The sequence below is a fragment of the Novosphingobium rhizovicinum genome, from assembly GCF_040813635.1.
Classification (GTDB): domain Bacteria; phylum Pseudomonadota; class Alphaproteobacteria; order Sphingomonadales; family Sphingomonadaceae; genus Novosphingobium; species Novosphingobium rhizovicinum.
Genome location: NZ_JBFNXR010000031.1, coordinates 1 through 113297, shown reverse-complemented (window position 1 = coordinate 113297; position 113297 = coordinate 1). Strand labels below are relative to the sequence as shown.

99 protein-coding genes, 2 tRNA genes and 4 pseudogenes (1 of these 105 running past the window's edge) are annotated in these 113297 nt (G+C 63.1%); 58 read left to right on the top strand and 47 right to left on the bottom strand.

The window, feature by feature from the left end:
* Positions 1–1068 carry the 5' portion of a ferritin family protein gene (locus ABUH87_RS09290; protein ID WP_367772786.1) on the bottom strand. The gene continues 333 nt to the left of window position 1, outside the view, so only the first 1068 of its 1401 coding nucleotides appear in the window; it begins with the start codon at positions 1066–1068; its stop codon lies beyond the left edge, outside the window.
* A 186-nt stretch (positions 1069–1254) separates the two neighbouring features.
* Between ABUH87_RS09290 and ABUH87_RS09285 the strand changes: the two genes are divergently transcribed.
* Both ABUH87_RS09285 and ABUH87_RS09280 read left to right on the top strand, forming a co-directional pair.
* Entirely contained in the window at positions 1255–1548 is a 294-nt protein-coding gene (locus ABUH87_RS09285; protein WP_367772784.1) for a hypothetical protein, read from the top strand.
* Between the two features lie 15 nt (positions 1549–1563).
* Positions 1564–1722, top strand: coding sequence for a hypothetical protein (locus tag ABUH87_RS09280; RefSeq protein ID WP_367772782.1), 159 nt, complete (start codon positions 1564–1566; stop codon positions 1720–1722).
* Positions 1723–1828: 106 nt separating this feature from the next.
* Here ABUH87_RS09280 and ABUH87_RS09275 read toward each other — a convergent pair whose 3' ends face one another.
* The 3 genes from ABUH87_RS09275 to ABUH87_RS09265 are packed head-to-tail and all read right to left on the bottom strand — an operon-like array spanning position 1829 to position 4487.
* The gene (locus tag ABUH87_RS09275) at positions 1829–2623 is read right to left on the bottom strand and encodes an SDR family NAD(P)-dependent oxidoreductase (RefSeq protein WP_367772780.1); all 795 of its coding nucleotides are present in this window, start codon (positions 2621–2623) and stop codon (positions 1829–1831) included.
* Entirely contained in the window at positions 2623–3807 is a 1185-nt protein-coding gene (locus tag ABUH87_RS09270; protein WP_367772778.1) for a zinc-dependent alcohol dehydrogenase, read from the bottom strand. The genes ABUH87_RS09275 and ABUH87_RS09270 overlap by 1 nt, the downstream gene beginning before the upstream one ends.
* Positions 3807–4487 (bottom strand): SRPBCC family protein, encoded by a 681-nt coding sequence (locus ABUH87_RS09265; RefSeq protein WP_367772776.1) that lies wholly within the window; start codon positions 4485–4487, stop codon positions 3807–3809. Before ABUH87_RS09265 ends, ABUH87_RS09270 begins: the two co-directional genes overlap by 1 nt.
* A gap of 319 nt (positions 4488–4806) precedes the next feature.
* Here ABUH87_RS09265 and ABUH87_RS09260 point away from each other — a divergent pair, with 319 nt between their 5' ends.
* Positions 4807–6252 (top strand): sensor histidine kinase, encoded by a 1446-nt coding sequence (locus tag ABUH87_RS09260; protein WP_367772774.1) that lies wholly within the window; start codon positions 4807–4809, stop codon positions 6250–6252.
* A 400-nt stretch (positions 6253–6652) separates the two neighbouring features.
* On the opposite strand, the gene ABUH87_RS09255 is transcribed toward ABUH87_RS09260, so the two are convergent.
* Both ABUH87_RS09255 and ABUH87_RS09250 read right to left on the bottom strand, forming a co-directional pair.
* Positions 6653–7162 carry a CinA family protein gene (locus ABUH87_RS09255; protein ID WP_367772772.1) on the bottom strand — a complete coding sequence of 170 codons (510 nt, stop codon included), beginning with the start codon at positions 7160–7162 and terminating at the stop codon, positions 6653–6655.
* A gap of 89 nt (positions 7163–7251) precedes the next feature.
* The gene (locus ABUH87_RS09250) at positions 7252–7713 is read right to left on the bottom strand and encodes an Lrp/AsnC family transcriptional regulator (protein WP_367772770.1); all 462 of its coding nucleotides are present in this window, start codon (positions 7711–7713) and stop codon (positions 7252–7254) included.
* Positions 7714–7820: 107 nt separating this feature from the next.
* Here ABUH87_RS09250 and putA point away from each other — a divergent pair, with 107 nt between their 5' ends.
* Positions 7821–11420 (top strand): trifunctional transcriptional regulator/proline dehydrogenase/L-glutamate gamma-semialdehyde dehydrogenase, encoded by a 3600-nt coding sequence (putA, locus tag ABUH87_RS09245; RefSeq protein WP_367772959.1) that lies wholly within the window; start codon positions 7821–7823, stop codon positions 11418–11420.
* Between the two features lie 50 nt (positions 11421–11470).
* On the opposite strand, the gene ABUH87_RS09240 is transcribed toward putA, so the two are convergent.
* From ABUH87_RS09240 to ABUH87_RS09230, 3 genes are all read right to left on the bottom strand, one after another.
* The gene (locus tag ABUH87_RS09240; RefSeq protein ID WP_367772768.1) at positions 11471–11941 is read right to left on the bottom strand and encodes a VOC family protein; all 471 of its coding nucleotides are present in this window, start codon (positions 11939–11941) and stop codon (positions 11471–11473) included.
* Positions 11942–11967: 26 nt separating this feature from the next.
* Complete coding sequence (locus tag ABUH87_RS09235) at positions 11968–13134, bottom strand: sulfotransferase family protein (protein WP_367772766.1); 1167 nt, start codon at positions 13132–13134, stop codon at positions 11968–11970.
* Positions 13135–13268: 134 nt separating this feature from the next.
* Positions 13269–14162: a helix-turn-helix transcriptional regulator gene (locus tag ABUH87_RS09230; protein ID WP_367772764.1), complete on the bottom strand. Its 894-nt coding sequence runs from the start codon at positions 14160–14162 to the stop codon at positions 13269–13271.
* Positions 14163–14327: 165 nt separating this feature from the next.
* Between ABUH87_RS09230 and ABUH87_RS09225 the strand changes: the two genes are divergently transcribed.
* The 3 genes from ABUH87_RS09225 to ABUH87_RS09215 are packed head-to-tail and all read left to right on the top strand — an operon-like array spanning position 14328 to position 17423.
* Positions 14328–15119 carry an SDR family NAD(P)-dependent oxidoreductase gene (locus ABUH87_RS09225; RefSeq protein ID WP_367772762.1) on the top strand — a complete coding sequence of 264 codons (792 nt, stop codon included), beginning with the start codon at positions 14328–14330 and terminating at the stop codon, positions 15117–15119.
* 46 nt (positions 15120–15165) lie between these two features.
* Positions 15166–16179, top strand: coding sequence for a zinc-dependent alcohol dehydrogenase (locus ABUH87_RS09220; RefSeq protein WP_367772760.1), 1014 nt, complete (start codon positions 15166–15168; stop codon positions 16177–16179).
* Complete coding sequence (locus tag ABUH87_RS09215) at positions 16176–17423, top strand: MBL fold metallo-hydrolase (protein ID WP_367772758.1); 1248 nt, start codon at positions 16176–16178, stop codon at positions 17421–17423. Before ABUH87_RS09220 ends, ABUH87_RS09215 begins: the two co-directional genes overlap by 4 nt.
* Positions 17424–17454: 31 nt before the next feature.
* Here ABUH87_RS09215 and ABUH87_RS09210 read toward each other — a convergent pair whose 3' ends face one another.
* Together ABUH87_RS09210 and trhO are read right to left on the bottom strand one after the other, a co-directional pair.
* Positions 17455–18066, bottom strand: a complete 612-nt coding sequence (locus ABUH87_RS09210; protein WP_367772756.1) for a glutathione S-transferase — start codon at positions 18064–18066, stop codon at positions 17455–17457.
* Positions 18050–19045 carry an oxygen-dependent tRNA uridine(34) hydroxylase TrhO gene (gene trhO, locus ABUH87_RS09205; protein WP_367772754.1) on the bottom strand — a complete coding sequence of 332 codons (996 nt, stop codon included), beginning with the start codon at positions 19043–19045 and terminating at the stop codon, positions 18050–18052. The genes ABUH87_RS09210 and trhO overlap by 17 nt, the downstream gene beginning before the upstream one ends.
* A gap of 221 nt (positions 19046–19266) precedes the next feature.
* Here trhO and ABUH87_RS09200 point away from each other — a divergent pair, with 221 nt between their 5' ends.
* The 3 genes from ABUH87_RS09200 (at position 19267) to ABUH87_RS09190 (ending at position 22938) form a co-directional block, all read left to right on the top strand.
* The gene (locus tag ABUH87_RS09200) at positions 19267–20304 is read left to right on the top strand and encodes a GH12 family glycosyl hydrolase domain-containing protein (protein WP_367772752.1); all 1038 of its coding nucleotides are present in this window, start codon (positions 19267–19269) and stop codon (positions 20302–20304) included.
* A gap of 98 nt (positions 20305–20402) precedes the next feature.
* On the top strand, positions 20403–21188 hold the full coding sequence (locus ABUH87_RS09195; protein WP_367772750.1) for a hypothetical protein: 786 nt from the start codon (positions 20403–20405) through the stop codon (positions 21186–21188).
* A gap of 358 nt (positions 21189–21546) precedes the next feature.
* Positions 21547–22938, top strand: a complete 1392-nt coding sequence (locus tag ABUH87_RS09190; RefSeq protein WP_367772748.1) for a L,D-transpeptidase family protein — start codon at positions 21547–21549, stop codon at positions 22936–22938.
* Between the two features lie 27 nt (positions 22939–22965).
* Here ABUH87_RS09190 and ABUH87_RS09185 read toward each other — a convergent pair whose 3' ends face one another.
* From ABUH87_RS09185 to kdsA, 5 genes are all read right to left on the bottom strand, one after another.
* Positions 22966–23250: a hypothetical protein gene (locus tag ABUH87_RS09185; RefSeq protein ID WP_367772746.1), complete on the bottom strand. Its 285-nt coding sequence runs from the start codon at positions 23248–23250 to the stop codon at positions 22966–22968.
* On the bottom strand, positions 23250–24830 hold the full coding sequence (locus tag ABUH87_RS09180) for a PepSY-associated TM helix domain-containing protein (protein WP_367772744.1): 1581 nt from the start codon (positions 24828–24830) through the stop codon (positions 23250–23252). The genes ABUH87_RS09185 and ABUH87_RS09180 overlap by 1 nt, the downstream gene beginning before the upstream one ends.
* Positions 24827–25132, bottom strand: coding sequence for a hypothetical protein (locus ABUH87_RS09175; protein ID WP_367772742.1), 306 nt, complete (start codon positions 25130–25132; stop codon positions 24827–24829). The genes ABUH87_RS09180 and ABUH87_RS09175 overlap by 4 nt, the downstream gene beginning before the upstream one ends.
* Before the next feature lie 217 nt (positions 25133–25349).
* Positions 25350–26429: a phytanoyl-CoA dioxygenase family protein gene (locus tag ABUH87_RS09170; RefSeq protein ID WP_367772740.1), complete on the bottom strand. Its 1080-nt coding sequence runs from the start codon at positions 26427–26429 to the stop codon at positions 25350–25352.
* Between the two features lie 83 nt (positions 26430–26512).
* Positions 26513–27343, bottom strand: a complete 831-nt coding sequence (gene kdsA / locus ABUH87_RS09165; protein WP_367772738.1) for a 3-deoxy-8-phosphooctulonate synthase — start codon at positions 27341–27343, stop codon at positions 26513–26515.
* Between the two features lie 197 nt (positions 27344–27540).
* Here kdsA and ABUH87_RS09160 point away from each other — a divergent pair, with 197 nt between their 5' ends.
* From ABUH87_RS09160 to ABUH87_RS09140, 5 genes are all read left to right on the top strand, one after another.
* The gene (locus tag ABUH87_RS09160) at positions 27541–28527 is read left to right on the top strand and encodes a KpsF/GutQ family sugar-phosphate isomerase (RefSeq protein WP_367772736.1); all 987 of its coding nucleotides are present in this window, start codon (positions 27541–27543) and stop codon (positions 28525–28527) included.
* 31 nt (positions 28528–28558) lie between these two features.
* Entirely contained in the window at positions 28559–29371 is an 813-nt protein-coding gene (locus tag ABUH87_RS09155) for a 3-deoxy-manno-octulosonate cytidylyltransferase (protein WP_367772734.1), read from the top strand.
* A gap of 2 nt (positions 29372–29373) precedes the next feature.
* Positions 29374–29994 carry a histidine phosphatase family protein gene (locus tag ABUH87_RS09150; RefSeq protein ID WP_367772732.1) on the top strand — a complete coding sequence of 207 codons (621 nt, stop codon included), beginning with the start codon at positions 29374–29376 and terminating at the stop codon, positions 29992–29994.
* A 182-nt stretch (positions 29995–30176) separates the two neighbouring features.
* Positions 30177–31661, top strand: coding sequence for a capsular polysaccharide export protein, LipB/KpsS family (locus ABUH87_RS09145; protein ID WP_367772730.1), 1485 nt, complete (start codon positions 30177–30179; stop codon positions 31659–31661).
* A gap of 10 nt (positions 31662–31671) precedes the next feature.
* Positions 31672–32883 carry a glycosyltransferase family 4 protein gene (locus ABUH87_RS09140; protein ID WP_367772728.1) on the top strand — a complete coding sequence of 404 codons (1212 nt, stop codon included), beginning with the start codon at positions 31672–31674 and terminating at the stop codon, positions 32881–32883.
* Positions 32884–32932: 49 nt separating this feature from the next.
* On the opposite strand, the gene ABUH87_RS09135 is transcribed toward ABUH87_RS09140, so the two are convergent.
* Complete coding sequence (locus ABUH87_RS09135) at positions 32933–33712, bottom strand: aspartyl/asparaginyl beta-hydroxylase domain-containing protein (protein WP_367772726.1); 780 nt, start codon at positions 33710–33712, stop codon at positions 32933–32935.
* A 73-nt stretch (positions 33713–33785) separates the two neighbouring features.
* Complete coding sequence (locus tag ABUH87_RS09130; RefSeq protein WP_367772724.1) at positions 33786–34397, bottom strand: sterol desaturase family protein; 612 nt, start codon at positions 34395–34397, stop codon at positions 33786–33788.
* Between the two features lie 73 nt (positions 34398–34470).
* Here ABUH87_RS09130 and ABUH87_RS09125 point away from each other — a divergent pair, with 73 nt between their 5' ends.
* Complete coding sequence (locus ABUH87_RS09125) at positions 34471–35277, top strand: SDR family NAD(P)-dependent oxidoreductase (protein ID WP_367772722.1); 807 nt, start codon at positions 34471–34473, stop codon at positions 35275–35277.
* On the opposite strand, the gene ABUH87_RS09120 is transcribed toward ABUH87_RS09125, so the two are convergent.
* Entirely contained in the window at positions 35258–36664 is a 1407-nt protein-coding gene (locus tag ABUH87_RS09120) for an LTA synthase family protein (RefSeq protein WP_367772720.1), read from the bottom strand. The two genes, ABUH87_RS09125 and ABUH87_RS09120, sit on opposite strands and share 20 nt — an antisense overlap.
* A 359-nt stretch (positions 36665–37023) precedes the next feature.
* On the opposite strand from ABUH87_RS09120, the gene ABUH87_RS09115 reads away from it, so the two are divergent.
* Positions 37024–38301: a capsule biosynthesis protein gene (locus ABUH87_RS09115; RefSeq protein ID WP_367772718.1), complete on the top strand. Its 1278-nt coding sequence runs from the start codon at positions 37024–37026 to the stop codon at positions 38299–38301.
* A gap of 48 nt (positions 38302–38349) precedes the next feature.
* Here ABUH87_RS09115 and ABUH87_RS09110 read toward each other — a convergent pair whose 3' ends face one another.
* The 4 genes from ABUH87_RS09110 to ABUH87_RS09095 all read right to left on the bottom strand — a co-directional run bounded on the left by ABUH87_RS09110 (position 38350) and on the right by ABUH87_RS09095 (position 41079).
* Positions 38350–38553, bottom strand: coding sequence for a hypothetical protein (locus ABUH87_RS09110; RefSeq protein WP_367772716.1), 204 nt, complete (start codon positions 38551–38553; stop codon positions 38350–38352).
* Positions 38554–38617: 64 nt separating this feature from the next.
* Positions 38618–38830: a hypothetical protein gene (locus tag ABUH87_RS09105; RefSeq protein WP_367772714.1), complete on the bottom strand. Its 213-nt coding sequence runs from the start codon at positions 38828–38830 to the stop codon at positions 38618–38620.
* A 110-nt stretch (positions 38831–38940) separates the two neighbouring features.
* Positions 38941–39600: an alpha/beta hydrolase gene (locus ABUH87_RS09100; RefSeq protein WP_367772712.1), complete on the bottom strand. Its 660-nt coding sequence runs from the start codon at positions 39598–39600 to the stop codon at positions 38941–38943.
* On the bottom strand, positions 39601–41079 hold the full coding sequence (locus ABUH87_RS09095) for a protein adenylyltransferase SelO (protein WP_367772710.1): 1479 nt from the start codon (positions 41077–41079) through the stop codon (positions 39601–39603).
* 238 nt (positions 41080–41317) lie between these two features.
* Here ABUH87_RS09095 and ABUH87_RS09090 point away from each other — a divergent pair, with 238 nt between their 5' ends.
* Entirely contained in the window at positions 41318–44482 is a 3165-nt protein-coding gene (locus tag ABUH87_RS09090; RefSeq protein WP_367772708.1) for a PAS domain S-box protein, read from the top strand.
* Here the strand turns inward: ABUH87_RS09090 and ABUH87_RS09085 are convergent.
* The 4 genes from ABUH87_RS09085 to ispG all read right to left on the bottom strand — a co-directional run bounded on the left by ABUH87_RS09085 (position 44483) and on the right by ispG (position 47465).
* A tRNA-Thr gene (locus ABUH87_RS09085) sits at positions 44483–44558 on the bottom strand. It abuts the gene before it with no gap.
* 117 nt (positions 44559–44675) lie between these two features.
* Positions 44676–45149, bottom strand: a complete 474-nt coding sequence (locus ABUH87_RS09080) for an endo-1,4-beta-xylanase (protein WP_367772706.1) — start codon at positions 45147–45149, stop codon at positions 44676–44678.
* Between the two features lie 8 nt (positions 45150–45157).
* On the bottom strand, positions 45158–46294 hold the full coding sequence (locus ABUH87_RS09075) for a glycosyltransferase (protein ID WP_367772704.1): 1137 nt from the start codon (positions 46292–46294) through the stop codon (positions 45158–45160).
* Positions 46295–46313: 19 nt separating this feature from the next.
* Complete coding sequence (gene ispG / locus ABUH87_RS09070) at positions 46314–47465, bottom strand: flavodoxin-dependent (E)-4-hydroxy-3-methylbut-2-enyl-diphosphate synthase (RefSeq protein ID WP_367772702.1); 1152 nt, start codon at positions 47463–47465, stop codon at positions 46314–46316.
* A 21-nt stretch (positions 47466–47486) separates the two neighbouring features.
* Here ispG and ABUH87_RS09065 point away from each other — a divergent pair.
* Positions 47487–48602 (top strand): annotated as a pseudogene (locus tag ABUH87_RS09065) (zinc transporter ZntB).
* A gap of 44 nt (positions 48603–48646) precedes the next feature.
* Here the strand turns inward: ABUH87_RS09065 and ABUH87_RS09060 are convergent.
* Both ABUH87_RS09060 and ABUH87_RS09055 read right to left on the bottom strand, forming a co-directional pair.
* Positions 48647–49162, bottom strand: coding sequence for a GNAT family N-acetyltransferase (locus ABUH87_RS09060; RefSeq protein WP_367772700.1), 516 nt, complete (start codon positions 49160–49162; stop codon positions 48647–48649).
* A 14-nt stretch (positions 49163–49176) separates the two neighbouring features.
* Positions 49177–50688 (bottom strand): NAD-dependent succinate-semialdehyde dehydrogenase, encoded by a 1512-nt coding sequence (locus tag ABUH87_RS09055; RefSeq protein ID WP_367772698.1) that lies wholly within the window; start codon positions 50686–50688, stop codon positions 49177–49179.
* Positions 50689–50913: 225 nt separating this feature from the next.
* Here ABUH87_RS09055 and ABUH87_RS09050 point away from each other — a divergent pair, with 225 nt between their 5' ends.
* Genes ABUH87_RS09050 through ABUH87_RS09030 form a run of 5 tightly spaced genes read left to right on the top strand, consistent with a single transcriptional unit; the run spans position 50914 to position 56598 of the window.
* Positions 50914–52338, top strand: a complete 1425-nt coding sequence (locus tag ABUH87_RS09050; protein ID WP_367772696.1) for an aldehyde dehydrogenase family protein — start codon at positions 50914–50916, stop codon at positions 52336–52338.
* A gap of 25 nt (positions 52339–52363) precedes the next feature.
* Complete coding sequence (locus ABUH87_RS09045) at positions 52364–53176, top strand: SDR family NAD(P)-dependent oxidoreductase (protein WP_367772694.1); 813 nt, start codon at positions 52364–52366, stop codon at positions 53174–53176.
* 4 nt (positions 53177–53180) lie between these two features.
* Complete coding sequence (locus ABUH87_RS09040) at positions 53181–54506, top strand: cytochrome P450 (RefSeq protein ID WP_367772692.1); 1326 nt, start codon at positions 53181–53183, stop codon at positions 54504–54506.
* A gap of 8 nt (positions 54507–54514) precedes the next feature.
* Positions 54515–55540: an NADP-dependent oxidoreductase gene (locus ABUH87_RS09035; protein WP_367772690.1), complete on the top strand. Its 1026-nt coding sequence runs from the start codon at positions 54515–54517 to the stop codon at positions 55538–55540.
* Between the two features lie 32 nt (positions 55541–55572).
* On the top strand, positions 55573–56598 hold the full coding sequence (locus tag ABUH87_RS09030) for a DUF2889 domain-containing protein (protein WP_367772688.1): 1026 nt from the start codon (positions 55573–55575) through the stop codon (positions 56596–56598).
* 412 nt (positions 56599–57010) lie between these two features.
* Here ABUH87_RS09030 and ABUH87_RS09025 read toward each other — a convergent pair whose 3' ends face one another.
* Positions 57011–57772: an enoyl-CoA hydratase/isomerase family protein gene (locus ABUH87_RS09025; RefSeq protein WP_367772686.1), complete on the bottom strand. Its 762-nt coding sequence runs from the start codon at positions 57770–57772 to the stop codon at positions 57011–57013.
* Positions 57773–57916: 144 nt separating this feature from the next.
* Positions 57917–58393: a GbsR/MarR family transcriptional regulator gene (locus ABUH87_RS09020; protein ID WP_367772684.1), complete on the bottom strand. Its 477-nt coding sequence runs from the start codon at positions 58391–58393 to the stop codon at positions 57917–57919.
* A gap of 84 nt (positions 58394–58477) precedes the next feature.
* Here ABUH87_RS09020 and ABUH87_RS09015 point away from each other — a divergent pair, with 84 nt between their 5' ends.
* From ABUH87_RS09015 to ABUH87_RS09000, 4 genes are read left to right on the top strand one after another with little or no spacing between them, the layout of a single operon-like run.
* Entirely contained in the window at positions 58478–59290 is an 813-nt protein-coding gene (locus tag ABUH87_RS09015; RefSeq protein WP_367772682.1) for an SDR family NAD(P)-dependent oxidoreductase, read from the top strand.
* A 4-nt stretch (positions 59291–59294) separates the two neighbouring features.
* Positions 59295–59795, top strand: a complete 501-nt coding sequence (locus ABUH87_RS09010; protein ID WP_367772680.1) for a nuclear transport factor 2 family protein — start codon at positions 59295–59297, stop codon at positions 59793–59795.
* Complete coding sequence (locus ABUH87_RS09005) at positions 59792–60817, top strand: LLM class flavin-dependent oxidoreductase (RefSeq protein WP_367772678.1); 1026 nt, start codon at positions 59792–59794, stop codon at positions 60815–60817. Before ABUH87_RS09010 ends, ABUH87_RS09005 begins: the two co-directional genes overlap by 4 nt.
* Positions 60814–61848, top strand: coding sequence for a zinc-binding dehydrogenase (locus ABUH87_RS09000; protein WP_367772676.1), 1035 nt, complete (start codon positions 60814–60816; stop codon positions 61846–61848). The genes ABUH87_RS09005 and ABUH87_RS09000 overlap by 4 nt, the downstream gene beginning before the upstream one ends.
* A gap of 22 nt (positions 61849–61870) precedes the next feature.
* On the opposite strand, the gene ABUH87_RS08995 is transcribed toward ABUH87_RS09000, so the two are convergent.
* On the bottom strand, positions 61871–62629 hold the full coding sequence (locus ABUH87_RS08995) for an SDR family NAD(P)-dependent oxidoreductase (RefSeq protein ID WP_367772674.1): 759 nt from the start codon (positions 62627–62629) through the stop codon (positions 61871–61873).
* Positions 62630–62658: 29 nt separating this feature from the next.
* On the bottom strand, positions 62659–63534 hold the full coding sequence (locus tag ABUH87_RS08990) for a LysR family transcriptional regulator (RefSeq protein WP_367772672.1): 876 nt from the start codon (positions 63532–63534) through the stop codon (positions 62659–62661).
* Between the two features lie 93 nt (positions 63535–63627).
* Here ABUH87_RS08990 and ABUH87_RS08985 point away from each other — a divergent pair, with 93 nt between their 5' ends.
* Genes ABUH87_RS08985 through ABUH87_RS08975 form a run of 3 tightly spaced genes read left to right on the top strand, consistent with a single transcriptional unit; the run spans position 63628 to position 67542 of the window.
* A complete protein-coding gene (locus tag ABUH87_RS08985) occupies positions 63628–65229 on the top strand; it encodes a carboxyl transferase domain-containing protein (protein ID WP_367772956.1) in 1602 nt (533 codons plus the stop codon).
* A 17-nt stretch (positions 65230–65246) separates the two neighbouring features.
* The gene (locus tag ABUH87_RS08980; RefSeq protein WP_367772670.1) at positions 65247–67085 is read left to right on the top strand and encodes an acetyl/propionyl/methylcrotonyl-CoA carboxylase subunit alpha; all 1839 of its coding nucleotides are present in this window, start codon (positions 65247–65249) and stop codon (positions 67083–67085) included.
* A gap of 4 nt (positions 67086–67089) precedes the next feature.
* Positions 67090–67542, top strand: coding sequence for a MaoC family dehydratase (locus tag ABUH87_RS08975; RefSeq protein ID WP_353984592.1), 453 nt, complete (start codon positions 67090–67092; stop codon positions 67540–67542).
* A gap of 7 nt (positions 67543–67549) precedes the next feature.
* On the opposite strand, the gene ABUH87_RS08970 is transcribed toward ABUH87_RS08975, so the two are convergent.
* Positions 67550–68350 (bottom strand): IclR family transcriptional regulator, encoded by an 801-nt coding sequence (locus tag ABUH87_RS08970; RefSeq protein WP_367772667.1) that lies wholly within the window; start codon positions 68348–68350, stop codon positions 67550–67552.
* A gap of 111 nt (positions 68351–68461) precedes the next feature.
* Between ABUH87_RS08970 and ABUH87_RS08965 the strand changes: the two genes are divergently transcribed.
* The 5 genes from ABUH87_RS08965 (at position 68462) to ABUH87_RS08945 (ending at position 73973) form a co-directional block, all read left to right on the top strand.
* Complete coding sequence (locus ABUH87_RS08965; protein WP_367772665.1) at positions 68462–70039, top strand: acetate--CoA ligase; 1578 nt, start codon at positions 68462–68464, stop codon at positions 70037–70039.
* 43 nt (positions 70040–70082) lie between these two features.
* Positions 70083–71225, top strand: a complete 1143-nt coding sequence (locus ABUH87_RS08960) for an FAS1-like dehydratase domain-containing protein (RefSeq protein ID WP_367772663.1) — start codon at positions 70083–70085, stop codon at positions 71223–71225.
* A gap of 130 nt (positions 71226–71355) precedes the next feature.
* Positions 71356–72570 (top strand): CaiB/BaiF CoA transferase family protein, encoded by a 1215-nt coding sequence (locus ABUH87_RS08955; RefSeq protein WP_367772661.1) that lies wholly within the window; start codon positions 71356–71358, stop codon positions 72568–72570.
* Positions 72571–72622: 52 nt separating this feature from the next.
* The gene (locus tag ABUH87_RS08950) at positions 72623–73540 is read left to right on the top strand and encodes an SDR family NAD(P)-dependent oxidoreductase (RefSeq protein ID WP_367772659.1); all 918 of its coding nucleotides are present in this window, start codon (positions 72623–72625) and stop codon (positions 73538–73540) included.
* A gap of 79 nt (positions 73541–73619) precedes the next feature.
* Positions 73620–73973: a PRC-barrel domain-containing protein gene (locus tag ABUH87_RS08945; protein ID WP_367772657.1), complete on the top strand. Its 354-nt coding sequence runs from the start codon at positions 73620–73622 to the stop codon at positions 73971–73973.
* A gap of 81 nt (positions 73974–74054) precedes the next feature.
* Here ABUH87_RS08945 and ABUH87_RS08940 read toward each other — a convergent pair whose 3' ends face one another.
* Together ABUH87_RS08940 and ABUH87_RS08935 are read right to left on the bottom strand one after the other, a co-directional pair.
* Positions 74055–75359: a DUF2254 family protein gene (locus ABUH87_RS08940; protein ID WP_367772655.1), complete on the bottom strand. Its 1305-nt coding sequence runs from the start codon at positions 75357–75359 to the stop codon at positions 74055–74057.
* A 39-nt stretch (positions 75360–75398) separates the two neighbouring features.
* Complete coding sequence (locus ABUH87_RS08935; RefSeq protein ID WP_367772653.1) at positions 75399–76361, bottom strand: mechanosensitive ion channel family protein; 963 nt, start codon at positions 76359–76361, stop codon at positions 75399–75401.
* A 308-nt stretch (positions 76362–76669) separates the two neighbouring features.
* Here ABUH87_RS08935 and ABUH87_RS08930 point away from each other — a divergent pair, with 308 nt between their 5' ends.
* The 4 genes from ABUH87_RS08930 (at position 76670) to ABUH87_RS08915 (ending at position 80603) form a co-directional block, all read left to right on the top strand.
* Entirely contained in the window at positions 76670–77458 is a 789-nt protein-coding gene (locus tag ABUH87_RS08930; protein WP_367772651.1) for an SDR family oxidoreductase, read from the top strand.
* Positions 77455–77913, top strand: coding sequence for a nuclear transport factor 2 family protein (locus ABUH87_RS08925; RefSeq protein ID WP_367772649.1), 459 nt, complete (start codon positions 77455–77457; stop codon positions 77911–77913). The genes ABUH87_RS08930 and ABUH87_RS08925 overlap by 4 nt, the downstream gene beginning before the upstream one ends.
* A gap of 213 nt (positions 77914–78126) precedes the next feature.
* Complete coding sequence (locus ABUH87_RS08920; RefSeq protein ID WP_367772647.1) at positions 78127–80058, top strand: glycosyltransferase family 2 protein; 1932 nt, start codon at positions 78127–78129, stop codon at positions 80056–80058.
* A 128-nt stretch (positions 80059–80186) separates the two neighbouring features.
* On the top strand, positions 80187–80603 hold the full coding sequence (locus ABUH87_RS08915; protein WP_367772645.1) for a hypothetical protein: 417 nt from the start codon (positions 80187–80189) through the stop codon (positions 80601–80603).
* Between the two features lie 29 nt (positions 80604–80632).
* Here ABUH87_RS08915 and ABUH87_RS08910 read toward each other — a convergent pair whose 3' ends face one another.
* Together ABUH87_RS08910 and ABUH87_RS08905 are read right to left on the bottom strand one after the other, a co-directional pair.
* Positions 80633–81979 (bottom strand): TldD/PmbA family protein, encoded by a 1347-nt coding sequence (locus ABUH87_RS08910; protein WP_367772643.1) that lies wholly within the window; start codon positions 81977–81979, stop codon positions 80633–80635.
* 143 nt (positions 81980–82122) lie between these two features.
* The gene (locus tag ABUH87_RS08905; RefSeq protein WP_367772641.1) at positions 82123–82506 is read right to left on the bottom strand and encodes a hypothetical protein; all 384 of its coding nucleotides are present in this window, start codon (positions 82504–82506) and stop codon (positions 82123–82125) included.
* Positions 82507–82726: 220 nt separating this feature from the next.
* On the opposite strand from ABUH87_RS08905, the gene lptB reads away from it, so the two are divergent.
* The 5 genes from lptB to ligD are packed head-to-tail and all read left to right on the top strand — an operon-like array spanning position 82727 to position 89055.
* Complete coding sequence (gene lptB / locus ABUH87_RS08900) at positions 82727–83518, top strand: LPS export ABC transporter ATP-binding protein (RefSeq protein WP_367772638.1); 792 nt, start codon at positions 82727–82729, stop codon at positions 83516–83518.
* Between the two features lie 38 nt (positions 83519–83556).
* On the top strand, positions 83557–85062 hold the full coding sequence (gene rpoN, locus ABUH87_RS08895; RefSeq protein ID WP_367772636.1) for an RNA polymerase factor sigma-54: 1506 nt from the start codon (positions 83557–83559) through the stop codon (positions 85060–85062).
* 57 nt (positions 85063–85119) lie between these two features.
* A complete protein-coding gene (gene ku / locus ABUH87_RS08890) occupies positions 85120–86040 on the top strand; it encodes a non-homologous end joining protein Ku (protein WP_367772634.1) in 921 nt (306 codons plus the stop codon).
* Positions 86041–86044: 4 nt separating this feature from the next.
* A complete protein-coding gene (locus ABUH87_RS08885) occupies positions 86045–86542 on the top strand; it encodes an MgtC/SapB family protein (RefSeq protein WP_367772632.1) in 498 nt (165 codons plus the stop codon).
* The gene (gene ligD / locus ABUH87_RS08880; RefSeq protein ID WP_367772630.1) at positions 86539–89055 is read left to right on the top strand and encodes a DNA ligase D; all 2517 of its coding nucleotides are present in this window, start codon (positions 86539–86541) and stop codon (positions 89053–89055) included. Before ABUH87_RS08885 ends, ligD begins: the two co-directional genes overlap by 4 nt.
* Positions 89056–89061: 6 nt before the next feature.
* On the opposite strand, the gene ABUH87_RS08875 is transcribed toward ligD, so the two are convergent.
* Positions 89062–89817, bottom strand: coding sequence for a Crp/Fnr family transcriptional regulator (locus tag ABUH87_RS08875; protein WP_367772628.1), 756 nt, complete (start codon positions 89815–89817; stop codon positions 89062–89064).
* A gap of 194 nt (positions 89818–90011) precedes the next feature.
* Between ABUH87_RS08875 and msrB the strand changes: the two genes are divergently transcribed.
* Positions 90012–90425, top strand: coding sequence for a peptide-methionine (R)-S-oxide reductase MsrB (gene msrB / locus ABUH87_RS08870; protein ID WP_367772626.1), 414 nt, complete (start codon positions 90012–90014; stop codon positions 90423–90425).
* A 96-nt stretch (positions 90426–90521) separates the two neighbouring features.
* Positions 90522–92753, top strand: coding sequence for a transglycosylase domain-containing protein (locus tag ABUH87_RS08865; RefSeq protein ID WP_367772624.1), 2232 nt, complete (start codon positions 90522–90524; stop codon positions 92751–92753).
* Between the two features lie 86 nt (positions 92754–92839).
* On the opposite strand, the gene ABUH87_RS08860 is transcribed toward ABUH87_RS08865, so the two are convergent.
* The 3 genes from ABUH87_RS08860 to hflK form a co-directional block, all read right to left on the bottom strand.
* A complete protein-coding gene (locus ABUH87_RS08860) occupies positions 92840–94375 on the bottom strand; it encodes a Do family serine endopeptidase (RefSeq protein ID WP_367772954.1) in 1536 nt (511 codons plus the stop codon).
* A 147-nt stretch (positions 94376–94522) separates the two neighbouring features.
* On the bottom strand, positions 94523–95362 hold the full coding sequence (gene hflC, locus ABUH87_RS08855; RefSeq protein WP_367772622.1) for a protease modulator HflC: 840 nt from the start codon (positions 95360–95362) through the stop codon (positions 94523–94525).
* Complete coding sequence (gene hflK / locus ABUH87_RS08850; protein WP_367772620.1) at positions 95359–96540, bottom strand: protease modulator HflK; 1182 nt, start codon at positions 96538–96540, stop codon at positions 95359–95361. Before hflK ends, hflC begins: the two co-directional genes overlap by 4 nt.
* Before the next feature lie 101 nt (positions 96541–96641).
* Here hflK and ABUH87_RS08845 point away from each other — a divergent pair, with 101 nt between their 5' ends.
* The 10 genes from ABUH87_RS08845 (at position 96642) to ABUH87_RS08800 (ending at position 106842) form a co-directional block, all read left to right on the top strand.
* Positions 96642–97640, top strand: a complete 999-nt coding sequence (locus ABUH87_RS08845; protein ID WP_367772618.1) for an Mrp/NBP35 family ATP-binding protein — start codon at positions 96642–96644, stop codon at positions 97638–97640.
* A 43-nt stretch (positions 97641–97683) separates the two neighbouring features.
* On the top strand, positions 97684–99942 hold the full coding sequence (locus tag ABUH87_RS08840) for a molybdopterin cofactor-binding domain-containing protein (protein ID WP_367772616.1): 2259 nt from the start codon (positions 97684–97686) through the stop codon (positions 99940–99942).
* The gene (hemH, locus tag ABUH87_RS08835) at positions 99939–100952 is read left to right on the top strand and encodes a ferrochelatase (RefSeq protein WP_367772614.1); all 1014 of its coding nucleotides are present in this window, start codon (positions 99939–99941) and stop codon (positions 100950–100952) included. Before ABUH87_RS08840 ends, hemH begins: the two co-directional genes overlap by 4 nt.
* A gap of 107 nt (positions 100953–101059) precedes the next feature.
* Positions 101060–101458: a hypothetical protein gene (locus ABUH87_RS08830; protein ID WP_367772612.1), complete on the top strand. Its 399-nt coding sequence runs from the start codon at positions 101060–101062 to the stop codon at positions 101456–101458.
* A 20-nt stretch (positions 101459–101478) separates the two neighbouring features.
* Positions 101479–102054: a hypothetical protein gene (locus ABUH87_RS08825; protein ID WP_367772610.1), complete on the top strand. Its 576-nt coding sequence runs from the start codon at positions 101479–101481 to the stop codon at positions 102052–102054.
* Positions 102055–102259: 205 nt separating this feature from the next.
* On the top strand, positions 102260–103888 hold the full coding sequence (locus ABUH87_RS08820; protein WP_367772608.1) for an NAD(P)/FAD-dependent oxidoreductase: 1629 nt from the start codon (positions 102260–102262) through the stop codon (positions 103886–103888).
* Positions 103889–103961: 73 nt separating this feature from the next.
* Complete coding sequence (locus ABUH87_RS08815) at positions 103962–105842, top strand: ABC-F family ATP-binding cassette domain-containing protein (RefSeq protein ID WP_367772606.1); 1881 nt, start codon at positions 103962–103964, stop codon at positions 105840–105842.
* Between the two features lie 105 nt (positions 105843–105947).
* Positions 105948–106157 (top strand): hypothetical protein, encoded by a 210-nt coding sequence (locus tag ABUH87_RS08810; protein ID WP_367772604.1) that lies wholly within the window; start codon positions 105948–105950, stop codon positions 106155–106157.
* 145 nt (positions 106158–106302) lie between these two features.
* Positions 106303–106378, top strand: a tRNA-Val gene (locus ABUH87_RS08805).
* An 83-nt stretch (positions 106379–106461) separates the two neighbouring features.
* Positions 106462–106842 carry a hypothetical protein gene (locus ABUH87_RS08800; RefSeq protein ID WP_367772602.1) on the top strand — a complete coding sequence of 127 codons (381 nt, stop codon included), beginning with the start codon at positions 106462–106464 and terminating at the stop codon, positions 106840–106842.
* 488 nt (positions 106843–107330) lie between these two features.
* On the opposite strand, the gene ABUH87_RS08795 is transcribed toward ABUH87_RS08800, so the two are convergent.
* From ABUH87_RS08795 to ABUH87_RS08785, 3 genes and pseudogenes are all read right to left on the bottom strand, one after another.
* Positions 107331–107756, bottom strand: coding sequence for a nuclear transport factor 2 family protein (locus ABUH87_RS08795; protein ID WP_367772599.1), 426 nt, complete (start codon positions 107754–107756; stop codon positions 107331–107333).
* A gap of 264 nt (positions 107757–108020) precedes the next feature.
* Positions 108021–108965 (bottom strand): annotated as a pseudogene (locus ABUH87_RS08790) (mannose-1-phosphate guanylyltransferase).
* A gap of 102 nt (positions 108966–109067) precedes the next feature.
* Positions 109068–110170, bottom strand: a pseudogene (locus ABUH87_RS08785) (IS630 family transposase).
* 242 nt (positions 110171–110412) lie between these two features.
* Between ABUH87_RS08785 and rpoZ the strand changes: the two are divergent.
* Positions 110413–110757 carry a DNA-directed RNA polymerase subunit omega gene (gene rpoZ, locus ABUH87_RS08780; RefSeq protein WP_367772597.1) on the top strand — a complete coding sequence of 115 codons (345 nt, stop codon included), beginning with the start codon at positions 110413–110415 and terminating at the stop codon, positions 110755–110757.
* A 343-nt stretch (positions 110758–111100) separates the two neighbouring features.
* Here the strand turns inward: rpoZ and istB are convergent, their stop codons facing one another.
* Both istB and istA read right to left on the bottom strand, forming a co-directional pair.
* Positions 111101–111841 carry an IS21-like element helper ATPase IstB gene (istB, locus tag ABUH87_RS08775; protein WP_367772595.1) on the bottom strand — a complete coding sequence of 247 codons (741 nt, stop codon included), beginning with the start codon at positions 111839–111841 and terminating at the stop codon, positions 111101–111103.
* Between the two features lie 10 nt (positions 111842–111851).
* Positions 111852–113297: pseudogene (istA, locus tag ABUH87_RS08770) on the bottom strand (IS21 family transposase); the annotation flags it as partial.

Sequence of the window (113297 nt, the reverse complement as noted above, 5' to 3'; positions counted from 1 at the left end):
AAGGCCGTCGGCGGGGAGGAAGCTCTCCGCTTCGATACCGTCCACGTCGCGCAGCATCTCGCAGGCGACCCGGAGGTGTTCGATCTCCATGTTGAGGTGAAGTTCCCACAGCGCCTTGATCCGGCTGTCGACTTCGGTTTGCATGCAAGACCAGTAGAGCCAGCATTCGTTGTATTCGTGCAGCACGAGATTGGTAAGCCAGCCGAGCGTCGGGTCCAGGATCGACTCGTAGTGCGAGACGTGCTGCTCCTCGATCTGCGCGATTTCCAGATACATGGCGCGGGCGAGCGGATGCTCGGGAATGTTGCCGACGTTCATGTAGAAATTCATCGTCTGCTGCTCGGCCGCGGTGATCGTGATGGCGTTCATCACCGACTGCGGACTGGCGGCCGTCAGGGTCATAGGCCGGTTGAGCTCTTCGTGTGGATCGCGGTGCTGGAAGATTGTGGGGCGACCCGGCAGTATCTCTGTATAATCGCCGGTGATGTCCTGCGCCAGTCGACCTTCACCCATCAGGTCCATGAGGTTCGCGTAGCGATAGAGGTGGTCGAAATCCTCAAGCAGGGCGAACTCGTAGACCTTTTTCAGGTAAGGATCGGGCTCCTGACGTGCCAGCCAGGAGGTCAGGTCAACGGCCACCTGCTCGTACCCGATCGTACGGGCCAGAGTGCTCTCGTCACCCGGAATGAGCCAGTTGACGGCCTTCTGCTGTTGCTGCTCCGCGCGGCGGACCATGGCGAGCTTCTGCTTCACGCCGACGTCCGCCGTATGGCGGGCGAAGTTGTGCGAATTGATGATCGATTCCACCTCGATGCCGTTCATGAAGATGACCCGGCAGCGGGTGTATGGATGGACGGAGCGCGTATCGTACGGCGTGACGTTGAGCTCGGACCAGTTGCGCATCTGGCGTTCGAGGGGGATGCCGCGTTCATGCAGCGGATTGAAGCCCATGTTGAACGTTCCCTTCTTGGTGCTGAGAGGTTTCTCGGTACTGAGGTTTCGGCTCGGCTGAGTTAGCCTGCCCACGCACGAGAAGCGCATCAGCGCACCAGCCGGTTCTCCCGCCATGCGCTCGCTGCGATCAAACGCACCGCAGGCCGGCCGGGCCGTGCAGGCTTGTTGTGCAATTATCGTAGGTTAAGTTCCCGCCCCACGGTTCCTGCGTATTTGTCTTCAGGCGTCCGGAAAAAGAGATGGAACGTTCGCGACGCTCGGCCGCTTTTTCATGGCGACCACAGAAGAAGGCAGCGAAGAATGGGAAACGCACTGTTGAGACCTTTGGGCCGGATAGCCGTCGGGTTTGGTCTTGCTCTTGCCGTCACCGCGTGCGGTGAGCAGGACTCAGCGGACAAGGTCGCCGATCAGTTGGATGAGGCTGCCGAGCAAAGTGGGCCGCGCGCAGCCGAAGTGATCGAGGACCGTGCCGATGAGCTGAGAGAGCGCGAGACTGCCGCGCCTCCGGGACAGCCCGGCTCATATGCGCAGGAAACCATGCGCCGCGCGGGTGCCGCAGCGGTCGCGAGTGAGACGCCACCGCCCAGCCAGTGACGGGAGGCACCTACAGTGTCAGAGGAAGACAAGGAACAGGTTCGGATCTCGGCGCAGGATGCCCGAGGTGGCGATATTATCCTGACTTCGAAATTGCGCCGGACCCTTTTCATTGGCGGTCTTGTCCTCTTCGTGCTGGCGGCATTCATTGGAACATTGCTGGCGCTTGCGTGAGGCGTTGGGCCTGACGCGGGACGCCCTGGGGTCCGGCTCCGCCGCTATGTGACCGCTGCCGAGCACAGTTGCAGAGGATGGGTGCACCAGCCTCGCTGGCTACAAATCAGCGACGCTTGGGTACGGCAAGCTTGCGGTGCATCTGGGCGACGAGGTCGTTCGGCAGGATATCTCCGAACACGGCCTGCACCTTGTTCATGAAGCCGCTGACGATGTCGTCGTCTCCAGCGAGCATCGCGGAGTAGCCATCCCTTGCGACCTTTACCGGATCAGCCTTTTCAGATTTGCCCACTCGCGTGTCCATCAGGTTGGCGCGCTCGAAGAATTCCGTGTCGGTTGGGCCGGGTTCCAGGCAGGTGACGACGACACTGGTCTCCTTCAGCTCGCTGGCCAAGCCAATGCAGAAGTTATTGAGGAAGGCCTTTGTGGAGTTGTAGACCAGCTGGAAAGCACCGGGCATGTGACCGGCAATCGAGCCGGTCACCAGAATGCGTCCCTCATTGCGCGCCCGCATCGCCCTGCCAACTTCGTGGATCAAGTGCGTAGTGCCGACTATGTTCGTGTCGATCACCTTGCGCGCGGCCTGCCAGTCCTGATCGAGGAAGGCCTCGCCGAGCCCTTGCCCCGCGTTGGCGAAGAGGGCAGCCACGGGGCGATCTGCGATCGCGTCCATGACGTGCTGCACGCCTTCGTCAGTCGCCAGATCACATAGGAGCGTCTCCACGTCCCGAGCGCCGGCAGTCCGCGCAGCCGCTTCGCCTTCGCTCAGGTCGCGGTCGGCGACGAGGAGCAGCGATACGCCGTCCTCAGCCGCCCGCCGCGCCAGTTCCAGCCCGATCCCGCTCGAAGCACCGGTGACGACCACCAAGCCGCTCAGAGCGTCGATCTTGGGCTTTCCCATCAAGCTGACTCCATGCCGGGCTTCAGGACCACTTTTGTCCAGCTGTCCTGCTGCTGCTTGAAGTTCTTGTAACCCTCCGCCGCTTGCTCGAGCGGCAGGCGGTGGCTGATGAGGAACGTGGTGTCGATTTTCCCTTCCTCGATCTTGGCCAGAAGGTCCTTCGTGTATCTCTGCACGTGAGTTTGCCCGGTACGCAGTTGGAGGCCCTTCTCCATGAGGGCGCCGATCGGGAACTTGTCGGCCAGGCCGCCGTAGACTCCGGGAACCGACACGCGCCCGCCTTTGCGAACCGCCAAGATGGCTTGCCGCAGAGCACTGGCACGGTCTGCGCCGATGCCGATCTTTTGCTTCGCCACGTCCATGATGTTCTCGATGGCAAAGCCGTGAGCCTCCATCCCCACAGCATCGATCACGGCATCCACGCCGATCCCGCCAGACATGTCCATCAGCGCCTCGAGGACGTTCGTCTCGTGGAAGTTGATGACCTTGGCGCCCAGCTTGCGTGCGAGTTCAAGGCGGTGGGGGTAGTGATCGATCGCGATCACTTCCGAAGCGCCCATGATCAGGGCTGACTGGATAGCAAACAGACCGACAGGACCGCAGCCCCACACGGCCACCGTGTCGTCGGGGCGGATGTCTGCGTTCTCAGCCGCCATCCATCCGGTTGGCAGAATATCCGAGAGGAAGAGGACTGTGTCATCGTCCAGGTGGTCGGGAACCACGATGGGCCCGATATCTGAATACGGTACCCGCACGTACTCGGCCTGGCCGCCGGAGTACCCTCCGGTCATGTGCGAATAGCCGAATAGCCCGGCCATGGCGTGCCCGTAGAGATTGGCGGACATGTCCTGCTTCTCGACCGGGTTGGAGTTCGAGCAGCAAGAGTATTCCTGCACTGCGCAGTGAAAGCACTGCCCGCAGCTGATCGTGAATGGCACAACCACCCTCTGGCCCTTTTGCAGGTTGCTCTTGGGACCGGTCTCCACAACCTCGCCCATGAACTCATGGCCCAGGATGTCGCCGGACAGGACTCCGGGTATCACGCCATCGTAGAGGTGCAGGTCGGAACCGCAGATCGCGGTGGACGTCACCTTGATGATTGCATCGCGCGGATTGATGATTTCAGGATCGGCGACCGTTTCGACACGGACGTCGTGCGTACCTTGCCAGGTGAGAGCGCGCATCAGGCCATTTCCTCCTGCTTGGATTGTTGCTTGGCGGCGCGGGTTTGATCCTTGCGCCGTGCGGATGTTGCGATCTCACCGGCTTCCATCAGCATCTTGAGGCGCTTGAGATCATGGCGTGCCTGTATCGCCGGCTCACGCATGAACAGCTTTGCGATAATGCGGCCCACTTCGCCTGCAGGCGGCTTGTACGCGATGCGAGTGCTGACCCGGGTACCGCGTTCGCCCGGCGCGTCCTTGAAGGTAACGCGCCCCTCGGTCTCGATCTGGGATCCGGGGACGGAGCGCCAGGCGATCAGTTCGCCGGGCTCTTCGCGCACGATCTCTGTCTCGACTTCCACGGTCCGTCCGGCAGGTGCGCGGATCGTCCATACGGCGCGGCCGTTCTGCCCTGTGGGCTTTACCGACACGATGTTCTCCATGAAGCTGGAGAGGTTCTCAAACTTACGCCAGAAGTCGTAGAGTTCCTGCCGAGGGCGCGCGATCGTGACCGACCGGCCTGCTACATCGTAAGATCCGAACCCGCGCCTTGCGGTAAAACCGGGCGCATCGTCGGGAGGGGTGCGCCGGCCGCTCTCGCGCCCGTTTCGCGCGGTGAGGAACGCGCCTGCGCCCGCTGCGACCATGAGGCCGGCAAGCCCGGCCGTGGCCCACAGCCCGTTTCTGTCATGACCTGACATTGGTAGCTCCTGCTGGGGTGCGGACCGCGCGGAGCGCGCGATCCTTCATCCGAGCAGCTGGGAAATCCTGCGGGGATAGGGCACCCGGCAGAACCTCTCTGCTGTCCAAAGGGTAACCGGGCGCGAGCGGCGCGAGTTGCGCGCGAGTGATGCACCCGATCGCAGCCACGGAACGTGTCGTCGGCACCGCCGTACGCAGGGGGCAGGCACATGCATGTTGCGCCGCAGTGCTTCGAGACAGCCTATCGGGTTCATTGACATTCCCGAAAGCGGGCCGCAGTCGTCCGCTATCTGCTCACCCCACGAACGGGGCCAACAATTGAACATCGACTTCGAGACGCTCTTTAAGCTCTCACCCAACCCTTATGTCGTTCTTGATGCGGAATTACGCATCGTCTGGATGAACGACGCATATTTGCGCGTGACGATGCGCGATCGTGACGACATCACGGGAGTGCCAATGTTCGAGGCATTTCCCAGTGAGCCGGGTACCGATAGCTTCGAGTTGCTCAGACGTTCGCTGGAGCGTGTGCTGGTCACCGGCGAGGTGGATGAGCTGGCGCTTATCCGCTACGATATCATTGCCCCCGATGGCACCATGGACGCGCGCCTCTGGAGTGCGACGCACACGCCGCTGGTCGACGGCGAGGGCAAAGTGGCGTTCATCCTGCAGCACACCGTTGACGTCACAGAGCTGGAAAACCTGCGGCAGCTTCGTGATGAGACAGGTCTGGTGCGCCGGGCCAACGCGGTTCAGGCCCGCAACGCCGATTTGCTTGCGGAAAGCGAACGCTTGCGCATGCTGTTTGAGCAGGCGCCCGGTTTCATGGCGGTCCTGAGTGGCCCCACGCACCGTTTTCTGCTCGCCAATGCTACCTACAAACGCTTGGTGGGCGCGCGGGAGATCGTCGGAAAGACCGTGGCGGAGGCGCTGCCCGAAGTGGTTGAGCAGGGCTTCATCACGATCCTTGACCGGGTGCGGCAGAGCGGCGACCCCTATTTTGGCCGCGGCGACATGGTTCTGCTTGCTTCCGAAAATTCGAGCGCTTTGGAAAGGCGGTACCTCGACTTTATCTATCAGCCGATCCAGGACGATGAAGGGAACGTCACGGGCGTCTTCGTTCAGGGACACGACGTGACGGAGGAGTTCGTGCTCTTGCAACGTCAGGAACTTCTCATCAACGAACTCAATCACCGGGTGAAGAACACGCTGGCGATCGTTCAGGGACTTGCGGCCCAATCTTTCCGTGGGGTCGATCCGACAGGAGCAGCGCGCCTTACCTTCCATGACCGGCTGAAGGCCCTCGCAACGGCGCACGATCTCCTGACGGAGCGCAACTGGGAGCCTACATTGCTGGGCGACACGGTCCGCATGGCCATTGATGCAGCCGTTGGCCTGGAGGCGAACCGGGTGCGAATTTCCGGTCCGGACGTGCTGCTGGCCCCGCAGAACGCAGTCGCGCTGGCCATGGCGATGCACGAGTTGAGCACCAACGCTATCAAATACGGTTCGCTCTCCAACGACGCCGGGCAGGTCGCGGTCACTTGGAAGCGAGTGGCCACGGACGAGGAGAGTAGCACCCTCATAATCGACTGGGTGGAGCAGGGCGGCCCGCGTGTCACTGCGCCCACGCGCAAGGGCTTCGGCACCCGCTTGATCGAACGCGGACTTGTAGCGGAAATGGAGGGGCGGGCGGATATCGAGTTCCGCCCGGAAGGGCTTCGGTGCCGGATCACACTCTCGCTGCCTGAGGTTGGAGAGTGAAGCCAGACGGGCAGGCTTCGCAACCTTCCCTCGCGACGTTCGCTTGCTCTTTGTTGCGCGAGTGCGTTCAAGCACCGCATTGCGAAGAAGGAGAAACGTCATGTCCGGTGGCGGTGAGCTGGAACCCAAGGATTCTCGTAGGGTCGTTGGCACCAAGGGTGATCCACAAAAGTCCTGGCGCGAAGAGGAAAACCCGCGAACTGGCCGGGGTGAGTACGAGCCGGTCGATAGTCGAAATGTAACCGGCCAGGCTTCCTCCCCAACCGATCGTTGGCAGCAGAAGGAGAAGGGAACGCCTGATGCCTCAGGTGAGAGCGCCAGCCCTTCGCAGGCCGATCAGTCCTCACGGAAGTGAATGTGCGTTTCCATGGTGCGGCATCGATGCCGCACCATGGGCCCTTCAGGCCTGGACGGCGCGCTCTATCATTTGAAGTGCGACGTCGATGGTCGCGCGACGGATGCCCGCTCGACCCTGAGGGCCGAAGTGTTCCTCACGATGATCCGTCGGGTAGCCGCGTCTTGCGCAGGCGAGATGGACAAGCCCCTCCTCATCGTCCGCACCTCCGGGTCCGGCGAAACCAGTGACGGAGAGGGCGATGTCGGCGTGCGAGGCCTTGAGTGCTCCCAAAGCCATGTCTTCCGCGATTTCCTTGCTGACGACGCCAAACCGCTCGATCCGTTCTGGTGGAATGGACAACAACTCGGACTTGGCCCGCGGCGAGTATACGACAAACCCTCGCTCATAAGCGTGACTGCAGTCGGGGATGTCTGTCAGGAGCGCCGCGATCAGGCCGCCGGTGCAGCTCTCGGCGGTCGCAATCGACAGTTCCTTCTTGCACGCAAGCTTCAGCATGCTTTCAGCCCGCGCCAGAGCTTCATCATGAAGGGAGCTATCGAGTGTTTCCGCCATCGTTCCGCCTGCCATTTTTCTGTGAGATCACAATGGCTGGCGTTTGGATCTGTTCCGCCGCCTCGCATGTGGCGAGTGCAACCGCCAACTCACCCGGCGGTGTCCTTCACGGTTTCCATGGCGACGTAAGTGGACGTGCTGGAGACGTGTGGAAGGCTGGAGATCTTCTCGCCTAGCACCATGCGATAGCGGCGAATGTCGGTCGTGCGCACTTTCAGCAGATAATCGAAGCTACTGGCGATCATGTGGCATTCCTCCACTTCCGGAATGCGCTGAACGGCCGCGTTGAACTCCGCGAGCGCCGCCTCGCGCGTATCGGAAAGCTTCACCTCTGCGAACGCGACATGGTCCAGCCCCAGCTTGGCGGGATCCACGATGGCGGCGAAGCCGCGAATGACGCCGCTATCCACAAGACGGCGGAGGCGGACCTGGCATGGCGTCTTCGATAGGCCGATGTGCTGCGCCAACTCCGTCACGGTCATCCGGCCATTCTCACGCAGAGCTGCGATGAGCTTGCGATCAAAGCTATCCAAATCGACTGCTTGGCTCATGCTGGCGGTCCGCGATGGCTGTAGGGGGCGGCACAATAGGGTGATTTCACTCTGAGAGCTGCAGGAAAAAGGCGGAATGGCATAGCTTGAGCTCTTATACTGGCGGGATGAACCAGATCGCCCCCTTTGCCGCCTTCGCTCCAGGTGTTCTTGACCCAACGCCGCTGCGTCGGGCGATCACTGCTGCGTACCGCCGTTCAGAGGCTGAAGCGGTGCGGCTGCTGATGGAAGCTGCGACGTTTGATGCCCGCAGCCGAGACGCGATTGCGGACACTGCGCGCCAGCTCGTCAGCGCGCTAAGGAGCGAGCGGAAGAGTTCGCCGGTGGAAGGGCTGGTTCAGGAGTATTCCTTGTCCAGCGAAGAAGGTGTGGCGCTCATGTGCCTTGCCGAGGCCCTGCTGCGTATCCCTGACAACGATACGCGCGACGCTCTGATCCGCGACAAGATCGCCGCTGGAGATTGGGCCGCCCACGTCGGCGGGGGCAAGTCGCTGTTCGTGAACGCGGCCACATGGGGTCTGGTCGTGACCGGCAAGCTCGTGAGCAGCGTCGATGATCGGGGGCTTGGTGCGGCATTGACGCGACTTGTCGCGCGAGCCGGGGAGCCGGTGATCCGCCGCGGCGTCGACCTCGCGATGCGAATGATGGGCGAGCAGTTCGTCACGGGCGAGACGATCCGTGAGGCGCTGAAGCGGGCGCAGACGATGGAGGCCAAGGGCTTCCAGTACAGCTACGATATGCTGGGCGAGGCGGCGATGACGGCAGCCGACGCAGAGCGGTATTATCGCGACTACGAACGGGCGATCCACGCGATCGGGAAGGCTTCTGCCGGGCGCGGCGTCTATGGCGGACCTGGCATCTCGATCAAACTCTCGGCGCTGCACCCGCGCTATGCCCGGGCCCAGGTGGAGCGGGTCATGACCGAACTGCTGCCTTCGGTGCGGCGCCTTGCGATTATGGCCAAGAACTATGACATCGGTTTCAACATCGACGCCGAGGAGGCCGACCGCCTCGAGCTGTCGCTGGACCTGCTGGAGTGCCTTGCCCTCGATCCTGAACTGGCGGGCTGGGACGGCCTCGGCTTCGTGGTGCAGGCCTATGGCAAGCGCTGCCCCCACGTTATCGACTGGATCGTCGATCTCGCGCGGCAGGCCGGACGGCGGATCATGGTGCGCCTGGTGAAGGGCGCCTACTGGGATGCCGAGATCAAGCGCGCGCAGGTAGACGGGTTGACCGATTTTCCGGTCTATACGCGCAAGGTCCATACAGACGTGGCTTATATCGCCTGCGCCCGGCAATTGCTGTCCGCGCCGGACGCAGTGTTTCCGCAGTTCGCCACCCACAATGCGCAGACGCTGGCGACGATCTATCATCTCGCGGGCCCGGATTTTGCAATCGGCAAGTACGAGTTTCAGTGCCTGCACGGCATGGGTGAGCAGCTTTACGAGCGCGTAGTGGGCAAGAACGAGCTGGACCGCCCCTGTCGCATTTACGCGCCGGTCGGCACACACGAGACGCTGCTGGCGTACCTGGTGCGACGCCTGCTGGAGAACGGCGCCAACTCCTCGTTCGTGAACCGCATTGCCGACCCGGAGGTGCCCGTGGACGAGATGATCGCCGATCCCCTTGAAGTCGTGCGCGCCATGCCGCAGCCCGGCGCACGGCATGACCTGATCGCACTTCCGCGTGACCTCTATCCCGAGCGGCCCAACTCGGCCGGGCTGGACCTCACCGACGAGCGCACGCTGGCAGAGCTTGGCGATGCGCTGCGCAGGAGCGCGAGCGCGAGATGGAGGTCGGCTCCGGCAGAGGTGCTTCGCGCCGCGCGGCCGGTCAAGAATCCGGCCGATCATCGCGAGGTTGTCGGCCATGTGGTTGAGGCTACGCCCGAGCAGGCTCGTGACGCAGCCCGCATAGCTGCGATTTCCAAGTGGGGGCAGGTGCCGGTAGCTGAACGTGCCGCCATCCTGGAGCGCTGCGCGGACGCCATGCAGAACCACATGCCCGAACTGATGGGGCTGGCGATCCGCGAGGCCGGCAAGTCCGCCGCTAACGCGATAGCCGAAGTGCGTGAGGCAATCGACTTCCTGCGCTACTATGCGATGCAGGCACGCTCCACCTTCGGTCCCCAGCAGGAGCCGCTCGGTCCGATCACCTGCATCAGCCCGTGGAATTTTCCGCTGGCGATCTTTACCGGCCAGATCGCGGCGGCGCTGGTCGCGGGAAACCCGGTGCTGGCCAAGCCTGCGGAGGAAACGCCGCTGATCGCCGGCGAAGCGGTTCGCCTGCTGCATCAGGCGGGCGTGCCCACAGACGCGCTGCAACTGCTGCCGGGCGATGGAGAGATCGGCGCTGCGCTGGTCTCCGCTCCCGAGACCGCCGCGGTCATGTTCACCGGCTCCACCGAAGTCGCGCGGCTGATCCAGCGTGAACTGGCGAAGCGCCTCTCCTTCGCGGGCAAGCCGATCCCGCTGATTGCCGAGACCGGCGGCCAAAACGCGATGATCGTCGACAGCTCGGCGCTCGCCGAGCAGGTCGTGGGCGATGTGATCGCCTCGGCCTTCGACAGCGCCGGCCAGCGCTGCTCGGCGCTGCGCATCCTGTGCCTGCAGGAAGAGTGCGCCGACCGGGTGCTGGCGATGCTCAAGGGAGCGCTGGCCGAACTGCGCGTCGGGAACACCGAGCGGCTCGCGGTCGACATCGGTCCGGTCATTTCAGCCGAAGCGCGCGACAACATTGAACGCCACGTAGAAGCGATGCGTGCACAGGGGTTCCGGGTCGAGCGGCTGCCGTTGGGCGAGGAGACGCAGCATGGCACGTTCGTGGCGCCGACGATTATCGAGATCGGCGCTGTCGCAGATGTCGAGCGTGAGGTGTTCGGGCCTGTGCTTCACGTACTGCGCTATCGCCGCGAAGCGCTGGGCGAACTGATCGACGCGATCAACGCGACGGGATACGGCCTCACCTTCGGCCTGCACACGCGGCTGGATGAAACGGTGGCGCGCGTGACGGCGCGCATCAAGGCAGGCAATCTGTATGTGAACCGTAACGTGATCGGCGCTGTTGTGGGCGTGCAACCGTTCGGTGGGCGCGGGCTGTCGGGTACAGGTCCAAAGGCGGGCGGGCCTCTCTATCTCGGACGTCTGGTGACAAGGCCGGCAGGCTTGCCCACGGTTAGCGGTCAGCCCACCGCGCTGCTGCGCGACTTCGCCGACTGGTTGGAGGCGCATGGCGAGATAGAGGCAGCCGCCGTCGCGCGGCGTTATGGTGAGAGCTCGGCGCTCGGTGTCGAGAAGTCGCTGCCGGGGCCGGTGGGTGAACGCAATGTCTACATGCTCCATCCGCGTGGGCGCATTCTGCTCAAGCCGGCCTCCACGGCAGGGCTTTATGCGCAAATGGCGGCGGTGCTCGCCACGGGGAACCGCGGAACGGTCGAGGGCATGGAGCTGCCGCAGGACCTACCGCGCAGCGTTGCAGAGGTGTTTGCGGCCCGAAGTGAGCCGTTTGCTGGAGTGCTTGTAGAGGGTGACCGGGAGCGGGTGAGCGATGCCGTTCACACCGCGGCCCAGTTGCCGGGCGCGATCGTTCCCGTTCATGCCTCGGACAAGGACACTCCGTGGCACAGCGACTGGTTGCTGGAGGAGGTGTCGCTTTCGGTGAACACCACGGCGGCGGGCGGCAATGCCAGCCTGATGATGATCGGCTAGGCCGTGCCAGCCTTGCCCTGGCTCAAGGCAAGGCTGGTTACAGGTGTCTTTTACATGGCCCGGATCTGCTGCCACTGGTCCTCGGGCATCCACGTGTATTCGAGGTAGTGCCCAAAGACCTTGCGCGCATCGAGGTAGAGGAACTTCAGGTCGTTCTCACCCGCGTCTGCTCGCTCCATGGCGACGGGGAACTCCTGCTCGTCCACGCGGCGGCGGAAGTCGGCCCAGTCGTCGATGCGGAAGCAGACGTGGTGGAAACGCAATGGGCCGCCGTTCGACAGTGTGTTGGCGTAGAGACCCACTTCGTCGGTCTCCACCTCTATCAGCTCGTATTGCAAGTCGCCGATCCAGATGAAGCAGATGCGGCTCTTCTGGCGCTTGAGGCCCCGCGGCGTCATGACCTCCTGGTCGACCGGGATGATGATCGGTTCCTTCACCAGCCCCCGGCCGCGGAACACGTCGATCCCCGCCTCGAGATTGTCGCAGATGTAGGCGTTCTGGTAGTGCAGACCTTCCAGCATAACTCTCTCCCTCGGGCTTATGCCTCTCAACCTTCGCGGGCGACGTCGTAGCGCGACAGATAGCGCTCGAAGAGCGGATCGAGCTGCTCCTTGGTCAGGCCATACTGCGCCAGCTTGTACTCGTGCTTGCCGAACTTGTTCTGTGGATTGTCGTCGAGCCAGCCCTGGATGCCGGCCTCGGCTTCGCTCGTCCACTCGTCGCCGAGCGCTTTGTAGAGCGTCTTCATCGTGCCGAGCGGATCGTTGACCATCGCGTCGTAGTGAACGTCGATGATCTTGTCCTCGCCGAACTTGTCGCGGAAATCCATGATCCGGTTGGCGTGCTCAGCAGCTTGCCAAGGGTAGTCCTGCGCCAGCCACTCGGTGTCGATCTTGCCCATGTGGCGGCGGTGCGAGAGCGAGATGATCGAGCACAGCGAGGCCGCGGCCGAGTAGGGATCGCGGTGCGTCCAGATCACGCGGGCGTCGGGATACGCGGCGAAGAGATATTCCAGATAGAGCGCATGGCTCGGCTTCTTGAGGTTCCACACGCCGGGCGCGTGATGCTGGAGCACCTGCAGGAACTTCTTGTGGTAGGCGTAGGCGCTGCTCATGTCGGCGCCGAAGATGAAGTCCTTGTAAGCGGGCAGGCGGCCCTTGGATTCGATCATCAGCGTCTTGAAGTCGCCCGCCATGATGAAGACGTCTTCGTTGGGGTAGATGGCCGAGGAGCGATAGTACTTGCCCGCCTCGGGCATGGCTTCGAGCAGCTTGCGCTCTTCCTCGAGGCGGGCGAGAGCGCGCGGGTCGGTCTTGAGCGTTTCGCTGGTGGCGGGTGGCACCGGATCGTCAATTTCCCAGGTCAGCGGCGAGCGGCGGGCAGGATCTGCGGCGAGCAGGTTGGACAGCAGCGTGGTTCCGGTGCGCGGAATGCCCATCACGAAGACGGGACGCTCAATCTTGCGATCCCCCAACGCCGGGTTCCGGCGCAGGTAGTCAGCGATTTTCAGGCGGGTGGTCAGGTAGTGGAGGCAGTCCTTCTCGATCTGGGCGATGCCGCTGTCGATGTACCAGCCCTTGTCGATGCCCGCATTGACGTCGTCGATCAGGACCTGAAGTCCCTCGCGGTAAGTGTCGGTGTCGAACTGGTCGAGGCCGACGGCCTTGGTGGCGTTCTCGACGATTGCGTCGGCATGAAGGTGCTGCTGGGCCAAGATGGCTGCTCCTATCCCTTAGATTGCGGTGCGGACCGCCGTGCGGTCTCTCGCATGCGAACTAACCCGGCACCGGCGGGTGGTGGCAACGCGGTTGGATGGTTAGATCGGGACCTTGTGTCTAATTCCGGACACTACCGACTGGCAGAGACCCCTTCGCTCAGGACACGCCCCTGACGGCTGCGGAACATGCTCGGGCTGGTCCCCACTGCGCGGCGGAAGGCGAAGGTGAAGCTGGAGGGGGAGGCGAAACCCATGGCGAAGGCGATGGTCTTCACGCTCTCGCCGGCCATGAGCATGCGCTTGGCGCTTTCCATCCGGCGCTGTTCGACGTGATCGCCGATCGAGCAGCCCCTGCTGACTCTGAAGCCGCGGGTGAGCTGGCGGACCGAGATGCTGCACATATCGGCAAGCTCTTGCAGCGTGGGCGTGCGGGTATCTTCGGCGAGGCGTTCGTCGATAAGGCGCAGGCGCCAGCCGGAGAGCCCGCCGGTCACGGGCCGCTCCGCCACTTCGAGGCAGTGCCGCGCCAGTTCCAGCGCGAGCTCGCCGCCGAGGAAGTCGAGCATCCGCTCCCAGCCCAACCCGGGATGGCGCACTTCCTCGGTGAGGCGAAACAGGATCGCGCGTATGCGGGCGCTGCCGATGTCCAGTGTGGTGGCGAGATGCTGGTCGTCCCATTCGAGCGGGCGCCCGGCAAGCTCGTGCACCAATGCCGGATCGAGATGGCAGATCAGCGAAGCCTGGCGCCCGGTGCCTCCGCGTACGAAAAGAGACTCGCCGGGCGGCAGCAGGAAGATGTCGCCCAGCCGTTCCAGCCGGTGCGGCCCCCAGCGCTTGGCATAGCCACCGCGGCTGGAGAGCGGCCGGGGCGTGAGGCACATGTTGAGGTGATAACGATCCTCGATCGCATGCATCGTCGCCGTGGGGGTCGGTATGTCGAAGCGGACGATCTGGGCAGTCACGGCTGACCCGACGAGTTCCGCATCGACCGACATCGTAGCAGTGGGAGGATGTTCCTGTGCCATCGTGCCAGCCCCCATGGGTCCACTTGCCTTCAGGTCAGCATTGTGTCCGCAGTCATACAATCCGGCCCGATCTCTACGAGGCCGGGGGTTGCGGTGCAAGCGCGCGACGCGTGAAATCCCGCAACGAGACATGCGCGCGGGCGCAGCGACACGATTGAGGAGAGAATGATGGCCAAGGGCCTTTTCGACTGCACGGGCAAAGTCACGGTCGTGACCGGCGGTAACAGCGGCATTGGACTGGGCTTCGCGACGGGTATCGCGAAGATGGGCGGTGACATCGCTATCTGGGCTCGCAATGCCGAGAAGAGCGCCAAGGCCAAGGCCGAGTTGGAAGCCGCCGGCGCGGGCAAGGTTGTCGCCTATCAGGTCGACGTTTCCGAAGAGCGGAACATCGTCGACGGGTTCGAGCAGGTCATGGCCGACTTTGGACGGGTGGACTGCGTTTTTGCGAACTCCGGTGCCTCACCGCGCTACAACTCGGTGTTCGAAATGCCCACGGAGCACTGGTACGAGTTCCAGAAGACCGCCTTGCATGGCGCCTTCTTCACCTTGCGCGAGGCTGCGCGCCACATGAAGGCCCGCGCTGAGGCAGGCGAGCCGGGCGGCAGTCTGGTCGCATGCGGCTCGCTGTCGCTGTTCCAGGGCCTTCCGGGCAAGATGGAGTATGCCGCATCCAAGTCGGCCATTGCCGCGACGGTGCGCTGCCTCGCCATCGAGTTGGCGCCGCTCGGTATTCGCGCCAACGTGGTGGCGCCCGGCCTTATCATGACGCCCATGATGGGTGAGGGCGAGCAGGCCAAGCAGGTCGAGGCCTACTTCGCGCCCACGATCCCTATGAAGCGCACAGGCTTTCCCTCCGACTTTGAGGGCATCGGCGCCTTCCTGTGCTCTGACGCCTCCTCATTCATGACGGGCGAGACGGTCACGATTGATGGCGGTTACATGGTCCGTCCATGACGCCAAGACCTCAAAGATAACAATAAACGCCGCGAGGAGAGAGACGATGGAACTGCTGAAAATCCACGGCGCCGGCGACGTCCGCGTCGACCCCTACGAACGGCCTGCCGCCGGTCCCAAGGACGTGGTGGTGAAGATGAAGTCGGTCGGCATCTGCGGATCCGACCTGTCGTACATCAAGATGGGCGGCATCCCGCCGGGCGCCGAGACGGCGCTTGGCCACGAGGGGGCGGGTGAGGTTCTGGAAGTCGGCAGCGAGGTTCAGGGCATCGCCGTGGGTACGCCGGTGATCGTCAACCCTATGATGACGCCGAGCAATATCGGCTCGGGCGGACCGGAGGGCGCGTTCACGCAGGAACTGCTGGTGCGTGAGGCACGGCTGGGAGAGTCGATTCTGCCGATCCCCGAAGGTATCTCCTATGATGTAGCCGCGATGTGCGAGCCGCTCGCCGTCGCGATGCATGGCGTCAATCGCGCCGAGGTGAAGCCGGGCGACAAGGTCGTGGTGTTCGGCTGCGGTCCGATTGGTCTGGGCATGCTGCTCTGGCTGGTCGATCGCGGGATCACCGATGTGGTCGCGCTCGACCTCTCTGAGGAGCGGCTGGAGCGGGCGCGAGCGCTGGGCGTGCAAGCCGCGCTGAATCCTTCCCAAGTCGACGTGCGGACAGAGCTTGCGCGGCTTCACGGCGAAGTGCCGAGCTATGGCCGTGTGGGCGTTGGCACCGACGCATACATCGATGCGGCGGGTGCACCGTCAATCCTGACCGACGTGATCATGATGGCCAAGCTGCACGCGAGGCTGGTGATAACCGCTGCCTACATGAAGCCGCTCGAGTTCCCTGTGGGCCGCATGCTGACCAGCGAAATGACCATCACCACGGCCATGGGATATCCGACGGAAATGCCTGAGGTCATCGCCGCCATGCCGCGGTTGAAGGACAAGATCGCGGCGATGATCAGTCACAGATTGCCGTTTCGCGAGGTGATGAAGGGACTGGAGATCGCGGCCACTCCGCAGTCTGCCAAAGTCATGATCGGGTTTGAGGAGGCCTTAAGATGAGCGACACCAAGGAAGCCACTCCAAAGCTTGCCGGCCTCGTCCGTTCGGGCGACGCGCAGAGCGAGGCGATCGCGATCACCGAGTTCGTCTTCCAGGCGAACGACGTATCGAACGCCTATCTCGTGACCACGTCCGAGGGCGACGTGATGATCAACACTGGCTTCATGGACAACGTGGAGCGTAACAAGGGTTTGTTCGCGCCGCATCGCACCGGGCCGCTGGCGTTTATCATCCTGACCCAGAGCCATGCCGACCATTTCGGCGGAGTACCCGAATTCCTCGAAGAAGGGACTCAGGTCGTCGGCGGCCCCGGCTTCGCGGAAGCGAACGCCGACATGATGGACATGACCGCCTTCTTTGGCCCGCGCACGATGAAGCTTTGGGGCTCCACCCTCAAGCGTGGCGGAACGCCCAAGCCGCCGCCGCTCGTGGTTCCCGACATCCTCGTCGACCGCAAGTTGACGCTGGAGCTGGGCGGTCGCTGCTTCGAACTGATCCACACGCCTGAAGGCGAAACGGTCGACAGTCTGACCGTGTGGATGCCCCGTGAGAAGATTGCCTTCACCGGTAACCTGTTCGGACCGGTATGGCTGTCCATGCCTTTCTTGTGCACCCTGCGTGGAGACAAGCCGCGTTCGGTGCGCCAGTACCTGAAGTCGCTGGAGAAAGTGCGCGACCTGGGCGCTGAAATTGTGGTCACCGGGCATGGCGACGCGATCCAGGGAGCAGAGCGGATTCGCGCCGATCTCGACAAGATGCATGCCGCCGTCACTTACGTGCGCGACTACACGCTGGAAGGCATGAAAGAGGGCAAGACCGTCCACCAACTCATGCGTGAATTTGCGTGGCCGGACGGGATGGCGATCGGCGAGTTCCACGGCAAGGCTAGCTGGGCCGTCAAGACGATCTGGGAAGAGTACTCGGGCTGGTTCCACTACGAAGACGGGACCACCGAACTTTACGGCGTGCCGCGCTCGAGTGTTGATGCCGACTTGGCCGAACTGGCTGGCGGGCCCGACAAGCTGGCCGAGCGCGCCCAGACCAAGCTCGACGCCGGAAAGCCGCTGGAGGCGCTGCACCTCGTTGCCATCGCGCTGGGCGCGGTGCCGGGAGACGTAGCTTCGCTCAAGGTGAAGAAGGCGGCAACCGAAGCGCTGCTTGCGGCCTCCGGCGGCAGCAATCTGTCGGAGACGATGTGGCTGCGCTCGGAAATCGCGGAGGTCGATCAGGCGCTAGGTAGCTAGCGGGGCCTGCTTTGTGGCTGGTCCCGGAGCATCAGCTCTGGGACCACGGGGCCTGTCGGATCATGATCGTGTCAAACAGGTCGGATGCGATGTGGTTCGCCAGCCATAGTTGCAGATGCGCCAGGGGCTGTTGGTCGAACCACTCTCGATCAACCGCGGCGAACTGCCGTACAAAGGGCATGATCGCGGCGTCGGCAAGGCCGCGTTTTTCTCCGCAGAGCTGGCCCCCGCCAGCGAGCTGCGCGTCCAATTGCCGCAGGAAGGCCAAACCCCTTTCGCGATGGACAAGCGGCTCGGACCCATGCCGCTCCGGGTACTTGTATCTGTCCAGGTCGTGCTTGAACGCGCCATCGTTTGCCGCGACCAGCGCGCGGTCGTCGCGCTCCAGCCAGCCCTCCGGATCGCGATTGGCAAGCGCCCAGCGCATGATGTCGAGGCTCTCGTCGATCACAGTGCCGTCCGCCAGCACGAGGACCGGAACGGTCCCTTTAGGCGAGGCCGCGAGCATGGCTGCCGGCTTGTCGCGAAGCTTCACCTCGCGCAGTTCGTACTGCGTGCCGCTGACAGCGAGCGCCATTCGTGCCCGCATGGCGTAAGGGCAGCGGCGGAAGCTGTAGAGGACCGGGTCAGCTTGCGGTGTCATTCAACTCCTCGCTCTCCGTTGTGTCCGGTGTATAGACCGCGCCCACGTGTGTATGGCCCCGTGCGGCAGCGAGCGTCTCCTGGCGATGGCGCTCGCGATATGATGCACGCTGCTCATCTGTCCGTTCGGAGTAGCATGCAGCGCAGCTGACGCCTTCCTCGTAGAGCGGTGAGGCGATGTCCTGTTCGCTGACTGGCCTGCGGCAAGCGTGACACAGTTCGTAGCTGCCCTGGCCGAGACCATGTCCGACTGTCACGCGTTGATCGAACACGAAGCACTCGCCGCGCCATAGACTGCTCTCTTGCGGTACCGTCTCGAGGTACTTCAGGATGCCACCCTTGAGATGGTAGACCTCCTCGACACCTTCCTGCTTGAGGAAAGCGGTGGATTTCTCGCAGCGGATGCCGCCGGTGCAGAACATCGCCACCTTCGGCTGGCGACCCGCGCCCAGGAGCCGGTCGCGCTCGGTCCGAAACCAGGCCGGAAAGTCGCGGAAGGTGCTGGTCTGAGGGGCGATCGCGCCTTCGAAGGTACCGACCGCGACCTCGTATGTGTTGCGCGTGTCGATCACGACAGTGTCAGGATCGGAGATCAGCGCATTCCAGTTCTCAGGCTCAACATATGTGCCCACGCTGGCACGCGGATCGATGTCGGGCTCTCCCATGGTGACGATTTCGCGTTTCAGGCGCACTTTCATGCGGTGAAAGGGCATCTCGACCGCGCCAGAAAGCTTGACGTCGAGGTCGGCGCAATCGGGCAAGGCGCGAATGTGCGTCAGCACTGCGGCGATGCCTTCATGTGAGCCGGCGATAGTGCCGTTGATCCCTTCGCGCGCGATCAGCAGAGTGCCGCGAATTCCATGCTGCCGGCAGACGCTCTCCAACCGGTCGCGGATGCTCGCGCAATCCGAAAGGCGGGTGAAGCGATAAAGGGCCGCGACGCACAGCGGCGCCGGGGGATGAGCCAGAGAGGTGTCCATACGCACGCCATAGCGCCAAGCATCTCTTGCGTCAGCCCGCATGCTGACGGACGATCCCGGACGAGGTGTATGCGACGGTAAATGGTAAGCTGTTGGTCGCATTGGCAAAAACTCGCACAAGAGTCTAATTTCCGTTTACCAACGTTGGTAGGCGAGCCGCAGGAAGAAAACACTAGACAGACTTCAAAGCGTTGGGTCTGAAAAAATGGGATGCCGTCAAGTTGACGGGCTATGGGTTCACGAACTTCCAGCAGGTTCTCTCGGGGGCGTCGCAGATCGGCAGCGATACGCGGATCAAGTTGAACTCGACCGAGATTCTCACTCTTTGGGATGTCTCGCTTTCCGCGCTCACTGCAGCGGACTTCAACTTCCTGGATCCGGTGGCCGCGGAGGTTCCGGTCAACAAGACCATGGACAAGGCTGCCCAGGCCTGGAACGCGAACGGTTGGTTCGTGCTGAACAACACCTGGGGCTCGACCGACATGACGGCGGGCAAGGATTACACGCTCACCAGCCAGTTCAACACTGCGGACATGACAGGCGGCACCACCTTCAACTGGTCCTATCCGCTCACCACAACAAACACCCGCGTGCTGGCCTATCCCGAGGTGATCTTCGGCGTAAGTCCGTACAACGCGGCGAGCAACCCGAGCGACACTGCGCGGGTGTTCCCGGTCCAGGTGGCAGACCTCAAGAGCCTGACCGCCGACTTCGACCTCAGCTACTCGGGGAACCTGGGCGGCTTCAACGTGGCGTTCGACATCTGGCTGGCGAACTCGGCCACCGGGACCGGGGAGAGTGTCGTTACGAACGAGATCATGATCTGGATCCACGAAGGCGGCTTTGGTGCCTATGGCGACCCGGTCGGCACTTACACCAATGGTGATTTCAAGGCGACGATCTACCACAAGGGGACGTACACCGCGCTCGTCGCTGACAAGGACTGGACCCAGGGCACGGTCGACGTCGCGGATGTGATCGCAAAGCTCAAGGATCTGGGCATCGTGTCGGACACCGAGTATCTTCGCTCGGTGGAGCTCGGGGCCGAAGTGGGCTCAGGTACCGGATCGCTGACGATCAACGATCTACAGCTTAACGTCGAGACGCGCGTGGACGGCGGGACCAAATCCTTCCTCGTGGACGGAACTGGAACCACCGTAGACGTGGTCGCCGATGCGCCGGTTATGGCCCCGCGGAACCAGCCCCTTCGCTGGTTGAGGATCTGCTTAACAGCAACGGGCATGTCATCGGAACCGTAACGACGGAGTGGCCGAGCGCCGAGAAGACGGTTGTCACCACGCACGACCTGGCCGGCAATCTGCTGGGTTCCGACGTCACGGTCGTCGGTAAGGAAAAGGTGGTCCAGCACTTCGATGAGCACTTTGTGCTGACCTCGGCAGACAAGATAATCACAAACGTCGACGGTTCGGTGCAGACCAACCATTTTGACGGCAAGTGGGCCTTTGTCGGAGCAGAGCGGGTTACGGTTAACGGGGCTGAAACCAAGACCCAGTACTTCGACGCGGCCTGGAAACCCTCGCGCATGGATGTTCTGGTGAATGAGGGTAATGGCTCCACCATGCTGAAGCACTATAATGCTTCGTGGCAGTTCATAGGAGCCGAGCGCGTCACGGTCGGTGGCGACGTCACCACCACCCGTGCCTGGGACAGCTCCTGGAACTTGCTCTCTCAGAAGAAACTGCTGGTGCAGGCCGATGGGAGCAAGCGGGTCGAGCAATATGACGGCAGCCTCAAGCTTACCGGATATGAGATCATCAAGGTGCTCGATGGCGTCGAGGTGACTTCTCAGTTCAGCGCGCAGAACGCGTTGCTGGGTACGGAAAAGATGATGCTGGGCGGTTTGCCTCTCATCGCTGAGCCCGTGCAGAGCTCTGCCGCAACGGCCTTGGCGACGGACGAAGGCAGCTTTGCGTTTACTGCGGCAGCGGCTCCCCACGTTGCAAGCACGGCAACTGCGGGGACGCTGGGCACGGTGGAGAGCATCTCCGTGGCGGGCATCGACGCCAGCACGACGCAGGTCCAGACGATCAAGCTTCTGCCCGAAGATGACGCGGGAACGATGGTTTCACACCTGAACATGTATGAGCATCACGTCGATACCGCCCATCTGCACCTAGTCTGATGTGACAGCGTCTGATGTGACAGCGCGCAGCTGACGCGGTTTATACCGGCTTTCTGCGCCCCTGCTCCATAAGTCATGGGCAGGGGCGCAATGCTGCATACATATTGAAGTAAAAGTCTGAGAAGATTTGAGTGTGCCGAGATTTATATTGATCGGTGCACAGTAAGCTTGGGGTTTGAGTGTAATAGGAACAATCGCAATCCGACGGTGTTCATTGAACATGGAAAAACGTCCGATTATTCTCAAATTCAGCAGTATACTTCTTGCAGGTGTCGCCGCTTGCGGAGCACCGAGCAACGGCGCTGAGGTTTCCGGTCAAGAGGGAACGCAGGCAGTCGCTCCCGTGCCCGAGCAGGCCATGCGTTCTGCCTCGGATGCAGGAGTCCGCCCGTTCTATGAAGCTCGAGCCTGGAAGGCCGCTTGGTCTCCCGAGGCGGCCGAGAGCCTGCGTGAAATACTCGGTGAGCGGGCGGGCCATGGTCTGGATCGATTGCGCTTCCTTCCCGCGGACATGCCGCAAGAAGATGCCGCGCGCGACGTGGCGCTGACCAAGGCTGCACTGCGTTACGCTATAGCCTTGTCGCGGGGGGCGGTCGATCCGACCAATCTCTATGACGTCTACACATTGCCGCGTCCGGAAGACGATCTCGTGGCCGGTCTCAATACTGCGCTCAACGACGGCAGGCTACGCGAGTGGCTTGGCGGACTTGCGCCACAGAGCCAAAGCTATCGCGTACTGTCCAAGACCTATGTGGATGCAAGAGGCTCTTCGGAAGGCCGCTCCATGTCGCCGATTGCGCTCGACGGGATAGCCGAGAAAGGCGACAGCGGCCCACATGTCGCGGCCATCGTAGGGCGTCTTCGGGAACTCGGCTTCCTGCAGTCCGAAGGTGGCAAGAGCAAAGACGTCTACACCCAAGAGGTCGCCAGTGCCGTCGAGCGGCTGCAGGCGAGCTTTGGCCTTACAGTCGATGGAGTGGTGGGCCCCAGCACTCTGCAGGCGCTGAATTTCGGCCCGGCAGCTCGCTCCCGCGCGCTTGCTGTCGCACTGGAGCGTCAGCGCTGGCTTGAACGCAGCCCTCCTGGAAACCGTATTGACGTGAACATCGCCGCCGCCGAGTTGGCCTACTATAAAGACGGGACCTTGGTCGATCGCCGCAAGGTTGTTGTCGGTGAGCCTGGCAATCCTACGCCGCAGTTGCAGTCGCAGCTTTACCGCCTTGTCGCCAACCCCACCTGGACGGTTCCGAAGTCGATCGAGCGAAACGAACTGTCCGATGTCTCGTCGGCCTATCTGCGGCGCAACAACATGGTGCGCGAAGGAGGCTGGATTGTGCAGCAGTCGGGGCCGGACAACGCCTTGGGGCTGGTCAAGTTCGATATGGACAACCAGCATGCGATCTACTTGCATGATACGAACGCCCCTCGACTGTTCTCCGAGGAGCGGCGGTATTTCAGCCATGGCTGCGTGCGGGTGGAGGACGCGTGGGGCTTCGCGCGCATGCTCGCCAGTGACGTTCAGATTACCGGTTCCTGGCAAAGTGCCCGGGCAAAAGACAAGGAAACCTTTGTCCGGCTTCCTGAACCCATTCCCGTGCGGTTGATCTACCAAGATGTTGTCGTGAGTGACGGCAAGCCTGTTTACTTGCTCGATCCTTATGGATGGAACGATGCCATTGCAGCCAAGCTCGGTTTCGAAGCCGGCGCTCGCAAGCGCATAAACCTTCAGGCGCGTGACATAGGTCCCTGACGCAGCGGAAAGGCTGCGGATCGCCCCTTAGATCCCTTCCTTGCTCCCTGACCTGGCTGAAGAAAGCGCCGTGGTGAGAAGCCATCCGGCGACTGAACAGCCGCCGAGCCATGACAGGAAGGCTGCGGCGTCGCCGAGAAGGATCAGGAACAGCCCAGGCAACAAGGCCCCGATTGCAAGAGGCAGTCGTGGTCCCGCTCCCGTGCTGGGTGGCGATGCGCCCATGGCGCGTCGACGCTTCGGGTCGCGCAGGCACAACAGCGCGATCAGCAGGGTGGATGCGGCCAGCGCGATGTAAAGTGGAAGTCCCATTACTCAGCCGCCTGCAGGATGGGGGCAACGCCTGCATCCGCTCTGGCAGGCAGGCGCAGGCGCCAAAGCAGGGCAGCGCCGGACACCACAAGCGCAAGATCCACAGCGACGATCACCCACTGACCTGCCGCCAGTGCAGTGGTCCAGCCGGGGCCTCCATTCATCAGGCGCAGGGGCGGCAGTGCGACCATGACGACCCCGGTCATCGCCACCAGCACCTGCGCAAATGATGCCGCTGAGCGCCAGAAGGCGCCGGCAGCGATCACCATGGCAGAGGCTATGAGAAAACCAGCAGGTGTCCAGAACGTCGCGGTTCCAAGAGGCATGGTCAGCAGGAAAGCGATGCCCGATCCGAGGAGCGCCAGCGGCAGGCCCAGCCCGACAATCACAAGCGAGCGGTCGAGCCAGTCCAGCGAACGGGAGCCCGCTTCACGCCGCACCAGCCAAAGCCGCAGTCCGGTATAAGTAACGTAGCACATCGCAAAACCCAGGCCGAACCAGATTGCCTTTGAGACGATCCCGGCAAAGTTGCCGAAGTGCAAGGGCGACATCACCGCAGCCAGTGTTCCTCCGGTGGAGGGACGGGGGCCGATGAGCGGTTTCTGGTTCTCAAACGTACCATCTGCTCCGTTGTAGACGAGGCTGACGGGCGCGATGTCGCCGCTGGCAGGCGGATGATAGGTTGTCACCTTCGCATCGGCGCGACCGAAGTTCTCGATTGTGGCGAACGTCGGTATGGCGCCGGCCCGATCGATCGCATCGGCGGTGATGCGGTCGAGCCCCGCCGTCGGCGCCGGTCGGGCGTCGGGCGTCCCCGGACTGCCGAAGACGGCTTCGTTCAGCGCCTCAACATCTCCGCCGAAAGCTGCCATGGCCACGATAGGTACGCCGATCGTGCCGAAGAAGGAGAAGAAGCTGCCGGTGAAAGCCAGGACGAAGGCGAAGGGAAGGCTCCATGTGCCGGCCACGCTGTGACGGTCGCGGTTCAGCAAAACCGGCTTGGCACCGCGCCGTAGCGTGAAAATGTCTTTGAACAGGTGCCGATGTATCAGAAGCCCCGAGATGGCGGCCACGAGCATGGCGAGGCCCAATACCCCGGTCAGGATCAGGCCGTAGGGATCGGGTACGTGCAGCCGGACGTGCGTTTCGACCAGAAAGGTGCTGAAAGCATTGTCGTTGCGCGCGCCGAAGACGTCTTCGCTCGTGCCGAAGCTGCGCTCCTTCAGAGTTCCGTCCGCACCGACCAGATAGAACCAGCCCCGGCTGACGGGCATCCCGTCTTCCATTTCATGGCGATGGAAGAACATGCCAAGGTCGTGATCGCCAGTCTCGAACAGGTCCACCGCCTCGCGGTATTCTTCAGGGGTTTGTGCTCCCAGTTCCTGAATGGGGCCAGCGATTGGCCGCTCGAAAGCGGACTCACTGGTGACATGCCCGGCGGACCAGACGCCAATCTCCTCAGCGAAAACCGCAGCCGTGCCGGTCAGCACCACGGCATAGAGCAGCAGCCCGAGGATAATGCCCGACCACCCGTGGACGGCGACCATGAGCTTGGTCTCTTCCTTCGGAAGCGCGATCATCGATGGTCCTCCTGGGATGCCGGTCTGGCGTCCATGAACTTCTGCGTTACCAGCCCGCCATGCACAAGAAGCAGCCCGAGCGCGACCGCGATGACCCGCTTCAGGTTACGATCAAGGCAGGCGTGAAAGAACAACGCCGCCCAGATCAGCGGCACGAGAACAAGCGGCAAGACCAGATTGTCGACACCGGCCGCGCCTCCGGGGAGCCAAAGTGCCATCCCCGCCATCGTCACCATGGCAACAATCACCGCCATCGGCCCTGCAAAAGCAATGCGTGTCCAGCGTCTCGCCGTCGGTGTCATCGCGCTTCCTTACCGTGCCCAGGATGATTCGCGGCGCACCGTAAGACCCCAGGCAGCGAAAGCGGCGGTGAGAGGGGCAAGATCGGCAGGCATGCGGATTGATCCCCCGGCGGGTCAAACTCGCACCCTGATACCCCGTTGTTGCCAGCCCTGCAAGTCACTCGCAATAGCAGGCCATACAGCTGGCGGGCGGTATGCGTGCCTGTCGTTAAGCCAGCTACAACGGCAGGCTGGGAGGCTCTTCGTCCGGTGTCGCGCAGCGTGTTGTGTGATCCATCGGGCCCCGAATCCCGACACGGCGCCAAGGTTGGCCGAGTTGCCTTTCAAAACGATCGCGAAACGACCACAGCCAGCCGATCCGACGTTCGGCCACGCCCGGCAGGCTCAGCAGATCTCCTCCCAGCCAAGGCAGGAAGGGATTGCGGCGCGCGTAGGACCAGATCTCCACGCGCTCTCCCGCCGTCTCGGAAGCACCTCGGGCATGAAAGCCGAGTGTGTCCGCGACGACGAGGGTGTTGCCCGGTACTGCCAATGCCTCAGGCCCGGAGAGCTTCATGGCGGTGAGATCGGCTGGAGATACGCGTGGCGACCCGCGAGCCGATAGCCGGTCGATGGCCCGTGGATCCGCGAGGCTGCGCCGGTGTTCCCAGGCGAGGCGTTCCGGAGTCAGGCGATGCGACCCACGCACGTAGGTGAACGGCCCCTCGCTCGCCGCGACGGGATTGAGGAACAGCCAGGCCTTGAGCGATGAATGGAAGCTATCCGCATGAAGGGTTTCCTGCGGGTCCCGATCATCCTGACCGTCATGGCTGACGATCGTCTGTATATAATGTAGCGGGGTCGTCCGAAAGCTCGCTACATAGTGGAATAACGCGGTCAGATCCTCGCGCTCCAGCAGCTTCCTCAACGAAGGAATCTGCGCGAGCATCTCGGGATCTATTGCGAGCCTGCGGGTAACGGCGTCGCCCTGCCGCATCTCTCTGGCCTCACCCTGGTAAGACAGGATCGCCGTACGCAGGAGTGCGAACTCTTCGGGCGCCACAACATCCCGAATGACGACAAATCCGTCCCTGTCGAAGGCTTCGCGCCACTCGGCGGGAACGCGGCGTGCCAGCCGCTTGCGCCGCCACCGGCACAGAGCGGCTGCCAGCTTCACGCGAGCCAGGTGCAGGCCGCGCCGGTTCAGCCGCTGCGACCCGATAAGCGGGTTGTCGAGAAAGCTCTTGGCGGACGTTGCAAGTTGCAGAGTGTGCACCGGGGCAAGCATTGCGCTTTTGAACCGGGCGTGCACAATCATGGCTCACTTTGCCTTAGCGGTAAGGGTATCCGGCAGGTCAGCCTGTTGCCTGATAACAGACATTCCGGCGAAAGCGGATTCAGCTAAGTGGACTTAACTGCTGCGTCAATGGCTTGCAGTTGAACCAGGAGTGGCTCCATCTGATCCAGGGGCCAGGCGTTCGCTCCGTCAGACAACGCCTTCTCGGGGGCCGGGTGTGTTTCCATGAACAGGCCCGCCACTCCCGCGCCGACGGCTGCGCGCGCGAGCACTGGCACAAACTCGCGCTGCCCGCCGGAACTCTCACCCAACCCGCCTGGTAACTGCACGGAATGAGTAGCGTCGAAAACAACAGGACAGCCGGTCTCGGCCATGATGGCAAGGCCCCGCATGTCGGAGACGAGATTGTTGTAACCGAACGAGGTGCCCCGGTCGCACAAGAGGAAGGCATCAGGATCGTGTCCTGCCGCGCTGGCTGCGTGCCGTGCCTTGGCAATGACCTGTGCCATGTCGGCAGGAGCCATGAACTGGGCTTTCTTGATGTTCACCGGCTTGCCCGAAGCGGCGACCGCCGCGATGAAGTCGGTCTGCCGGGCCAGGAACGCGGGTGTTTGTAGTACATCCACGGCTTGGGCAACCGCGGGCACCTGCGACGCCTCGTGCACATCTGTCAGGACAGGCAGCCCCGTCCGCTCCCGAACCTTCTCAAGGATGCGAAGGCCCTCGTCCATTCCAGGGCCGCGGAACGATCGGTGCGAACTGCGGTTTGCCTTGTCGAAAGAAGCCTTGAAGAGAGTGAACAGGCCGAGCTTTTGAGCTGTACGCGCAAGACGGTCGGCGATCGAAAGGGTCAGATCCTCGGTTTCGATGACGCACGGCCCGGCGATAAGGAACAGCGGAGTGGTTGCGCCCGTTTCACGTCCGCACAAGATCATCAATTCGTCCTCCGGATGTCGCTCCGGAGGTGCGATCTGGCTCAATTGACAAATGCAAGTTGAACAATACGCGCCTTCGGAGGTACAGGGCCGCTTCCTTGACGAGGAAGGGAGTGACTGGCAAGCCTTTATGGGTAAGCTGAAATCTCCGCTGGAAGCGTCCCGGTAAGTAAAACAGAAATCACATTCAGGGCGATATGAAATCTGAAGTCTTCCAATCGCGGTACTCCGATTCGGTGCTGAATACGCTGGATGTTGAACTTCAGGCGCTCGAGGCTCTGCGCCTCGCGATGCAGTCACCGGACCTAGGCGCACAGATCGACCGGGCCATTCAGGCCATTGCGACGACACCGGGTCGTGTGATTGTCACCGGAATGGGCAAGAGCGGCCATATCGCCGGCAAAATTGCCGCTACCATGCGTTCCACGGGCACTGCAGCTTTGTACCTTCACCCGGGTGAAGCGAGTCATGGTGATCTGGGAGTTATCACTCCTTCGGACGTCGTTCTCGCTATCACATGGTCCGGCGAGACGAGCGAACTCAATGACATCTTCAGCTACTGTCGCAGTCGCGGCGTGATGCTGATCGTAGCGACTTCCCATGCCGATAGTACCGCTGGCCGCGCAGCGGACATCTGCCTGACTATGCCCTCGGTCCGCGAGGCCTGCCCATACGAACTCGCCCCGACGTCCACGACGACGATCCAGCTTGTGCTCGGAGATGCGCTTGCGGTTGCGCTCATTCAAGCACGCGGCTTCACTGCTTCCGATTTCCACACCTTCCATCCGCGCGGCAATCTCGGAGCGCGCCTCTCCACTGTTGGCGAGATCATGGGCACTGGCGATGCCGTGCCGCGGGTGGGGCGTGACGCTTCCCTTACGAGCGCCACCATCGAGATGAGCCGCAAACGTTATGGTTGCACGGCCGTGGTGGACGAAAACGAGATCCTGGTGGGTGCTTTCACCGATGGAGATCTGCGCCGCTGCATCGCGGTCTTCGATTTGTCCGATAACATCGGGCTGCACATGTCCGTCAGCCCCGTGACCGTTACGGCAGAGACGCTCGCCTCCGAGGCTTTGCACATCATGAACGAAAACGCCGTCTCGGTGTTGTTCGTCGTCGAAGAGGGCAAGCTCGTGGGCATTGTTCACATGCACGATATCATCAGGCGGGGCGTAGCCTGAGCCGGTTCCGCTGACATATCCGGCAACCAGCATGACAGCAGATTTGATCGTCATACCGGCGCGGTTTGGTTCAACGCGTCTGCCCGGAAAGCCGCTGCTGAAGATCGCTGGTCGAACGCTTCTGGAGCGGGTCACTGAAGTGGCGCACGCTGCGGCTGAACAAGCAGGCGCATGTGATGTAGTGGTGGCAACCGATGACACACGCATCGCAGAGTACGCCCGCAATCTCGGAGTCGAAGTCGTGATGACGGCCGAGAGCCTGAACTCCGGCTCGGCTCGGGCGCATGCGGCGGCGTTGACCCGGCCCTCACTGCCTCAAAGGGTCATTAACCTGCAAGGCGATGCACCGTTCATTCCGGCTGCACTTGTGGCGGGCCTGATTGCCGCGCTGCGTGATAACGACGCTGATGTCGCGACCCCGGTATATCGACTCGACTGGAGCCGGCTCGACAGACTGCGCGCTCACAAACTTGCAGCGCCGTTCAGTGGCACGACATGTGTTAGAGGGACTGATGGTCGGGCGCTCTGGTTCTCCAAGAGTATCCTGCCTGCCATGCGCGATGAGGCGAAACTGCGGGAGGATCCCGCTTCGCCTGTTTGGCAGCATCTGGGCCTCTACGGCTACCGGATGGCGGCTCTTGAATGGTTTGCAGCCACTGAGCCTACGCCATACGAGCAGCTCGAAGGGCTGGAGCAATTGCGCTTCCTCGAAAGCGGGTGGACGGTCACGACCATAGAGGTTCCTCCGCCCCAGCACGCCCTCTCCGGCATCGATACTCCCGCCGATATCGCCCAGGCCGAAGATGCGATTGCCCGGTTGGGTGATCCTTTCCCCGGGGCGTAGGGATGGGTACTGCCGAGTTCGTGATCGTCCGCCACGGCAACACGTTCGACGCGGGCGAGGCTCCGCGTCGCATTGGCTGGCGAACCGATTTGCCGCTGACGGAGAGCGGAACTGCTCAGGCGGAAGCATTGGGAGCCCACTTTGCAGAGCTGGGTTGGAGGTTTGCCCGCGCGCTCGTGTCGCCGCTTCTGCGGACCACCGACACGGCAGGCCGGATCCTGCAGCATCAGGAGAATGCGCCAGCGCTCGAATCCTGTGAGTGGCTGCGCGAAGTGGATCATGGACCTGACGAGAACCAGCCTGAGCCATCCGTCGTGGCTCGGATCGGCCGCGAAGCCCTTGCCGCCTGGGACGAGCGGGGAGAGCCACCGCCAGGCTGGACTGTCGACGCGGAGGCGCGTTGCTCGGCTTGGCGCGCTCTGTTTGGAAGCGAGCCTGCTGGAGGTCCGGTATTGATCGTCACCAGCAATGGTGCTGCACGTTATGCCCTGCTGGCGAATGAACGCCTTTCAGCGAAGGCGCGGGCGCTCGGAGGCTTGAAGCTGGCGACGGGAAGTTATGGGGTAGTGGCTCGTCGTGCGGACGGGGGCCTGCAGGTGCCGGTATGGGGCCGTCGCCCTTGAATGCACTGCCGCTCTTGCGTGCGCCGCCGTTCCCGTGGGCGGACGCCTCCGTTTCGTTCCGGTTCGCCCCGAGCGGAATGGAATCGTCAGATTGCGGGAAGCTTTTTGAGCGGCTGCGCAGCGCCCGGGTCGGAGGTGAGTTCTGGGCGAAACCTCTGGATCCACGACGAGCGCGCGTCCTGGTGCTGCGCCCGCGCGATGCTGCCGAAGTTCAAAGCCTTCTGGAAGAGCTTAGTGCGGGCGAGCGTGCCAACTCTCTATGGGTCCTGCCCGGCGCCACACGTGATAGTGATGACGCCGCGCGGATGGTGACGCAGGAAGGTGCGCCATGGTGCTGCGACGTTGATCCATGGTCCGCTCTTGCTGGCGCTGAACGTCTGATCTCTCACGGGGAGGATGAATGGACAGCGCTAGGGCATATAGCAGGCCTGTCTGTGCGCGTGCTGAGCTCCGGGCGCTACGGCACGGCCTCCGATGATCGGGCGGCGCTGGCATGTCGAGTGACACAGGTTTTGAACAGCGTGGCGTATCGCGATCCCTTCACCGGAGCGGAGGTGTCGATCGAGGCCGCAATCGATCTGTTGAGTGATTGGCGTCGCATTCTTGAGTCTAACCGGGCCATAGCGGCGGCAAGCGGCATGGCCTGGTGGAAACGTGCAGAGATCCGCCGCCTCCTCTGGTCTCCTCACCAGCGCCTGCAGATCTCCTCGCGGCCCCGAAGGGCGCTACAGCTGGCAAGGCGGGCTGGCGGTGCCATGGCGATCTGGCCGTCCAGAGTTTCGTCTGCACTGATCGAGAACGCGCATCGGCGGGAAGTGCCGCTCGTCCGGGTGGAGGATGGCTTCGTCCGCTCGACCGGGCTGGGAAGCAACCTGGTTCCGCCTTCTTCGGTCGTCGTGGATCACTCCGGCATTCATTTTGACCCCAAGGGCGCAAGCGACCTTGAGCGGATCCTGGCCGAAACCGAGTTCACGCCGAGGATGATCGAGCGTGCGAGCGCACTGCGCAGCACGATCATCAAGGCCGGCATCAGCAAATACGCTGCCGGTAGCGCTGCACCGGTTCCTGATCGGCAGCCCGGCCGTAAGCTGGTGCTGGTGCCCGCTCAGGTCGAGGACGACATGTCCGTTCTGGCAGGCGGCGGCGGCCTGCATTCGAACCTCGAACTTTTGCGGCGCGTGAGGAGGCTGGAGCCGGATGCTGAAATCTGGTTTCGTCCTCATCCCGACGTCGACGCCGGGCATCGCAAGGGTGCGGTGGCCGATGCCGATGCATTTGCGTTCGCCGACAGGATTGTTCGAGAGCCGAGCATGGCGTCTCTGCTCGATACGGTGGATGCGGTCCACGTGCTCACCTCGCTGACTGGCTTTGAAGCTTTGCTCCGGGGCAGGGAGGTGGCGTGCCATGGCACTCCTTTTTATGCGGGGTGGGGGCTGACCCGCGATCTTGGCTCAGTCCCTGAGCGGCGCGGACGTCAGCTGACGGTCGATGAACTGGTCACCGGAGTCTTGATCTTGTATCCGCGCTACCTTGATCCCGTAACCGGGTTGCCGTGCCCCCCCGAGGTGCTTGTAAGCCGTATGGCTGCCCATCAGGCTCCCAATCGTCTTGGTTGGCTGGGGCCGCTTCGCCGCTGGCAAGGCCGGCTGATGGCGCTGCTGCGTTAGAAGGCTGGCCATGAACGAAGTAATCCTCGACATCTCGCGTTTGATTTCGCGCGTGCGCTATTCCACACCATCTGGCGTAGACCGTGTGGAGATGGCTTATGCCAGAGGGCTTCTTAGCCACTACGGTGGAGACCTGACCTTTGCCGCCGTGCATCCGACCGGCCTCTATGGCCAGCTTCCACGCGCAGCTGCGCTTGCCTACCTCGATGAGCTGGAACGGCGCTGGTCCAGAGAGGATGACCATCCAAGACAGCGATCGCTCCCTTCCATCCTGCCGTGGATGGCGGCACTGCGGCCCAGAAGCGAAAAGCCCAGAGGCAGCGGGGCAGTGTACGTACAATCGTCGCCCCATCACCTAATTCAGACGCAGAAGGTGCGCAGGATCCTGAAGCAGGAACAAGCACACTTCCTTTGCATGGTCCACGACCTCATCCCGATCGAATTCCCCGAGTACGCTCGCGTTTCAGGCGATGCACAGCACCGGAAACGGATTGCGACCATCACCGAACTGGCAGACGCGGTGATCGTCAATTCTGCCGCGACCGGACGCTCTCTGCAGCCTTGGATCGCGGCGAGCGGGAGGCAGATCGACGTACATGTCGCACTGCTGGGGACCGAGGCACTGGCTGGCGCGACAGTACCGCTTGTGGCGGACGAGCGCCCTTACTTCGTCTGCCTTGGCACTATCGAGCCTCGCAAGAACCATCTTCTGCTCCTGCATCTGTGGCGGCACATGGCGCAGAATTTGCCTGCCGAACGCGTGCCTCGGCTGGTGGTAATCGGACGGCGCGGGTGGGAGAATGAGCAGGTCATCGATATGCTGGAGCGCTGCCCGGCGCTGAAAGGGCATGTCGAGGAATTGAACGGGTGTTCGGACGCTCGGATGGCAGGTCTGCTGCGCCATGCGAGAGCGTTGGTGATGCCCTCTTTCGCGGAAGGATACGGAATGCCGGTGGCGGAGGCGCTTTCCGTCGGCACGCCGGTGATCTGCAGCGATATTCCGGCGCTGCGCGAAGTGGGCGGCGCTACTCCCGACTACCTTGATCCCCTGGACGGTCCGGGATGGCAGGCAATGATCCTTGACCATGCATCGCGTGGCGAACGGCACTGCGCGCAAATGCGGCGGATCCCGGATTGGCATGCACCCACTTGGGAGGAGCATACGCGGATTGTTGTCGAGGCGATTGCCGCCTTACAAGGCAAGACACTGGCTTCGCGCTAGGCTGATCTCTTTAGTTTCCCGCAGTTCGACGTTTAGGTGCGGCAAGGCGTCAGGCCGGTCGAGATGCCTGCTTGAGCCCAGCCCGCTCGATGGCGTGTGTGATGTCCTTCACAAAGCGTGAGTGACGCACGGCGAGAAGAAAGGTGTTCTGGATCAGCGTTCCTACCCACCGGCAGGGACGCTTGACCTGGATAAGCAGGACATACCTGTCCTCGTCGGTTTCGTTCCAGACTTCGTGATTGAACATGTCATCGAAGATGAAGGACTGCCCCTCTTCCCAGGCGATGACGTGCAGTTGTTCGCCTTCCTCGATGTGAATGCGGCAGCGCTCTCGTTCGCGGGGTGCCTTCAACGCCAGATGATACGTGAGCATGCCCTTGGTCATCCCCCAGTGGCGGGGGATATGGCCGCCAGCTTCCAGAACCGAGAACGTCGCCGTGACCAGGCCCGGGATGTTTTCGATTGCAGCTGCAGTGACCGGGGCACGGGCCGCATTGTTCTTTAGCCGATAACCGTATCCCTTGAGGAAGAAGGACCGCCAGCGGCGATCGGCGGCGATCCGGCCGTGATCAAAGGAAATGTCCCCTAGAGAAGGTATGTTCTCCGCGCGTATCCGCACGGCTTCGTCGCGGATGGGTTCCCACAGTTTCTCAAGCTTCGCGATCCAGGGGAAGAATGCCTTGTCCTGTATCGCCTGATCAGGAAGCAGCGAATTTCGCATGATGACCTGATCGATCTTCGGACGGAGCTCCTTTCCGATCTGAAAAAGAGATTTACCTACAAACGGGATCTTCCGGCCGCGCGAGTTCACGGTCTTCTGCCAGTTCAAGGCTGCACTCCTTTCAAGCAATCGAGAGATGGGCGCCGAAGCGGGCCTGTCTCATAAGCGGGCGCCAAGGGAGCTACCGCCTGGACGACCGAATCTTGCTTCTGAATAATACATCCAGAAAGACCGCTGAGATCGCGTAATTGCCATCTGTGTTCGCGTAATGATGGCGTAGGTGGTGGCGCTTCAGAGCGGCGCCAACTTTGCCGCGCATGGGCCATTGATGGCAGGCGAAGTGCACGAGATCATAAATCACGTAACCGATCATGAATCCCAGGAAGAGCCATGTCCCGGTCCGTCCGAGCAGCAGAGCGAAGGCTGCCCAGACCGCTCCAGCGATCGGTAAACTGGCAGGGAGCGGCATGATGCCTCGAAGCGGATCGTTGGGGCTGTCATGATGATTGCCGTGGATCACGAACACGAGCCACTTCAGGACCGGCGTCTTGGCTTCGAGATGGAAGACGAAGCGGTGGAGTGCATACTCGAACACAGTCCATACCAGCAGCCCGGCGAATACCAGGCCAAGACCTTCCAGGGCTGAGACGGCGCCCCAGCCGGTCCACGCTATGAAAGGGAGCAGTATGGCCCAGGCGAGGATGAACGTGCGTGGCGAGATCAGCGTAAGCCGTTCCAGTCGTTCATTCGCGAACAACCTGACGCGTTGCGGGCTTCCATGGGGTGCTGACATTGCTCGTTTTCGAACAGGAGGGCTGCTCGGCTGTCAAGGCAATTGTCTTCGGATGCGGTCGAGTGGACGAAAGGTGACGTTTGCTGCAATGATCGGGCACATGAAGGATCGGGAGGTACCTCAACGCATTCTGATCACTGGCGCGTCCGGTGGACTCGGAAGCGCGCTCGCACGGTTCTATGCCCGCCCGGGCGTCAGCCTCTCGCTTTGGGGCCGCGATGTACCTCGCCTGACAGACGTCGCCCAAGCATGCAGGGCCGCAGGCGCGCTGGTGGATGTTCGCTCCCTCGACCTGAGCGATGTGGCTGGCGCTGTTGATTCTCTCAACGCCGAGGATAACGCGCACTCAGTGGACCTGGCGCTTTTTGTCTCCGGCTTGGGGGACATCCGCCCGCCAGCAGACAAAGTCGAAGGAGCGGATCTGGTCGCCCGTCTGGGCGTCGTGAACTATGTTGCGCCAACCGCATTGGCAGCCGCTCTGGCGGCCCGCATGGCGGAGCGGGGGCAGGGCCGTATTGTTCTGATAGGATCGGCTGCGGCCTTCCATGCGCTGCCTTTCGCGGCCGCCTACTCGGGCAGCAAGGCTGGTCTCGCGCGCTTCGCAGAGGCTCTCAGGCTAGGCGTGCGGGAGCACGGGGTAGCTGTCACCCTGGTTTCGCCAGGGTTCATCGATACGGCCGCTGGGCGCCGGGTGCCCGGACCCAAGCCGCTCCTGAGGTCCCCGCAGAAGGTCGCCGAAGCCATCGCTCGGGCCGCCGAAAGGCGCCAGGCTCACGTGGTGCTGCCGTGGCCCTTCAAAATCCTGCGGCTCTTTGATCGACTGCTGCCGAGGGCCTTGCGCGAGAGGGTGTTGTTAGGTCTCAGTCCACCGTCACGCTGATCTTCTGGTCGTGCGGTTCAGTGGCTGCATTGCTCGGGGCCATGGCGAGAATGGTGTGGTGTAGTGCAGCCGGCGTGAGGTCCGCGCGCCGATTCGGACCGCGCACGATCTGACCAGCCTCGTTCAGGCGCAGGATCACGTACGGCGTGTGACGGTCCCCTCCCGGCGCAGCCCAGCCTGGGATGCTGGGCCGATGGTCTCCAAAGAAGACGAGCAGAGCTGGCCGCTTCATGGCCGAGAGCTGCTTAATCAGGTCCGACAGCATGGTGTCGCTGTGTCGTGCCAGGCGCAAATAACTCTCGATCAAAGTACCGGCATTGGGGCTATCCGGAGCCCAGGGCCCGTGGTTCTCAATGGTGACGGCGTAGATCATGCTTGGCGACTGTGCGTGTTTCGCCAGCGAGAGGACCTGTTCGCTTACCGCAGCGTCGGTGACGTACTGTCCTTCTTCAGCGGTCGGTGCGGCAAAGTGCTCTTCCCCGATCAGGTCCGTAAATCCGCTTGCAGGCATGATCCGGTCCCGGCTGTAAAAACGCATATCGTGAGGGTGCACGAACACGCTGCGCCAGCCCTGTGGCTTCAGCCGATTCGGCAGCGCGTATGAGGTCTCACCCAGTGCAGTCAGGAAGGGATCGTAACGGCGGAATCCGAGTTCATCCTCGCTGCGCCCGAACAGCACCGCGTACTCTGTGCGCATTGTGTAGGCGCCAAAACCACTGACCTCTAGTCTCCCGTGCTGCCACGCGTTTTCGCGCGCGTATGTCAGTCCGGGCAAGGCAAACTCTGCGTCGCCGAAAAGGTCCACGGGGTCGGCGAAAGACTCGCACTGGATGGCAACGATCAGTTCGGGTGCGCCCTTCTGAGGCGGTGAAGCTGATCGCGCGGCACAAGGCGCGGGATCCACGCTCTCTCTCCACCGTAGCCAGTAGAGCAGCAGTGTAGGCAGCAGACCGTGCCGGTGGATGTCCGCATGTGCCTGGGGGACGGTGACAAGGCGGCGAAATGGCGGAGAACGGACGGTCGTCCACAGGCCAGCCAGGCTGACCAGCAGCAACCCGAAGCCCTGCAGGTGCGCGTGCAAAGTGGGGACGAAGAGCCAGGCAAGGCAGCCAAGAAGAACAAGTGCTCCCGCCGCGACAGCCATCCTCTGGGGAAGAGTGATGGCCGAAAGATAGAACTTCGGGTGGCGAAAAATCGAGCCAAACAGAGCGAGATCGGAGAAGAGGAGCGGCTCGCCCAGCATCGCGTTCTTGGCGTTGGAGACCAGGACGAGCAGTGCCAGCAGAGCCAGGCTCAGCCCGGCCGAGACGAAGGGATTGCCGCTGAGCGCCATGAATGCGCCAAAGGCTGCCGAAATCATCAGGACGGTGAGCCAGGTGCCTGCCATGCTGCGGCCCAGCGGCGCCAAGACACCGTCCGCCCGTGGGCGCACCACACAGTCAAGAAGAACGGCACCAACGAGCAAAACCGCGAATATCATGCCTGCGAAGTCACTGCCTTGCTAGGTTGTGAGGCCACGCTGGAGTGAGTATCTTTTCTTCAACCACCCGCAGCTGGGCAGTGTCTCATAGCGGTCGCTGCGTTGCGTGTCATCTTGCGTCTGTGTCATCTGATTGTAGCAGACTTGCAGCCGGGGCGTGGGTGGATTAACGCGCAGATGGATGCCCGGCATTTCTGGCGATCGGCAAATAGCCTCGGCCGCGCCCTGCGTCTTTGCGTATGCTACCACGGAGCACATCCCCGCCGATGCCTGAGTTTGTAGCCGCTGCGACGGAAGATCGCAGCGTGGAGAGCGAGCCCCTGATGTTGGGCAAGCGCAACATCCTCCTGCTGCAGGGCCTGATGGGTCCCTTGTTCCGCCGGCTCGGCCGCGGACTGATGGATGCGGGGCACACAGTCTACAAAGTCAATTTCAACGGCGGCGACCGGTTTTTTTGGCGCTTGCCGAACGGCCTGGATTATCGTGGTTCGCTTGAGGACTGGCCTGAAGCGCTGGAGCAGATCATACGCGATCGTGGGATCACCGATGTGATGCTGTTCGGTGACTGCCGCGATCACCATATGCTGGCAACGCGCGTCTGCCGCGAACTGGGCATTCGTGTGCACGTGTTCGAGGAGGGCTATATTCGGCCCGACTGGGTCACGCTCGAACTGGGTGGCGTAAACGGGCATTCGTCACTTTGCCGCGACCCGGCCTGGTTTCGCGAGAGAGCGGCCGCACTGCCACCGATCATGCCGCATGCCCAGGTGCCGTCATCATTCCGAAGGCGTGCGACGGAAGGCCTGCTTTACAACGCAGCGGATGTCCTGACCCGCTGGTACTATTCGCACTGGAGCAATCATCGGCCTTGGCACCCGGTTGTGGAAGGGGTGGGTTGGTTCCGCAAGTTGCGGCGCCGCAAGGCGAGGGAGGCGCGCGCCGGACAGTTAATGGCGAAACTCGCCGCTTCCACTGAGCCCTACTTCCTGTTTCCGCTTCAGCTTGATTCGGACGCTCAGATCCGTTTGCATTCACCGTTTGCGGGTATCGCGGATGCGCTCAGGCTAGTGGTGGAGTCCTTTGCGAAGCATGCTCCGGCAGAGGCGCGTCTCGTCGTGAAGGAGCATCCGCTCGATAACGGCGTTCGCGACTGGCGGCAGGTGACTGCAGACATGGCCAGTCTCTTCGAAGTTGCCGACCGGGTGAATTATCTTCCGGCTGGCGATATCGTGCCGGTGGCGCAGAAAGCGCGCGGGATGATTACGATCAACAGCACCAGCGGAACTCTGGGGCTGGCGATGGGCGTGCCGGTGGTTGCGCTGGGGCAGGCGATCTACGACATGCCGGATATCACCTATCAGGGCGGCATCGACGCCTTCTGGAAGGATCCCATTCCCCCGGATGCGGAGACGTTTGATGCATTCCGGCGCGTCTTGATTGAGGACTGCCTCATTCCGGGAGGCTTCTTCTCGGAAGAGGCGTTGGAGAAGGTCGTCCGCCACGCAATAGCGCGCTTTGAACATAGGCCCATCGAACCCGAGTAAGACCGGGCTCGATGGGGGCGGCAAGCGGGCTTAGTGCCCGTGCGTCGCTTATCGGGCTTTCCGGGTGCGTTCGACGACAGGCCGGTGTCCCTCAGCGTTCAGTGCGCCGTCGACAGGCGCATCCGGGTTGGGACCGGGCACGCCGCCTTGTAGAGCCGTATCGGTCTGCCGTTCCAGGTATTCCTTCTCTTCCTTGGCCTTTCTGGCCGAGAGAGCCTCCTGGGAAAGGTCGCTTTGGGTCTTGTCCGTCATGATTTGTTATCCCGATCTTTTTGGGCGTTTTCTTCGTTCAGGCCAGCTTGATTACGGCACTCCGCTAAGCGCGAGGGCGCCGTCCAGCCTCGCGCTTCCGATTATACCGCTTCAGTGCGTACCCGCCTAAAGCGGCAGCTGCGATGCCAGGAAGGCCGAAGCGGCGCGTGACGGCTGCCGCTGCTACACCGAGCAGAGCACCCCCTTGTTCGCCCACGCCGCCGGGGCGTTTCGCGGCTTTTGCGCCAATGAGAGCGCCGACAATTTTTCCGATCATGACAATCTCCACGTTCTCCCCAAGAAGCGGCTCAGACCGGCCTAGGTTCCCATCGGGCCTTTCGCCGTCCCGGCGTTTCGGTGCCCCGTCGTTTCCTTGCGCCAACCGGTTCAGGCAGCGATGCCGAAGGCGTTGCAAATGAAGTCACGGCCCAGGCGCAGCCCCACAGGATCGACGCTGTGGCCAATGCCATGCGAGACATGGGTGGAAACAGTGATCCCCAGCCGCTTCAACCGGCTCTCGGCATCATGAAGGGCGGCAACCGGCACCACCTCGTCCTCTGAGCCATGAACGAGCAATACAGGCGGGCGAGCGGCCTCCTCGTGGCGTAGATCGACGACGCTGGTCAGCATCCCGGAGTAGCCGACGATCGCAGCGACCTGCCGCCGACGGCGCAGCCCGATGTGGAGCGCCATCATCGTGCCCTGACTGAACCCGACGATCGCCAGGTCTGCCTCGGTAAGGGCGTACTGCTTGAGCTTGCGATCGATGAAAGCGTCGATCGCCGGCGCGGCACGCTCAGCACCCGCGGATAGCGATTGAGGAGAAATGTCGGACAGCGGCCACCACTGATAGCCAGCGCCAAATCCGCACCTTTGTGGCGCGTGAGGTGCCAAAAACAGCGCATCGGGCAGGCTATGCCGCCAGTGTGGGGCTAACGAGATCAGATCGGTGCCGCTTGAGCCGAAGCCGTGAAGGAGCAGGACAATCTGTTTTGGCGGGCCCCCGGAGAGTGGCTGGAGGCTGGCTCCGTTGACGATCTTGTCCATTCAGGTGCCGCAAAAGGTCGCTCGAACACGTTCGTGCTCCAGCGGAGGAGTGCCATAGCGGGCGGCGTCCGGCTGATCGTCGAATGGACGCGACAGAACCGCCAAGAGCTTGTGAAACGGGGTGAAGTCCTCCTGATCGACGGCGGCTCTGATGACTTCCTCGATCCGGTGGTTGCGCGGAATGTAAGCCGGGTTGACCGCGTCCATCGCCTTCTTGCGATCCTCGGTTCGTTGCGGATCCTCTGCGATCCGACGGCGCCAGCTGTCGAGCAGCGCATCGGCTACCGTTGGATCGACGAAGAGCGAACGCACCTGCTCCTGATCCGAATCAGGCTCGATAGCGGCGCCAAGGCGCCTGAAGAACAACGTAAAGTCAACTTGGTTTTCGTGCAGCCTCGTCAGGAGTTCGTTTGCAAACTCAGCATCCCCTTGGCGTGGCGCCGTGATGCCGAGCTTGCGCATCATGCCCCCGCGGTATGCCTCCAGAAACGCCGGCTGGAACTTGTCGAGGGCCTCTTGCGCATCGGCAATTGCCTGCTCCTCGTTTTCGTTCAGGAGGGGTAGCAGCGTTTCTGCGAAGCGCGTGAGATTCCAAAGCCCGATGTTCGGCTGATTTCCGTAAGCATAGCGGCCGAACTGATCGATCGAGCTGTAGACCGTCGCCGGGTCATACGTGTCCATGAACGCGCACGGGCCATAGTCGATCGTCTCACCCGCAACCGACATGTTGTCGGTGTTCATCACGCCATGGATAAAGCCGATCAAGAGCCAGCGCGCGATCAGATCAGCCTGTGCCGCTATGACGCTGTCGAGCAGAGCGCGGTACGGCGCATCGGCTTGAGCGGCTGCGGGATAGTGCCTCCAGAGAATATGATCGGCCAGCGTTTTAAGGGCTTCGGTGTCCTGTCGGGCCGCGAAGTACTGAAAGGTTCCAACCCGCACATGGCTGCTGGCGACCCGCACGAGCGCGGCGCCTGGCAGCACCTGCTCTCGCACGACCGGTTCGCCGGTCGTGAGCGCGGCAAGGGCGCGGGTGGTGGGGACGCCCGCTGCCGCCATGAACTCGCTCACGAGGTATTCGCGCAGCACTGGCCCAAGCGCAGCCCGCCCATCGCCCATACGCGAGAAAGGTGTGCGCCCGCCGCCCTTGATCTGAATGTCGAACCGCTGGCCTCTCCTGTCCAGCACCTCGCCGAGAAGGATCGCGCGTCCATCGCCGAGTTGCGGCACGAAGTTGCCAAACTGGTGACCGGCGTAGGCCGCCGCGATCGGCTCCGACCCCTCGGCGATCACTTGACCGGCAAGGAACTCGGCTCCCTCCGCACTGGCCAGCCACTCGGAGTCCAGTTGCAGGGACTCGGCGAGTTCGCGGTTCAGCTCTATTTGTTTGGGCGCCGGAAAGGCCACCGGAGCCACCTGGGCGGCAAAGCGCTCTGGAAGGCGGGCATAGCTGTTATCGAATGCAATCTTTGGCGGCACCTTGGTCCCCTTTCGTGCTGCAACACTGTCCGGTACGGTCGGGTTCCGCACGTTCTGTCGTCATGATCGTTACCTTGCGATCCCCGACAGGCAAATTGTCTCTGCGAAAGAGTGTCCGTGACGCCGGAGGCAAAATTTCGTAGCAGATGCAGGGGCAGGAACGGGGCGGTGTGTGACAGGGTTGGCGCGAACTTCTGCTGATCGGCTATTCACTGGCAACGGTGAAGTGGTTGAGCACATGCGTAAGCATGACTGGTCCACCTCACCGCTCGGGGACCCAGATGGCTGGCCACAGTCGCTGCGCCTGGTTGTGAGCCTTATCCTCTCGTCCAAATTCCCCATGTTCGTCGCATGGGGCAAGGAACTCGGATTTCTTTACAACGACGCATACGCCGAGGTCCTAGGCGCGAAGCATCCCTCCGCGATAGGACGGCGCTTTTATGACATATGGGCGGAGATCTGGCCCGATATCGCCCCGTTGATCGACGCGGCCATGGCAGGTGAGGCGACATATCGTGAGGATCTGCCGCTGCTCATGCATCGCAAGGGGTTTGACGAGCAGACCTGGTTCACGTTCTCCTACTCGCCCGTACGGGATGAAAACGGGCAGGTGGCCGGTATGTTCTGCGCCTGCACTGAAACCACCGCTCGCATTCTTGCGGAAAGGGCGATCAGCGAGAGCGAAGCCAGGTTCCGTAACATGGCCGACCACGCGCCCGTGATGATGTGGGTGACGGATGCGACAGGGGCCTGCACCTACCTCAACCGATCATGGTACACGTTCACCGGTCAGTCGCATGAAGAGGCGGAGGGGTTCGGCTGGCTCGATGCCACGCACCCGGAAGACAAGGCCGCCGCCGAACAGGCTTTCCTTGATGCGAACCGCGCGCGGATGCCGTTACGGATCGAGTATCGGCTGCGGCGTGCGGACGGCACCTATCGCTGGGTGATCGACGCAGCAGCCCCCCGGTTTGGAGACGACCGCGAATTTCTGGGTTTTGCCGGATCGGTCATCGATATCGACACTCGCCGGGACAATGAGGAGCGGCAACGCAACAGCGAGGCAACGTTGCGCCAGGTGACGAACACCTTGCCTGCGTTCGTCTGGCTGGCGGCTCCGGATGGTAACCTGCATTATTTCAACGATCGCTGGTATGAATACACGGGGCAGTCTCCGCATGAGGCTCTTCCAAGCGGCTGGATCGGCGTGTTGCACCCCGACGACGTAGAGGAGACCGCCAGGCGCTGGGCCGATGCGCGGGAGCGGGGCGTCACTTATCAGATCGAGGTTCGTTATCGCCGGCGAGACGGGCAATATCGATGGTATGTTGTCCGAGCCGAGCCGCTTCGTGAGGAGGACGGTACCATCAAGGGATGGGTCGGCACCTCAATCGACATCCACGACCAGAAGCAAATCGAAAGCGCTCTGCGCGCCAGTGAAGCCGAATTCCGGCTGATGGCAGATGCGGTGCCGCAGATCATCTGGATCACGGATGCTGATGCCCGCGTGCAGTTCTTCAATCGCCACTGGTTCGACTATACCGGCGCGAAGTCGCAGTCGGAAACGGCCGAGGACATCAATGAAGACTACGTGCACCCGGACGACAAGGCGGTCACAATGGCAGCCTTCGCGCGGGCCCGCCAGAATCGGACCACGTTCACTGTCGAGCATCGCATCCGTTCTGCTGCGGGCGAGTACCGCTGGTTCCTGGTACGCGGAGAGCCTTATGCCGATCCCGAAACCGGGAAGGTTCTGCGCTGGTATGGCGCCTCGGTCGACATCCATGATCGCCGAGTCGCGGAAGCCGAGCTCCAGCAACTGAACAAGGCTCTCGAAGGCAGGAACGCGGCCGCTCTGGCCGAGCGCAAGCTTCTAGCGGACCTGGTGGAGGGCACCGACGCCTTCGTTCACGTGGTCGGGCCCGACTATCGCTGGCTTGCCGTCAACAAGTCCGCTGCGGACGAGTTCGAGCGCAACTTTGGCAAACGTCCTCGCGTCGGTGAGCACATGCTCGAGCTGCTGGAGGCGGATGCCGAACAGCGCAGCGCGATCGGTGCGCTTTGGTCCCGCGCCCTGGCGGGGGAGGAGTTCACCGCCGTGGATGAATTCACTGATAGCGACGGTGTGCGCCACTTCTACGAGAGCAAGTTCAATTCCTTGCGCGATGCCGATGGGCTGATGATTGGCGCCTATCAGTTCGTCCACGACATCACGGACCGCGTGCAGGAACAGGTCCGCTTGCGCGTCGCGGAAGAGGCGCTGCGCCAGAGCCAGAAAATGGAGGCGATGGGCCAGCTGACAGGCGGTGTCGCGCATGATTTCAACAATCTGCTTACACCGATTGTTGGCGGGCTGGACATGCTGCAGCGGCGGGGCGTGGGGGGGGAGCGAGAGCAACGACTGATTGCCGGGGCCATGCAGTCGGCCGAGCGAGCCAAAACGCTGGTTCAGCGACTGCTGGCCTTCGCCCGGCGCCAACCGCTCCAAGCTGTTCCGGTAGACGTGGCGGACCTGGTGCGTGGAATGGGTGACCTCATCACGAGCACGACCGGTCCGCAGGTTCGTTTGATGCTGGACTTCCCCAGCGACCTGTCGCCCGCCACGGCGGATCCCAACCAGCTGGAAATGGCGCTTCTGAACCTGAGCGTCAATGCAAGGGACGCCATGCCCGATGGGGGAACACTGACAATCGCAGCACGCGAAGAGCAGGTCAGTGAGGGGGCTCCGATCGACCTCGCTCCCGGCCGCTACATCCAGTTGTCGGTGGCGGACACCGGCACCGGCATGGATAAGGAAACACTGAGCCGCGCAGTGGAGCCTTTCTTTTCCACCAAGGGGGTCGGGAAGGGTACGGGCCTGGGCCTGTCCATGGTCCATGGCCTCGCCTCTCAACTCGGCGGTGCATTAACGGTCGCCAGCGAACCAGGATGTGGTACGAGCGTAACCTTATGGCTGCCTTGCAGCGATGTGGGCCTGCCGGCCTCGTCTTGCCCCACCGCCAGCGAAGCGCCGCCGTCCGGCGCAACAGCTCTTCTGGTGGACGACGAAGACCTTGTCCGCATGAGCACCGCGGCCATGCTGCAGGACCTGGGCTACACGGTCATCGAAGCCGCGTCAGCCGAACAGGCATTGGCACTGGTGCAGGCGGGGCAGAAGTTCGACGTACTCGTAACCGATCACCTGATGCCCGGAATGAGTGGCATGGAACTGGTCACCGTGATGCGTGCAGAACGCTCCCAGTTAGCCGCGCTCCTCGTGTCCGGATATGCGGATGACCAAGGGATCGACGCCAGCTTACTGCGGCTGTCCAAGCCATTCCGGAAAGACGAGCTGGGGGAGATGCTGGCACGGCTTTCCCGCTCAAGGAGGACTGAGCCAGAGGGGGGCAGCGATGATGTGTAGTGGTGCCGGCTACAGGATTCGAACCCGTGGCCCCCTGATTACAAATCAGGTGCTCTACCAACTGAGCTAAGCCGGCTCGCACCTCCGCAGACGGAGTGCTTGGTCCATCGCCTATGTCCGCGTACGGTTCGCGTCAAGGGTGACGGTGGTATCGGTCACGTCGCGTTGATCGAAGAGGCTGCGGGAGCCGTCTCTATGGTCTGTCCGCCAGCTCGGCGACCATAGCCGACAGCATTGGTTTTGGGTGGCCCGCATCGTCAAAAGCGAGCGGTTGATCGCTGTCGGGATCATATGGGGGCAATCTGAGCCACGAGTCGCGATCACGAACGCCCCACAGCGTAATGGCGTAACGCTGGCTGTCGGGGAGCCCGACATAAGCGTCCACAATCTCCCCCGCTCGGCGCGCCTGCAATTGGAGCGCATCGCGAGTGGCCGGCTCTCCCATTCCCATGGTTATGTCCAGCTCCGACACATGGACCGGCAGCCCGAAGCTGGCGATGTCCTTTATGGTCTCGCGCACGGCACCTATCGGCAAGTCGACTGAGATGTGCGTCTGGGTGCCTATACCACCGATCGGAACACCCTTCTTTAAACACTGCAGGCCATCGTGCGCCGGTATGACCGCACCCTGAGTTCGCTTCCGGGCGGAAGGAGATGCCCTCCGCACGTGATATCTTACCTGCTGCCCCGCGAGACCTGAGCCTGCTCGGCAATCAGCTTCGAGAATAAAGCGGCGTGCGCATCGCACGCTGCGCTGATGCCGAAGGTGGCGACCGCTTGAGGCGGAACCGCTGGCAGGTGTCCGTCGAGTGCTTTCTCGATGGCGACGCTCAGCGCTGCGGGATCTCCTGGGGAGACGGGCGCAGGTGCGCCCACTGCGTCCATCAATTCGACCACTGCGGAAGAGCACGCCGTCGCCACGACCGGACAGCCGCACGCCATGGCTTCGACCAGCGTCGCCGGCAGGTCTTCCCAGCGTGATGACAGGACCACGACGTCGGCCTCTGCGTAGAGCGAAGCCACATCGTTCACATACCCTGGCAGGTCGACCCGGTCTGCGATGCCAAGCTCCTTTGCCAGGGCTCGCAACGTGTCAGCCTCGGGACCCACTCCGCAGATCAGAAGGCGCCACTCCCGCTCCTTGAGGAGCGCAGCCGCGCGAAGCAGAGTCGCGAAGTCCTTCTGCTTCGACAGCCGGCCGACCCCGAGGACCAGCGGCGTAGACGCGCCGCGCTCTGTTCCCCGAGAGGTCAGCATTCCGTCGCTGACGTAGGGGTTGGGAAGGAAGACGGCCTTCGAGGCACGGCAAAGGCTGTCCAATCTGCCAATCGCCGAAGGCGACAGAACAACGACCTTTGTCGCCGGGGCCAAGGCAAACGCGAATGCCTTGCGTCGCCACCAGCGCTTCAGGGGCTTCATGCCGCTTTTCACGATGGGATTGGTGATCTTGGGGACGAACACACCCTCGAAGGCAGAGAGGCGAACGGCCAGTGCTGCGGCTTTGTGCGTGTGATTGCCGGGCGAATGCAGCAGTGAAGGGCGCTTGCGGCGCAGGTAGCCCGCGAGATCGGGCACGGCGAGCATCAGCCTGCTCCCTCTTCCGACGGAGCGAACGGTCCTCAGCACATGAACCGAGACATCGGGGTCAAGCAGATGCCGCACAGGACCGGCATCGCGCTCGAGAACCATTTCCACGCGTAAGCCGCGCCGATGAAGGCCGTTGGCGATGTGGCAGGCGACTCGTTCGACACCGCCCGCACCGAAATGGTCGAGCAGGATCGCAACGTCAGGGCCCGAGCGGTGTTCGCTCATGGCGCTCAGTAGGCCGCGGTCATTCCGCTGCCTGCGTGATCGGCTCTTGGACCAGGGGATCGGCATCTGTCATCTGCGCCTCGATCTCGGCTGCCTTCGCCTCCACCAGCGAGACGATATGGTCCAGCATGTTGTCGGACTGGACGTGGTGGTCCGTCACGCCCGAGAGATAGACCATGTGCTTCCCGTTACCGCCGCCGGTAAGGCCGATATCGGTTTCGCGCGCCTCGCCAGGACCGTTCACCACGCAGCCGAGAACCGAGAGCGAGATGGGCGTCTTGATGTGCGAGAGTCGCTTCTCCAGCGCCTCTACCGTGCGGATGACATCGAAACCCTGCCGTGCGCAGGAGGGGCACGAGACCACGCGCACGCCGCGCGTGCGCAGGCCCAGCGCTTTCAGGATCTCAAACCCGACGCGCACTTCCTCTTCCGGCTCCGCTGACAAGGAGACACGCAGCGTGTCGCCAATGCCGGCCCATAGCAGATTGCCGATGCCGAGCGCGGATTTCACAGTGCCGCCGATCAGGCCGCCAGCCTCGGTGATGCCCAGGTGCAGCGGGCAGTCCACGGCCTCTGACAGCCCCTGATACGCGGCGACCGCGAGGAACACGTCGGACGCTTTGACGGCAACCTTGTACTCGTGGAAGTCGTGGTCCTGCAGCAGCTTGATGTGGTCGAGCGCGCTTTCCACCAGCGCCTCGGGGCAGGGCTCGCCATACTTTTCCAGCAAGTCACGCTCGAGACTTCCGGCATTCACGCCGATGCGAATGGCGCAGCCGTTGGCTTTGGCGGCGCGCACCACTTCGGCCACGCGGTCGTCCGAGCCGATGTTGCCGGGGTTGATGCGCAGGCACGCCGCGCCTGCGTCTGCCGCTTCGAGCGCGCGTTTGTAGTGGAAGTGGATGTCGGCGATCAGCGGGACCGTCGCCGCACGGGCGATCTCACGAAACGCGGCGGTACTCTCCACGTCCGGGCAGGAGACGCGGATGAGGTCCGCGCCCGCATCCTCGCAGCGGCGGATCTGATCGATCGTCGCCTTTGCGTCCGAGGTGGGGGTGTTGGTCATCGTCTGGACGGTGATGGGAGCATCGCCGCCGACGGGAACCTTGCCGACCATGATCTGGCGGCTCTTGCGGCGCTCGATATTGCGCCAGGGACGGATGGAGGACATGGAGTGCCTTATAGGCGCATCATGCGACAGGTTAAAGGCGGCACCGCACAAGCTGCCCGAATGACCGTTCCCCTGTGCACCTTTTCCCGTTCCAGCGCGTTTTTCCGTGAGCCAGCCATGCACGACCCCACGATCAGCGATGACCCCACCGGCGGCCGGTGCCTAGATGGCCCGCTCCTTTTCGGCCGTGTGCTCGATGGGCGGGGCGGTGCGCGCGAGATCGGCTGGGAGCAGGTGCGCGGGTGGGAGCCGTCGGCGCCCGGCGAGGTCCTTTGGATCCATCTGTGCCGAACGGTGGAGGGCGTTTACGAATGGCTGATGGATGGCCTTGGCATTACCGAGCCCACAGCCGAGCTTCTGACCAGTGACGAGACCCGGCCCCGCGCCTTCGCCGAAGGCGAAGCCCTGGTGGCGACGCTGCGGGGCATCAACTTCAACCCCGGCGCGGAGCCGGAGGACATGGTCTCTCTCCAGCTTTGGTGCGACGGGACGCGCCTGGTCACCCTGCGCCGGGTGCCGCTACAGACTCCCAACGACACGCGTGACGCGCTGGACAACGGGAACGGCCCCGCCGATGCCGGGGCGCTGATCACTTCCATTGTCGAGCATATGATCGACCGGATGAGCCACTCCATCCTCGATATGAACGCCGCCATCGACGAGCTGGAGGAACAGGAGGCGGGTTGCGCCAGCCAGGAGATGCTGACCAAGATCTAAACGATCCGGCGCAATTGCCTCGCTTTGAAGCGCTACATGTCTCCCGAGCACGAGGCGCTGGAGAATATCGCCGCGAATGCGCCCGCCTGGTTCGAGGGGCATGACCGCCGTGAGATCGCCGAATCGATTGACCGGCTGCGCCGCTATCTGGAGGACCTCGATATCAGCAAGGAAAGCGCGCTGGTGCTGCAGGACGATGCGCGCGCACGGCTGTTGGAACGCAACGCGCGCACGCAGTACCAGCTTACGATCGTGGCCTCGATCTTCCTGCCGCTGACGTTCCTGACAGGCCTTCTCGGGATCAACGTTGCTGGCATTCCGGATGCGGAAGATCCGCAGGCGTTCTGGACGGTCGTCGGCATCTGCGCAGGGATTATCCTGGCACAAGTTCTGCTGTTCCGGCGGCTGAAGTGGTTTTGACGGTCGTTCACGGCGCGGCGATTGTGACCGGACAGGCCCGCGGCCTACAGCAGCTTGGCGAAGAGGAACTCCTCGTCGCGCTGCTCGCCGACGATGAAGTGAATGTCTGCCATCTTGGCGAACCCGTAGCGGCTGTAGAACCGCTGCGCGCCATCGTTGCCGCTCCAGACAGATAGCTGCATCTCGCCCGCATCCAGGGCAGCCGCTTCGGCCAGAGCCCAGTCCATCAGAGCGGCGCCGATCCCGCGCCCGGTGGCGGCGGGATCGGTATAGAGCTGCTTGAGTTCGACAACACGCTCGGTCCGGGCGTGTTCGGGCCAGCCGCAAGCGAGGACGAGCTTGCAGAGACCCAGCAGCTCGCCCGCATCGCCCACGGCCAAATGCACCCGCATGGCCGGGTCCGCGATTTCCGCCGCTGCTTTCTCGGTCGAGTGGCTGGCCGCGAGGAAGGCGTTCAGGTCCTCTGGCCGGTAGAGGTAAGCGAAGGCGGCGCAGAACGCCTCGCTGCCGAGCGCCGCCACAGCGGACGCATCGGCAGGCGTGGCGTTGCGAAGAATCATCGAAATGAAAGCGCCTACTCGCCGCCAGCGTCGGGCGAACCCGGCTGCGGCTGGCCCACCTTCTTGGCTGCAGGCGCAGTCGTCTCGATGCCCATGCACAAGTACTTCAGCTCCATGAAGTCATCGAGACCGTACTTGGAGCCTTCGCGGCCGAGGCCGGACTGCTTGACTCCGCCGAACGGCGCCACTTCGGTGGAGATCAGACCGGTGTTGATGCCCACCATGCCCGCTTCGAGCGCCTCGGCCACGCGCCAGACGCGGCTGATGTCGCGCGCGTAGAAGTAGCTGGCGAGGCCGAACTCGGTGTCGTTCGCCATGCGGATCGCGTCGGCCTCGTCGGTGAAGCGAATGACGCCGGCGAGGGGCCCGAAGGTCTCTTCCTTGGCCAGTTTCATGTCGGCCTTCACGCCTGCAATGACGGTTGGCTCGAAATAGCTGTGGCCCAGAGGGCTGCGCTTGCCGCCTGCGAGCACCGTGGCGCCGCCGTCCAGAGCGTCCTTGAGATGCTCCTCCACCTTCTCGACCGCCTTTTCGTCGATCAGCGGGCCGACTTGCGTGCCCTCGTCCATGGCATAGCCGATCTTCATCGCCTTCACGCGATCCGCCAGCTTGCTGACGAACTCGTCGTAAACGCCGTCCTGCACGTAGAAGCGGTTGGTGCACACGCAGGTCTGGCCACCGTTGCGGAACTTGGAGATCATCGCGCCTTCGATGGCGGCATCGACGTCGGCATCGTCGAACACCAGGAACGGTGCGTTGCCGCCCAGTTCCATCGAGCACTTCTTGATCGTGTCGGCCGATTCCTTGAGCAGCTCGCGGCCGATCTCGGTGGAGCCGGTGAAGGTGATCTTGGCGACCTTGGGATTGCGTGTCAGCTCAGAGCCGATCTGGCCCGCGCTGCCGGTGACGACGTTGACGACGCCCTTGGGGATGCCGGCCATTTCGCACAGGCGAGCGATCGCCAGCGCCGAATAGGGGGTAGCCGAGGCGGGCTTGATGACCATGGTGCAGCCAGCCGCGAGTGCAGGGCCGAGCTTGCGGGTGATCATCGCATTGGGGAAGTTCCACGGCGTAATCGCGGCAACGACGCCGATGCCCTGCTTGATGACGACAAGGCGGCGGTCAGCGGCATGGCCGGGGATGACATCGCCATAGGCGCGCTTGCCCTCTTCGGCGAACCACTCGATGAAGCCGGCACCATAGGCGATCTCGCCCTTGCCCTCGGCGAAAGGCTTGCCCTGCTCGCGGCTGAGCAGTTCGCCCAGGTCATCCTGATGCTCCATCATCAGGTCATAGAGCTTGCGCATCAGCTTGGCGCGCTCGCCCGCGGTTTTCGCGCGCCAGCCGGGAAGCGCGGCCTCGGCAGCATCGATCGCGCGGGCGGTTTCGGCGGCACCCATCTTCGGCGCGGTGCCCAGAACCTTGCCGGAGCCGGGGTCTGTCACATCGAAGGTCGCGCCCGAATCGGCGTCGCACCACTCGCCGTCGATATAGCACTGCTGCTTGAGGAAGTCGGTGTAGGCCATCGCGGGCATCCTTCGCATCATATGTCAGGGCAAGGCGGATCGCGGCACGCGCCGGACCGCCAGGCAGGCGGAGGGAGGCATAAGCATGGCTCCGGCACGATGCAACGGGGCAGACAGATTGACGCATCTATGCGGCTGAGCTAGTCTCATGTCCGAACAATAATTCGATATAACGAATAGTGGAGAGGCGCTCTGGATTACGCTGGCTACATCGATGGCGCGTTCGTGAAAGGTGAGGGAGCGAGCTTCGAGGTTGAGAACCCCTCTGACGAGAGCGTGGTGGATACCGTTACCGGCGCATCAGAGGCGCAGGCGCTCGCGGCGATTGCGGCCGCGCGCCGCGCCTTCGACGATGGCGGCTGGTCTGGCCTGTCCATGAAGGCTCGTGCCGCATACATGACGCGCTACGCCGAGGCACTCCGCAAGCGCGCAGACCGGCTGAAGGAGTGCGCGATCCTGGAGGCGGGCTGTCCGGTCTCCTCCAATGTCATGGGCGCACAAGTCCACGCGCCGCTTCGGATGACGGACGAGATCATCGAGCTGTTCCTGCGCTTGCCCGAGCATGAGGAGAATCCGCTTCCCCTTCACGAGCGCGTGAACCCGTACTTCGTGGTGCAGAGCCTCAAGCGCTGGACGCCATTGGGCGTGGTCTCGGCGATTTCGGCCTACAACGTGCCGTTCTACACCGCGTTCTGGAAAGTCGTGCCGGCCTTGATGGCAGGCGATACGGTGATCCTACGACCCAATCCGCTGACGCCGCTGTCCGCGATGGTGTTCGCCGAGGCGGCGGACGAGGCAGGCCTGCCCAGGGGCGTGATGAACGTCATCACGGAGCAGGGTCTGGAAGGCGGATACGCCATGACCACGCACCCCGACGTCGACATGGTCTCGTTCACCGGATCGTGCACGGTCGGCGCCAAGGTCGCCGAACAAGCCGCGCCCACGCTCAAGCGGCTGGTGCTGGAGCTTGGCGGCAAGTCAGCGCAGATCTACTTGCCGGACGCGGTGGGCCGGGCAGCTTCGGCGGCGTCGAGCGTGTGCCTCTCGCACGCCGGGCAAGGTTGCGTGCTGGGCACCCGCGTCTTCGTGCCGCAGGAGAGCAAGGATCAGGTGCTTGAAGGCATGGCCAAGGCGCTCGAGAACGTGAAGATCGGTTCGGCCAGCGATCCCGAGACCACGCTCGGCCCCGTCATCAGCGCTGGCCAGCGCGCCCGGTGCGAGCACTTTGTAGAGGCCGCCATTGCTGAGGGCGGCAGGGTCGTCACTGGCGGCAAGCGGCCCGAGGGGCTCGACAAGGGCTTCTATTTCGAGCCGACCGTGCTCGACTTGCCCGACAACAAGAACCCCGCTGCGCAGGATGAGATCTTCGGCCCGGTGATCGGCGTGATCGGATATCGCGACCTCGACCATGCCGTCGAGATGGCCAACGATTCCAAGTTCGGCCTGTCCGGCTGGGTGCACGGTGTCGACAAGGTTAAGGCACTGGAAGTCGGCCTGAAGATCCGCAGCGGCGCAGTGAATATCAACGGCGCCGTCATGTCGAGCTACGCCAGCGGCGGCGGCATCAAGATGAGTGGCCAGGGCCGTGAGCGCGGCATCGAAGGCCTGCGCGAATTCCAGATGATGACGACCCTCAACATCGGGGGCTGAACAAAAAGAATACGGGAGAGGACAGATGGACGGACTGGTACAAGGAAAGGTGGCGTTGATCACCGGCGCCGGCTCGGGTGTGGGGCGTGCTGCGGTACTGCTCTTCGTCGAGCACGGGGCCAAGGTGGTCGCAGCGGACATCAACGCCGCCAACGCGCAAGAGACAGTTCGCCTGGTCAAGGAAGCGGGCGGCGAGGCTGTGGCGGTCGGCTGCGACGTTTCGGACCCCGCTTCCGTCGATGCGGCCGTTGCCAAGGCAGTCGAGGCGTTCGGGCGGCTCGATATCATCTACAACAACGCGGGCATCACCGTGAACCCGGTTCCGGGCAAGGGCCTCAAGAGCCTGATCGATTGCGAGCCGGAAGAGATGAAGCGCGTCGAGGACGTCAACATCAACGGCGTCATCTATGGCTCGCAAGCCGCGATCCGGCAGTTCGAGAAACAGGGTGCGAACGGTCAAGGCGGTGGCTGCATTGTCTCCACCGCATCGGTTGCGGGGCTGATGGGCTACGGCGGCGTGCTCTATGGCACCACCAAGGGCGCTGTCGTCCAGTTCACCCGCGCGCTGGCGATCGAAGTGGCGGACAAGGGCATCCGCGTGAACGCCGTCTGCCCTGCGGGCATGCTGACAAACTACGCCGGCATGAACCCCGACAGCGAGCACAAGGACCGCATCCTCGACAGCATGGGCAAGGCACATCCGCTCGGGCGGGCCATCGACCCGCGCGACACCGCCTCGGCGGCGCTGTTCCTCTGCTCGGACCTCGCATCGAACATTACCGGCGTGAACTTGCCGGTCGACGGCGGGCTTTATGCCGGCCGCAAGACAGGAGCCTGATGCCATGGCGACGTGCCCCATGACAGGAGGGGGCGGCAATTCCGCCGCTCTCGCCTCGCTGATGTCGGACAATCCGCGCTACGCCGAGATGTTCGACGTGAACAAGGAAAGCGCGAACGCCGGCGTCGACAACAACCGCGACTACACCGACGACATGAACGCCTTGCGCGAAAAGGCCCCGGTGCATCAGGGCTCGCTGCGGGGACTGCTCGGGGTGCCCGAGATGTCGCACATGATGGGTCCGCCCCGCAACGAGATGACGTTCTTCTCATACCGCGCTTGCGAGATCGGCTTTCGCGAAAACCTGCTGTTCTCGTCCGAGGGCTATAACGAAAGCGCGGGCGTGCGCACGATTGGCACCACGATCCTCTCGATGGTGGGCAAGCCGCACAAGCGCCTACGCTCCGCCGCGCAGCCGCTGTTCAAGCGGCCCAAGGTCATCGACTGGTGGAACAAGCGCTGGATCGAGGAGACGGTGGACGCCCTGCTCGACCGCCTGCTCGACGAGGAGGCGACCGACCTCAACTCCCAGCTTTGCGCGCGCCTGCCGATGGCGACGGTCACTCGCGCGATCGGGCTGGAGGGTGAGGACGTGATCGAGTTCCGCTATCAGCTCAATCGCGCCACGTTCGGCGCCGCCAGCCTGCCGCCCGAGGAGTCCGCCGCTTCGCGCGCCTGGATCGACACGACGCTGCGCCAGCTGATCGCCGATAACACGCGCGATCCTGGCGACAACCTCATTACCGGGCTGCTCAACGCCGAGATCGTCGACGAGGAGGACGGCATCAAGCGCAAGCTGACCGAGGACGAGATCTTCGGCTACTGCAAGCTCGCGATCTTCGCGGGTGGCGGCACCACCTGGCGGCAGCTGGGCATCACCATCGACGCGCTGATGAACCACTACCACTTCTGGGAAGCCTGCCGCGACGACCGTTCGCTGATCGAACTGGCAGTGGAGGAATCCCTCCGCTGGCGCTGTACGGACCCGATGATGCCGCGGCTCAGCACGGCCGATGCCGAAGTCGAAGGGGTACACGTGCCGGAAGGCACCCGCGTTTACCTCTGTTTCGGTGCGGCCAATCATGATCCTGCGGTGTTCGAACGTCCGCTGGAATACGACATCTTCCGCAAGAAGCAGGCGAACATGGGCTTCGGCTTCGGCCCGCATCGGTGCCTCGGCATCGAAGTGGCGCGCCAGGAGATGATCGTGGCCATCAACGGCCTGCTCGATCGCTTCCCGAAGATGACGCTCGATCCATCCAAGCCCAAGCCCGAGTACCGGGGCCTCGAGCATCGCGGCATGACGGCGGTGACGGTCAAGCTGAAATGAGTGGAACGATGAAGCAGGTTGTCCTTGCCAGCTATGCCAAGGGCAACCCGAAAGCCTCCGACTTCCGCGTGGAGGACGTGGGCGTACCGGTAGCGGGCGAGGGCGAGCTTCTGCTCAAGACGCTTTACATCGCCGTCGATCCGCTGATCCGCTTTTCGCTCGACGAGACGGTGCTTTCCGGCACCGCGCGGATGGAGCTGGGCGCGCCGGTAATCGGCCCGACGGTGTCGCAGGTCGTCGCTTCCAACCACGCCGACTACGAGGTGGGAGACTTCGTCGAGGGGCGCACCGGCTGGGCCGAGTACACCCTCGTCGCGCCCGACAAGAGCGACTATCGCGGCCCGCCGCGCAAGCTCGATCCCGCGCTGGCGCCGGTCTCGACGGCACTGGGCGCGCTCGGCGGTCCCGGCCAGACAGCCTACGAAGGCGTGGTCAACGTCGGGCGGCTCAATGCGGGCGAGACCATCGTGATCTCCGCCGCTGCCGGAGCGGTTGGCTCGATGGCGGGGCAGATTGCCAAGGCGCTTGGCGGTCGTGCGGTCGGCATCGCGGGAGGCGCGGCAAAGTGCCAGGGCCTGCTCGACCTCGGCTTCGATGCGGTGGCCGATTACAAGGCGCCCGATTTCGCCGACCAGCTCAAGGCGGCCCTGCCGGAAGGCGCGGACGTCTACTTCGAGAACGTCGGCGGTGAGGTCACGCTGCAAGTCCTGCCGCTGCTGAAGCGTGGCGCCCGCATGCCGATGTGCGGCTTCATCGCGTACTACGGCGTCGGCATGGAAGGGCCGGGCCCTGACCATCTGCCCGGCTTCTACCGACAGATCATGGCCAAGGGGCTGGAGATCAAAGGCTTTGCCGGCATCTTCGCAGGGCAGAAGGGCCTCGATGACATCGCCGGGTGGATGAAAGAAGGCAAGATCACCTTCGCGGAATCGTTTGTCGATGGCATCGAAGCCGCGCCGGAGGCCTTCGCCAGCGTGTTTTCCGGGCACAGCCACCTCGGCAAGCTGCTGGTCCGCGTCGCAGCTGAGGGTTGATCGGGAGGGGCGGGCGATACACTGTGGATCGCATGGCAACCCAGACGCTTCCTCCGCCTCCGCGCAGCACTGCCAATCCGGCACCGCCGCGCCCATCGAACTCGGTCCGGCGCACGTCCAGCATCGACGTCGCGTGGCCCGATGGGCCGGAAGCGCCAAGGCTCATGGTCGGTCGCGCCCGCGACATGCTCACGCCCGCTGGCGGTGGCGAGGGGCAGGTGCTGGCCGAGGGCGGTTTCCGCCTCCGGATGGCAGAGGACAAGACGATCACCGCGATCAGCGCTGAGCCGCCGCACCCCGGCGTCGATGCGCTGGTGGGCGAACGCGGCGGCAATCACTTGCGCATGGCCTTGCGCGAACGCCTGCCCAAACTGATCGCGCAAGGCGATCCGCTTTACCTTGTCCTTGATGACATCTCGGGCACGGCGCTGGTCTCGGCTTTCGCGTGGTCGCAGTGGTATCCCGATTGGGCCGAAAAGCTGCGCGAGCGAATGGGCGAGGAGCAGATGGCCGGCATGATGCAGCAGCGCACGAACGTGTGCTGGGGCCTGAAGGAGGGCAACAGCGGCCTGCGCCCTGAAGGCCCCCCGCATAATGTGGCGGACGCCGATGCGGGCGATCTGGTGAATCCGTCCGACCCGCGAGGCTGGCACGCGCTCTATGAGCAGGACGGCCCCGGCTTTCGCCGCGCGCGCCGGATCGACGTGGTGCGTGATCCGATCGCCGGTACCTTGCGGATTGATTCGGCGTTTCAGGACAGTGCCAAGCAAAGGGAAGGCGGGCGCGTGGCGGTCCACGAATACGCCTTGCGCGCAACATGCGATGCCGGAACACTGGAGATTCTCACCTTGGAAGCGGAGCCGCTGATCCTGCCGTTCTCCGAATGCCCCGGCGCCATCGGCACGGCCCAGCGCCTTGTCGGCAAGCGGCTGGACGCCATTCGCGACGAAGTGCTGGCGCTTTTGCGCGGCCCCGAAGGATGCACCCACCTCAACGACGCGCTGCGTGCGCTGGCGGATGTGCCCAAGCTGGCGGAGAGCCTGAAGGTGCCGGCTTGAGCCGGGATATCGCGCAAACTTGACAAATAGAACCAAATAGGTTATATGCCGCAGCCGCCGGAGGGAACTCCGGCACACGGCGGGTGCGGGTGAGCGAAGGCCTCGTTCAACGATCCCGTACCATGCGGCCGGCGCTCCAGACGGGCGCCTGCACCCGATGCGAAGCCATTCTTGTCCTACCGGCACTCTCCTTGGCTTGCCGGATCGGGCCGGCGCCAATTGCGAGCCTCTCCCGCCGGCGCTTCGCACAATAGAGGTCGAGTTGGCGGTCCGCTTTCGCGCTTCCCCCGTCAGCCGTTCGCACAATGGAACGCGAGCCAAGCCTGTCGCGCCAGGCCGCGCCGGCCGCACGTCCGCCGTCGTTCTCTCCCCCCGGCGTTATCCCGCACTCGCCCGCGGACGAGGACGCGTGTCAGCGTGAGAGCAGGATGGCCAGTCCCTCGTGCGCCAGTCCGCTGCCAAGCTCGTCGAACATGCGCCGCCGCAGTTCGCGCACCAGCAGGCTGCGGGTGTGGCGCAACATCGGCGCGGAAAGGGCGGCAAGACGCCGCGCATGTTCTCGCGCACGATCCAGCAGCACATCGGGCGCCAGCACCTCTCCCACAATCCCCAACCGCAGCGCTTCGTGCGCGCCGATCCGCTCGCCGGTGAGCAGGAAATAGCGCCCGCGATTGGGGCCAAGCAGCGTCGGCCAGACTACATGCACGCCGTCGCCCGGCACCGCGCCTTGCGGCACGTGGGCGAGATCGGCGAACTCCGCGTGATCGGCGGCGAGCACGATGTCGGCCAGCACTGCCAGTTCGGCATGGATCATCGCCGGACCGTTCACCGCGGCGATCATCGGCACCGGCACGGCGAGCAAGTTGTGCAGGAGCGCCAGCCCCTCCTCATGGATTCGCGCCCACATGCCAGCCATGTCGGGCTCGTCGAAGCGCTCCTGCGGATCGGCCCCGGCCAGGAAACTGTCACCCGTGCCGGTCAGGATCACCACCTTGTTTTCAGGATCGCGCGAAAGATCGGCAAAGGCCTCTCCCAGTTCCGCATGCAGGCTGGTGCGCGAGGTGCCCCACAGCGCCGGTCCGCCCCGCGTGTGCAGCGTCATCTCCAACACTCCGTCGGCGCGGGCGAAGCGGATGCAGCTGTACTTCTCGGCGTAGTCGGCCAGTTCCATCATTGCTTCTCCCGTTGGCTTGTCGTTGTTGCTGCGCTTTGTGCGTCTCAACAAATGTGCCGTTCCCCCGACCTCTCGGACAACCGCATTGCGTTCGCTACTCCTCGCCAGGGGCCATTCGTTCGCCCGGGAATGTGTCTGGGCGATCTAGGCTGAGCCGGGTGCCCGGCGCAGCGGGGCGGCCTCTGCCTGCTCGCCGTCGATCACCTCTTCCATCGCGTTGCGCATGCGGGCGTAGAACGTCGCCAGCGTGTCGAACCTGCCGGTGACGTCCTCGGAAAGTGCACGGGCGGATTGGCGGTCGAAAAGCCGCTCCAGCCTTCCGAGCAGTTCGGCCTTGGCCGCGAAAGGGCCGCCGTGGTTTTCCGGCACGGCGTAGTAGATGCGTTTGCTGCCCGGTTCGCTGTGCCGCCTGGCGTTGCCACAATGCTCCAGCGTGCGTGCCGCGACGCTGGCGTTGCTCTTGCTCATACCCAGATCCGCCGCGATTTCATCGAGAGTTGCGGGCGCAGCGCGAAGCAGCAGGTAGGCGTAGATCCGCCCCACGGGGCGCGGCCATCCCCAGGGTGTCATCAGCCCAGCGATGTCTTCGAGAAAGCGCTCGTCCTCGGCGGACAACTTCATGTTTGACATATTCTGGATTTAGTGAATTTTACCGGCGCCGGCCAGCGCTAAAGGGTGCGGCCTGTCAGGGGGGAGAGAGCATCAATGGATTCGGCGCAGTTCGCAAGCCGGTATGGACCTTGGGCCCTGATTGCGGGAGCTTCGGAGGGGACCGGAGCGTCCTTTGCGCGCCAGCTGGCCGGGAAGGGCTTGAACCTGATCCTTGTTGCGCGTCGCGAAGGTCCGCTGGAACAGCTGGCCGAGGAGCTGCGCGCCGACCACGGCGTGGAGTGCATCACCGCCTCGATCGATCTGGCGCGGGAGGATGCGGTGGCGCAGCTTCTGGCAACGGCCGGCCCTCGCGAAGTCGGTCTGCTGATCCTGAACGCGGGTGCCGATCCCAATGGATCCATGTTCCTCGACAACGACATCGCCAATTGGGATGCCCTCGCGACCCGAAATGTGATGACCACCATGCGCGCCCTCCACGTTTTCGGCGCCGCCATGCGTGCCCGCAAGCGCGGCGGGATCATCGTTGTGGGCTCTGGCGCTTGTTACGCGGGGCTGCCCGGCATCGGCGTTTATGCCGCCAGCAAGGCCTTCGATCTTGTGCTGTGCGAGGCGCTCTGGGCCGAACTGGAGCCGCATGGCGTGGATGTGCTGAGCTATGTCATCGGCCGCACCGATACGCCTGCCCATCGCGAGCTGATGGAGGCGCGCGGCGTGGCCATTCCTGACAACCTGGCACACCCGGACGATGTGGCTCGCCTGGGCTTGGAGCGCCTGCCGCATGGACCCGTCTGCAACTGGGGTGAGGCGGACGACGAGGCGATCATGTCCGCCACCTCGGCTGCCGACCGGCGCGAGCGGATCCGCCGCTTCTCGGCCATGGCCGCTTCCTACGCTGCGAAGGGGTGACCCGATGATCAACACCATGCAAGCCGTTGCCGACAAGCAGGCGATCACCGGGCAGCTCTATCGCTATTGCCGTTCGGTGGACCGGCTCGACGTTCCGCTGGGCCACTCGGTGTTCCACGAGGATGCCACTGCGGACTACGGCCCGACCAGCTACAAGGGTTCGGGGCGGGGCGCGATCGACTACATTTGCAAGGCGCACCTGAACCTGAAGGCGCACTCGCATCAGGTCACGAACGTCCTGATCGAACTCGACGGGGACAGTGCCGCGAGCGAGGCTTACGTCATGGCCGCGCTGCGGGGCGAGCGTGAGGGCAAGCCGTTCCAGTTGCAAGTCTGGGCCCGCTATTGCGACACTTGGTCGCGCCGGGACGGCAACTGGGCCATCGACCACCGGAACACCGTCATCGATTTTGACACCATGAGCGAGGTCACGCCCGTCCACGAACATGACTGGACGCGGCGCGACCGCGAAGATCCCTCCTATGCCATTCTGAAAGGCCTATGATGATTGACCCCCAAAAACGCCGCATTGCCGTTTCGTTTGATATGCGCTCGCCTGAGTGGGCCGCGCCCACGCCGGAACTCTATCGCGCTGCGATCGAGATGGCCGCGTTCGTGGACAAGATGGGCGTGGACCAGATCGGCCTGATGCAGCACCACGGTTCGGAGGACGGCTATCTCCCCCAGCCTTTCGTGCTCGCTGGCGGCATGGCGGCCGTAACCGAGCGCGTGCGCTTCGTGCTGGGTGCGGTGATCCTGCCGCTGCACGATCCGGTCGAACTGGCGGAGCAGATCGCGATCGTCGACAACATGTCAAACGGCCGCCTGAACGTGATCCTGGCGGCAGGTTACGTCCCGCAGGAGTTCGCGATGTTCAAGAAGTCCCTGAAGGACCGCGCCAAGCTGATGGACCAGGGGCTGGAGATCATCGTGCGCGCCCTGCAGGGTGAACGCTTCGAGATGGACGACCGGCCGATCTTCGTGCGTCCGCTGGCCGTGCAGGATCCCAAGGACATCGTGATGGTCGGCGGCGGCGTTCCCGCTACAGCCAAGCGGGCTGCTCGCTTCGGCGTGGGCCTTGGCCCGATGAAGCCGGAGTTGGTCGACATCTACCTTGAGGAGTGCGAGCGCCTGGGCAACCCGCCGCGCACCTACTTTCGCCCGGTTCCGGGAATGCCGCTCGCCGTGCATTTGTGCGAGGACCGGGACGCCGGTTGGGAAGCCATCGCGCCTCATGCGGTCCACGTCATTACCGAATACGCCAAGTGGGCGGCGGCAGAGGGCGACGCTTCGAACTCGCCGTTCAAGGGTCTGGACGATCCGGCAGTCCTGCGCCACGCTGGCCTCTTCGCCGCATGGACGCCGGAGCAGCTGCTGGAGAAGGCCGCCACGATTCCCGAGGGTGGTGTGCTGGGCTTCCAGCCGCTGCTCGGCGGACTGGCGCCGGAAGAGGGCTGGAAATCGCTGCGCCTGCTCGAAAAGACGATGCCGAAGCTGCGCGAAGTTCTGGCCAGCAAGGGCGAATGAAGGCTGCCTTCATCGCGAACGGGCAAGTAGGGGTCGGCGATGTCGCCGATCCCGTCCCCGGCAAGGGGCAGGCGCTCGTGCGTACGCATGTTTGCGGGCTATGCGCCTCGGACCAGCACTTCCTCACCGGCGGACGCAACATCATCGACCTGTCGCGCAAGATGGGCGGTCCGTACGCGGCGCTCGATTTTGAGCAGCCGTTCGTACCGGGCCATGAGTATGTTGGCGAAGTGCTCGACTATGGTCCGGGCAGCCGTCGCAGTGTCCAGCCGGGACGCCGCGTGGTGTCGGTGCCGATCATGCGGCAAGGCGGCAGCCATGCAGTGGTTGGCTACAGTCACCAGTGCCCGGGCGGCTTTGGTGAGCTGATGCTGCTGGACGAGGACTTCCTGATCGAAGTGCCCGACGCGCTGCCCGATGACTACGCCGCCTGCGTGGAGCCGCTGGCGGTGGGGCTGGAACATGCCCGGCGGGGACGCCCGGACAAAGGCGATGCTGTACTGGTGCTGGGCTGTGGCGCCATCGGACTAGGTGTGATTGCGGGCCTCAAGCTGATGGGTGTCGGCCCGATTGTCGCGGCAGACTTCCACCAGAGCCGCCGCGATCTCGCGCTGGCGATGGGCGCGCACATCGCGCTCGACCCGCGTGAGAGCGATCCTTACGCGCCGCTGCCTGCGTTCGACGGGCGGCGCGTAAACTTGATTTACGAATGTGTCGGACAGCCCGGCATGCTCCAGCGGATCGTCGAGGCGGCTCCGTTCGACGGGCGGATCGTGATGGGCGGATACTGCATGGAAGCGGAAAGCCTGTTTGTCTTCGCCGCGCAGAACAAGCGCCTGAACATCCAGTTCGCCGGAGGTGAGGAGCCGCAGGACATGGACCTTGCAGTCCGCGCCATCGCCGATGGCCGGATTGACGTCACGCCATGGCTCGGCGGCCGGATCGGGCTCAGCGGCGTGGCCGAAGCGGTGGCGAACCTCTCGGGGCCGACAGCGCCGGTGCGGACGCTGGTCGACCCTCGGGTGCTCTGACGGGGTTGTGCGGGGCAGGCGATCAGTCCGCCGTGATTCCCGCATCCACGTTGATGCAGGCGCCGTGATACGACTTGGCCGCCGGGCTGGCGAGGAAGGCGACGCAATCCGCTACTTCATCCACTTCGCACATCCCCCGCAGTGAGCCCATCCGGCCGATCAGCTCCCGGTCGCAGCCCGCAAGCGCCGCCATGCCATGGACGAGGCCGGTCATCATTCCGCCCGGCGCCACCGCGTTGATGCGGATTGGCTCCTTGATGTACTCCATCGCCAGCGCCTTGGTCATGTGGGTGAGGCCGGCCTTGGTGGCGCAGTAGGCCGCGAAGTAGGCCTGTCCCTGGAATGCCGCGCACGACGTCACGTTCACGATCGCGCCGTGCGCCTCCAGCAAGTGCGGCAGCGCAGCGCGGATCAGGAAGAACGGTGCTTCCAGATTGACCTTCATGGTCAGATCCCAGGCCTCGTCGGGGAACGCGGTTGTGGGCCCAGGCTTCATCACGCCTGCCACGTTGCACAAGGCGTCGAGTCTTCCGAAAGTGCCGAGCGTCTGCTGGACCGCCGTGGCGCAGTTCGCGCGCTCCGAAAGATCCAGCGACAAGACCAGCGCCTTGCGTCCGGCGGCCTCGACGTCGCTCGCGGTCTCGCGCAGCCCGTCCTCGGCGATATCGACAATCGCGACATCCGCGCCAGCTTGCGCCAGCTTCAGCGCAGTGGAGCGGCCCAGCCCTGCTGCGGCGCCGGTTACCAGCGCGACCTTTCCTTCCATCGACGAAGCCTGCATCCCATCTCTCCCTGTTTATCTCAGTGGTTTTATGCCCTGCCGTACTGCTCTCGGACAAGCGCGATGAAGGGACTGTCTTGGCCGATCTCGCGCTGCATCGCTCCGGCGTAGACGAACCCCACCTCGCGCATCAGCTCGAAATCGCGCACCGGCACGAAGCGCACGGTATCATCGGCAAACCCCTCGGGCATCATGCCGATTCCTGCGCCCGCTCGTACGACCGAGAGGACCCGAGCGTCGCTTGTGGTCTTGAGCACGAAGCGCGGCCGCACGCCGCGCTGGGTGAAGAAGCGGTTGATGTCGGGCAGGGCCTCGCAGTGCCGCCGCAGCGCCATCCGGTCGCGCGCGAGCTGTTCGGCTTGCACCTCCTGCTCGTGGGCGAGGGGATGATCGGGAGGCAGCACCATCATATACCGCTCGCGGGAGAGGACCTCGGTCGGGAAGCGGGCATGGTGCGGGCGAACGACGGTAAGCGCCACATCGATCCGGCCGCGGTCGAGCCGCTCGGCCAGCTCGCGCTCCGAGCCATCGAGCAGTTCCAGCACTTCCTCACCCCGGCTTGCGGCCGCGTGGCGTTCGAGCACGCCCTCCACCAGCGTCGTGGGGATCGTGCCGAGCACGCCGACGCGCAGCACACGCGGCTCCGGCTCCGCCTGAACTTCCAGGAGGGCCTGCTCGTACTCCGATGCGATCCGCCGCGCTCTTGCCAGGAAGCGGCTGCCCGCAGGCGTGAGCGAGACGCCCTTCCTCTCGCGTTCGAACAGGCGCGCGCCCAGTTCCCGCTCCAGCTTGGCGATCCCGGCCGAAAGCGTGGGCTGCGTCACGCTGACGCTACGCGCGGCGCGGCTGAAGCTGCCGAGCTCGGCCACGGCCAGGAAGTAGCGCAGCATGTATTGGTCGATCATAGAAGTTGTCTATGGCGAACCCTTGCAACTTTCAATTTCCGTCACTCGGGCGCTCTCGCTAGATAGACGCCACAAACCGCCAGGAGAGAGATGATGAGCGCCCCGGTGCTCCAGAGCAAACTCGACCTCGCCAGCCCCGAGGCGCAGGCCCGCGCCGCGCACAACCGCGGGCTGGCCCAGGAACTTCGTGACAAAGTCGCCAAGGCCGCACTCGGCGGCGATGAACGCTCGCGCCAGCGACATCTTAGCCGCGGCAAGCTGCTGCCACGCGATCGCGTCGAGCGGCTGCTCGATCCCGGCTCGCCGTTTCTGGAGATCGGGCAACTCGCCGCGAACGGTCTCTACAACGACGAAGTGCCGGGCGCTGGCATCATCGCCGGGATCGGCCGCGTCTCGGGCCGGCAGTGCATGGTCTTCGCCAACGACGCGACGGTAAAGGGCGGCACTTACTTCCCGCTGACGGTGAAGAAGCACATTCGCGCTCAAGAGATCGCCGATGCCAATCGCCTGCCATGTGTCTACCTGGTCGACAGCGGCGGCGCGAACCTGCCCAACCAGGCGGAAGTCTTCCCCGACCGCGACCACTTCGGCCGGTTCTTCTTCAACCAGGCGAACATGAGCGCCAAGGGCATCCCCCAGATCGCCAGCGTGATGGGTTCGTGCACCGCAGGCGGCGCCTACGTGCCGGCGATGAGCGACGAGAGCGTTATCGTGAAGGAGCAGGGCACGATTTTCCTCGCCGGCCCGCCGTTGGTGCAGGCCGCGACGGGTGAAGTCATCTCGGCCGAAGACCTTGGCGGTGGAGACCTCCACAGCCGCAAATCCGGCGTCACCGACCATCTCGCCGACAGCGACGAGCATGCGCTGACCATCGTGCGCGATATCGTCAGCCACCTTGGCCCGGCGCATCAGCACAACCTGCCGCTGCAGGAGCCGCGCCCGCCCCGTTTCGATCCGGAGGAACTCTACTCGATCATCCCCGAGGACGTGCGCGCGCCCTATGACGTGCACGAGGTGATCGCCCGCATCGTCGACGGCAGCGAGTTCCACGAGTTCAAGGCGCTCTACGGCACCACGCTGGTCTGCGGCTTCGCGCATATCTGGGGCATGCCGGTGGCGATCCTCGCCAACAACGGCGTGCTGTTTTCTGAGTCTGCCCAGAAGGGCGCGCACTTCATCGAACTGGCCTGTCAGCGCGGCATCCCGCTGCTGTTCCTCCAGAACATCTCGGGCTTCATGGTCGGCGGCAAGTACGAGGCAGAAGGGATCGCCAAGCACGGTGCCAAGCTCGTCACCGCGGTGGCGACGGCGCAAGTGCCCAAGCTGACGGTGCTGATCGGCGGCAGCTTCGGCGCCGGCAACTACGGCATGTGCGGCCGCGCTTACGACCCGCGCTTTCTCTTCACCTGGCCCAACGCCCGCATTTCGGTGATGGGCGGTGAGCAGGCGGCATCGGTGCTGGCGACGGTCCACCGCGACGCCGCCAAGTGGACGCCGGAGGAAGCGGAAGCTTTCAAGGCCCCGATCCGCCAGATGTACGAGGACGAAGGCAACCCCTACTACGCCACCGCCCGCCTGTGGGACGACGGCGTGATCGATCCCGTGCAGACGCGTGACGTGCTGGCGATGGCCTTGTCGGCCTGCCTCGAAGCCCCGATACCGGAGGCACCCCGCTTCGGGGTGTTCCGGATGTGATGACTGGAGGAAGCACCATGATCAAATCCCTCCTCATCGCCAACCGTGGCGAAATCGCCTGCCGGATCATCCGCACTGCGCGGCAGCTCGGCATCCGCACTGTGGCCGTCTACTCGGACGCAGACGCGCAAGCCTTGCATGTGCGCGAAGCTGACGAGGCCGTGCACATCGGCCCTTCGCCAGCGCGTGAGTCGTACTTGATCGGCGAGCGCATCATCGCCGCCGCCAAGCAGACCGGCGCCGAAGCCATTCACCCGGGCTACGGCTTCCTCTCGGAAAACTCCGAGTTCGCGCAAGCGGTCAAGGACGCAGGCCTCGTCTGGGTCGGCCCCAACCCCTCGTCCATCGACGCGATGGGCCTTAAGGACGCGGCCAAGAAGCTGATGGCCGAAGCGGGCGTGCCCGTGACGCCGGGCTACATGGGCGAGAATCAGGACCCTGCGTTCCTCGCTGAGGAAGCCGCGAAGATCGGCTATCCCGTGCTGATCAAGGCCGTCGCCGGTGGTGGCGGCAAAGGCATGCGTCTGGTCGAGAGCCCCGACGCCTTCATCGACGCGCTCGCCTCGTGCCAGCGCGAAGCGGCGTCCTCGTTCGGCAACGACCACGTGCTGATCGAGAAGTACATCCTCTCGCCGCGCCACATTGAAGTGCAGGTGTTCGGCGACACCCACGGCAACGTCGTCCACTTGTTCGAGCGCGATTGCTCGCTCCAGCGCCGGCACCAGAAGGTGATCGAGGAAGCGCCCGCGCCCGGCATGGACGCGGCCACCCGCGCCGAGCTTTGCGCCTCGGCGGTTCGCGCTGCCAAGGCCGTCGACTATGTCGGTGCCGGCACGATCGAGTTCATCGCCGACGGATCGGAAGGCCTGCGCGCCGACCGCATCTGGTTCATGGAGATGAACACTCGCCTGCAGGTCGAGCATCCCGTCACCGAAGAGATCACCGGTGTCGATCTTGTCGAGTGGCAACTGCGCGTCGCCAGCGGCGAGCCGATCCCGGTCGCGCAGGACGAGCTCGGCATCGACGGCTGGGCGATGGAAGCGCGCCTTTATGCGGAGGACCCTGCCAAGGGCTTCCTGCCCTCGATCGGCAAGCTGGAATTGCTGCAATTCGGCGATGCTGAAGGTGGCCGCATCGATACCGGGGTCTACGAGGGCGCCGAAGTCTCGCCGTTCTACGACCCCATGATCGCCAAGGTCATCGCCTGGGGCGAGGACCGCGACGAAGCGCGCGAGCGGCTCTCGGAAATGCTCTCGGACAGCGCCGTCTGGCCCGTGAAAACGAACGCTTCGTTCCTGGTGAAAGCTCTGGAGCATCCGGACTTCGTAGCCGGAACTGTCGACACCGGGCTGATCGGCCGCGATGGCGAGGCTATGGCACAAGTGCCCGAACCTTCGCCGCAAGTCCTGCAGGCGGCGGCGGACTCGCTGGTGGCGGCTTACGCGATGCCCGGCTTGCGTCTGAACGCGGCACCGGTGCGCAAGGCATGGTTCCTGCTCGACGGGCAGGACGTGGAGATCGCCATCGGGAATGGCAGTGACGATCCTGCGGAATCCGTTTTGGTGACCGAGCAGGGCCAGGCATGGCAGCTTTCGCCCTGGCGGCGCGAGGGCGTGCACGGCGCCGCAGCCGGATCCGGAGCGATCCTGGCGCCGATGCCAGGCAAGGTGATCTCGGTGGATGTCGAAGCAGGCCAGACCGTCACCGCGGGGCAGAAGCTGCTCACGCTGGAGGCGATGAAGATGGAGCATACGCTGACCGCGCCATTCGATGGCGTGGTGGCCGAATTGAGCGCATCAGCCGGCCAGCAGGTGCAGGTTGAGGCGTTGCTCGCCCGGATCGAGGAACAGGAATAAGACTATGCCCGGCAAGTTTTTCGATGAGTGGCAGGTGGGTGAGACAATCACCCATCAGCCGAGCCGCACCGTCACCGAAACCGACAACCTGCTGTTCTCGGCGATGACCCACAACATGCAGCCGCTGCACCTCGATGCGGAAGCTGCGAAGGCGAGCGAGTTCGGGCAAATCCTGGTGAACTCCACGTTCACCTTCAGCCTCGCTGTCGGCCTCTCGATTGCCGACACGACGGTCGGGACGCTGGTCGCCAACCTCGGCTTCGACAAAGTGGTCACGCCCAAGCCGACCTTTATCGGCGATACGCTCACCTGCACCAGTGAAGTGGTCGAGATGCGCGAGAGCAAGTCGCGGCCGACCCAGGGCATCGTGGTGTTCAAGCACGAGCTCACCAATCAGCGTGGTGAAACCGCGCTCTCGATGCTTCGCACTGTTCTGCTGAAGAAGCGGGACGCCTGAAGACGCTTCAGCCCGAAAGCTGATCGCTCAAACTGCGCGAGGCGCCCAGCAGGGTCTCCTTCAGGCGAGGGAGACCCTCACCGCGCATGGCGCTGCCGATGCCGATGGCGACGAGGGCATGGCTCGGCCGCCCCTCCGTCTTCCAGACGGGCGCAGCGACCACCGTAACGCCGGAGATGTAGTGCCCCGCGTCCACCGCAATCCCCGTCTCCCGAGCTTCCGTGACTTGCGCCTTCCACTCCTCCCACGAGGGTGCCTCATCCCAGCGCAGCTTTTCAAAGCGCGGCTTGAGCTGCGCGTCCGACCAGCCGCCGAACGCCGCAATGCAGCGGCCAGTCGCGGAGACCAGCGCCGGAAAGCGGCTGCCGACTTGCGTCGAGAGCTGAAAGGCCTCGCCCGATTGCGACATGGCCGTCACGATGATGTGATCGAGGCCGAAGAGCTGCGCGCCCAGCGTCGTTAGCCCGAACTCCCGCGCCAGCCTGTCCAGAAGCGGTTGTGCCAGTTCATGGAACTGGTCGTGCCGGAGCCACTGCCGCGCCAGCGTCAGTACCCCGGCATCCAAAGCATAGCGCTTTGTGTCGGGATCAAAGGCGACAAGTTCCTCTTCAGCGAGCGCGCGCAGGACATAGAGACATGTGCTCGGCACCAGCCCGAGTTCGCGCGCGATCGCCTGCACGCCCATTGGCTGACTGCGCTTGCCCAAGAGGCGCAAGATCGCCGCAGCCCGGGAAATTGCAGGGGCCTTGCTCGCCTTCAGACTGGTGGCGAGCTGCGAGTCTATCACCGGATGTTGATCGCTGCTCATTCAATATGTTGAATAACGTTCAATATTTGCAATGACAAGGTGAATGTGCCATCAGCGCTCAACGCAAGAAAAATGACTGGCGCGACTCAGCGCAGCATGTGGGATTGATTGATGACCAGGCTCACCGACTACACCAGCTATGCCGATGCTCAGGCGCACGCCAATTCGGCAGCGCTTTGGGAACTGTTCGATGGTGATCGCGAGCACCTGAACATCGCGCATGAGTGCATCACCCGTCATGCCGATGGTTCCGGCCGCCCGGCCGTGCGGATTGCCCATGCCGATGGGTCGGACGAGATCCTGAGCTTCGATACGATCTCTGCAGGCGCCGCGCAGTTTGCGCACTGGCTTGACGCCGAGGGTGTGCAGCCGGGGGAGCGCATCGCCTTCATGCTCGAGCCTTCGCTGCCCTTCTATGTTTGCCTGTTCGGCGCGATGCAGACAGGTGCGATTTCAGTACCTCTGTTCACGCTGTTCGGTCCGGACGCGCTGCGTTTGCGCGTCGGCGACTGCAATCCCTCGATCCTGATCACCAACGTCGAGAAAGCTGAGCTTGCTCGCTCCGTGGCGGTCGATGGCAAGCCGCGCGTCGTCGTAGCGGATGACGGCCTGCTGGATGTGATCGCGAAGTACCCCACCACCTACACGCCGAAGACGAAGGCCAATGACATGGCCGTCTTCCAGTACACCAGCGGTACCACGCGCGAGCTGCCGGAGGCGGTCAAGCACTCGCACCGCACTCTGGTGACGCTGATGTTTGCGGCGCTTTACGGCACCGGCATTCGTCCGGGTGATGAATTCTTCTGCCCGTCCTCGCCCGCTTGGGGTCACGGTCTGTGGCACGGCACGCTGGCGCCGCTCGCAATGGGCGTGACCACGGGCACGTTCGCCGGGCGTTTCGATCCGGTGCGTCTGATGAAGGCGCTGGACGACTTCAAGATTACCAACATGTCCGCGGCGGCGACCCACTACCGAATGATGAAGAACAGCGGGAAGGGGGGCGATTTCAGCTTCCACTTCAAGAAGCTGTCCTACACCGGTGAGCCGATCGACCCGGCGACGCTGGAGTGGATCGACGAGTACTTCAAGGTACCCGCCTGCTCCATGTACGGTACGACCGAGATCGGCGTGGTTCTGGTGAACTATCCAGGCGCCCAGGACTTCGTCGTGAAGCCCGGCTCGCTCGGGAAGCCGGTTCCGGGCCAGAAGCTGGAAGTCCATCGGACTGATGGCACGGTCACCGATCCAGGCGAGATCGGGGAGCTCATGCTGTGGCGTGGTGGCGGTTGGATGACCACCAAGGACCGCGCCAAGACGGATGAGGACGGCTACTTCTATCACTGCGGCCGTGCCGACGACGTGATTATCTCGGCCGGGTGGACGATGTCCGCCGTCGAAATCGAGAACACCATGCTGCGCCACGACAATGTGCTGGAGTGCGGCGTTATCGGCGTACCCGACGAGAAGCGCGGCCAAGTCGTAAAGGCTTTCGTTGTCGCCAACCGCGAGGGCAGTGACGAGTTCATTCGCGAACTGCAGGACTTCACCCGTGAGCGCCTTGCGCAGCATGAATTCCCGCGCATCGTCGAGTTCGTCGACGAACTCCCCAAGAACCCCGCCGGTAAGGTCCACCGCAAGATGCTGCGGGACCGCGAGGCAGCGAAGGCTGCCGAAGCAGCAGCCGCTTAATCCAATCCCACGAACCAAACGAATTCTAGTCAGGAAGAGTTAGATGGCAGAAGCAGACGCTCCCAAGAACAAGTTCCCCAAGATCACCGAGGAAGGCCTTAACGATCTGCGCGCCCGCATCGGCGTGAAGATCGAAAACACGGTCGAGCCCTGGAACTACGAAGCCAGCCGTGACGCGATCCGTCACTACGCGCATGGCATCGGCGACGATAACCCACTGTGGTGCGACCCCGAGTACGCCAAGAACACCAAGTACGGCACGCTCGTGGCGCTCCCTTCGTTCCTGTTCACCACCAGCCGTATCGTATCCGGCTACTGCGGCGGCCTCTCGGGCGTGCACGCCATGTGGGCGGGCGCAGACTGGACCTGGGAAAAGCCGGTTCTGCGCAACGACACGATCCACACCGAGGCGTACCTCAAGGATCTCGTCGAGCACCAGACCAAGTTCGCCGGCCGCTCGTTCCAGCAGATCTACCACGTCGACTTCTTCAACCAGCACGGTGACAAGGTCGCGGGTGCGGACTCCTGGGTGTTCCGTACCGATCGTGACGAGGCGCGTGAGCGTGGTACGAAGTACACCGAAGCGCGTGGTCGCGTTGAGCCCTTCACGCAGGAGCAGCTCGACGAGTTCTACGACATCTACGACCGTGAAGAGATCCGTGGCGCCACGCCGCGCTACTTCGAGGACGTGAATGTTGGCGACAAGCTGCCGCCGATGATGAAGGGCCCGATGACCGTCACCGGCTTCATCGCTTACGCACAGGGCTGGGGCGGCCTCTACATCCGCGCCAACCGTCTGGCGTACAAGATGCAGAAGGCGCACCCGGGCCTGGGCATCCGCAACCGCTTCAACGTGCCGGACTGCCCGGAGCGCGTGCACTGGGACGAGGCGTTCGCTCTCGAGGTCGGCGCGCCCGGTGCTTACGACTACGGTCCAGAGCGTACCTCGTGGCTGACGCACCACATCACCGACTGGATCGGCGATGACGGCTTCCTCCACAAGTCGAGCTGCCAGATCCGCCGTCACAATCCCGATGGCGATGCGATCATCATCACCGGTGAAGTGAAGCGCAAGTTCGAAGAGAACGGCAAGAAGTACGTCGAGATCGAGCAGAAGGCGACCACCCATCGCGGTGAGCTCTCTGCGTTCGGTACCGCCGTCGCGGAACTGCCGAGCAAGGGCTGATCCCCTGAGCATGCCTGCTCGTAAACCGGCATGACGATGTGGGCCCGAACCTTTCGCGAGGTTCGGGCCTTGTCGTAAACAGACCGGAAGCGGCGGGGTTTGAGAGAGGCAGATAACCTGAAATGAGCCGATGACCGGAAGCGAACTATCCGAGTGGAAAGGCCCCTTGGCCGGCGTGCGCGTGATCGATTTCACGCGCGTGCTGGCTGGACCCGCGGCGAGTCTTGCGCTGGCTGACCTGGGCGCTGAAGTGTTCAAGATCGAGCCGCCGGGCACCGGCGACGAAACTCGCACGTTTCCGCCGATCCGCGATGGCGAGAGCCACTATTATCTCGCCGTGAACCGCGGGAAGAAGTCGATCGTGGTCGACCTCAAGAGCCCCGAGGGTCTGGCGCTGGTGAAGGACCTTGCTGCCAAGTGCGATGTTCTTGTCGAGAACTATCGGCCTGGCGTGATGGAGCGGCTCGGCCTGGGATATGAGGCGCTCAAGGCGATCAACCCGCGCCTGATCTACTGCTCGATCTCTGGCTATGGCCAGACGGGGCCGCTGAAGGACCGGCCAAGCTTCGACATCGTTCTTCAGGCGATGTCCGGCACGCTGTCCATGAACGGCGAGCGCGACGGACTGCCCACCAAGTTGGGCATCCCGCTCGGTGACCTCGTGGGCGGTATCAACGGACCGATCGGCATCCTTTCAGCTCTGTACGAGCGCGAGCGCACCGGCGTCGGGCGTCACATCGATGTGAGCTTGATGGACGGTCTCATGGGCATGCTCGGCTACATCGCGCAACTTGCCTTCTTCACGGGACAGGACCCACAGCGGGTGGGCTCGCAGCATCCCAACCTCGTTCCCTATGGCATCTTCCCGGCCGCAGACGGCTCGATCGTCGTCGCCTGCCTCACGCCCGGCTTCTGGGGGCGCATCTGCCGCTCGATAGAGCAACCGGAATTGTCCGACGATGCGCGCTACGATACGCTGGAGAAGCGACGCGATGCGCGCGAGGAGGTGAATGCGATTGTCTCTGCCTTCACGGAAAGGCACACCGTCGATGAGCTGGTTGAGATCTTTACCCGATACGAGGTGCCGCACGCGCCGATCCTGGGAGTGACGGAAGCCCTTTCCCAGCCTCAGGCAGTTGCCCGGCAGATGGTTGTCGAGGCGCAGCACGCGACACTTGGTCCTATCCCGATCGTCAACCGGTCGATCCGTTTTACCGATGCCGAGCAGCCACTGCCGGAGGCGCCCCCGGTGCTCGGGCAGCATACCGACACCATTCTATCGGACGTGCTGGACTTGTCGCCCGAGCGGATTGCCGCGCTGAAGGCCGCGGGAGTCGTTGCCTGACTCGCTCTCTTCGCTAAGAGAGCGCAGCAGACCGAGATGGAGAGGATGAGAGATGGCAGAACTGCGCTTCGATAACCGGGTTGCCGTTATCACGGGCGGAGGCCGGGGCTTGGGGCGCGCGCATGCCCTGCTGCTTGCAAGCAGAGGCTGCAAGATCGTCGTAAATGATCCGGGCGTTTCGATGGCCGGAGACGCGACGGAGGAGGGGCCTGCCGAAGTGCTCGCCGCGGAAATCCGCAGCATGGGCGGCGACGCAGTGGCCAACACCGATAGCGTCGCAACGCCGGAAGGTGGCAAGGCTATCATCCAGTCCGCGCTGGACAGCTTCGGACGCATTGACATCCTGATCCACTCAGCTGGAAATGTGCGGCGCGGCAGCTTGAGTGAACTGGCTTACGAGGACTTCCTCTCGGTTCTCGACGTGCACCTCAAGGGTGCCTATCACGTCGTTCGCGAAGCCTTCCCGCACATGATGGCCCAGCAGTACGGACGGATCGTGCTGACGAGCTCGATTAACGGCCTCTACGGCAAGTCGGATAACGTGACGTACTCGCTCTGCAAGGCGGGCTTCATGGGCTTGTCCAACACGGCGGCGATTGAGGGCCAGAACGCCAACGTGAAGTCTAACCTGATCGTGCCTGCCGCGGTCACCCGGATGTCCGAGGGCATCGACACCAGCAAGTTCCCGCCGATGGAGCCGGAACAGGTAGCGCCGATGGTCGGCTGGTTGTGCCACGAGGATTGCACCGCGAGCGGTGAGATGTACGTCGCGATGGGCGGCCGTGTTGCACGCGCCTGGGTCGCGGAGAATGCCGGGGTATTCGAGCCGCAGTGGACCTTGGAGGACGTGGCGGTGAAGATCGACGCTATCCGTACAGGCGGCGAACAGCTTGCTTTCCCTCCTGTGCCCGATGGGCAGCTTGAGCACTTGCTTTACGGTTTCAAGATGATCCGCGAGGCACAAGGCTGATCCGTTCTGCAGGCGATCAGCCGATAGCGGACGAACTTGCCGGCGGCCGGGGCGTTTGGTCTTCGAAAGGAGGCCAAGCATGCCAGAGAGAGAAATCGACACGAGCGGCCCCGGGGCGCCTGTCGAGACCGTCGGCAATCACGAGCTGATCGGCTCCGACCGCGTTGAGGGTACGTCGGTTTACGGGACTGACGGAGCGAAAATCGGCCACGTTCACAACCTCATGGTCAACAAGCGAACCGGCCAGGTGGCGCATGTGATCGTATCGGACGGCGGCCTGTTCGGCCTTGGCGGTTCGCGATACATGCGAGTGTCCTGGGGAGATCTGACCTACGAGCCGGATCTGGGTGGCTATGTCGCGGGTATCACCAAGGACATGATGGACGAGCGCGGCCGAATCTCTGCGGAAGACGCCGAGATGCAGATTTGGTGAGACGCCAGAAGCGGGCGATGCTCGACCTGCTCCGCGTTGAACAGGCGCAGTGAACAGGGGAGGCGGCGGACGGCGAACTTGTCATAACCGGTCAAGCGAAAGGTTCTGGCGGGCTTGGGCATGGGCCATCGCAATGTCCGTGCGGTCCTGGTCGAGTTCGGCGCGTGCCGTCGCATGGTCCGCCAGTGCTTCGGCGTGAGCAAGCAGGAACTTGCGCAGGGCTTCGTCACCTGTGTCGCAGGCGGGCAGGCGGGCAATCAAATTCAGCATATGGACGGCAACTGAAGGATACGCGGCCACAGCTTGCCTGAGCGCCTTCAGAGGACCGTCCATGTACTCGGTAATTCGTTCCCGCCGCAGCTCAAGGCGCGGTGTGCCCTCCCGGTCGGTCAGCCACTGCGGCGCATGATGCACCTCCAGTGCGACCGCAAGAACCGCAGCGATCCGGTCGCAGCATGAAAGGGCGGTGTAGAAGTCGTTCACTGCCGGTGACAGGGCGCGGGCGGCTATCTCTACCAGCAGGTTCGTTTCGAAGAGGGGCCCCCCGGTGTCGCTGCGGAATGAGGAGCATGCGATATGCTGGCTTATCCATTCGCCCGGCGCGCCGACAACCCACCCGATTTGTTCACCCGCGATCATGAAGTCTCCCCTGCCGTGCGTGAGTACCAGGAAGGCATCGCGCTTGTTTGCCTCGCGAAGGAGGCGCTCGGTATCGATCGCGTCGATATAGCCGGTGTTGCACGCACGAATGGGTGAGCCTGCTGTCGGCTCAAGTCCGGGCGGGCCCGGGTGACGATTGCGGCTTACGCTGGTGGCGGCGTCTTGTCCCAATCTGGTGATGGAGGTGTCCACATGAACGGTGCGCCCCAGGTGGTGAAGCGCATTGGCCATCCAGCCCAGGGTGCCGACCGTTGCGCAGACGAGCACGAGCAGGCTCAAGCGCGGGATTTCCTCCGACGCCGCCGCCTCACCACCCGTGGACAGCAGCACGATCAGAGAGGACGTCAGCAGTGAGAGGAGAAGCCCCAGGGTGAACCGTATAGTCCGGTCGCTGATCCAGCGGTCGATGAGGCGAACACCGAGATTGCTGGCTGCGAGGGTCAGCACGAGCAGTGTGATGGAGAAGTAGAGGGTAGCGAAGGCGGAATGGAGCGTGACCAGACCGCTTGCCAGCTCCAAAGCCGTTGTCGGCGGAATGTTGAGCGGCCAGCCAGCGTCCATCACCCATGCCGACCCCCCTCTTGCGTCGAGAGCCAACATAGCGCTGGTCAGGCCCGCCGCAGCGAAGATCATGAGGCAGGGCAGCGCCCAGAAGTTCGACCAGAGCAGATGCTCGCGAGAGCCCGTCACGCCCCCTCGCACTCGAACCTCCCTGTCGCCCGCCACACGAAGCGCCCCTTCGGCATGCCAGCGTCGTTCATCTCGTCAGCCTTTCCGTGCGATCTCGAGCGACGGCAAGCCGGTGATCTCGTATGTGGCAGAGGCAATGCCGATGCCAGCCTGATCGAGGCGGGCCAGGATCTCCCGGCTCATCGCGTCCTTCATCAGGCGCGTGTCATGGTCCGGAGACAGAAACCGTACGGTGAGTTCCAGCCAGTTGTCGGTGAGCCGCCAGTAGACCTTCGGCTCGATCTCCACCGCCTTGATGCCGTAGCGGCGCTCCAGTTCGGTATGGTCCTGTGAATTGAGCTGTTCCAGCTTAACCGCATGCCGCCGTGCTGCTTCGAGCAGGATGGCCTCGACGGTGGCGCGATCGTCCCCGTACCTGACCGGTAGCCGGATCTCCTCCCAGACGTAGGGGAAGTGGTACGTGTAGTTGTAGATCGGTTCATCGAAGATCTTGTCGTTGCTGACCGTCACGATGCGGCCGGTGAACTGGCGCGAGTGGAGCCACATGGCAGGATCGGCGGTATTCACCGCGGGCGGCTGCCCCATCTCGAGGATCTTGGTCTGCATAAAGGTGAGGGCGATCACGTCTCCGCGTACACCGCCCATGACGATCCGGTCCCCGACGTTGAACGTCTTGCCTCGAAGGATGACAAAGTAGCCTGCGATGGCCGTGATGACCCTCTGCAATGCAAAAGCGATGCCGGCGGTGACAAGGCCCAGCGCGGTAGTCAGGCGCGTGGGGTCGTCGAACCAGATGGAGACGATCCCCAGTACCAGGGTGCTTCCGGCGAGCAGACCAACGGCCTGCCTGGACCAGAACCGAAGCCGGATGGTGGTGAGCCCCTTGCCGGGTGAGCGGGTCAAGAGGGCGCGAAACAGGGTCGAGAAAAGGAGGACGGCCACGATCAAGGCGATCGTGATCAACATCTTCTTGGCATTCTCGGGAGTGGCGCCGACCAGCGTTACCCCGAACAGTCTTAGCGCTTCGCCATGTTCCATCAGCGTCTCCTATGGGGGGAGACGGGCGAGCGGCGATGTTGTTTCAGATGGGGTGAAGGTGGCGCAGTCTTGTGTCAGCGGTACTTGGACAACTGGGCCACTGCCCGGACGCCCGTCAGCCTTTCACCGAACCCCGAGCAGCGACCATACGCCCGGGCGCGCCGGGTAGGTCTTGAGCCCAGAAACGCCTCTCAGGATCTGCGTATATGCGCAATCGACTGAAGTGCTTGCGCCGAGATTGCATGCGAGGCGGACGTGCTGCATCCTGACTTCAAGAAACAGAAGATGACATGGAGAGGCGCAAGGCCATGAAACTGAACGAGGGCAGGCACGCGTTCATTACCGGTGGAGCAAGTGGCATCGGGTTGGGAATCGCGCAATCGATGTCACGGCGCGGCATGGCCGTCACCATAGCGGACATCAACGAAGACGCTTTGGCGCAAGTCTGCGCTTCCGAACCCTCTCTGTCGGGCGTGGTGCTCGACACGCGAGACCGTGAGGCGTGGCAGCGAGTCAAACAGCAGGCCGAAGCTGCGCGCGGGCCTGTAGACATTCTCGTTAACAATGCTGGCATCGCCCCCAACGGGCGAGGCTTCGCCGACATGGATCCTGAGAGCTTCGATCGTATTCTGGCGATCAACCTCGTGGGCATCGTCAACGGGGTCTTTGCCTTCGCAGCGGATATGCGGGAGCGTGGGCGCGGGCACATTGTGAACACCTCCTCACAGGCGGGCCTCACTGCCAGCATTCCGGGTGTTGGGGCATACGCGGTCGCCAAGTTCGGGGTGACGGCGCTGAGCGAAAGCCTGCGAATGGAGATGGAGCCGCACGGCGTGGGCGTCAGTGTCCTATGTCCCGGCTACGTACAGACGAACCTGGCCCAGAACACCGTCCGGGCGGGTGGCGACATCCGGCAGTACACAGCAGCCATGCCGGAATCGTCGGTGACGCCAGCGCAAGTCGGCGAAATGGTCTGCGAGGGTATAGAGGCAGATCGGCTCTACATCCTCACCCACCCGGACGTATGGCCCTCCGTCGCCCAGCGCAGCGAGGCAATTCGCGCGGATTGTGCCGTTCGGGAGATTGCGTCCGCATGAGCGAAGCGGATCGGCTGAAGCAGGTCGAGGCTCGATTGGCCATTGCCGATCTCGTACATGCGTATGCCCTTGCCGTACGAAGGGACAGGCCGGAAGATGTGGAGCAACTCTTCGCGCCAGGAGCGACGTTCGAGGTGCGTGAAGGCGCGCCAGATCGTGAAGATCACACGGTGGTGCAGCGCTTCGAGAGTCCGCAGGATCTTGTATCCTACCTCGTTTCGGGCAAGGGGCGCTCGCACCCGGTGCCGCTGATCCATAACCTGCTTGTAGAGGTGCATGGCGACCGCGCATTCGCGAGCAGCATGATGGCTGGCCCTATTTTCGGCACCGGCAACGAGGTGTTCGGCGAATACGCTGACAGCTTCATCCAGCACGGGGGAGAATGGCGCTTCTCAAGCCGCGTCTTCACGCTGTTCCGGGACCCGGCAGTAGGAGAGCGGGACTCGGGCGCATAGATATGCGCCTAGGTGGAGCTTAGGCGCCCCCAAACGGATCACTCACTGCATAGCTCCAGCGGGTCTGCTCGCCCGGTCGGGCAAAATTAACGGCTGGGCGCATTCGCGTATCCAGCACGGGACCCACACGCTTGCGACACAAGTTCCTGCGCCTTGGTCGCTGCTTCAACTCTGTTGAGGAGGCGTCCGACGGTCCCTTGGAGCTATTGAAACGTGTTGACGCTGACTCGAGCCGCGCTCGATCCTTCCATGTACTTCCTCGCCGTCATGGGGCTGCTCGCCTCATGGATGGTGGCTCGCTCTGTTGCCGGCCCGAACCGTTACAGCCGGCTGAGAGGACACGAGGGGCAGGTCTTGCTTGGGAGTGTTGCGCTGGGCTTGCTCGGCTCCGGCGTGATTACATTGCTGATGGGCGGATCGGTTGGAGGGCTTGCGGCTGTCGTCGTGTCCTTCCTGGTCATTGCAATCGCGTTGGCACGCGTGGCGCCCAAACTGAACATGCCCGGCGTCATCCTGCTGACTACTGAAGTTCTGACGTTCTGGTTCGGCTTTGTTTGGACGGCGTTGTTCCTGCGTGAGGCCGGGCTGCCCGCGAACACGCTGATGCTGGCCGGCGCTGGCATGGTTTTCGGTGGCGGCGTCTTCGCATTGGCCTTTGCCGAGCGCTTCGCGCGCGATGCCGTGCTGACCCATGGTGCCTGGCGCACCCCGGTGGATGCTCCGCGCGGTGGTCCAGGCACGCGCAGCCAGAGAGTGTCGATCCAGCTGCCTTGCTATGCCGAACCGCCTGAGGTGGTGATCGCCACGATGGATCGGCTCGCTGCCTTGGAGCACGACAATTTCGAAGTGCTGGTGTGTGACAACAACACCAAGGACGAGGCACTCTGGCGCCCGTTGGAAGCGCATTGTGCTCGGCTTAATACGGCGGCTGGGAAAGAAGTGTTCCGCTTCTTCCACGTTTCGCCGCTGCCAGGGGCAAAGGCCGGCGCGTTGAATTTCTGCCTCGAGGTCATGGACCCCGCAGCAGAGTTCGTGGCCGTCATCGACGCCGATTACCTGGCTCAGCCTGACTTTCTGGCGCGATTGCTGCCCTTCTTTCGCGATCAGCGCGTCGGCTACGTTCAGACGCCGCATGATTACAGGGACTATGAGGAGAGCCCTTACCTCACCTCCTGTTACTGGGAGTACATGCCGAACAACAAAGTCGATATGATCGGCGTGAGTGAGTACGGCGGCGCCTTCACCATAGGCACCATGTGCATCCTGCGTACTGCGGCGATCAGGGAGGCAGGAGGCTGGGCCGAGTGGTGCCTGACCGAGGATTCGGAGATTTCCGTTCGCCTGCGCGCAGTCGGCTACTCCGGCTATTACATTGGCGAAACGTTCGGGCGCGGACTCATCCCGGAGACGTTTTCGGATTACAAGAAGCAGCGCTTCCGCTGGACGGCGGGTCCGGTTCAGCAGTTGCGCCGTCATTGGCGCCTGTTCCTTCCTTCGCCCTGGGCCAAGCCGCTACCGGGGTGGACGAAAATGCTGGAGGTGCTGCGCTGCATTGCACCACTGCGCGTGCTGTTCGCCATGATTGGCGGCCTGCTTGGTTTTGGCGCACTTGCCGCAGCGTTGATCAGCGGTGTTGTCGCTCCCGTGAAGGTGCCAGACGCCGCCTGGGTGATGTTCGTCCTGGGCACTGGCGCGTGGCTCGTGGGTATTTGGCACCGTTACAAGCTCACCGGGACCACGCGAATTCCGGATATGGTGCGCGGAGAGATTGCACGTAATGCCCTGACGTACACTGTGCTTCAGGCGGGATTGGCGGGGCTGTCCAGCAAGCCGCTTGCCTGGCGCCGGACGCCGAAGTTTGCCGTGGACTCTGCGGCCGGCTCCATCTTCGCGGATGCTCTTCCAGAGACGCTAATCGGCATAGCCTTGCTGGCCTTCGCCGGGGTCACGGTCGCCGCGGCAGACACCATCGGCGCCAATTTCGCACTGCTCTCTGCGCTGACCATCGCCTCGCTCGCGATCCGCTTCCTATGTGCTCCTTACCTGGCCTGGCTCGCCCTTCGGCATGCCCGTGCTCAGGCGCGCAAGGTCGGCGGGTCTGATGCCACGCCCCCATCGCCATCAATGCTCGCCAGCGGCGCGTGAACAACCAGCTAGCCTTCATCCCGTGGAAATGCACGGGGTCACAATGATGCTCATACCGGTAGAGATCCGATCGCCAGAGTCTGGCCCTGTCGAACTGCCGGGGACGAGCTACGCAAGAAAGGAACACCATGTTTACCGAAGCGATGAACGGACCCGCGCGACAGGCGCAGTTACGGGGGTTCCTTCGCGCCTGTCTGGCCAGCACGTGCGGCGAAGAAGCTGCTCGCCTTCAGGAAGCCGCCGTGCTCATGGGCATGTCTGCTGAGGATCGTTCGGTCGTGGACGCGATGCTTGCGTGCGGAGCCACCGAGAGTGCGGCTTTGCTCGTCATGGGCAGGGGCAGGCCCTTCCTGCTGTCGCAGGGTGGTACCGGCACCTGCCTAGCCTCCGCTGTATGCGCCGATGGCGAAGAGAAGACCGCTGAAGGCGCGACGCTTGCCCTCGCGATCCTCGCGGCGCACGCCTCCGCGCTTCTGGCGGACATCGAAGGTTCGCCAGTCGCCGCCTGGCGGTCAGCGCCGGGCCCGCACGCGCGTATGCACTGAGCGCCTGCAGCAGACCGACGGCTGGTGCCTCAGTCGCCAGCTACCGTCATGCCGTCGATGCGCAGCGTCGGAACATTGATCGGCCGATGCCATTCAAGGTCGTCGGCAGGTGTCATCTGCGCGAACATCGCGAGAAGATTGCCCGCTACGGTGAACTCGGCGACGGGTTCCGCGATTACTCCGTCGACGATCCGAAAGCCGCTTGCGCCCCTGCTGTAGTCGCCGGTGACTCCGTTGACGCCCTGACCGATCAGCTCAGTCACCAGAATGCCTTCACGAATATCGGAAACAAGAGCATCGCGGCTGATCGTGCCCGCGGCCATGTGCACGTTGCTCACGGAGACTCCAGGCGCGCCGCCGCTCCCCCGCGCGGCATGACCCGTGGGTAGCGCGCCGAGCTGTCGCGCTGCGGCACTGTCCATCAGCCAGCCAGTCACCCGTCCGTCCTCGATGAGGTTGCTGCGGCTGGTCGGAAGGCCTTCGCCATCAAACGGGCGCGAGCGTACGCCACGCGGTTTGTGAGGATTGTCGATGATAAGGATGGAGGGGGCGAACAGTTGCGCGCCCAGCTTGTCGAGCAGGAAGCTGCTGCGCCGCGCAATGGCATTGCCGGACATCGCCGAAATCAGATGACCCACGATGCTGCTGGATACCCGCGGATCAAAGACGACTGGCATCGGGCCACTGCGCACACGGGCGGGCTTCAGGCGTGTCACGGCCCGTTCGCCAGCGAGCCTGCCGATCTCCGCCGGGGAGGGCAGGTCGGCGCGGTGGCGTGTGTGCCGCCAAGCAGAGTCGCGCTGTTTGCTCGCACCCTCACCAGCTACCACGCTGGCGCTGATCGCGTGGCTGGAGCCACGATATCCGCCTGCAAATCCGTGGCTCGTCACCAAGGCGAAGACGCTGGAGCCCGCACTGGCGCTCGCACCATCGGAGTTGGTGACTCCTGAAACAGCCCGCGCAGCCTCTTCGGCTTCCTCGGCAGCGGCCCGCAGCGCTTCTGCGCCCGGATCTAAAGGGTCGAACGTGTCAAAGTCGGCGAAGGGGCCGTGAGACAGCAACTCTTCAGGCGCGAGCCCAGCGAAGCGGTCCTCGGGCGCTGCACGCGCCATCGCGACCGCTCGTGCGGCGAGTTCGTCCAGCGCCGCAGGTGTCAGATCTGACGAGCCGATGCTGGCAGAGCGATTGCCCACGAAGACGCGCAGGCCAATCTGCTCTCCCTCTGATCGTTCCACGTCCTCAAGCCGGCCCAGACGTATCTGGATGCCCTCTGATGCGTTCGCGACGTAGACTGCGTCAGCGGCATCTGCCCCTGCCTGGCGCGCACGTGAGACAAGATCTGCGGCGCGGTCTGTGGCGGCCTGGGGGCTAAGCATGGCTGGCTGGACTCCTCATACGGTGCTGCACGCATTGGCGATGCAGCGCAGCCACGAACTAGGCGTGCGCGAGCGCCAGGGCAATCATCGGCGTCGAGGGCTTCGACTCTGAGGAGAAATGGCGATCTGGCCTGAAGCGGCCGTCAGGCAAAGAAATGTGCGAGGGCCTTGAACAGAGCGGTAAGTGCAAACGGAAGGCCGATCGCGAGAAGCCAAAGGGCGGTGCGATCGCGCCTGTAGGCTGGCGCCAAGGCAGGATCGTGCGCTTCATCGTCGTTTAGCCGGTTCCACCGGTGCTCAAATCGGCGGCAGGCAGGAATGATCGCAACCACCAGCAGGACAAGAGCCAGGTAGGGAAGCAACGACCCGTTCTCGGCTTTAAGAGCGCCGATCGTCACGAAAATCTGGAGGGCGGTGTATACAAGGAGCGCATAGGCAATGTGGTCGCTCATGCGACGGCGCCAATCCACGCTGGTCCGCTCAGCCTCGCGGGGCATGTAGGCGTCGGCTCGTGTGAATTTGTCCATCCGCCGTCCTCTCAATCGCGCGGTCATGCAACTGTAATGAGAGTAAACCAGCAAATTGCAGAATGTTCAAGGCGACTTTCGTAAATCGCAACTGCAAGCGCAGGACGGAAGAGTGGAGCAACGCGTTGTGCCGCTCACGCGGCTGGGCAGCTGTGCCGCTCACGCGGTTGGGCAAATGCCGCCTTGCTTGGGCCGGGGCCGTTCCCTAAACCGCTTCGACATGACCGAGACCGTTGAGAACACGCAGGCTGCCGTCACGGACGCCATCGATTCCGCGTCGCTTGCGGCGAATGGCGGTCTTGAGGTGATCTCGATCGCAAAGAGCTATGACAAGCGCGCTGTCCTGACGGACATTTCGCTTTCTGTTGCGAAAGGTGAGGTGCTCGGTTTGTTAGGGCCCAACGGCGCGGGCAAGACGACGTGCTTCTACTCCATCATGGGACTGGTCCGCCCCGACTCGGGCCGCATCATGATGGACGGCGTGGATGTGACCCGCTTGCCGATGTATCGGCGGGCCATCCTTGGCCTGGGCTATCTTCCGCAGGAAACCTCGATCTTTCGCGGGCTTACAGTAGAGCAGAACATCGGGGCCGTGCTCGAACTGATGGAGCCTGACAAGGCGGTGCGCGAGGCCGAACTGGAGCGGCTGCTCGATGAGTTCGGGTTGACGCGTTTGCGGTCCAGCCCAGCCATGGCCTTGTCGGGAGGCGAACGGCGTCGCTGCGAGATTGCGCGCGCGCTCGCGGCCAACCCATCGATCATGTTGCTCGACGAGCCTTTCGCCGGCATCGATCCGCTTTCGATCTCGGACATCCGGGATCTGGTGAAGGATCTGAAGACGCGCGGCATCGGCGTCCTCATCACTGATCACAATGTGCGTGAAACGCTCGATATCGTCGACCGCGCTTGCATCATCTACGGCGGCCAAGTACTCTTTGCCGGCAGCCCGGCGGCATTGGTTGCGGATGAAAACGTCCGGCGCCTCTATCTTGGCGAAGGCTTCACGCTTTGAGCGCCCACTGGGGATGGGCGCGCTCGGAGCACTGACCAGTGGCGTTGGGACCGCGCCTGGATATCAGGCAGACCCAGTCGCTCGTGATGACGCCGCAGCTGCAGCAGGCGATCAAGCTGCTGGCACTCTCCAATCTCGAGGTTGAAGGCTTCATCGGTGACGCATTGGCAGCCAACCCCCTGCTGGACGTGGGGGGCGAGGCTGGCGAACCGGTGGCGGCTCCGCCCGAAGCGGACCTGCGGCGTACCACGCTGGAGAGCTCTCCCGTCGATCGTCTGATCGGAGAGGGGCGCGCTGCAGACGACCGGCCGCTCGACATCGACCATGGCGCAGCCGCTTCCGATCGCGAGACCGGCGAAAGCACCTCATCCCACGATGCGGACAGTTTCTGGAGCGGCGACCTGCGAGTTGGCGGTGGCGAGGAAGGCCCCAGCATTGATGAGCGAGCGAGGCAGTCTGAGACGCTCGCAGAACACCTCGAAGCGCAAATCGGCCTGGTGGCACCGGATGAGCGTAGCGCAGCGCTTGCCCGCTATCTGATCGGCCTCCTGGACGAGGCCGGCTATCTGCCTGTTGCGCTGCGTGAAATTTGTGATGACCTTCGTGTGCCTTTGGCAGAGTGCGAAGCGGCTCTGACGCTGGTGCAGTCGCTCGAACCGACCGGCGTAGGCGCGCGGACGCTGTCGGAATGCATCGCACTGCAGGCCCGGGAGGCCGACCGCTACGATCCGTGCATGGCGCGTCTGATCGACAACCTTGATCTTGTCGCCAGAGGGGAGTTTGCGCGCCTGCGGCGCCTGTGCGCAGTGGACGACGAAGACTTGGCGGACATGCTGGCAGAACTTCGCAGCTATGATCCGAAACCCGGCCTGCGCTTCGGCGGAGACAGCGGCGGCACGGTGGTCCCCGATGTGCTGGTCGAACCGGGGGCTGACGGCAACTGGACGATTACGATCAACGAGACGACGGTCCCTCGGCTGATCGTCAACCGGCCTTACTACGTCGAGCTGAAGGGCAGCTGCGTCGACAAGGCCGCGCGCGGCTGGCTCGCAGAAAAGCTCTCGGATGCCAACTGGCTGATCAAGGCGCTCGATCAGCGGCAGAAGACGATCCTGAAAGTTGCAACCGAACTTGTGCGGCAGCAGCAAGGCTTCTTCCGCAACGGCGTCTCGCACCTGAAGCCCTTGACCCTGCGCACGGTGGCTGAGGCGATCGGCATGCATGAGTCGACGGTGAGCCGCGTCACTTCCAGCAAGTACCTGCAGTGCGCGCGCGGGACATTCGAACTGAAGTACTTCTTTACCTCTGGGGTTTCGACCGCGGGTGGAGAGGGCGCTTCGGCCGAGGCAGTCAAGGCAGCGATACGGCGGCTGATCGATGCCGAGGATCCGAAGGCGATCCTTTCGGACGATGCGCTGGTCGATTTGCTGAAAGCGCAAGGTTACGATCTCGCCCGGCGCACCGTCGCCAAGTACCGGGAGGCGATCGGGATGGGCAGCTCTGTGCAGCGCCGCCGTCAGAAGGCGCTCGCCGGAGCGCGGTAGGACCGGGAACCGCACCGCTTTTCGCGAGCTATGGACTCGCGAAAAGGAGCGAACGACATGGCGGCGCGGGCATACTGGCAGGGGCAGATTCGGCTTGCCCTGGTGTCTATCCCGGTGGAGATCTACGCGGCGACGAAGTCGGGCGCATCCATCAGCTTCCGGCAAATCCATGAACCCTCGGGCAAACCGATCAAATACGAGAAGGTGGTGCAGGGCATAGGCCCGGTCGATCGCGAAGAGATCGTGAAGGGTTACGAACTGTCGAAAGGCAACTTCGTCCTGCTCGACGACGAAGAAATCGAAGCGGTGAAGATCGAGAGCCGCAAGACGCTGGAACTCGTCCAGTTTGTCGATCAGCATGAGATCGACGTGTTCTACTTCGAAAAGCCCTACTATGTCGTGCCGGCCGATGATTTGGCGGATGAAGCGTTCATCGTCCTGCGGGAGGCTTTGCGCAAAAGCAGGAAAATCGCGCTCGGTCAATTGTCGGTACGCGGACGCGAGCAGCTTGTCAGCTTGCGACCCTGCGGCAAGGGCATTGTCCTCGAGACTCTGCGCTACGCCGACGAAGTGCGTCAGGCGCAGAGCTACTTCAGCGAGATTCCCGACGAGAAGCCGAGCGAGGATCTGCTCGATCTGGCGACCACACTGATCGACAAGAAGAGCGCTCCCTTCGAACCTGAAGAGTTCCGCGACCGCTATGTGGAAGCGCTAAAGGCTCTGGTGGAGAAAAAAGCGAAGGCCAAGGGCAAGAAGGTTCTGGAAGACGTGGAGGAGCCGAGCACGGATCGTGGCTCGAACGTCATCGACTTGATGGCTGCGCTGAAAAAGTCGGTCGGCAACAGCGATACCGCACCCGCCAAACCTGCGAAGAAGGCCCCAACCAAGAAGACCACCGCGAAGAAGGCTCCTGCCAAGGCAACCGCGAGCAAGACCAAGGCAGCCTCATCCTCTGGTCGTGCGCGCAAGAGCGCCTGACTGCATGCGCCTTAACGCACCCGTACCGGTGGATGCCATCGATGCCGATCTCCTCAGCCGTCTCGGGTTCGCGGCGGTTGTGGGGATGCTGCTTGGCCTTGACCGTGAGGTACGTGGCCACGCTGCGGGTTTAAGGACACATGGAATCGTTTGTGTTGCCGCCGCTGCGATGACCGTGTCGATCCTCTCCCTTTATCATCAGCTCGATGGCGATCGGATGGACCCGCTGCGCGTGTTCGAAGGGACGGGCGCCTTCGTCGGGTTCATAGGGGCCGGCCTCATCGTCTTCTCGCGCGGGCGTGTCCACAACCTGACGACGGCGGCGCACGTGTGGTTCACCGCGGTAATCGGCATTGCCTGCGGGGCCGGACAGTGGCCCCTTGTTCTGACAGGTTCTGTCATCTCGGTCGCGTTGCTCACGCTGCTCTATTTCGTCGAGAGGCGTTGGACGCTCGAGCGCAGGATTGGAGAGCCGACAACTCCGGAGGAACGTGAGCCATGAGCAAGGCCGATCCCCTCGCCGAGTACAACCGCAAACGCGACTTCAAGAAAACGGCTGAGCCCGCCGGGAAACCTGAGCAGAGCCCGAAAGGGAACCTGTTCATCGTGCAGAAGCATGCGGCAACCCGGTTACACTGGGACTTTCGGCTGGAAGTGGATGGCGTGCTCAAGTCCTGGGCCGTAACCAAGGGGCCGAGCCTCGACCCGGATGACAAGCGGCTGGCCGTTCGCACCGAGGACCATCCGCTGGCCTATGCTGAGTTCGAGGGGGTAATCCCGAAAGGCGAGTATGGCGGCGGCTCTGTCATGCTCTGGGACCAGGGGACCTGGGCACCTGTTCCGGGGAAGAGCGCGAAAGACATCGAGGCCGGTCATTTGCACTTCACTCTCCACGGAGAGCGCATGAAAGGCGACTGGCTGCTCGTGCGAATGAAGCCGCGGCCTGGCGAAAAGCGGGAAAACTGGCTGCTGCGCAAAGTCCAGGATGCTCATGCCCAGAAGGGAGACCGGCTGGTCGAGCATGGTCTGACAAGCGTGCTTACAGGCCGCTCGATGGCGGAAATTGCGGCAGACAAGCATGGCGAGTTCTCGCTGGCAGGCAAGAAGGGCAAGAGCTTCGACGCGCAGATGGAGGCAGCGGCGGAGCACATTGCCGGCAAGGCAAAGCGAAAACGCCGTAGCTCTTCGGCTAAGCCGCCGAAGTTCCGGAACCCGCAACTCGCTACGCTGGTGGATGCCGTTCCATCCGGCAATCACTGGATGCATGAGATCAAGTTCGACGGTTATCGCGCGCTCATATCGGCAGCAGGCGATCAGGTCGTGGTGAACACGCGCAACGGCCATGACTGGTCCGACAAATTTGCGCCGCTGGTCCGTGCAATCGCCGCGCTCGACTTGCCGCCATGCCTGATCGACGGCGAAATTGTCGCGTATGGAAAGAACGGAAACCCGGACTTCTCCTCCCTCCAAGCGGTTCTGAAGCGTGGCCACGGGTCACAGTCGAAACGAGATGTGCTCGATTTCTTTGCATTCGACCTGCTTGAGCTGAATGGCGAGGATCTGACCGGATTATCAAATATCGAGCGAAAGGAGCGGTTGGAAGCGCTGCTGGCGGACGCGGAGCCGCCGATCCGTGTGGCCGATCACGTGATCGGCGCGGGCGAGAAGCTTTTTCAGGCCATGTGCGAGGCAGGACAGGAAGGGATCATCGCCAAGAAGGTTGATGCGTCGTATCTTGGCCGCCGTTCGCAGAACTGGGTCAAGGTGAAGTGCGTCAACCGGCAGGAGTTCGTTGTTGTCGGTTGGACCAAGTCTTCAACCAAGGTGCGTCCATTCGCCTCCTTGTTGCTCGCGCAGTACGAAGACGATGACCTTGTTTACAAAGGCAAGGTGGGAACCGGGTTCAATGGCACGACCTTGGCCGATGTGGGCGCAAAGCTGAAAACCCTCGCGCGCAAGGAGCCGGCGCTGGAGGTGCCGCGCACAGAAGCGCGCGGCGCGCATTGGGTTGAACCCAGGCTGGTCGCGGAAATCGCCTTTGCCGAGTTTACGGGAGAGGGGCGGGTGCGCCATGCGAGCTTTCTGGGGCTAAGGACGGACAAACCCGCTCAGGAGGTGGAGCCGGAAAAGGCCGCTGCCGCGCCGAGAGCGGAGCCGGCGGTCAAAATCAGCAATCCGGATCGTGTCATCTTCCCGGAAAGCGGACAGACCAAGGGACAGCTTGCTGCCTATTATGAGCAGATCGCTCCTATCATGCTCCCGTTCGCGGGGAACAGGCCCATCAGCCTGGTCCGCTGCCCGCAAGGTCGTGCAAGAAAGTGCTTTTTCCAGAAGCACGACAGCGGCAGCTTTGGCGAGAACGTCCACCAAGTGCCGATCCAGGAGAAGGACGGTGGTACGGAGGACTACCTCTACGTTAACGACACGGCAGGCTTGCTGCAGTGCGTGCAGATGGGCACCATTGAATTTCACGGTTGGGGCGCTCGTGCGGACGCGGTTGAAAAACCGGACCGCATCATCATCGATCTGGATCCTGACGAGGGCCTGGACTTTGCGGACGTAAAACAGGCGGCGAAGGATATCCGAACGCGGCTTGCCGAACTGGGCCTTACAACTTTTGCCATGCTGTCCGGCGGAAAAGGCGTGCACGTCATTGCGCCGCTCACCCCGGGTCATGACTGGGCGACCCACAAGGATTTTGCGCGCCGTTTCGCGGAAGCACTCGCATTGGCAGAGCCGGATCGGTTCCTCGCCACGATGAGCAAGGCCAAACGCAAAGGTAAGATCTTTATCGACTGGCTGCGAAACCAGCGCGGCGCCACTGCTGTGGTCCCCTACTCAGCGCGCGCGAGGGCCGGCGCTCCCGTGGCTGCGCCGGTCGCTTGGAACGAACTCGATCAGTTCGACCGGGCCAGTGTGTTCACGATCGCTGATGGAGCGAAGCTTTTGACACGGTCGCGCAGCAAGGCCCTGGCCGGATGGGGCTTCGCGGAGCAGTCGCTCCCCGATCTTTAGCAGAGGTCAGGGCTGACGAAGGTCTTCGCTCAGGAACAGCGATCCCTCGCCGTAAAGGTAATCCGGCTGAAACTGTGCAAAGCGTTCCAGCGCAGGCCGGTCAGGCAGCGAAACGCGTCCGCGGTTGATATCCAGCAACCCCTTCTGGCGCACGGACTTGAGCACACGATTGATATGCACCGCCGTCGTTCCACACGCATTGGCGAGGTGCGTTTGCAAAAGGGGCATGTTGAAGCCGTGGGGATCGGCCAGTCCGACGAAGTTGAGCCGATGCCATAGTTCACACATGAGGTGCGCCAGACGTTCTTCCGCCCGGAGCTGCTCAAGCTTGAGAATCCACTCCCGGTGAATCGCCGCGTCCAGCAAGGTTGAGAACCACAGGATGCGCGTCAGGTGCGGTTCCTCCTTGAGTACGGTCGCGAGCTTGGCGTGCGAGACATATGCCAGAAGAACCGGGCCGATGGCGACCAGGTCGTGATCCAGACGCTTCAATGCGAAGGCATGCAGGTCAGCGAAGTCACCGGGCACTTGCAAGCCGACGACGTTGCGGCTGCCCCGATGTTCGATCATTCGAGCAACGAAGCCATCGAGGATCAAGGTGCTGTGGTCGGCCGGAACGCCACGGCGTTGCAGGATATGACCGTCCGGAACGCGCTCGCTGGTTTCCGTAAGGGAATCGAGCAGGGCGCCCTCGCGTTCGCTCATGGCATGGCGCAAACGACCTTTGAGGAACAGGCGCGTCTGACCCGAGGGCTGGTTCACGGCGCGACTCCGATAAAGCAATAATTGTTAGGGCGTATGACCTGCTGCGGATCACAACAAGCCATGGTGAATGCCCACGCAACGCATCCTCTCGAGAATTGTTCGCGAAAGAAGCGTACCTTGCCCGAACCATCGCGCATTGGGTGGAAATCTGGCGCGCTCAGGTCCATATCGCGGCGAAGGAGTAGCCCACGATGACCACCAAGAAGCTGGAACTGAGCGAAACAGAATGGCGCGAGCGGCTCACGCCAGAGCAGTACGCGGTCCTTCGTCAGCAAGGGACGGAGCGGGCCTTCACTGGCAAGTACGAGAAGAACAAGCAGGAGGGGCTTTACACCTGCGCGGGGTGTGGCACGCCGCTGTTCTCTTCAGAGACTAAGTACAACTCCGGCTCAGGCTGGCCGAGCTATACGGCTCCTGTGGAGGAAGAGGCGGTTCACGAACATCGTGACGTTTCGCACGGGATGGTGCGAACGGAAGTTCGCTGTGCCACGTGCGAAGGACACCTCGGGCATGTCTTCCCGGATGGTCCGGGGCCAACGGGCCTGCGCTATTGCATCAATTCGGCCGCCATGGATTTTCAGCCGAAAGACGACGAAGAGGGCTGATCGCGTACCATCCCGTTAACTGCGGGTTACAGATCGCTGCTGCAAAGCCTATGCGGTCCAGCGATGTTTGCTCGTCATAAGGGTTCATAAGCGAGAATGCCGAAGGAAAACGGCCGGCGCGCCGCAGGCTCGGGTCGCCGCTCAGCCGGACCCGCTCCCAAGCCTTGGTGGAGGCGTGCCCTGCGTGCGCTACTCATCTGGGGTGGCGCCATCGCGCTGCTCGGCGCGATTTTCGTAGGGACCGCGGTGTTCATGACGGCGCGGGAGCTGCCATCGTTCCCCGCGTTGCAAAGCAGCCAGAACGGTCAGATGATCGTTGTGCGCGCTCGTGACGGCTCGGAGCTGGTTTCTCTGGGGCCCAGTTACGGGAAGTGGCTACCGTACGAGCAGATCCCGGAGGTCATGAAGGACGCCATCGTCTCTGTGGAGGACAGGCGTTTTCGCAAGCACGTCGGCATCGATCCGATCGGCGTCGCTCGCTCGGTGATGGTGCGCGTGGAGAGCGGGCGCTGGAGGCAGGGTGGTTCGACCATCACGCAGCAGCTTGCCCGCACGATCTTCCTCAACAACAGTCGCACTTTTGGTCGCAAGATCCGCGAGGGTGTCCTGGCGCTGGCGATCGAGAGCAAGTTCAGCAAGGACGAGATTCTCGAGCTTTATCTGAACAAGGTCTACTTCGGCGGCGGCGCCTATGGGATCGATGCGGCGAGCCGCAAGTTCTTCGGGCATGCCGCAACAGAGCTATCGACGGCTGAGGCCGCCATCATAGCCGGCCTCGTGAAAGCGCCCTCGAACTACTCACCCACGGCAGATGTACAGGCGGCGCTGTCCCGCGGCCAGGTCGTACTTGGAACCATGGTCGATGCGGGGGTCATCTCGGAAGCTGAAGCTGCGAGCATCGACCTCGATGCGGTCAAGATCGCGAAGGAGAAGGGCCAGAACTCGGTTAGGTACTTTACCGACTGGGCGCTTCCGCAGCTGGATATCCTGATCCCCAACACAGACGAGCCGATCGAGGTCTGGACCACGCTAGACGTCGGAATGCAGCGTGCAGCAACACAGGCGATCATCGCAAATGTGCCAAAGGGTGCACAAGGCGCTCTGGTCAGTCTCGACGACGACGGCGCGGTAAGAGCGATGGTCGGTGGCACCGATTACGTGAACACCAACTATAATCGCGCGACAAAAGCTGTGCGACAGCCGGGATCGGCGTGGAAGCTGTTCGTCTATCTAGCGGCGCTTGAAGCCGGCTACACTCCGGACGACCGTGTCGTGGATGAACCCGTCACGATCAATGGCTGGAGTCCGAACAACTCGGGCCGCAATTTCGCAGGCGAGATCGATATCCGTACTGCCTTCGCTTACTCGAAGAACACGATTGCTGCCGCCTTGGGGAACGAAGTCGGATTTGGTACCGTGGCTTCGATGGCCCGGCGCTTTGGCATCACCACTCCCATCGATACAAATCCATCAATGGTCCTGGGCACCTCTGAGGTGCGCGTGATCGACATGACCCGCGCCTTTGCAGCGGTGTCAGCGGGCGGCACTTCGATCGAGCCGTACGGCATCATGAAGGTCACCACCACCGGTGGTGAGCTTCTGTATCAGCACGAGCCTACGACAGGGCAGGTGCTCGTCCCGCCGTATGTTGCCGCGGGAATTACGGACCTGCTGCAGTCGGCCGTTGCAACCGGTACGGGACGTGCTGCGCAGATCGGGCGTCCGGTGGCGGGCAAGACTGGCACGACGAGCTCCAACAAGGATGGCTGGTTCCTGGGCTTCTCCAGCGGCATCACCACGGGCGTATGGATGGGCCGCGACGACGCCAAAGCCGTGTCTGGACTTCAGGGCGGTCGCGCACCTGCAGCGGCCTTTGCAGATTATATGCGTGAAGCTGTGAAGAAGCGGCCGGTCAAGCAGTTCGACACAGAACTCAAGTTGCCCGAATGGCAGCTCGAGCCGGATGACGAGATGCTGTTCGGAAGCCCTGACGAGTATTACTATACTGACGATGAGGGCAATTTGATCGAGCCGGGCGGTCCGCGCCGCATGGAAACCGAGGACGATCTGAGCCGATACGAAGATGGCATCACACAGCCGCGCGCCGACCGGATCTATGAGCGCGGACGCGCAACGCCTCCTGCTGCTGCCGGCGACGATTTTCTGGATCGGGCGACGGGCCGCGGTGCGCAGGTAGACCCTGGCTTACGTGCGGCGCCCTCGGCTCAGGGGACAATACGTGCCGGATCTGGGAGCAGCGTGCAGCAGCAACTGCCGCCCGGTCCTAATGTGTACCGCAACCCGCAACCTGTGCAGCAGCCGCAATAAAAAATGGCGCCCGGTCACAGCAGACCGGACACCATTCTTGAACCTTGTCCTAGGGACGCAGGCTGGCTCAGCGAGCCAGCCCCCTATTAACGCAGGCGGATCGGCACGTAGGCTGCCGGTTGTCCACGGCGTTGTACGCGCACCAGCACGGCGTCGCGGCCAGAACTTTTGGCGGCCCGCACTGCGTTCTCCACGTCCTGCGGTGCACGCACAGCGTCATAGTTTACCGAGAGTACGATGTCGCCGCGACGCAGACCTTTTTGGCCCGCATCCGAACTCGGGTCGACCGCGGTGATTACCACGCCCGTCGTTCCCTCCGAGGCGCCGAGCTGTCTCGCGATCTGAGGCGTCAGGGCAATCGACGAGAAGCCGATAGCCTGCGCTGCTGCCGTCTGATCCTGGCTCTGCTGGGGCGCACCGAGTTCGTCGCTGCCCTGCTCCGCTTCCGGATCGAAGGTCTGCTGCGCAAGCTCTTCCTGGCTGGGCCGCCTGCCGATCTTGGCAGTCAGGCGCATCTGCTTGCCGTTGCGGATGATATCGACCGGTACGCGGGATCCCGGCTGCTCATTGGCGACGATAAAGGACAGGGTCTGCTCCCGCGTCACCTCCTTGCCGTCGATCGCGATGACCACGTCGCCCGCCTTCAGGCCGGCCTCTGCGCCTGCGCCCCCGGGTGTGACCGCCTGGATGAACTCGCCACGATTGCGGGGAATGCCGAGCGAGGCGGCGAGATCTTCGGTGACGGGCTGGATCTGGATGCCAAGATAGCCGCGCTCGATCTCTTCGCCCTTAATCAGCTTCTGGACGATTGGGGCCGCAGTTTCCGCCGGAATTGCGAAGCCAATTCCCACGCTGCCGCCGGTGGGGGAGAAGATGGCGTTGTTGATGCCGATGACTTGGCCGTTCATGTCGAACAGCGGGCCGCCCGAGTTGCCGCGATTGATCGATGCATCAGTCTGGATGTACCGGTCATATGCGCCTGAGCCGGCGCCCGTATTGCGATAGACGGCTGAGACGATGCCGGCAGTCACTGTGCCACCCAGAGCGAACGGATTGCCGATGGCGATCACCCAGTCGCCTACGCGGGCTTGCCGCGAGTCACCGAAGTTCACGAAAGGCAGTGGCTTGGAAGCGCTGATCTTCAGCACGGCCAAGTCTGATTCCGGATCCTTGCCGACGAGCTTCGCCGAGTAATCGACTCCATCCGGCATGGTCACCGTTATCGATTCCACTTGGCCCCGCCCCTCGGCGGTGATCACATGGTTGTTGGTGACGATATACCCGTCGGCGGAGATGATGAACCCGGACCCCAGAGACTGGGCTTCGCGCGTCTGGGGGCTCGCTCCGCCGCGACCGCCGAAGAGCCCTTCGAACGGGGTTCCCGCAAAGGGGTTCTGTTGGGCAACCTGCACGCGCTGGCGCGTTGAGATGTTGACGACTGCGGGAGCAAGCTGCGCGGTGAGCTCAGCGAAGCTGGCAGGGGCGCCCGCACGGGGCACGACCCTGCTCATCTGACTGGCTTCATTCTGCGCGACCTGCGCACCAGCCGGATTTCCCGTGATGAGCGAAGCGGTGGCGCCCCCGAGCAGGAGCGCGGTGGTCAATCCATAAGCATAGCGCACAGGCTTCACGTCCTTTGTTTCCTCCAATGCGGCGGCAGGGCCCCCGGTCTTCTTGCTTACAGGGGATACAAGCTTGTCCGGCTTAACCCTGTTTGAATGGAGCGTGTTCCCACGCTCCTGGAGAGCCCGCTACCTTGATCCGTGGCTTCAGCGGCCGCGAAATTCCTTCAGGTACGAATTATCGGGCGAGAGCACCAACGTGGTTCCGTGTTCGCCGTTGGTGAAGGCATAATCATAGCTCTGCATGGCGCGATAGAAGTCGTAGAAATCCGCGTCTTTGCCGAAGGCCGCGGCATAGGTCTTGGCTGCTTCGGCTTCCGCCTCAGCCCTGATGATCTGTGCCTGCTTCTGGCCTTGTGCCCGGATGGTTGTTGCCTCTTGCTCGCGGGCAGCCTGCATCCGGGTAAAGGCGCTCTCCAGTGCCCCATCGGGCAAGTCGGCTCTCTTGATCCGAACGTCGACGACCTGCACGCCATATTCGCGCGCTTCCTTGTCGAGGCCATCGCGAATGTTTGCCATCGCACGACCTCGCTCCGCGGTCAGTAGCGACTGGAAGGTGCGTTTGCCGAGCTCTTGACGCAACTCAGAGGTCAGAATCGGCTCAAGCTGTTCCTTCACCCGCTCGGGCGTACCGGCGGTGCGCACCATCCTGACCGGATCGATGATCCGGAAGCGTGCGTAGGCATCCACGTTCAGGCGAAGCTGATCGGTAGAGAGCACTTGCTGCGGCTGCATGTCCACGGAGAGCAGGCGCTTGTCGATCCGCTCTACGCGTTCGGCGAATGGGATGCGCAGGCTCAGCCCGGCACCGGTCTTTCCGTAGTCCACGTTGGGCCGATAGCGATTGATCACGCGGACCGGTTCGCCAAAGCGCAAAACGACTGCCTGCTGCGATTCCGGAACGATGACGACACTGGAAAGCAAAGCCACCAGGATCACGGCCGCTGCGATGAGCGGCCCTTTGTACTTCTGCCAGATCGTGTTCACGGCGTCACTCCAGCCGAAGGTGCTTGCGCCGCCGCAGTCGCATCAGCGGGCGCCGGAGCGACCGGACGCCGCCGCACTTCGGAAAGGGGCAGATATGGTGTCACGCCGTTCGATTCGACGATCACCTTCTCGTTGTTGCTCAGCACCCGCTCCATCGTTTCGTAGTACATGCGCCGGCGTGTCACTTCTGGCGCAAGCCTGTATTCCGCGTAAACCTTGTCGAACGCGGCTGCGTCACCCTGAGCGCGGGCGAGCAACTGCTGCGCCCAGGCACGTGCGTTCGAACGGTCGCGTTCCGCATCCTGCTGTGCCGCCGTCACCTGCTGGAAGGCGCCGATGACCTTGGTCGGCGGGTCCGCCTTCTTGATCTCCACACCCTGGACTGCAACGCCCGACTGGTAGGCGTCGAGGATACGTTGCATTCTCTCGCGGACACCCTGCTCTGCCCGTGCGCGTCCCGCACCTGAAAGAGCGTCGTCCAGCGTGATCTCCGCCAGCGTGGAGCGCATGGCTGCTTCGGCCACTTCGCGCACCGTCTCTTCAGGATCCGCAAGCCGGAAGCGGTAGTCCCGCAGGTTCTTGATGTTCCAGCGGACGAGATACGACAGGTCGACCAGGTTCTGGTCGCTCGTCAGCATCAGCTTTTCGCCTTCCCCTTCAGGGATGGCGTAGCGCTGGATGGATGTGACGTCGTTCACCTGAACGGCCTGGATGGGCCATGGCAGCGTCAGCGAGATGCCTGGGCCGATGGTGCGCGCGTACTTGCCGAACGTCGTGACGGTGCCTTCTTCCTTGGGACCGACCATGTGCACGCTGCTCACGCCGAGCCACAGGAGCGCGGCAGCGCCAATCATCAGCGGCAGCCAGCTCTTGCCGTCCGGCCGTGAGGGCATGCGTGGCATCCCGCCACCCGGCCTGCCTGGACCGCCGCCGCCCGTCTTTCGCTGTTCGCGCGCCTTGAAGATGTCTTCTATGTTCGCAGAACGGCGCGTGTTGTCACCGGGCGGCAGCCAAGGATTGCGCGGACCACGGCCTGGATCGGAGGGTGGCTGCTGTCCGCCATCCTCACCACTTTCATCGCCCGAGCCAGAACCCTTGTCCTCGCCGCCACCCCATGGACTGCGACGTCCCGCCATCGCGAGCGCCCCGCGTGCCAATGCACCACCGATCGTTCTCATGGCCCTCGTTATAGGAACGGCGCGCCGCGAAAAACAGTGTCTCTCTCTCGCTTTTTCCTTGCTAGGGGAATGGATCGAACGATCGGCAAGCGGAAGAGGGCATGTCAGGCGACGAAGGCGAAATGTTGAAGGCGCGACTACCCGGGCCGGTGCGGGAGCGGCTGCAGTCGCTGCGTGTGAAGGACGGGCGGGCCACTGCGGTGCTGGATGCGTCCGGGCTTGCTGCCGGTCAGCGGGAGGCGTTGGAGGCGGCTGCTCGCGAGGCACTCGGCGGAGAAGCGGCCATTTCTGAGGTGCGGGTGGCCATGACCGCTGAGCGCGACGGGAGCAATCCGGCGGCTGAAGGGGCGTCCCCGCCGCGTATCATCGCGGTAGGCTCCGGAAAGGGCGGTGTCGGCAAGTCGACCGTCTCGACCAATCTGGCGGTTGCCTTGATCAAGGCGGGGTACAAGGTCGGCCTTGTCGACGCAGACATTTACGGACCATCGCAGTCCCGCCTTCTCGGCACCGAGGGCAAGCGGCCGGTTGCGCGGGACAAACGGTTGATCCCGGTGGAAAGTGAATGGGACGTCCCGGTATTGTCGATGGCGCATCTTGCCGAGCCAGGGCAGGCGATCGCATGGCGCGGCCCCATGGCCAGCAATGCTCTCGTGCAGATGCTGGAAGGAGACTGGACCGGGGTAGACGTGCTTGTGGTGGATCTTCCTCCGGGGACCGGCGACATTCAACTCACGATGCTCCAGCGTTTCAAACCGGACGGAGCGGTAATCGTGTCTACGCCCCAGGACCTGGCGCTGTTGGACGCCACCCGGGCCATGGGTCTTTTCGACAAGGCCGGTGTTCCCGTGATCGGGCTGGTCGAAAACATGGCCGGATACGTTTGCCCTCATTGCGGCGAAACCAGCGATCCGTTCGGTATCGGGGGCGCTCAATCCGCCGCGGATGAGCGCGACTGCCGGTTTCTGGGCCGCATCCCGCTCGACATCACCATCCGGCGCGACAGCGACGCCGGCATTCCTCCAGCTGCGGGTCAGGGGCCGCAGGCACAAGCGTTCGCGGCGATCGCGGCGGGTGTTACCGAATGGCTGGAGAAGCCGTGAAGAGTTGCCCGTTCCTGACGTGTCGCTCTGACTGCCCAAAACAATGGCGGTAAGCCGGCGCGGTGTCCTGATCGGGGCGCTGGCCGGCGGCGGGCTGATGCTGGCTTACGGCCTACGCCCCAATCCGAGTTCCGTGCCGCTGGAAGCGGGGCGCGGAGAAGTTGCATTCGACGGCTGGATCAAGATCGCCAACGACGGCGTCGTCACTGTGGCGGTGCCGCAAGTTGAAATGGGGCAGGGCGTCACAACCATAATCCCGCAGGTCGTTGCATACGAACTTGGAGCCGACTGGCGGCAGATTGCGGTTGAACCGGCTCCTCCGAGCCCGGTCTATGCCAATTATCCTCTGGCTGCGCGCTGGGCCCCCATGTGGATGCCGGTGGCCGCCGACTGGATCGGAGGAGAGGGCAGCCCCATCGTCAGGCGCTGGGCTAGAGCCAATCGCTTCACTGCGACTGCAGAAGGCACAGCGCTTGCCGCCTACGAAGCGCCTGCGCGTTCCGCAGCCGCTTCTGCGCGCGCCCTCCTGTGCATGGCAGCTGCGGAGCGCTGGGATGTCGACTGGGAGGAGTGCGACACCCGCGACGGGTTCGTATTTCACGAGGGGAAACGGCTTTCGTTCGGGCCGCTCGCTGCCGAAGCGGCAGATCGCGATCCACCGTCCAGCCCAGTTCTGCGCGACATGCCGCCTGCCGAGACCCCGGCTGAGCTTCCGGTCGGCGCTCCGGTTCGAGTGCCACGGCTGGATCTCCCATCCAAAGTCGATGGCACATACCAGTTCGGCGGCGATGTTCGGCTGCCCGGCATGGTCTACGCGGCGATCCGCCACGGACATATCGGCCGGGCGCAATTTGCCGGCTACGAAAAAGACGCCGCCCGCGGTGTTCGAGGTCTGGTCGCTCTCGTCCGCAATCCTCGATGGGTCGCAGCGGTCGCCAGTAACTGGTGGGCGGCCGAGACAGCGCTCACCCGGGTCGACGCCCGCTTCTCCGCGACGGATCGCGCCGACAGCACTGCCATATCCGAAGCTTTGGACGATGCACTGCGCACGGGTGAGGCGACGCGGATTCACTCTCAAGGAGACCCGGAGGCTTTTCTTTCAGGCACGATGCCGCTTCAGCTGCGCTACGAAGTCGCGCCTGCTGTTCACGCCACCATCGAGACAGCAACGGCTACGGCTCGCCTTGGCAAGGATCGGCTGGAGCTCTGGGTGGGCACGCAGGCGCCTCAATCAGTGCGGGAGGCAGCTGCGCAGGCGATCGGGCTCGATGTGGAGCAAGTGATCCTCTATCCCATGCCGCTTGGCGGAAGTTTCGACCGCCGACTGGAGCACGATCACGCCATCGAAGCGGCGCTGATTGCGCAAGCCTGTAAACGGCCGGTGCAGCTTGTCTGGTCGCGTACACAGGAACACGTCGCAGGCTGGCCCAGGTCGCCGGCGGCAGCGGTTCTGTATGGCAATGTCGATGCGGAGGGGCGACTGGGAGGTATGCGCGTGAGGATCGCGGTGCCGCCGGCCGCACGCGAGTTCGGTCGGCGCCTGTTCGATGGCGATGCGCCGTACGAAGCGATCGACGCCGTGGCCGGGGAAGCGGACGCCATGGCTATCGAGGGGGCGGTCCCGCCTTACACGATCGATCATCTCGCGGTCGATCATGTCCCGGCAACCGTGCCGCTGCCGGCGGGGCGAATGCGTGGCAATGCACACGGCTATACCGCCTTTTTCGTCGAGTCCTTCATGGACGAACTTGCCCGTAACGCGGGAAGAGAGCCATTGGCCTATCGTATGGCGATGCTGGGCAACGATCCCAGGCTTGCCGAGTGTCTCCAGCGGGTCGCCGCGCTTTCGGGTTGGGACGGGGGAGGCGCCGACAGCGGGCAGGGCATAGCCTGTCATGCGATGGGCAATGGCCGCATCGCCGTTGTCGCCAGCGCCCGGCGCGAGGCGGAGGGCGTGCGGGTGAGCAGGCTATCGGCCGCTGTAGACCTCGGCCGGATCGTCAACCTCGACATTGCACGTCAGCAGATCGAGGGCGGGCTCATCTTCGGCCTGGGGCTGGCTCTGGGATGTAGTACCGGCTACGAAGCAGGGCTCCCCATGACGGGTCGGCTTGGCGCGCTTGGCCTGCCTATCCTTGCCGATTGTCCCGCGATTGAAGTGGATTTTGTAAGCAGCGATGCCGAGCCGGAGGACCCCGGCGAACTGGGGGTGGTCGCCGTTGCTCCCGCGGTCGCCAATGCCTTGTTTTCCGCAACCGGTATTCGCCTGCGCCAGTTGCCCTTGTTCTCGGAGGAAGTGTGACTCTACCGACCGATCACCCACCGGTTGCCCACGGCCGCATTGGCGTGCTTCTGGTCAACCTCGGTACGCCCAGCGACTCCAGCCCAGAGGCCGTGCGCAAATACCTGGCAGAGTTCCTGAGCGATCCACGCGTGGTGGAGATCCCCAAGGCGGTTTGGCAGCCGATCCTCCACGGAATCATTCTCCGCACCCGCCCCCGCAAGTCGGCGCATGCCTATCAGCAGGTCTGGACGGATGAGGGGTCGCCACTGGCGGCCATCACAGCGCGACAGGCGCGAGCGTTGCGAGCACGGCTGGGAGATGGCGTGATTGTCGATTGGGCCATGCGCTATGGACGCCCCGCCCTGACGGATCGCTTCGTCTCTCTACACGCCCAAGGCTGCGAACGCATTCTCGTCGCGCCGCTGTACCCGCAATACTCTGCGGCCACTAACGCTTCGGTGATGGACGCGGTTTGCAAGGCGCTGGGCCAGATGCGCTGGCAGCCGGCGCTCCGGACCTTGCCGCCCTACTACGACGATCCCGCGTATATCGCTGCACTTGCGCAGGATCTTGGTGCGCAGATGACGGCCCTGCCGTTCACCCCGGAGGTCGTGCTGCTTTCGTTTCACGGGATGCCGGAACGTACGTTGCGCTTGGGTGATCCGTACTACTGCCACTGCCGGAAGACCGCCCGGCTGCTGGCTGACGCGCTTGCGCCGCAGTTCCCCGAGCTGAGAGTGGACACCACATTCCAGTCGCGCTTTGGGCGCGCGAAATGGCTCGAACCTGCAACAGATGTCGTGATCGAACAGGAAGCAAAAGCGGGCACGCGCCGGATGGCGGTTGCAGCGCCCGGATTTTCGGCGGACTGCCTGGAAACGCTGGAAGAACTGGCGATCCGCGGACGGGAAAGCTTCCTGGGTGCAGGAGGAGCCGAGTTCGCGACGTTGACCTGCCTGAATGACCGTGAGGCAGGAATGGACATGTTGGAGCATCTGGTTCGGCGGGAGTTGTCAGGCTGGGCGTGACGGCATCGCTGCCATCGACCTCGCGATCCTGATCGGTCCATTCCTGACATATACCCGTTTCGTTCTACGCTTGTTCACGAAATCGGCGTTGGAACGGAGCCGGTGCCATGAACCAGTTCGAGCATGCGATCCTCAAGGCAGATGAGCCTGCCGGCGATTGCTGGTACGGATCCAGCGGTAGCGAGCCTGCGGGACTGCCGTTGACGCTTTCGATCTATGCGGACCGTGCCCATGTTCGCGGAATACTGCGCGAAGATGCACAGGCGTCGGACTTGCGTGTCAGTCATGCCGGCGACCTTGCAGCTGTTGTCGAAGGAGAAGCGCGTCCGCTTGCGGACATCGTGCTGGTCGATTGCCCGATCGTTGACGGGCAGGTCCTTGCCGCGCTGACCCGGCTGGATCTTCGCGCAGCGCGCACGGGAACGCGGCTGATCGTTCCACCACAGTTGATGCTCTGGACAATGTATTCGGATGTCTCGATCAAAGTGGCGCGCAAATCCGGGTAAACCCCGATCGGGCTGAGCGCGTGATTGCTCTGGGCCATGTTCTGGCACAGTTCCCTTCCGCACGATTGCGCGAATTGTCCGAGGACGAGCGCCGCCTGCTGATGCGGCTTACCGAGCAAGTGGGACAAATCGCGGGCCGGATCGATCGGCTGTCGCCTCATCAGCAGGGGGTGAGCGAGGAAGGATTGCCGCAGTCCGTTAACGATGGGGTTCTTACCGCCGAAGAGCGTTCGCGTACGGCGCGGCCGCCGCTCCCGGACCCGCGTCTGGTGCGCCGGATGATACGGCATCGTCAGTCGCGGAACCGCTATTTCGATTCGCAGCTCTTTGCGGATCCTGCCTGGGACATGTTGCTGGATCTGACCGCTGCACGTGCGGAGCAAAGCCGCGTCTCTGTCACGTCCTTGTGCATCGCTTCTGGCGTTCCGCCCACAACTGCGTTGAGGTGGATCGGGCAAATGGTCGAGCAAGGATTGTTCGTGCGCGTCGGCGACGTCACGGACCGGCGCCGGGCCTTCATCGAACTCAGCGACAGCTGTGTCGACTCGATGGCGCGTTACTTCGCGGAGGTCGGGCCGAACATGTTGAGCGTCTGACCGCGAGCGGGGCGCCAGCAAGTCGTTTTGGCCTCAAGAAAATGTCGTGAGGCGCTGGTGAATGCGCTAGAGGCCCCGCCATGTCGCAGGGAATAGATCAATCGCGGGGCGCACGGACCCGTGCGCCTTTGGCGGGGCGTGGGAACGAGCCACTCGATAGGAGAATGGGGCAACACCTCGGGCAAGACGGCGCTGGAGTGCTCTGATGCTGCGCCTTTCCGGACTTGCCCTTCCGCTCGACCATGAACCTGAGGCACTGCCTGCTGCAATTTGCGAACGGCTTGGGATAGAGCGCGAGTGCCTGCGCAGCTTTACGATCTTCCGCCGCGGCAACGATGCGCGACGGCGGACGGCCATCCAGCTCGTTTACACCCTCGATATCGAGCTCACGGAATCCGTGGAAACCGCAGTGCTGGAGCGGTTTTCCGGAGACAAGGACATCCGGTCCACGCCGAACATGGCATACCGCTTCGTGGCGTCCGCGCCCGAGGGCTGGTCTGGCTTGCGACCGGTCGTCGTCGGTGCCGGTCCATGCGGGCTGTTCGCCGGGCTGATCCTGGCGCAGATGGGCTTTCGTCCCATCATCCTCGATCGCGGCAAAGTGGTTCGCGAGCGAACCAAGGACACTTGGGGGCTGTGGCGCCGGGCCGAGCTGAATCCCGATTCGAATGTGCAGTTTGGCGAAGGCGGAGCGGGGACTTTCTCGGACGGCAAGCTCTATTGCCGAGTGAAGGACCCTCGTTTCCTCGGGCGCAAGGTTCTGGAAGAGTTCGTGAAGGCAGGCGCGCCCGATGACATCCTTTGGCAGGCGCATCCGCACATCGGCACGTTTCGGCTCGTCACCATGGTCGAGAGTATGCGCCGTAGCATTGAGGAAATGGGCGGCGAATACCGGTGGCAGACGCGGGTGGAGGATCTTGCACTCGACAGGCTTCCAGACGGACGGCAACGTCTGCGCGGACTCCACCTGCACGACGGCTCGTTTCTCGAAGCCGATCACGTCGTCCTTGCCGTAGGGCATAGCGCTCGCCCTACTTTCGAGATGCTTCACGCACGTGGCGTCCATCTGGAGGCCAAGCCATTCTCCATCGGCGTGCGCATCGAACACCCGCAAAGCTGGGTCGATCGCGCTCGCTACGGCAATTGCGCCGGGCACCCGGGCCTTGGCGCGGCCGCCTACTCGCTGGCGCACCACTGCGCCAACGGTCGCACGGTCTACAGCTTCTGCATGTGCCCCGGAGGGCGCGTTGTGGCCGCAACATCAGAGGTCGGTCGCGTTGTGACGAATGGCATGAGCCAGTACTCGCGCGCCGAGTTCAACGCGAACTCCGGTCTGGTCGTCGGGATCGATCCCGCGCGTGACTATCCGGAAGGGCCTCTGGCCGGGATAGACTTCCAGCGCCGCTGGGAATCGCTCGCATTCGAAGCTGGAGGCTCGAACTACTCGGCGCCCGGGCAGAAGGTCGGCGATTTCCTGGCCGGGCGTCCATCGACGCAGCTTGGGGAGGTCACTCCTTCGTACAAGCCGGGAGTGACGATGACGGATCTCTCGCGCTGTTTGCCCCAGTTCGCTGTTGAAGCCATGCGTGAGGCTTTGCCGGTGTTTGGTCGCCAGATCGCCCGCTACGATCATCCTGATGTCGTCATGACAGGCGTGGAGACGCGCACTTCCTCGCCTGTGCGCATTACCAGAGGTGGGGATTTCCAGAGCCTCAACACAGAGCGTCTGTTCCCTGCTGGCGAGGGTGCAGGATATGCGGGCGGCATTCTCTCAGCCGCGATTGACGGCATCAAGGTTGCCGAAGCCGTCGCGAAGAGCATGGTTGCGAACTGACCGAACACGAGCACCGGTTCAGAGCGCGCGTAGCGCGGTTGGGCATTTGCGCCTCGCCTGTTAAGGGCGCCTCATGTTGACGATATCCGGTATCACTGTTCGCCTTGGCGGGCGCACCATCCTCGATCAGGCCACGGCGGCAATTCCCACTGGTGCGCGCGTCGGCCTGATCGGGCGCAATGGCGCCGGCAAGTCGACGTTGATGAAGGTCATGATCGGCCAGCTTGAAGCCGACGAGGGTGCGATTGAGATGCCGCGCCGTGCGCGCCTGGGATACATCGCCCAAGAGGCGCCAAGTGGTACTGCGACTCCCTTCGACACGGTGCTTGCCGCCGATGTGGAGCGGGCGCAACTGCTGGAGGAAGCGGAAACCTGCGTGGACCCCGACCGTCTCGGCGATGTTCACGAACAGCTGCTGGCCATCGACGCCTACAGCGCGCCTGCGCGAGCGGCGCGTATTCTCGTCGGGTTGGGCTTTGATGAGAGCATGCAGGCAGAGCCGCTAGAGAGCTTTTCAGGCGGCTGGAAAATGCGTGTTGCACTGGCCAGCCTGCTGTTCTCCCAGCCTGATCTCCTGCTGCTGGACGAGCCTTCCAACCACCTCGATCTGGAAGCGACTCTGTGGTTGGAGAATTTTCTACGTTCCTATCCCGGCACTCTGATCGTGATCAGCCACGAACGTGACCTGCTGAACAACGTGGTCGACACCATCCTCCACCTGCAAGGTGGCAAGCTGACCCTGTACCCCGGCGGCTATGACAGCTTCGAGCGTCAGCGCGCCGAAAGGGCGGCGCAGCTTGCTGCGGCGAAGGCATCGCAGGATGCGCAACGGGCGAAGCTGGAAGACTACGTCCGACGCAACAGCGCCCGCGCTTCGACTGCCAAGCAGGCACAATCGCGCGCCAAGATGCTGGCGAAGATGCAGCCCGTGGTGGCGATGATGGAAGATCCTTCGCTCAGTTTCGATTTTCCAAGCCCCAAGGAACTGCGCCCGCCGCTGATCACTCTTGATCAGGCAGCAGTCGGATATGCCGCGGGCAGGCCGATCCTGCGGCGCCTGAACCTGCGCATCGATCCTGATGATCGCATTGCCCTGCTGGGGCGCAACGGGAATGGCAAAACCACGCTTGCGCGGCTGCTTGCAGGACAACTTCAGCCGATGGACGGGGAGATGAATATCTCCGGCAAACTCTCCATCGGCTACTTCACCCAGTATCAGGTGGAGGAGCTTGCCGGCAGCGACACGCCGCTGGTGCACATGACCCGGGCCATGGACGGAAAGCCCACTGTGGCTGTGCGCGGCCAACTGGGACGCTTCGGCTTTTCGGGAGAGCGAGCGCTAACGCCGGTATCAAAGCTCTCTGGCGGCGAAAGAGCGAGGCTCGCGCTGGCGCTCGTAACGCGGGATGCGCCGCATCTGCTGATCCTGGACGAACCTACAAACCACCTCGACGTCGACGCACGCGAGGCGCTTGTGCAAGCGCTGAACGCATATGAGGGCGCGGTTATCCTCATCAGCCATGACAGGCACATGGTTGAACTGACTGCCGACAGGCTGGTGCTCGTGGATGGCGGACAGGCGCGGGAATACGCCGGAAGCATGACCGACTACATGAACTTTGTTCTGGGTCGCAATCAGCCGAAGGAGGATCGGCCAGTTGCAGGCGCGAAGGGCGCTGCGCCGGCGTCCGTGCAGAAGGCCGCTGCCTTGGACTGGAAGGAGCAGCGCGAGCTTCAAAAGAAGTTGCGACGCGCGGAGACGGCGCTCTCACGGGCGCAGGCAAAGCTGGCAGAGATCGACGAAGCTCTGGCCGGTTCGACTGCGGCAAAGGACTTGGCGGGCCTGACTCTTGGCCAGCTCGCAAATCAGCGCACCTCTGCCTTGGAGGAAATCGAGAGCGCCGAGGCAGAATGGCTCGAGATTAGCGAGAAGCTGGAAGTGGCTGCCAGTTGAGTTGCGCCATCTGAAGAGACGAACCGTCTCTTCAGAGCGGTCTGCGGGCGCAACAAGGGGCATCCATGACCTTCGGCAAGCGTTTGTTCGCGAGCAAAGGAGATTATGATGCTAATTAAGCTCGCTGCTATCGGCACCTTGGGCTACGTCGGTTACCGTTATCTTCGTGAAAGGTCCGACAAGCAGGACAACGCGCCTGAGAGGGTCGCCTTGGCCGGCGGTCCGCTAAGCCCACAAGCAACCGTCCAGCACAATCCGGACGACATTCCGCCCACGACCGTTCAAGCCGCAGAATCGGCTCGGACCACTCACTAGATGGCTGCCCGGTAAAAATGGGCAGCAGGACGGCAGGCTTCACGGCCTGCCGTGAGTGCGGCAGGGTGAACTCGAACCGTGCGCATTAATCTTGAGATTGACGAGCGCGCATATTGCCCTAAATGCCAACTCATCCGGCTTGCCGGGGCGGTTAGCTCAGTTGGTAGAGCATCTCGTTTACACCGAGAGGGTCGGGGGTTCGAGCCCCTCACCGCCCACCATTCATGGCGTTGTATTTTTTGAACTTTTCTGTTCCGGCTCGCGACGATCTTGTTCCTGTCACCGGTGATGTCTTGTTTCTTTCATGCTGACCGACCTTGCGCACGGCGGACACTGGCAGGGCAATCTGGAAGCTGCCCTCGACAATCCAGCATTTCTGCCAATCAAGTATACTTCCCACGTCGCGCGCAATGCGGTCTTCGCTGTACTTCTGTACCGGGTGACGACGGGTTGGATGTCGCCGCAGCGCGCTCTGATATTCGGAGCTACCGTTGCGCTCCTGGACCTTCTCACCACGTCCATCCGGATCACCGCGGTCTACCTTCTAATTATGGTCATGCTGCTGATGAAGCATCCGCCGCTGCGGATGGTGGCAGTCGGTGGCGTGAGCCTTTGGGCCTTGTCCGCCTTCAGCGCGATGGGCCCGTCTTTCGCGGCCTGGCGACGGCGCACGGCTACACGTTGAGTTCGTTCGCGGCGGCGTCGCAGATGGCGCAGCGTACCCAGCATTTGCGGTCCACCTCTATCGACGCGACTTTGAACAGCGTGTCCTAGTCTTCGAACGTGGTGGTGCTAAACTGGATCGTGGAGAACTTCGGTACGAATAACCGCCCGTTCCTGACTTACGCCATGTTCGCCGGCCCATCACGCTGCTGCTGCTCCCGGCCAGCGTGTGGCCAGACCGCCCTCAGAATTTCGGCCTGATTTTGGGAGAGAAGGTTAGGAATCTGCCGTCGCTCAATTTGAATTCGCCCGAGCGTTTGGTGTAAGCGGCGCGGGTTACGCGATGGCGGCACTGGACCTAGCGATGGTGCTTGTCATCGCCAGGGTGTTTGCAAGCACGCTCTGCCGCCCTGAGGAGCTCGCCGCCGCCGCTCCTCTTCTTCAGGTCCGACTCGGCAAATTGCTGCGGCGCGCTTCTCCAGTAAAATAGCCAAACGCCGGCAATTCAATCTACGGTTGCTGCATCTCTGGCGGAAATTCGTCGATCATCAGGGTGTAGTCGCGACGGGCGAACTTCCACTCGCGTTTGACTTTGACAAGCGTGTCGTCGTAGCGACCAGCAAGCTTGAAGGTTCCACCTGAGTTCAAGCGGACGATCTCGCGTGCGTAGGAACGGCACTGCGCAGCTTCGCCCTCGACATCCATAGCTCCGATCTCGCCAAGGAACGCGACGTACTGCCAGTCCTCCCACAGTCCGTCCCACGTTGCTCGAAGCTCATCATGGCCCGTCGCATCGAACAAGTGGCTGGTCCACCGTCCGTCTTGTGTGAAGCATGAGAGCCACTGCTCCCGATCGCCACGCCAGCTCGCGTCACCGTACATTCCGTAAAGCTCGCGAATTGCGAGGCGTTCCTCGATGGATCCTGTGAATCCCATCCCTCTTCTCTCCCAGATTGTTCAGGCCCAGCTGTCTGTTCAGCCCAAGCTGCGGGCAATGCAAGGGAAGTGCAAGGGGAATGGCGCCATTGATGCCGGACGGGGTGACCTAACTGTCAGACGCAGGGCGCCGCCAGCAGGCAAAGGCCTGAGTTTGCAAAGGTGACCTCGTCGAGCGAGTCGGCGACGGCCCAACTGCCCGGCGCGATCTCCTGCCCCGCCACGTGGGCCGGACCTTCTCGGGGAAGGACAAGGAGGCACGGCTCACTGGTTCACCGCACCTGAGAGCTTCCCGACTTTCTGCACGCCTTCGGTCGTTGTGATCAGAATGTCGTTTCCATCGACCACCACGCAGACGCCCTCCGGGGCGATGACCGACACTCGCGGCCCATCACTGTCGACGAGCACGTTTCGGCAATCGACGAGCTCAACCGGCCCTTGCACGCTGTTGCCTGCATCGTCGCGGTCGCGCGCCTTATGCAAGGCTTGCCAGTTGCCGATGTCCGACCAGTCGATGTCGGCGGGCACCATGGCTGCGCGCTGCGTGTTCTCCATGACTGCATAGTCGACTGAGTCGTTCGCAGATCTCGCGAATGTCTCAGGCTCTGGGTAAAAGTGGCGTCCTTCGCTTCGCCCACTTTCTACAGCTTCGCGCGGTGGCTGCAGGAATTCCGGACGATGCTGTCCGAGCTCTTCGAGGAAGTCGCCCACGCCGAAGGCAACGATGGCTCCGTTCCAAGAGTAAATGCTTTCTGCGAGAAAGGCCTTCGCACGAGCGAGATTGGGCCCTTAAACGAACCGTTCCGTCCGGAACCCTTGTCCGTCGATCGCTTCGCCTCGCTTGATGTAACCGAAACCGGTCTCCAGAGAGGTCGGCTCGATCCCGAAGAACACGAGCCAGCCCTCGCGCGCGAGTTCCGCGGCTGCATGAGCCGCCCTGGTAAACGCCTTGGGGCCGCCGATGTGGTGATCGCCTGGGCATACAAGCATCACCGCGTCTGTGGGCAGCCGCATCGCAGCCAAGGCGATGGCTGCCGCAGTGCTGCGCGCGTACGGTTCTACGATAATCGCGCTGCCCGGCGTATCGCCAAGCTGCGCTTCCACATAGTCCAGGTGCGATGCACCAGTGACCACAACCGGTGCTGCGAAGCCTTGTTCAGCCGGGCAGCGGGAGAGTGTGGCCTCGAACAAGGTCTGCTCACCGACCAGGCGGATGAACGGCTTTGGACTGGATGCGCGGCTTCGCGGCCACAGCCGCGTTCCGCTTCGCCGCAGAGAATGACGGGTACGAGTTGATTCATCAGCAGGTGACTAGTCACCTGAATCCGAAGTTCGCCTCATTGTTTTCTGGCAGAAGCGCCTGACGGCGGCGAGAATATCGTCGGCAGATTTCGTCCAGCGGTAGGGCTTCGGGCTTTGGTTGTGCGCCTCGATGAAGGTGAGGATGTCCTCTTCGAGCTCGGCGGTGGACCGGTGAACGCCGCGCTGGAGTTGCTTGCGCGTCAGTTCAGCGAACCAGCGTTCAACCTGGTTGATCCAGGACGCCGAGGTCGGCGTGAAGTGAACATGCCAGTGCGGACGGCGCGCCAGCCAGGCCTTGATCCTCGGCGTCTTGTGGGTGGCATAGTTGTCCATGACGAGGTGTACGTCCGGCCCTTCGGGCATCGCGGTGTCGATCTGCTTGAGGAAATCGAGAAACTCGGTCGCGCGACGGCGCTTGTAGCATTTCCCGATCACTGCCCCTGTAGCGATGTCTAGCGCCGCGAATAGCGAGGTCGTGCCATTGCGAACGTAGGTATGAGTGCGCCGCTCAGGCACACCCGGCGCCATCGGCAAGACCGGCTGCTCGCGGTCGAGTGCTTGGATCTGGGATTTCTCGTCGACACACAACACGACCGCCCGGTTCGGAGGTGACATGTACAGGCCGACGATATCCTGGACCTTGTCGACGAACAGTGGATCGGTGGAAAGCTTGAAGGTCTCGGATCGATGCGGCTGCAGGCCGAAGGCTGCCCAGATCCGGCGGACAGTAGTGTGAGAGAGCCCCGTCTCGGCAGCCATGCTGCGGATCGACCAGTGGGTCGCATCCCTAGGCGTGGTGTTCAACGTGCGCTCAATCACCTGCGCCACCTGGCGATCGGAAACGGTGCGCGGACGGCCGGGCCGGTACTCATCCGTGAGCCCTTCAAGGCGGTCTTCCACAAACCGCCGCCGCCATTTGCCAACCGTATGCTCGTGTACCCCGAGGCGCTCGGCGACCTCCTTGCTTTGAGGCCATCTGCACACAGCAGGATCATCCGGCACCGATCCGACAGCGAACGAGCCGCCTTGTGCCGCCGCGCCTGAGCCTCGAGAAACAAACGCTCTTCGGCGCTCAACACTACTGCATCCGCAACTCGGCCCACCATCCGCATCAACTCCCGAAAATACCGGGATCAATGCTGCGGATTACAGTTCCAGGTGAATAGGCATCGCCACGTGGTTTTTCGCTCAAAACGTGAATTTGTCCGCGTCGCCGTCGGATTCAGGTCCATTTCCGCGCTTACCAGTTTCCGAAGCGTTGCCCATGTGCCCAAATCCTTACAGTCATTGACTGCGCTGCGCTTTTCCACTACTTCGCGGCCTTTCCATTCTCGCAGATGACCTGGAGTGCCCCATGGCGCGCGTTACCGTCGAAGATTGTGTCGACAAGGTTCCCAACCGTTTCGATCTCGTACTTCTTGCTGCGCAGCGTGCGCGGGAGATTTCGGGCGGCGCCGAGCTGACCGTCGATCGCGATCGTGACAAGAACCCGGTCGTTGCTCTGCGTGAGATTGCTGAAACCAAGGTCAAGCCTGCTCATCTCAAGGAGACGCTGATCACCTCCCTGCAGCGCGTGCTGCCGGAGGACGATGACGAGATGGACGAGATCGGCTCTCTCAGCCAGTCGGCGGAGGCTCTGCGCATCACCGCTGCGGCGCCCACCCGCAACACCTCGGTTGGCTCTGACTACGACGGCTAAGTTCTCACGGTCTTGAGAGGCGTGCCGCCGCGCGTCTGAAACGCGGCGGAGGCTCCTTTCCCGGGTACAGGCGGCGTGATGCACACGGGTGCGTCCGTCGCCTTTTTTGTGGCGGGCATCTGCTAAGCGAATTTCTTGACGTCGATGGTTTTGCACCTGCTCACAGTGGCAGGCTCAGCAGAGATGACGACGAGATGTACCGCCTTGGGTCACAAGAGCATCGGTTTGCGGATCCGACGATCCCGGCTGCTATTCCGATCTGATTCCGGTCATCGTTCCGATTTGATGCCGGTCGGGTAGAAGCCAGATCGTTTCGCCTGATGGCATTAGGGATTGTCGGTGGTCAAGCGGCGGTTTGCGCTGCTGGCCAACGCATGGATTCGCCTTCCAGCTCGAGGCGGTGAGCATTGTGAACAAGGCGATCCAAGATTGCGTCGGCGTGGGTCGGACCGTTTATCGTTTGATGCCGGCGGGCCACTGGAAGTTGGCTGGTGACCAGCGTGGAGCGCTGGCCGTAGCGGTCTTCCAGGATTTCGAGGAGATGGTACCGGGCGTTTACATCGAGCGGCTGAAGGCCCCAGTCGTCAAGGATGAGCAACTCGACTTTGGCGAGGCTCTTCATCCGGCCAGCAATGCGGCCATCGCCCTTGGCCAGCGTCAGTTCGTCGATCAGCCTGGGCAGCCGGGTGTAGAGGACCGAACGGTTGTCGCGGCAGGCCTTGTGGCCGATCGCACAGGCCAACCAGCTTTTCCCGATACCGGTCGGGCCGATGATCGCCAGATTCTCATGCCTGGTGATCCACTCCCCGGCGAGAAGCATGTCGAAGAGCCTGCGATCGAGGCTCCGAGGTGTTCTGTAATCAACATCCTCGGGCACAGCGCGGTGCCGCACTTTGGCGTGACGCAGCCGCAGGGCCAGACGCCGGTTATTCCGGTACGTCGCCTCGTGATCGAGTAGCAGCGCCAACCATTCGGGATGGTTCAGACTTGCCGCGTCGTCGTTGGTGACCATCTCGGTAAAGGCCTTGGCCATGCCGGCAAGGCCGAGCTGGCCCAGCAGGTCCAATGTAGGGTGTTTCAGCATTCATGCTCCTTCAGTTGTAGTAGCTCGAGCCGCGGATGTTGGAGTGGATGATGGGCTCTTGCTCGGGGGATTGGGGGACGGGCACCTGGTCGAGGCCCTTCTTGAGGATCGATCTGACCGAGAGGTAATTGCGCGCCTGGATTTCCAGCGCCCGCAATGCCGCGGCTTCGAGGCGCTCGGCACCGAAGCGCTTTTCGAGCGATGATGCCCAGGCATGAGCGGTAGCCCTGCTCGGGATGCGGCCGGCTCTCGATGACCTTCTCGACCAGCAGCGACAGCATCGGGCGGATCCGGTTCGCTTCCTCGCGGATCTTCGCCGGCGTCCATTCCCCGTAGCGGCGATGGCTCGAGGGCATGTGCTCGCGATGGTGGTGTGCCCGCCATTGCCGCTGCCGCGCATGTGCACAGCGATACGCTCGCCCCCCAGCAAGATTTCCACCGTGCGCGCGGTGAACCGGGCTTCGACCTCGCGGCGGGCGAAGCGTTGGGGCACCGAGTAGTGGTGTCGCTCGATCGCGATATGGTAATCGAGCCCGACGCGGCAGCGGCGCCATTCAGTGTGGACCCAGGCTCTGTGGGCAACGGCTTGAGGTTAGGAACGTCGATCTCGTCTAACAACTGGCGGCGCGTCTTGCCGAACTGGCGCAGCACCCGCAGGTCAGAGATCGGCAATGCTTTCGGCGATTGAGGCATTGACCTCGGCGAGGCTGTAGAAAATCCGGTTGCGCATCCTGCCCAGCAGCCAGCGCTCGACAATCCCGACGCAGGCTTCGACCTTGGCCTTGTCGCGAGGTTTCCTCGGCCGTGCCTGCAGAATGGCCGTGTCGTAATGCCGCGCCATGTCGGTGTAGCTGCGGTTCACCTGGGGATCGAAGTGGCAGGCCTTGATCACCGCCACCTGGCATTGTCGGGAACGAGCAACTGCGGCACCCCGCCGAAGAACGCGAAGGCGGCATTGTTACCCTCGATCCAGTCAGGGAACTGCTCGGTCCACATCGCCGGCGCAAACGACAGGCTCGATCCCCCCATTGCCGCGACGAAGATGTGGGCGGCGCGAACCTCCCCGGTTCGCCGGTTGACCACCACCGGCACCGTGTCGCCGGCGTAGTCGAGGAATAGCTTCTCGCCACCGGCATGGTTCTGGCGCATTACCAGCGGCAAGCGGCCTTCCCAGCGGCGGAACAGATCGCAAAATCGGCTGTATCGGTAGCCGTCCGGATGTGCAGCGTAGTACTCTTCCCAAAGTACCTGCAGCGTCACATGCCTGCGCTTTAACTCCCGCGCCACCACGGACCAGTCCGGTTCCGGCAGCTTGCGCCGCCCGGCTTCACGTCGGAGGCGCCATACAGACGTTCCTCCAAATCCGCGTCGCTGATCTCGGGCGGAACCGGCCACGACAATCGCGAGCGCTCGAAGCGCACGACCATGTCGCGCACCGTAGATCGGGCAAGGCCGG

Coding starts and splice junctions, on each gene's coding strand:
- ABUH87_RS08975 (WP_353984592.1), top strand. CDS start 67,090: ATGCCCGGCAAGTTTTTCGATGAGTGGCAGGTGGGTGAGACAATCACC.
- ABUH87_RS08985 (WP_367772956.1), top strand. CDS start 63,628: ATGAGCGCCCCGGTGCTCCAGAGCAAACTCGACCTCGCCAGCCCCGAG.
- ABUH87_RS09265 (WP_367772776.1), bottom strand. CDS start 4,487: ATGTCAGGTCATGACAGAAACGGGCTGTGGGCCACGGCCGGGCTTGCC.
- ABUH87_RS08800 (WP_367772602.1), top strand. CDS start 106,462: ATGCTGACCGACCTTGCGCACGGCGGACACTGGCAGGGCAATCTGGAA.
- ABUH87_RS09240 (WP_367772768.1), bottom strand. CDS start 11,941: ATGCTGGAAGGTCTGCACTACCAGAACGCCTACATCTGCGACAATCTC.
- ABUH87_RS09005 (WP_367772678.1), top strand. CDS start 59,792: ATGATGATTGACCCCCAAAAACGCCGCATTGCCGTTTCGTTTGATATG.
- ABUH87_RS09175 (WP_367772742.1), bottom strand. CDS start 25,132: ATGACACCGACGGCGAGACGCTGGACACGCATTGCTTTTGCAGGGCCG.
- ABUH87_RS08915 (WP_367772645.1), top strand. CDS start 80,187: ATGTTTACCGAAGCGATGAACGGACCCGCGCGACAGGCGCAGTTACGG.
- ABUH87_RS09170 (WP_367772740.1), bottom strand. CDS start 26,429: ATGATTGTGCACGCCCGGTTCAAAAGCGCAATGCTTGCCCCGGTGCAC.
- ABUH87_RS08960 (WP_367772663.1), top strand. CDS start 70,083: ATGGCAGAAGCAGACGCTCCCAAGAACAAGTTCCCCAAGATCACCGAG.
- ABUH87_RS09010 (WP_367772680.1), top strand. CDS start 59,295: ATGATCAACACCATGCAAGCCGTTGCCGACAAGCAGGCGATCACCGGG.
- ABUH87_RS08955 (WP_367772661.1), top strand. CDS start 71,356: ATGACCGGAAGCGAACTATCCGAGTGGAAAGGCCCCTTGGCCGGCGTG.
- ABUH87_RS09285 (WP_367772784.1), top strand. CDS start 1,255: ATGGGAAACGCACTGTTGAGACCTTTGGGCCGGATAGCCGTCGGGTTT.
- ABUH87_RS09060 (WP_367772700.1), bottom strand. CDS start 49,162: ATGATTCTTCGCAACGCCACGCCTGCCGATGCGTCCGCTGTGGCGGCG.
- ABUH87_RS09210 (WP_367772756.1), bottom strand. CDS start 18,066: ATGACACCGCAAGCTGACCCGGTCCTCTACAGCTTCCGCCGCTGCCCT.
- ABUH87_RS09105 (WP_367772714.1), bottom strand. CDS start 38,830: ATGATCGGAAAAATTGTCGGCGCTCTCATTGGCGCAAAAGCCGCGAAA.
- ABUH87_RS08810 (WP_367772604.1), top strand. CDS start 105,948: ATGATGCTAATTAAGCTCGCTGCTATCGGCACCTTGGGCTACGTCGGT.
- ABUH87_RS08945 (WP_367772657.1), top strand. CDS start 73,620: ATGCCAGAGAGAGAAATCGACACGAGCGGCCCCGGGGCGCCTGTCGAG.
- ABUH87_RS08795 (WP_367772599.1), bottom strand. CDS start 107,756: ATGGGATTCACAGGATCCATCGAGGAACGCCTCGCAATTCGCGAGCTT.
- ABUH87_RS09190 (WP_367772748.1), top strand. CDS start 21,547: ATGCGTTCTGCCTCGGATGCAGGAGTCCGCCCGTTCTATGAAGCTCGA.
- ABUH87_RS09045 (WP_367772694.1), top strand. CDS start 52,364: ATGGACGGACTGGTACAAGGAAAGGTGGCGTTGATCACCGGCGCCGGC.
- ABUH87_RS08990 (WP_367772672.1), bottom strand. CDS start 63,534: ATGATCGACCAATACATGCTGCGCTACTTCCTGGCCGTGGCCGAGCTC.
- ligD (WP_367772630.1), top strand. CDS start 86,539: ATGAGCAAGGCCGATCCCCTCGCCGAGTACAACCGCAAACGCGACTTC.
- ABUH87_RS09255 (WP_367772772.1), bottom strand. CDS start 7,162: ATGGCGGAAACACTCGATAGCTCCCTTCATGATGAAGCTCTGGCGCGG.
- ku (WP_367772634.1), top strand. CDS start 85,120: ATGGCGGCGCGGGCATACTGGCAGGGGCAGATTCGGCTTGCCCTGGTG.
- kdsA (WP_367772738.1), bottom strand. CDS start 27,343: ATGATCTTGTGCGGACGTGAAACGGGCGCAACCACTCCGCTGTTCCTT.
- ABUH87_RS09185 (WP_367772746.1), bottom strand. CDS start 23,250: ATGGGACTTCCACTTTACATCGCGCTGGCCGCATCCACCCTGCTGATC.
- istB (WP_367772595.1), bottom strand. CDS start 111,841: ATGCTGAAACACCCTACATTGGACCTGCTGGGCCAGCTCGGCCTTGCC.
- ABUH87_RS09000 (WP_367772676.1), top strand. CDS start 60,814: ATGAAGGCTGCCTTCATCGCGAACGGGCAAGTAGGGGTCGGCGATGTC.
- ABUH87_RS08845 (WP_367772618.1), top strand. CDS start 96,642: ATGTCAGGCGACGAAGGCGAAATGTTGAAGGCGCGACTACCCGGGCCG.
- ABUH87_RS09215 (WP_367772758.1), top strand. CDS start 16,176: ATGAGCGACACCAAGGAAGCCACTCCAAAGCTTGCCGGCCTCGTCCGT.
- ispG (WP_367772702.1), bottom strand. CDS start 47,465: ATGTCCTCCATCCGTCCCTGGCGCAATATCGAGCGCCGCAAGAGCCGC.
- ABUH87_RS08910 (WP_367772643.1), bottom strand. CDS start 81,979: ATGCTTAGCCCCCAGGCCGCCACAGACCGCGCCGCAGATCTTGTCTCA.
- ABUH87_RS08965 (WP_367772665.1), top strand. CDS start 68,462: ATGACCAGGCTCACCGACTACACCAGCTATGCCGATGCTCAGGCGCAC.
- ABUH87_RS09115 (WP_367772718.1), top strand. CDS start 37,024: ATGCCTGAGTTTGTAGCCGCTGCGACGGAAGATCGCAGCGTGGAGAGC.
- ABUH87_RS08925 (WP_367772649.1), top strand. CDS start 77,455: ATGAGCGAAGCGGATCGGCTGAAGCAGGTCGAGGCTCGATTGGCCATT.
- ABUH87_RS09160 (WP_367772736.1), top strand. CDS start 27,541: ATGAAATCTGAAGTCTTCCAATCGCGGTACTCCGATTCGGTGCTGAAT.
- ABUH87_RS09220 (WP_367772760.1), top strand. CDS start 15,166: ATGGAACTGCTGAAAATCCACGGCGCCGGCGACGTCCGCGTCGACCCC.
- ABUH87_RS09140 (WP_367772728.1), top strand. CDS start 31,672: ATGAACGAAGTAATCCTCGACATCTCGCGTTTGATTTCGCGCGTGCGC.
- ABUH87_RS09225 (WP_367772762.1), top strand. CDS start 14,328: ATGATGGCCAAGGGCCTTTTCGACTGCACGGGCAAAGTCACGGTCGTG.
- ABUH87_RS09035 (WP_367772690.1), top strand. CDS start 54,515: ATGAAGCAGGTTGTCCTTGCCAGCTATGCCAAGGGCAACCCGAAAGCC.
- ABUH87_RS09090 (WP_367772708.1), top strand. CDS start 41,318: ATGCGTAAGCATGACTGGTCCACCTCACCGCTCGGGGACCCAGATGGC.
- ABUH87_RS08980 (WP_367772670.1), top strand. CDS start 65,247: ATGATCAAATCCCTCCTCATCGCCAACCGTGGCGAAATCGCCTGCCGG.
- hflK (WP_367772620.1), bottom strand. CDS start 96,540: ATGAGAACGATCGGTGGTGCATTGGCACGCGGGGCGCTCGCGATGGCG.
- ABUH87_RS09130 (WP_367772724.1), bottom strand. CDS start 34,397: ATGTCAGCACCCCATGGAAGCCCGCAACGCGTCAGGTTGTTCGCGAAT.
- ABUH87_RS09055 (WP_367772698.1), bottom strand. CDS start 50,688: ATGGCCTACACCGACTTCCTCAAGCAGCAGTGCTATATCGACGGCGAG.
- trhO (WP_367772754.1), bottom strand. CDS start 19,045: ATGGACACCTCTCTGGCTCATCCCCCGGCGCCGCTGTGCGTCGCGGCC.
- ABUH87_RS09180 (WP_367772744.1), bottom strand. CDS start 24,830: ATGATCGCGCTTCCGAAGGAAGAGACCAAGCTCATGGTCGCCGTCCAC.
- ABUH87_RS09020 (WP_367772684.1), bottom strand. CDS start 58,393: ATGAAGTTGTCCGCCGAGGACGAGCGCTTTCTCGAAGACATCGCTGGG.
- ABUH87_RS08840 (WP_367772616.1), top strand. CDS start 97,684: ATGGCGGTAAGCCGGCGCGGTGTCCTGATCGGGGCGCTGGCCGGCGGC.
- ABUH87_RS08995 (WP_367772674.1), bottom strand. CDS start 62,629: ATGCAGGCTTCGTCGATGGAAGGAAAGGTCGCGCTGGTAACCGGCGCC.
- ABUH87_RS09030 (WP_367772688.1), top strand. CDS start 55,573: ATGGCAACCCAGACGCTTCCTCCGCCTCCGCGCAGCACTGCCAATCCG.
- msrB (WP_367772626.1), top strand. CDS start 90,012: ATGACCACCAAGAAGCTGGAACTGAGCGAAACAGAATGGCGCGAGCGG.
- ABUH87_RS09110 (WP_367772716.1), bottom strand. CDS start 38,553: ATGACGGACAAGACCCAAAGCGACCTTTCCCAGGAGGCTCTCTCGGCC.
- ABUH87_RS08820 (WP_367772608.1), top strand. CDS start 102,260: ATGCTGCGCCTTTCCGGACTTGCCCTTCCGCTCGACCATGAACCTGAG.
- ABUH87_RS08815 (WP_367772606.1), top strand. CDS start 103,962: ATGTTGACGATATCCGGTATCACTGTTCGCCTTGGCGGGCGCACCATC.
- lptB (WP_367772638.1), top strand. CDS start 82,727: ATGACCGAGACCGTTGAGAACACGCAGGCTGCCGTCACGGACGCCATC.
- ABUH87_RS08865 (WP_367772624.1), top strand. CDS start 90,522: ATGCCGAAGGAAAACGGCCGGCGCGCCGCAGGCTCGGGTCGCCGCTCA.
- ABUH87_RS08930 (WP_367772651.1), top strand. CDS start 76,670: ATGAAACTGAACGAGGGCAGGCACGCGTTCATTACCGGTGGAGCAAGT.
- ABUH87_RS09155 (WP_367772734.1), top strand. CDS start 28,559: ATGACAGCAGATTTGATCGTCATACCGGCGCGGTTTGGTTCAACGCGT.
- ABUH87_RS09150 (WP_367772732.1), top strand. CDS start 29,374: ATGGGTACTGCCGAGTTCGTGATCGTCCGCCACGGCAACACGTTCGAC.
- ABUH87_RS08950 (WP_367772659.1), top strand. CDS start 72,623: ATGGCAGAACTGCGCTTCGATAACCGGGTTGCCGTTATCACGGGCGGA.
- ABUH87_RS09230 (WP_367772764.1), bottom strand. CDS start 14,162: ATGGCACAGGAACATCCTCCCACTGCTACGATGTCGGTCGATGCGGAA.
- ABUH87_RS09015 (WP_367772682.1), top strand. CDS start 58,478: ATGGATTCGGCGCAGTTCGCAAGCCGGTATGGACCTTGGGCCCTGATT.
- ABUH87_RS09075 (WP_367772704.1), bottom strand. CDS start 46,294: ATGAGCGAACACCGCTCGGGCCCTGACGTTGCGATCCTGCTCGACCAT.
- ABUH87_RS09275 (WP_367772780.1), bottom strand. CDS start 2,623: ATGGGAAAGCCCAAGATCGACGCTCTGAGCGGCTTGGTGGTCGTCACC.
- ABUH87_RS09250 (WP_367772770.1), bottom strand. CDS start 7,713: ATGAGCCAAGCAGTCGATTTGGATAGCTTTGATCGCAAGCTCATCGCA.
- ABUH87_RS08970 (WP_367772667.1), bottom strand. CDS start 68,350: ATGAGCAGCGATCAACATCCGGTGATAGACTCGCAGCTCGCCACCAGT.
- ABUH87_RS08905 (WP_367772641.1), bottom strand. CDS start 82,506: ATGGACAAATTCACACGAGCCGACGCCTACATGCCCCGCGAGGCTGAG.
- ABUH87_RS09025 (WP_367772686.1), bottom strand. CDS start 57,772: ATGATGGAACTGGCCGACTACGCCGAGAAGTACAGCTGCATCCGCTTC.
- ABUH87_RS09040 (WP_367772692.1), top strand. CDS start 53,181: ATGGCGACGTGCCCCATGACAGGAGGGGGCGGCAATTCCGCCGCTCTC.
- ABUH87_RS09120 (WP_367772720.1), bottom strand. CDS start 36,664: ATGGCAGGCACCTGGCTCACCGTCCTGATGATTTCGGCAGCCTTTGGC.
- ABUH87_RS08885 (WP_367772632.1), top strand. CDS start 86,045: ATGCGCCTTAACGCACCCGTACCGGTGGATGCCATCGATGCCGATCTC.
- ABUH87_RS08935 (WP_367772653.1), bottom strand. CDS start 76,361: ATGGAACATGGCGAAGCGCTAAGACTGTTCGGGGTAACGCTGGTCGGC.
- rpoZ (WP_367772597.1), top strand. CDS start 110,413: ATGGCGCGCGTTACCGTCGAAGATTGTGTCGACAAGGTTCCCAACCGT.
- putA (WP_367772959.1), top strand. CDS start 7,821: ATGAACCAGATCGCCCCCTTTGCCGCCTTCGCTCCAGGTGTTCTTGAC.
- ABUH87_RS09100 (WP_367772712.1), bottom strand. CDS start 39,600: ATGGACAAGATCGTCAACGGAGCCAGCCTCCAGCCACTCTCCGGGGGC.
- ABUH87_RS09270 (WP_367772778.1), bottom strand. CDS start 3,807: ATGCGCGCTCTCACCTGGCAAGGTACGCACGACGTCCGTGTCGAAACG.
- ABUH87_RS08830 (WP_367772612.1), top strand. CDS start 101,060: ATGAACCAGTTCGAGCATGCGATCCTCAAGGCAGATGAGCCTGCCGGC.